The sequence below is a fragment of the Sulfurimonas marina genome (assembly GCF_014905095.1).
GTDB classification, from domain to species: Bacteria; Campylobacterota; Campylobacteria; order Campylobacterales; family Sulfurimonadaceae; genus Sulfurimonas; species Sulfurimonas marina.
In genome coordinates this window covers 1-115,343 of record NZ_CP041165.1, presented here as the reverse complement: position 1 = coordinate 115,343, position 115,343 = coordinate 1, and the positions used below count along the sequence as shown (strand labels likewise).

General features: G+C 37.4%; 123 protein-coding genes, 1 tRNA gene and 1 pseudogene (1 of these 125 running past the window's edge). 59 read left to right on the top strand and 66 right to left on the bottom strand.

What is annotated here, in order from left to right; all coding sequences use genetic code 11:
• The 5 genes in view from topA to FJR03_RS00600 are tightly spaced (at most 3 nt apart) and all read left to right on the top strand, a layout consistent with a single transcriptional unit that may run on beyond the window.
• Positions 1-275: the 3' end of a type I DNA topoisomerase gene (gene topA, locus FJR03_RS00620; protein ID WP_193113752.1), read on the top strand. 1,954 nt of this gene lie to the left of the window's left edge; the window shows 275 of its 2,229 coding nt (coding positions 1,955-2,229); its start codon lies beyond the left edge, outside the window; the stop codon is at positions 273-275.
• Entirely contained in the window at positions 262-816 is a 555-nt protein-coding gene (locus FJR03_RS00615) for a YfcE family phosphodiesterase (RefSeq protein WP_226962140.1), read from the top strand. The genes topA and FJR03_RS00615 overlap by 14 nt, the downstream gene beginning before the upstream one ends.
• A gap of 1 nt (position 817) precedes the next feature.
• The gene (locus tag FJR03_RS00610) at positions 818-1,666 is read left to right on the top strand and encodes a biotin synthase (protein WP_255524250.1); all 849 of its coding nucleotides are present in this window, start codon (positions 818-820) and stop codon (positions 1,664-1,666) included.
• Between the two features lies 1 nt (position 1,667).
• Positions 1,668-2,846, top strand: coding sequence for a cation:proton antiporter (locus tag FJR03_RS00605; RefSeq protein ID WP_193113750.1), 1,179 nt, complete (start codon positions 1,668-1,670; stop codon positions 2,844-2,846).
• Positions 2,847-2,849: 3 nt separating this feature from the next.
• Positions 2,850-3,197, top strand: a complete 348-nt coding sequence (locus FJR03_RS00600; RefSeq protein WP_193113749.1) for an AMMECR1 domain-containing protein — start codon at positions 2,850-2,852, stop codon at positions 3,195-3,197.
• On the opposite strand, the gene msrA is transcribed toward FJR03_RS00600, so the two are convergent.
• A complete protein-coding gene (msrA, locus tag FJR03_RS00595; protein WP_193113748.1) occupies positions 3,189-3,716 on the bottom strand; it encodes a peptide-methionine (S)-S-oxide reductase MsrA in 528 nt (175 codons plus the stop codon). The genes FJR03_RS00600 and msrA overlap by 9 nt on opposite strands.
• A gap of 109 nt (positions 3,717-3,825) precedes the next feature.
• Between msrA and FJR03_RS00590 the strand changes: the two genes are divergently transcribed.
• The 4 genes from FJR03_RS00590 to FJR03_RS00575 all read left to right on the top strand — a co-directional run bounded on the left by FJR03_RS00590 (position 3,826) and on the right by FJR03_RS00575 (position 8,295).
• Positions 3,826-4,395, top strand: coding sequence for a class I SAM-dependent methyltransferase (locus tag FJR03_RS00590; protein ID WP_193113747.1), 570 nt, complete (start codon positions 3,826-3,828; stop codon positions 4,393-4,395).
• The gene (gene asnB / locus FJR03_RS00585) at positions 4,395-6,200 is read left to right on the top strand and encodes an asparagine synthase (glutamine-hydrolyzing) (protein WP_193113746.1); all 1,806 of its coding nucleotides are present in this window, start codon (positions 4,395-4,397) and stop codon (positions 6,198-6,200) included. Before FJR03_RS00590 ends, asnB begins: the two co-directional genes overlap by 1 nt.
• Positions 6,197-7,042 (top strand): DMT family transporter, encoded by an 846-nt coding sequence (locus tag FJR03_RS00580; protein WP_193113745.1) that lies wholly within the window; start codon positions 6,197-6,199, stop codon positions 7,040-7,042. Before asnB ends, FJR03_RS00580 begins: the two co-directional genes overlap by 4 nt.
• Positions 7,043-7,113: 71 nt before the next feature.
• Positions 7,114-8,295, top strand: coding sequence for an NAD(P)/FAD-dependent oxidoreductase (locus tag FJR03_RS00575; RefSeq protein ID WP_193113744.1), 1,182 nt, complete (start codon positions 7,114-7,116; stop codon positions 8,293-8,295).
• Between the two features lie 18 nt (positions 8,296-8,313).
• Here the strand turns inward: FJR03_RS00575 and FJR03_RS00570 are convergent, their stop codons facing one another.
• The 7 genes from FJR03_RS00570 to recA all read right to left on the bottom strand — a co-directional run bounded on the left by FJR03_RS00570 (position 8,314) and on the right by recA (position 14,739).
• Entirely contained in the window at positions 8,314-9,357 is a 1,044-nt protein-coding gene (locus FJR03_RS00570) for a CNNM domain-containing protein (RefSeq protein ID WP_193113743.1), read from the bottom strand.
• 15 nt (positions 9,358-9,372) lie between these two features.
• Positions 9,373-10,701: a magnesium transporter gene (mgtE, locus tag FJR03_RS00565; protein WP_193113742.1), complete on the bottom strand. Its 1,329-nt coding sequence runs from the start codon at positions 10,699-10,701 to the stop codon at positions 9,373-9,375.
• A 24-nt stretch (positions 10,702-10,725) separates the two neighbouring features.
• Complete coding sequence (locus FJR03_RS00560) at positions 10,726-11,376, bottom strand: glucosaminidase domain-containing protein (protein ID WP_193113741.1); 651 nt, start codon at positions 11,374-11,376, stop codon at positions 10,726-10,728.
• A 10-nt stretch (positions 11,377-11,386) separates the two neighbouring features.
• Positions 11,387-12,025 carry an AMIN domain-containing protein gene (locus tag FJR03_RS00555; protein WP_193113740.1) on the bottom strand — a complete coding sequence of 213 codons (639 nt, stop codon included), beginning with the start codon at positions 12,023-12,025 and terminating at the stop codon, positions 11,387-11,389.
• A 47-nt stretch (positions 12,026-12,072) separates the two neighbouring features.
• A complete protein-coding gene (locus tag FJR03_RS00550; RefSeq protein WP_193113739.1) occupies positions 12,073-12,351 on the bottom strand; it encodes a hypothetical protein in 279 nt (92 codons plus the stop codon).
• Positions 12,352-12,360: 9 nt separating this feature from the next.
• Positions 12,361-13,626, bottom strand: a complete 1,266-nt coding sequence (gene eno / locus FJR03_RS00545) for a phosphopyruvate hydratase (protein ID WP_193113738.1) — start codon at positions 13,624-13,626, stop codon at positions 12,361-12,363.
• A 66-nt stretch (positions 13,627-13,692) separates the two neighbouring features.
• Positions 13,693-14,739, bottom strand: a complete 1,047-nt coding sequence (gene recA / locus FJR03_RS00540) for a recombinase RecA (RefSeq protein ID WP_193113737.1) — start codon at positions 14,737-14,739, stop codon at positions 13,693-13,695.
• 147 nt (positions 14,740-14,886) lie between these two features.
• Between recA and FJR03_RS00535 the strand changes: the two genes are divergently transcribed.
• From FJR03_RS00535 to FJR03_RS00520, 4 genes are read left to right on the top strand one after another with little or no spacing between them, the layout of a single operon-like run.
• Positions 14,887-15,123 carry a hypothetical protein gene (locus FJR03_RS00535; RefSeq protein WP_193113736.1) on the top strand — a complete coding sequence of 79 codons (237 nt, stop codon included), beginning with the start codon at positions 14,887-14,889 and terminating at the stop codon, positions 15,121-15,123.
• A gap of 46 nt (positions 15,124-15,169) precedes the next feature.
• Entirely contained in the window at positions 15,170-16,033 is an 864-nt protein-coding gene (locus FJR03_RS00530) for a menaquinone biosynthesis family protein (protein WP_193113735.1), read from the top strand.
• Between the two features lies 1 nt (position 16,034).
• Positions 16,035-16,301, top strand: coding sequence for a flagellar biosynthesis protein FliQ (fliQ, locus tag FJR03_RS00525; protein WP_193113734.1), 267 nt, complete (start codon positions 16,035-16,037; stop codon positions 16,299-16,301).
• Complete coding sequence (locus FJR03_RS00520; RefSeq protein ID WP_193113733.1) at positions 16,301-17,107, top strand: UDP-N-acetylmuramate dehydrogenase; 807 nt, start codon at positions 16,301-16,303, stop codon at positions 17,105-17,107. The genes fliQ and FJR03_RS00520 overlap by 1 nt, the downstream gene beginning before the upstream one ends.
• A gap of 3 nt (positions 17,108-17,110) precedes the next feature.
• Here the strand turns inward: FJR03_RS00520 and FJR03_RS00515 are convergent, their stop codons facing one another.
• From FJR03_RS00515 to FJR03_RS00480, 8 genes are all read right to left on the bottom strand, one after another.
• A complete protein-coding gene (locus tag FJR03_RS00515; RefSeq protein ID WP_193113732.1) occupies positions 17,111-17,875 on the bottom strand; it encodes a TIGR04219 family outer membrane beta-barrel protein in 765 nt (254 codons plus the stop codon).
• Positions 17,876-18,006: 131 nt separating this feature from the next.
• The gene (gene tpx / locus FJR03_RS00510; RefSeq protein WP_193113731.1) at positions 18,007-18,513 is read right to left on the bottom strand and encodes a thiol peroxidase; all 507 of its coding nucleotides are present in this window, start codon (positions 18,511-18,513) and stop codon (positions 18,007-18,009) included.
• A gap of 103 nt (positions 18,514-18,616) precedes the next feature.
• Positions 18,617-20,212 (bottom strand): sensor domain-containing diguanylate cyclase, encoded by a 1,596-nt coding sequence (locus tag FJR03_RS00505; RefSeq protein ID WP_193113730.1) that lies wholly within the window; start codon positions 20,210-20,212, stop codon positions 18,617-18,619.
• The gene (gene tsaD / locus FJR03_RS00500; RefSeq protein WP_193113729.1) at positions 20,212-21,195 is read right to left on the bottom strand and encodes a tRNA (adenosine(37)-N6)-threonylcarbamoyltransferase complex transferase subunit TsaD; all 984 of its coding nucleotides are present in this window, start codon (positions 21,193-21,195) and stop codon (positions 20,212-20,214) included. The genes FJR03_RS00505 and tsaD overlap by 1 nt, the downstream gene beginning before the upstream one ends.
• Before the next feature lie 10 nt (positions 21,196-21,205).
• Positions 21,206-22,276, bottom strand: a complete 1,071-nt coding sequence (gene dxr, locus FJR03_RS00495) for a 1-deoxy-D-xylulose-5-phosphate reductoisomerase (RefSeq protein WP_193113728.1) — start codon at positions 22,274-22,276, stop codon at positions 21,206-21,208.
• 3 nt (positions 22,277-22,279) lie between these two features.
• Positions 22,280-23,038 (bottom strand): phosphatidate cytidylyltransferase, encoded by a 759-nt coding sequence (locus FJR03_RS00490; RefSeq protein ID WP_193113727.1) that lies wholly within the window; start codon positions 23,036-23,038, stop codon positions 22,280-22,282.
• A gap of 39 nt (positions 23,039-23,077) precedes the next feature.
• Entirely contained in the window at positions 23,078-23,389 is a 312-nt protein-coding gene (locus FJR03_RS00485) for a hypothetical protein (protein ID WP_193113726.1), read from the bottom strand.
• A 93-nt stretch (positions 23,390-23,482) separates the two neighbouring features.
• Positions 23,483-24,811 carry an NFACT RNA binding domain-containing protein gene (locus FJR03_RS00480; RefSeq protein ID WP_193113725.1) on the bottom strand — a complete coding sequence of 443 codons (1,329 nt, stop codon included), beginning with the start codon at positions 24,809-24,811 and terminating at the stop codon, positions 23,483-23,485.
• A gap of 56 nt (positions 24,812-24,867) precedes the next feature.
• Here FJR03_RS00480 and FJR03_RS00475 point away from each other — a divergent pair, with 56 nt between their 5' ends.
• The 9 genes from FJR03_RS00475 to FJR03_RS00435 all read left to right on the top strand — a co-directional run bounded on the left by FJR03_RS00475 (position 24,868) and on the right by FJR03_RS00435 (position 33,381).
• Positions 24,868-25,023, top strand: a complete 156-nt coding sequence (locus FJR03_RS00475) for a hypothetical protein (RefSeq protein WP_193113724.1) — start codon at positions 24,868-24,870, stop codon at positions 25,021-25,023.
• A gap of 111 nt (positions 25,024-25,134) precedes the next feature.
• Positions 25,135-26,961 carry a TonB-dependent receptor plug domain-containing protein gene (locus tag FJR03_RS00470; RefSeq protein WP_193113723.1) on the top strand — a complete coding sequence of 609 codons (1,827 nt, stop codon included), beginning with the start codon at positions 25,135-25,137 and terminating at the stop codon, positions 26,959-26,961.
• 14 nt (positions 26,962-26,975) lie between these two features.
• Positions 26,976-28,547: an ABC transporter substrate-binding protein gene (locus FJR03_RS00465; RefSeq protein ID WP_226962139.1), complete on the top strand. Its 1,572-nt coding sequence runs from the start codon at positions 26,976-26,978 to the stop codon at positions 28,545-28,547.
• Positions 28,537-29,241 carry an ABC transporter ATP-binding protein gene (locus FJR03_RS00460; RefSeq protein ID WP_226962138.1) on the top strand — a complete coding sequence of 235 codons (705 nt, stop codon included), beginning with the start codon at positions 28,537-28,539 and terminating at the stop codon, positions 29,239-29,241. Before FJR03_RS00465 ends, FJR03_RS00460 begins: the two co-directional genes overlap by 11 nt.
• Positions 29,238-30,182 (top strand): FecCD family ABC transporter permease, encoded by a 945-nt coding sequence (locus tag FJR03_RS00455; RefSeq protein ID WP_193113721.1) that lies wholly within the window; start codon positions 29,238-29,240, stop codon positions 30,180-30,182. Before FJR03_RS00460 ends, FJR03_RS00455 begins: the two co-directional genes overlap by 4 nt.
• A 101-nt stretch (positions 30,183-30,283) precedes the next feature.
• On the top strand, positions 30,284-31,531 hold the full coding sequence (locus tag FJR03_RS00450) for a cobyrinic acid a,c-diamide synthase CobB (RefSeq protein WP_226962210.1): 1,248 nt from the start codon (positions 30,284-30,286) through the stop codon (positions 31,529-31,531).
• Positions 31,528-32,154: a 5,6-dimethylbenzimidazole synthase gene (bluB, locus tag FJR03_RS00445; RefSeq protein WP_193113719.1), complete on the top strand. Its 627-nt coding sequence runs from the start codon at positions 31,528-31,530 to the stop codon at positions 32,152-32,154. Before FJR03_RS00450 ends, bluB begins: the two co-directional genes overlap by 4 nt.
• Before the next feature lies 1 nt (position 32,155).
• Positions 32,156-32,581, top strand: coding sequence for a cytochrome c-type biogenesis protein (locus FJR03_RS00440; RefSeq protein ID WP_193113718.1), 426 nt, complete (start codon positions 32,156-32,158; stop codon positions 32,579-32,581).
• Positions 32,581-33,381 carry a phosphotransferase gene (locus FJR03_RS00435; RefSeq protein WP_193113717.1) on the top strand — a complete coding sequence of 267 codons (801 nt, stop codon included), beginning with the start codon at positions 32,581-32,583 and terminating at the stop codon, positions 33,379-33,381. The genes FJR03_RS00440 and FJR03_RS00435 overlap by 1 nt, the downstream gene beginning before the upstream one ends.
• 3 nt (positions 33,382-33,384) lie before the next feature.
• Here FJR03_RS00435 and FJR03_RS00430 read toward each other — a convergent pair whose 3' ends face one another.
• Positions 33,385-35,070 carry a protein adenylyltransferase SelO gene (locus tag FJR03_RS00430; protein WP_193113716.1) on the bottom strand — a complete coding sequence of 562 codons (1,686 nt, stop codon included), beginning with the start codon at positions 35,068-35,070 and terminating at the stop codon, positions 33,385-33,387.
• A gap of 89 nt (positions 35,071-35,159) precedes the next feature.
• The gene (locus tag FJR03_RS00425) at positions 35,160-35,786 is read right to left on the bottom strand and encodes an alpha/beta hydrolase (RefSeq protein ID WP_193113715.1); all 627 of its coding nucleotides are present in this window, start codon (positions 35,784-35,786) and stop codon (positions 35,160-35,162) included.
• A gap of 46 nt (positions 35,787-35,832) precedes the next feature.
• Here FJR03_RS00425 and FJR03_RS00420 point away from each other — a divergent pair, with 46 nt between their 5' ends.
• From FJR03_RS00420 to FJR03_RS00385, 8 genes are read left to right on the top strand one after another with little or no spacing between them, the layout of a single operon-like run.
• Positions 35,833-36,039 carry a hypothetical protein gene (locus tag FJR03_RS00420; protein ID WP_193113714.1) on the top strand — a complete coding sequence of 69 codons (207 nt, stop codon included), beginning with the start codon at positions 35,833-35,835 and terminating at the stop codon, positions 36,037-36,039.
• Positions 36,036-37,079 carry an aminotransferase class I/II-fold pyridoxal phosphate-dependent enzyme gene (locus FJR03_RS00415; protein ID WP_193113713.1) on the top strand — a complete coding sequence of 348 codons (1,044 nt, stop codon included), beginning with the start codon at positions 36,036-36,038 and terminating at the stop codon, positions 37,077-37,079. The genes FJR03_RS00420 and FJR03_RS00415 overlap by 4 nt, the downstream gene beginning before the upstream one ends.
• Entirely contained in the window at positions 37,066-38,454 is a 1,389-nt protein-coding gene (locus FJR03_RS00410; RefSeq protein ID WP_193113712.1) for a cobyric acid synthase, read from the top strand. The genes FJR03_RS00415 and FJR03_RS00410 overlap by 14 nt, the downstream gene beginning before the upstream one ends.
• Entirely contained in the window at positions 38,438-39,301 is an 864-nt protein-coding gene (cbiB, locus tag FJR03_RS00405; RefSeq protein ID WP_226962137.1) for an adenosylcobinamide-phosphate synthase CbiB, read from the top strand. The genes FJR03_RS00410 and cbiB overlap by 17 nt, the downstream gene beginning before the upstream one ends.
• 37 nt (positions 39,302-39,338) lie before the next feature.
• Positions 39,339-40,316, top strand: a complete 978-nt coding sequence (locus tag FJR03_RS00400; protein ID WP_193113711.1) for a CsgG/HfaB family protein — start codon at positions 39,339-39,341, stop codon at positions 40,314-40,316.
• Positions 40,316-40,612: a hypothetical protein gene (locus FJR03_RS00395; protein ID WP_193113710.1), complete on the top strand. Its 297-nt coding sequence runs from the start codon at positions 40,316-40,318 to the stop codon at positions 40,610-40,612. The genes FJR03_RS00400 and FJR03_RS00395 overlap by 1 nt, the downstream gene beginning before the upstream one ends.
• Positions 40,612-40,995 (top strand): DUF4810 domain-containing protein, encoded by a 384-nt coding sequence (locus tag FJR03_RS00390; protein WP_193113709.1) that lies wholly within the window; start codon positions 40,612-40,614, stop codon positions 40,993-40,995. Before FJR03_RS00395 ends, FJR03_RS00390 begins: the two co-directional genes overlap by 1 nt.
• A complete protein-coding gene (locus FJR03_RS00385; RefSeq protein ID WP_193113708.1) occupies positions 40,985-41,686 on the top strand; it encodes a DUF799 domain-containing protein in 702 nt (233 codons plus the stop codon). The genes FJR03_RS00390 and FJR03_RS00385 overlap by 11 nt, the downstream gene beginning before the upstream one ends.
• A gap of 3 nt (positions 41,687-41,689) precedes the next feature.
• Here FJR03_RS00385 and FJR03_RS00380 read toward each other — a convergent pair whose 3' ends face one another.
• The 4 genes from FJR03_RS00380 to FJR03_RS00365 form a co-directional block, all read right to left on the bottom strand.
• Positions 41,690-42,334: a hypothetical protein gene (locus tag FJR03_RS00380; RefSeq protein ID WP_193113707.1), complete on the bottom strand. Its 645-nt coding sequence runs from the start codon at positions 42,332-42,334 to the stop codon at positions 41,690-41,692.
• Positions 42,331-43,245, bottom strand: coding sequence for an MlaD family protein (locus tag FJR03_RS00375; protein ID WP_193113706.1), 915 nt, complete (start codon positions 43,243-43,245; stop codon positions 42,331-42,333). The genes FJR03_RS00380 and FJR03_RS00375 overlap by 4 nt, the downstream gene beginning before the upstream one ends.
• Positions 43,235-43,600, bottom strand: coding sequence for a hypothetical protein (locus FJR03_RS00370; RefSeq protein ID WP_193113705.1), 366 nt, complete (start codon positions 43,598-43,600; stop codon positions 43,235-43,237). The genes FJR03_RS00375 and FJR03_RS00370 overlap by 11 nt, the downstream gene beginning before the upstream one ends.
• Positions 43,601-43,698: 98 nt before the next feature.
• Complete coding sequence (locus tag FJR03_RS00365) at positions 43,699-44,484, bottom strand: MlaE family ABC transporter permease (protein WP_193113704.1); 786 nt, start codon at positions 44,482-44,484, stop codon at positions 43,699-43,701.
• 124 nt (positions 44,485-44,608) lie between these two features.
• Here FJR03_RS00365 and FJR03_RS00360 point away from each other — a divergent pair, with 124 nt between their 5' ends.
• Genes FJR03_RS00360 through FJR03_RS00330 form a run of 7 tightly spaced genes read left to right on the top strand, consistent with a single transcriptional unit; the run spans position 44,609 to position 51,396 of the window.
• Entirely contained in the window at positions 44,609-45,055 is a 447-nt protein-coding gene (locus tag FJR03_RS00360; RefSeq protein ID WP_193113703.1) for a DUF3015 family protein, read from the top strand.
• A gap of 55 nt (positions 45,056-45,110) precedes the next feature.
• Positions 45,111-46,937: an Lnb N-terminal periplasmic domain-containing protein gene (locus tag FJR03_RS00355; protein WP_193114710.1), complete on the top strand. Its 1,827-nt coding sequence runs from the start codon at positions 45,111-45,113 to the stop codon at positions 46,935-46,937.
• Between the two features lie 14 nt (positions 46,938-46,951).
• A complete protein-coding gene (gene cobT, locus FJR03_RS00350; protein ID WP_193113702.1) occupies positions 46,952-48,010 on the top strand; it encodes a nicotinate mononucleotide-dependent phosphoribosyltransferase CobT in 1,059 nt (352 codons plus the stop codon).
• 10 nt (positions 48,011-48,020) lie between these two features.
• The gene (locus FJR03_RS00345; RefSeq protein WP_193113701.1) at positions 48,021-48,521 is read left to right on the top strand and encodes a bifunctional adenosylcobinamide kinase/adenosylcobinamide-phosphate guanylyltransferase; all 501 of its coding nucleotides are present in this window, start codon (positions 48,021-48,023) and stop codon (positions 48,519-48,521) included.
• Entirely contained in the window at positions 48,518-49,231 is a 714-nt protein-coding gene (locus FJR03_RS00340) for an adenosylcobinamide-GDP ribazoletransferase (RefSeq protein ID WP_193113700.1), read from the top strand. The genes FJR03_RS00345 and FJR03_RS00340 overlap by 4 nt, the downstream gene beginning before the upstream one ends.
• Positions 49,228-49,764 (top strand): histidine phosphatase family protein, encoded by a 537-nt coding sequence (locus FJR03_RS00335; RefSeq protein ID WP_193113699.1) that lies wholly within the window; start codon positions 49,228-49,230, stop codon positions 49,762-49,764. The genes FJR03_RS00340 and FJR03_RS00335 overlap by 4 nt, the downstream gene beginning before the upstream one ends.
• 42 nt (positions 49,765-49,806) lie before the next feature.
• Positions 49,807-51,396 carry a methyl-accepting chemotaxis protein gene (locus tag FJR03_RS00330; protein ID WP_193113698.1) on the top strand — a complete coding sequence of 530 codons (1,590 nt, stop codon included), beginning with the start codon at positions 49,807-49,809 and terminating at the stop codon, positions 51,394-51,396.
• Here FJR03_RS00330 and FJR03_RS00325 read toward each other — a convergent pair whose 3' ends face one another.
• Positions 51,397-54,195 carry a helicase-related protein gene (locus FJR03_RS00325; RefSeq protein ID WP_193113697.1) on the bottom strand — a complete coding sequence of 933 codons (2,799 nt, stop codon included), beginning with the start codon at positions 54,193-54,195 and terminating at the stop codon, positions 51,397-51,399. It abuts the gene before it with no gap.
• A 92-nt stretch (positions 54,196-54,287) separates the two neighbouring features.
• Here FJR03_RS00325 and FJR03_RS00320 point away from each other — a divergent pair, with 92 nt between their 5' ends.
• From FJR03_RS00320 to FJR03_RS00305, 4 genes are read left to right on the top strand one after another with little or no spacing between them, the layout of a single operon-like run.
• Complete coding sequence (locus FJR03_RS00320) at positions 54,288-54,617, top strand: hypothetical protein (protein ID WP_193113696.1); 330 nt, start codon at positions 54,288-54,290, stop codon at positions 54,615-54,617.
• Entirely contained in the window at positions 54,607-54,939 is a 333-nt protein-coding gene (locus tag FJR03_RS00315) for a DUF309 domain-containing protein (RefSeq protein WP_193113695.1), read from the top strand. Before FJR03_RS00320 ends, FJR03_RS00315 begins: the two co-directional genes overlap by 11 nt.
• 28 nt (positions 54,940-54,967) lie before the next feature.
• Positions 54,968-55,786, top strand: a complete 819-nt coding sequence (locus tag FJR03_RS00310) for a mechanosensitive ion channel family protein (RefSeq protein ID WP_193113694.1) — start codon at positions 54,968-54,970, stop codon at positions 55,784-55,786.
• Positions 55,787-55,798: 12 nt separating this feature from the next.
• Entirely contained in the window at positions 55,799-56,593 is a 795-nt protein-coding gene (locus FJR03_RS00305) for a DUF481 domain-containing protein (RefSeq protein ID WP_193113693.1), read from the top strand.
• 5 nt (positions 56,594-56,598) lie between these two features.
• Here the strand turns inward: FJR03_RS00305 and FJR03_RS00300 are convergent, their stop codons facing one another.
• The gene (locus FJR03_RS00300; RefSeq protein ID WP_193113692.1) at positions 56,599-57,705 is read right to left on the bottom strand and encodes an MFS transporter; all 1,107 of its coding nucleotides are present in this window, start codon (positions 57,703-57,705) and stop codon (positions 56,599-56,601) included.
• A gap of 106 nt (positions 57,706-57,811) precedes the next feature.
• Here FJR03_RS00300 and FJR03_RS00295 point away from each other — a divergent pair, with 106 nt between their 5' ends.
• From FJR03_RS00295 to FJR03_RS00285, 4 genes and pseudogenes are all read left to right on the top strand, one after another.
• A complete protein-coding gene (locus FJR03_RS00295; RefSeq protein ID WP_193113691.1) occupies positions 57,812-58,297 on the top strand; it encodes a PAS domain-containing protein in 486 nt (161 codons plus the stop codon).
• A pseudogene (locus FJR03_RS11780) lies at positions 58,266-59,279 on the top strand (methyl-accepting chemotaxis protein); the annotation flags it as partial. The gene FJR03_RS00295 and the pseudogene FJR03_RS11780, both read left to right, overlap by 32 nt.
• A gap of 21 nt (positions 59,280-59,300) precedes the next feature.
• Entirely contained in the window at positions 59,301-59,714 is a 414-nt protein-coding gene (locus tag FJR03_RS11850) for a CZB domain-containing protein (protein ID WP_255524267.1), read from the top strand.
• Between the two features lie 444 nt (positions 59,715-60,158).
• Positions 60,159-61,655: a B12-binding domain-containing radical SAM protein gene (locus FJR03_RS00285; RefSeq protein WP_193113689.1), complete on the top strand. Its 1,497-nt coding sequence runs from the start codon at positions 60,159-60,161 to the stop codon at positions 61,653-61,655.
• A gap of 1 nt (position 61,656) precedes the next feature.
• Here the strand turns inward: FJR03_RS00285 and FJR03_RS00280 are convergent, their stop codons facing one another.
• Positions 61,657-62,097, bottom strand: a complete 441-nt coding sequence (locus FJR03_RS00280) for a hypothetical protein (RefSeq protein ID WP_193113688.1) — start codon at positions 62,095-62,097, stop codon at positions 61,657-61,659.
• A gap of 65 nt (positions 62,098-62,162) precedes the next feature.
• On the opposite strand from FJR03_RS00280, the gene FJR03_RS00275 reads away from it, so the two are divergent.
• Positions 62,163-62,879, top strand: a complete 717-nt coding sequence (locus tag FJR03_RS00275; protein ID WP_193113687.1) for an SIR2 family NAD-dependent protein deacylase — start codon at positions 62,163-62,165, stop codon at positions 62,877-62,879.
• Positions 62,880-62,903: 24 nt separating this feature from the next.
• On the opposite strand, the gene FJR03_RS00270 is transcribed toward FJR03_RS00275, so the two are convergent.
• The gene (locus tag FJR03_RS00270) at positions 62,904-63,344 is read right to left on the bottom strand and encodes a bacteriohemerythrin (RefSeq protein WP_193113686.1); all 441 of its coding nucleotides are present in this window, start codon (positions 63,342-63,344) and stop codon (positions 62,904-62,906) included.
• Positions 63,345-63,437: 93 nt separating this feature from the next.
• On the opposite strand from FJR03_RS00270, the gene FJR03_RS00265 reads away from it, so the two are divergent.
• A complete protein-coding gene (locus FJR03_RS00265) occupies positions 63,438-64,079 on the top strand; it encodes a Crp/Fnr family transcriptional regulator (RefSeq protein ID WP_193113685.1) in 642 nt (213 codons plus the stop codon).
• On the opposite strand, the gene FJR03_RS00260 is transcribed toward FJR03_RS00265, so the two are convergent.
• The 3 genes from FJR03_RS00260 to FJR03_RS00250 form a co-directional block, all read right to left on the bottom strand.
• The gene (locus FJR03_RS00260) at positions 64,076-66,442 is read right to left on the bottom strand and encodes a fatty acid cis/trans isomerase (protein ID WP_226962135.1); all 2,367 of its coding nucleotides are present in this window, start codon (positions 66,440-66,442) and stop codon (positions 64,076-64,078) included. The genes FJR03_RS00265 and FJR03_RS00260 overlap by 4 nt on opposite strands.
• A 70-nt stretch (positions 66,443-66,512) precedes the next feature.
• Entirely contained in the window at positions 66,513-68,282 is a 1,770-nt protein-coding gene (locus FJR03_RS00255) for a hypothetical protein (protein WP_226962207.1), read from the bottom strand.
• A 66-nt stretch (positions 68,283-68,348) separates the two neighbouring features.
• Positions 68,349-70,262, bottom strand: a complete 1,914-nt coding sequence (locus tag FJR03_RS00250) for an alkaline phosphatase PhoX (protein ID WP_193113684.1) — start codon at positions 70,260-70,262, stop codon at positions 68,349-68,351.
• Positions 70,263-70,446: 184 nt separating this feature from the next.
• Here FJR03_RS00250 and FJR03_RS00245 point away from each other — a divergent pair, with 184 nt between their 5' ends.
• Positions 70,447-70,707: a peptide methionine sulfoxide reductase gene (locus FJR03_RS00245; protein WP_193113683.1), complete on the top strand. Its 261-nt coding sequence runs from the start codon at positions 70,447-70,449 to the stop codon at positions 70,705-70,707.
• Positions 70,708-70,715: 8 nt separating this feature from the next.
• On the opposite strand, the gene FJR03_RS00240 is transcribed toward FJR03_RS00245, so the two are convergent.
• Together FJR03_RS00240 and FJR03_RS00235 are read right to left on the bottom strand one after the other, a co-directional pair.
• Positions 70,716-70,803, bottom strand: a tRNA-Ser gene (locus tag FJR03_RS00240).
• Between the two features lie 71 nt (positions 70,804-70,874).
• A complete protein-coding gene (locus FJR03_RS00235) occupies positions 70,875-71,222 on the bottom strand; it encodes a hypothetical protein (protein ID WP_193113682.1) in 348 nt (115 codons plus the stop codon).
• A gap of 117 nt (positions 71,223-71,339) precedes the next feature.
• Between FJR03_RS00235 and FJR03_RS00230 the strand changes: the two genes are divergently transcribed.
• Positions 71,340-73,274: a DUF1538 domain-containing protein gene (locus tag FJR03_RS00230; RefSeq protein ID WP_193113681.1), complete on the top strand. Its 1,935-nt coding sequence runs from the start codon at positions 71,340-71,342 to the stop codon at positions 73,272-73,274.
• 32 nt (positions 73,275-73,306) lie between these two features.
• On the top strand, positions 73,307-73,726 hold the full coding sequence (locus FJR03_RS00225; RefSeq protein WP_193113680.1) for a hypothetical protein: 420 nt from the start codon (positions 73,307-73,309) through the stop codon (positions 73,724-73,726).
• A gap of 3 nt (positions 73,727-73,729) precedes the next feature.
• On the opposite strand, the gene FJR03_RS00220 is transcribed toward FJR03_RS00225, so the two are convergent.
• Both FJR03_RS00220 and FJR03_RS00215 read right to left on the bottom strand, forming a co-directional pair.
• Positions 73,730-74,365, bottom strand: coding sequence for a DNA-binding protein (locus tag FJR03_RS00220; protein ID WP_193113679.1), 636 nt, complete (start codon positions 74,363-74,365; stop codon positions 73,730-73,732).
• Between the two features lie 9 nt (positions 74,366-74,374).
• Positions 74,375-74,872: a YajQ family cyclic di-GMP-binding protein gene (locus FJR03_RS00215; protein WP_193113678.1), complete on the bottom strand. Its 498-nt coding sequence runs from the start codon at positions 74,870-74,872 to the stop codon at positions 74,375-74,377.
• Between the two features lie 182 nt (positions 74,873-75,054).
• On the opposite strand from FJR03_RS00215, the gene FJR03_RS00210 reads away from it, so the two are divergent.
• Positions 75,055-75,483 (top strand): DUF805 domain-containing protein, encoded by a 429-nt coding sequence (locus tag FJR03_RS00210; RefSeq protein WP_193113677.1) that lies wholly within the window; start codon positions 75,055-75,057, stop codon positions 75,481-75,483.
• A gap of 11 nt (positions 75,484-75,494) precedes the next feature.
• On the opposite strand, the gene FJR03_RS00205 is transcribed toward FJR03_RS00210, so the two are convergent.
• The 9 genes from FJR03_RS00205 to fliK all read right to left on the bottom strand — a co-directional run bounded on the left by FJR03_RS00205 (position 75,495) and on the right by fliK (position 86,085).
• Positions 75,495-76,211: a succinate dehydrogenase/fumarate reductase iron-sulfur subunit gene (locus FJR03_RS00205; RefSeq protein ID WP_193113676.1), complete on the bottom strand. Its 717-nt coding sequence runs from the start codon at positions 76,209-76,211 to the stop codon at positions 75,495-75,497.
• Entirely contained in the window at positions 76,208-77,719 is a 1,512-nt protein-coding gene (locus FJR03_RS00200; RefSeq protein ID WP_193113675.1) for an FAD-binding protein, read from the bottom strand. The genes FJR03_RS00205 and FJR03_RS00200 overlap by 4 nt, the downstream gene beginning before the upstream one ends.
• Positions 77,720-77,857: 138 nt before the next feature.
• Positions 77,858-78,259 (bottom strand): YqaA family protein, encoded by a 402-nt coding sequence (locus FJR03_RS00195; protein WP_226962134.1) that lies wholly within the window; start codon positions 78,257-78,259, stop codon positions 77,858-77,860.
• Between the two features lie 8 nt (positions 78,260-78,267).
• Positions 78,268-79,191 (bottom strand): D-2-hydroxyacid dehydrogenase, encoded by a 924-nt coding sequence (locus tag FJR03_RS00190; RefSeq protein ID WP_193113674.1) that lies wholly within the window; start codon positions 79,189-79,191, stop codon positions 78,268-78,270.
• The gene (purT, locus tag FJR03_RS00185) at positions 79,191-80,354 is read right to left on the bottom strand and encodes a formate-dependent phosphoribosylglycinamide formyltransferase (RefSeq protein WP_193113673.1); all 1,164 of its coding nucleotides are present in this window, start codon (positions 80,352-80,354) and stop codon (positions 79,191-79,193) included. The genes FJR03_RS00190 and purT overlap by 1 nt, the downstream gene beginning before the upstream one ends.
• A gap of 55 nt (positions 80,355-80,409) precedes the next feature.
• On the bottom strand, positions 80,410-82,527 hold the full coding sequence (gene flgE, locus FJR03_RS00180; RefSeq protein WP_193113672.1) for a flagellar hook protein FlgE: 2,118 nt from the start codon (positions 82,525-82,527) through the stop codon (positions 80,410-80,412).
• A gap of 88 nt (positions 82,528-82,615) precedes the next feature.
• A complete protein-coding gene (locus tag FJR03_RS00175; protein ID WP_193113671.1) occupies positions 82,616-83,878 on the bottom strand; it encodes a flagellar hook protein FlgE in 1,263 nt (420 codons plus the stop codon).
• 13 nt (positions 83,879-83,891) lie between these two features.
• The gene (locus FJR03_RS00170) at positions 83,892-84,593 is read right to left on the bottom strand and encodes a flagellar hook capping FlgD N-terminal domain-containing protein (RefSeq protein WP_193113670.1); all 702 of its coding nucleotides are present in this window, start codon (positions 84,591-84,593) and stop codon (positions 83,892-83,894) included.
• Between the two features lie 10 nt (positions 84,594-84,603).
• Entirely contained in the window at positions 84,604-86,085 is a 1,482-nt protein-coding gene (fliK, locus tag FJR03_RS00165; RefSeq protein WP_193113669.1) for a flagellar hook-length control protein FliK, read from the bottom strand.
• Positions 86,086-86,201: 116 nt separating this feature from the next.
• Here fliK and FJR03_RS00160 point away from each other — a divergent pair, with 116 nt between their 5' ends.
• The gene (locus FJR03_RS00160) at positions 86,202-86,405 is read left to right on the top strand and encodes a hypothetical protein (RefSeq protein ID WP_226962133.1); all 204 of its coding nucleotides are present in this window, start codon (positions 86,202-86,204) and stop codon (positions 86,403-86,405) included.
• Between the two features lies 1 nt (position 86,406).
• On the opposite strand, the gene FJR03_RS00155 is transcribed toward FJR03_RS00160, so the two are convergent.
• From FJR03_RS00155 to dnaG, 3 genes are all read right to left on the bottom strand, one after another.
• On the bottom strand, positions 86,407-86,805 hold the full coding sequence (locus FJR03_RS00155; RefSeq protein WP_193113667.1) for a hypothetical protein: 399 nt from the start codon (positions 86,803-86,805) through the stop codon (positions 86,407-86,409).
• Positions 86,806-86,852: 47 nt separating this feature from the next.
• A complete protein-coding gene (locus tag FJR03_RS00150; protein ID WP_193113666.1) occupies positions 86,853-87,830 on the bottom strand; it encodes an argininosuccinate synthase domain-containing protein in 978 nt (325 codons plus the stop codon).
• 108 nt (positions 87,831-87,938) lie between these two features.
• Complete coding sequence (dnaG, locus tag FJR03_RS00145) at positions 87,939-89,603, bottom strand: DNA primase (protein ID WP_193113665.1); 1,665 nt, start codon at positions 89,601-89,603, stop codon at positions 87,939-87,941.
• A 156-nt stretch (positions 89,604-89,759) separates the two neighbouring features.
• On the opposite strand from dnaG, the gene FJR03_RS00140 reads away from it, so the two are divergent.
• Positions 89,760-90,641: a hypothetical protein gene (locus FJR03_RS00140; RefSeq protein ID WP_193113664.1), complete on the top strand. Its 882-nt coding sequence runs from the start codon at positions 89,760-89,762 to the stop codon at positions 90,639-90,641.
• Here the strand turns inward: FJR03_RS00140 and FJR03_RS00135 are convergent.
• Positions 90,634-91,683 carry an SO_0444 family Cu/Zn efflux transporter gene (locus FJR03_RS00135; RefSeq protein ID WP_193113663.1) on the bottom strand — a complete coding sequence of 350 codons (1,050 nt, stop codon included), beginning with the start codon at positions 91,681-91,683 and terminating at the stop codon, positions 90,634-90,636. The genes FJR03_RS00140 and FJR03_RS00135 overlap by 8 nt on opposite strands.
• A gap of 103 nt (positions 91,684-91,786) precedes the next feature.
• Between FJR03_RS00135 and FJR03_RS00130 the strand changes: the two genes are divergently transcribed.
• Together FJR03_RS00130 and rpsU are read left to right on the top strand one after the other, a co-directional pair.
• Positions 91,787-92,188 (top strand): Crp/Fnr family transcriptional regulator, encoded by a 402-nt coding sequence (locus FJR03_RS00130; RefSeq protein WP_193113662.1) that lies wholly within the window; start codon positions 91,787-91,789, stop codon positions 92,186-92,188.
• A 68-nt stretch (positions 92,189-92,256) separates the two neighbouring features.
• Positions 92,257-92,469 carry a 30S ribosomal protein S21 gene (gene rpsU / locus FJR03_RS00125; protein ID WP_152183121.1) on the top strand — a complete coding sequence of 71 codons (213 nt, stop codon included), beginning with the start codon at positions 92,257-92,259 and terminating at the stop codon, positions 92,467-92,469.
• 54 nt (positions 92,470-92,523) lie between these two features.
• On the opposite strand, the gene FJR03_RS00120 is transcribed toward rpsU, so the two are convergent.
• Entirely contained in the window at positions 92,524-93,132 is a 609-nt protein-coding gene (locus FJR03_RS00120; protein ID WP_193113661.1) for a DJ-1/PfpI family protein, read from the bottom strand.
• 117 nt (positions 93,133-93,249) lie between these two features.
• On the opposite strand from FJR03_RS00120, the gene FJR03_RS00115 reads away from it, so the two are divergent.
• A complete protein-coding gene (locus FJR03_RS00115) occupies positions 93,250-94,338 on the top strand; it encodes a linear amide C-N hydrolase (RefSeq protein WP_193113660.1) in 1,089 nt (362 codons plus the stop codon).
• Positions 94,339-94,343: 5 nt separating this feature from the next.
• On the top strand, positions 94,344-95,132 hold the full coding sequence (locus FJR03_RS00110) for a transporter (protein ID WP_226962132.1): 789 nt from the start codon (positions 94,344-94,346) through the stop codon (positions 95,130-95,132).
• Here the strand turns inward: FJR03_RS00110 and FJR03_RS00105 are convergent.
• The 12 genes from FJR03_RS00105 to typA all read right to left on the bottom strand — a co-directional run bounded on the left by FJR03_RS00105 (position 95,122) and on the right by typA (position 104,859).
• Entirely contained in the window at positions 95,122-95,334 is a 213-nt protein-coding gene (locus FJR03_RS00105) for a hypothetical protein (protein WP_193113659.1), read from the bottom strand. The two genes, FJR03_RS00110 and FJR03_RS00105, sit on opposite strands and share 11 nt — an antisense overlap.
• 1 nt (position 95,335) lies before the next feature.
• Entirely contained in the window at positions 95,336-95,701 is a 366-nt protein-coding gene (locus tag FJR03_RS00100; RefSeq protein WP_193113658.1) for a hypothetical protein, read from the bottom strand.
• Between the two features lie 15 nt (positions 95,702-95,716).
• On the bottom strand, positions 95,717-96,784 hold the full coding sequence (locus tag FJR03_RS00095; protein WP_193113657.1) for a deoxyguanosinetriphosphate triphosphohydrolase family protein: 1,068 nt from the start codon (positions 96,782-96,784) through the stop codon (positions 95,717-95,719).
• An 82-nt stretch (positions 96,785-96,866) separates the two neighbouring features.
• Positions 96,867-97,397 carry a PhnA domain-containing protein gene (locus FJR03_RS00090; protein WP_193113656.1) on the bottom strand — a complete coding sequence of 177 codons (531 nt, stop codon included), beginning with the start codon at positions 97,395-97,397 and terminating at the stop codon, positions 96,867-96,869.
• A 2-nt stretch (positions 97,398-97,399) separates the two neighbouring features.
• The gene (locus tag FJR03_RS00085; RefSeq protein ID WP_193113655.1) at positions 97,400-97,618 is read right to left on the bottom strand and encodes a hypothetical protein; all 219 of its coding nucleotides are present in this window, start codon (positions 97,616-97,618) and stop codon (positions 97,400-97,402) included.
• Between the two features lie 8 nt (positions 97,619-97,626).
• A complete protein-coding gene (locus FJR03_RS00080; RefSeq protein ID WP_193113654.1) occupies positions 97,627-98,460 on the bottom strand; it encodes an FAD-dependent thymidylate synthase in 834 nt (277 codons plus the stop codon).
• A 50-nt stretch (positions 98,461-98,510) separates the two neighbouring features.
• The gene (locus FJR03_RS00075; protein ID WP_193113653.1) at positions 98,511-100,118 is read right to left on the bottom strand and encodes an HDOD domain-containing protein; all 1,608 of its coding nucleotides are present in this window, start codon (positions 100,116-100,118) and stop codon (positions 98,511-98,513) included.
• A 35-nt stretch (positions 100,119-100,153) separates the two neighbouring features.
• The gene (locus tag FJR03_RS00070) at positions 100,154-100,798 is read right to left on the bottom strand and encodes a protein-L-isoaspartate(D-aspartate) O-methyltransferase (protein WP_193113652.1); all 645 of its coding nucleotides are present in this window, start codon (positions 100,796-100,798) and stop codon (positions 100,154-100,156) included.
• Positions 100,799-101,524, bottom strand: a complete 726-nt coding sequence (locus FJR03_RS00065; RefSeq protein WP_226962131.1) for a nitrilase-related carbon-nitrogen hydrolase — start codon at positions 101,522-101,524, stop codon at positions 100,799-100,801.
• A 3-nt stretch (positions 101,525-101,527) separates the two neighbouring features.
• The gene (locus FJR03_RS00060; RefSeq protein ID WP_193113651.1) at positions 101,528-102,550 is read right to left on the bottom strand and encodes a ribonucleotide-diphosphate reductase subunit beta; all 1,023 of its coding nucleotides are present in this window, start codon (positions 102,548-102,550) and stop codon (positions 101,528-101,530) included.
• A 161-nt stretch (positions 102,551-102,711) separates the two neighbouring features.
• Positions 102,712-102,963 (bottom strand): hypothetical protein, encoded by a 252-nt coding sequence (locus tag FJR03_RS00055; protein WP_193113650.1) that lies wholly within the window; start codon positions 102,961-102,963, stop codon positions 102,712-102,714.
• An 87-nt stretch (positions 102,964-103,050) separates the two neighbouring features.
• Complete coding sequence (gene typA / locus FJR03_RS00050) at positions 103,051-104,859, bottom strand: translational GTPase TypA (RefSeq protein ID WP_193113649.1); 1,809 nt, start codon at positions 104,857-104,859, stop codon at positions 103,051-103,053.
• A 183-nt stretch (positions 104,860-105,042) separates the two neighbouring features.
• Between typA and FJR03_RS00045 the strand changes: the two genes are divergently transcribed.
• Positions 105,043-106,188: a CCA tRNA nucleotidyltransferase gene (locus FJR03_RS00045; RefSeq protein WP_193113648.1), complete on the top strand. Its 1,146-nt coding sequence runs from the start codon at positions 105,043-105,045 to the stop codon at positions 106,186-106,188.
• On the opposite strand, the gene FJR03_RS00040 is transcribed toward FJR03_RS00045, so the two are convergent.
• From FJR03_RS00040 to gyrB, 4 genes are read right to left on the bottom strand one after another with little or no spacing between them, the layout of a single operon-like run.
• Positions 106,180-106,650 (bottom strand): hypothetical protein, encoded by a 471-nt coding sequence (locus tag FJR03_RS00040; protein WP_193113647.1) that lies wholly within the window; start codon positions 106,648-106,650, stop codon positions 106,180-106,182. The genes FJR03_RS00045 and FJR03_RS00040 overlap by 9 nt on opposite strands.
• 3 nt (positions 106,651-106,653) lie before the next feature.
• On the bottom strand, positions 106,654-107,040 hold the full coding sequence (gene queF / locus FJR03_RS00035) for a preQ(1) synthase (RefSeq protein WP_193113646.1): 387 nt from the start codon (positions 107,038-107,040) through the stop codon (positions 106,654-106,656).
• A gap of 9 nt (positions 107,041-107,049) precedes the next feature.
• Positions 107,050-108,444: an EAL domain-containing protein gene (locus FJR03_RS00030; protein WP_193113645.1), complete on the bottom strand. Its 1,395-nt coding sequence runs from the start codon at positions 108,442-108,444 to the stop codon at positions 107,050-107,052.
• A complete protein-coding gene (gyrB, locus tag FJR03_RS00025; protein WP_193113644.1) occupies positions 108,444-110,762 on the bottom strand; it encodes a DNA topoisomerase (ATP-hydrolyzing) subunit B in 2,319 nt (772 codons plus the stop codon). The genes FJR03_RS00030 and gyrB overlap by 1 nt, the downstream gene beginning before the upstream one ends.
• 110 nt (positions 110,763-110,872) lie before the next feature.
• On the opposite strand from gyrB, the gene FJR03_RS00020 reads away from it, so the two are divergent.
• Positions 110,873-111,829, top strand: a complete 957-nt coding sequence (locus FJR03_RS00020; RefSeq protein WP_193113643.1) for a lipid A deacylase LpxR family protein — start codon at positions 110,873-110,875, stop codon at positions 111,827-111,829.
• On the opposite strand, the gene FJR03_RS00015 is transcribed toward FJR03_RS00020, so the two are convergent.
• From FJR03_RS00015 to dnaA, 3 genes are all read right to left on the bottom strand, one after another.
• Positions 111,826-112,686, bottom strand: coding sequence for a DUF3943 domain-containing protein (locus FJR03_RS00015; protein ID WP_193113642.1), 861 nt, complete (start codon positions 112,684-112,686; stop codon positions 111,826-111,828). The two genes, FJR03_RS00020 and FJR03_RS00015, sit on opposite strands and share 4 nt — an antisense overlap.
• A 9-nt stretch (positions 112,687-112,695) precedes the next feature.
• A complete protein-coding gene (gene dnaN, locus FJR03_RS00010) occupies positions 112,696-113,763 on the bottom strand; it encodes a DNA polymerase III subunit beta (protein WP_193113641.1) in 1,068 nt (355 codons plus the stop codon).
• 169 nt (positions 113,764-113,932) lie between these two features.
• Positions 113,933-115,243: a chromosomal replication initiator protein DnaA gene (gene dnaA, locus FJR03_RS00005; RefSeq protein WP_193113640.1), complete on the bottom strand. Its 1,311-nt coding sequence runs from the start codon at positions 115,241-115,243 to the stop codon at positions 113,933-113,935.
• Positions 115,244-115,343: the final 100 nt, after the last annotated feature.

Below are 115,343 nucleotides of genomic sequence, written 5' to 3'. Positions count from 1 at the left end.
CGAAAAGTATCCAGGTTGAGGAAAAAGTGAGTGAGACTCCTTGTCCGGACTGTGGAGGAAAACTGAGCCTGAAAAACTCAAGACGTGGGCCATTCTGGGGATGTGAAAACTATCCGGATTGTAAGTTTATTTCAAAATTTGAACCGACAACTATTAAGTGTACACAAGATGGCTGTGACGGCGTACTAGCTCCACGTACATTTAGAAACAAAGAGGTATATGAGTGTGTTAAATGTAAGACAAAAACACCTCGTGAAGAGATTGATCAGAAATAAAACCTCAAAACTTTCAAAAACATCCGTAAAGATAGGTATTATTTCTGATTCCCATACCAAAACAAACCGTGCTATTAAAGCTATCGATATGCTTTTGGAAAAAGGGGCTGAATTTTTTATCCATGCCGGTGATATAGTCGAGAAGGAGATGCTGGACTATTTAGAGCATACAGGTAAACGGTATGTTGCCGTATACGGGAACAACGATGCTCATTTGGTGCACCTGCATAACAGGTATAACTTAGTTCAGGAACCAAACTATTTTAAACTTGCTAACACAACGTTTAAACTAATGCACCTCCCTTTTTATATGTCTAACGATACCGAAGTGGTAATTTTTGGGCATACACACAAATTTAGTGTAGAATATAAGGGAGAAACACTCTATCTCAATCCGGGCGAAGTGTGTGCAAGAAACAAACCGCTTTCAGAGTGTGTCCTATTAGAGGTAACACCTGAGCAGTTTGATGTAAAATATTTCACAAGAAAGAAAAAAGAGGAGTTTCAACTCAAAAAAGAGTTCTCCTATACGAGGAAATAAAGTGAATCAAAAGATCTTTTTATGCTCTATTTGTAATATTAACAGCGGTACATGTAAAGAGGATTGTAAATTTTGTTCTCAAAGTGTCAGATATAAAGCTGATATTGAACGTTATAAACAAAAACCTATTGAAGAGATCAAAAAAGAAGCGATCGCAGCTCGTGATAACGGAGCACTTGGTTTTTGTCTGGTAACGGCTGATAAAGGGCTTAATGACAAAACATTAGAGTTTGTATGCTCAACTGCCAAAGAGGTGCAAAAAGTTGCACCTGAGCTTCGTCTCATCGCATGTAACGGTACAGCTTCTGTTGAACAGTTAAAAGAGTTAAAAAAAGCGGGTATTAAAGCGTATAACCATAACCTAGAAACTAGTGAAGCGTTTTACCCGCAAATCTGTACAACTCACCCTTGGAGTGAGCGCTTTGAAACATGTCAAAATGTTAATGAAGTTGGAATGGTACTTATCAGCGGGGGGATCTTCGGCCTTGGTGAAACGCAAGCCGATCGTGAAAGTATGCTCGCTTCACTTAAAGCATTAAACCCTACAAGTGTACCAATAAACTTTTACCATCACAATCCGGCACTTGAACTCCAGCCAAATCCTCTAAAAATAGAAGAAGCGTTAGAATTAATAAAACTAACACGAGAGACACTCCCTGATGCCGAGCGTATCATGGTTGCAGGTGGACGTGAATTGATGTTTGGTGAGAGACAAACGGAGATCTTTAAATACGGTGCAAACTCGATAGTTATCGGTAACTATCTTACAACTGCAGGTCGTGAGATGAATAAAGATCTGGAGATGCTCAAATCTCTACATCTTGAAGTAGCAACAAAAGTAGGAAAATAAGATGACTCATGGTGTAGGTGATAATGTTGTTTTAATCATAACAATATCACTTATCATCATCTTTTCTCCATTTATTGCACGTGTTGTAAAACTCCCTACAACCCCAATTGAGATTATTCTTGGTTCTATTTTCGGATATATTGGACTTATACACGACGAACACCTCTTTGAACTTGTAGCGGAGTTTGGGTTTTTATACCTTATGTTTATTGCAGGGACTGAGATCAACCTCAAAAATGTTCTCAAAACCCCTACAAGTATTATTAAAAAGACTGTTCTATACCTCGTCTTTTTATATGCATTTTCTATCGCTTTTTCATTTCAGTTTGATCTAGGCAACGTCTTTATGGTGCTCCTCCCACTTATCTCGGTGGGACTTGTAGCCTCCCTCTCAAAAGAGTACGGGAAAACCTCTTGGCTTGAGCTCTCCATGACGGTTGGTGGAATTGGAGAAGTTGCCTCTATCTTTATCCTTACCCTCACCTCTGCGGCTCTACAGTCAGGGATAGGACTGGGACTTTTTCAAACTATCTTTGCACTTATTGTATTTATCTTTATCATGTTTCTTGTTTTTCGTGCAATGCAGCTTGTATTTTGGTGGTTCCCTGCAATCTCGACAGCCCTTATGCCGCATGAAGACAATAAGGAGCAGGATATCCGTTTATCTATGGGGATCTTTTTCCTTTTGATAGGTGCTATGCTTTATCTTGATCTTGAACTCGCATTTGGAGCGTTTCTAGCGGGTATCTTTATTCCTAGTTTCTTTGAGCACAAACATGAACTTCCTGAAAAACTTTCCTCTTACGGTTTTGGATTTTTAATCCCTATATTTTTTATTCACATCGGGACAATCTTTAATCTTGATGCACTCTTTATAGATGGATTGGTTGTAAAAGCACTAGTGATCACAGGCGTTATGATCCTAATGCGTGTTATTGCTTCGCTGGTATTTATTAAAAATCTTGGATTTGTAGATTCTGTACTTATGGGGCTTTCACACTCTATGCCTCTGACTCTTTTAATTGCAATGGCTACACTTGCTTTCAATGCTCACTCTATAGATAAACTGCACTACTTTGCGTTTATCTTGGCGGCGTTGTTTCAGGTTATATCTGTTATGATAATTATCAAGCTTATAAATATTTATAAAGAGAAAAAAGAGGTAGAAGTAAAGGAGTAAGATATGAGTCGTTCTGTGTTATTGCAACTTGCCCGTGATTCTATCCAAGAGGTTATAGAAGCAAACAATACAATCGATCATGCTTTACTCTTAGAGGAGCATCCTCTACTTAGCCAAAAAATCTCTACAGAGATAAAAATATTTATTGAAAATGAACTTCGCGGTGCTCACAAAATAGATGAAGCACGTTCTCTTTTAGAAAACGTAATCATCGCTGCAAAAAAAGCCGCTTTTGAAGATAAGAATTTCACACCTCTCACTACTTCTGAGTATCTTCGCTGTTATCTAGAGATTACGCTAGATACTCCAGAGGGTGTAATATCGCAAAAAGATGAGCCTATATTAGGCTAGTTTCTCAGGAAAATAGGTCATAAACTTTTGTAGTTTCGGTGCAATCACCACTTGACAATACCCTTGCATCGGATTTAAATTATAGTAGTTTTGATGGTAAGCTTCTGCCGGATATACATCACCTAACGGGCTCACTTCAGTTACAATAGGATCGCTAAAATCTGCTTGATGTTTTGTGATTGAATCTTCAATAATTTTCTTTTCATCATCATTGGCATAGTATATTACAGAACGGTATTGCGTCCCTTTATCGGCACCTTGTTGGTTAAGTGTAGTTGGATTGTGTACTGCAAAAAAGATATCCAAAATCTCCTCTAACGTAATGATCTCATTATCGTAAGCAATGTCCACGATCTCGGCATGACCAGTCGCACCTGAACAAACGTTCTCATATGTAGGATTTGGACGTGCACCACCTGTATAGCCGCTGACTGCAAATAAAACACCCTTAACGTTTCTATATACCGCTTCAACACACCAAAAGCATCCACCACCTAATACTATTCTCTCTTTTGCCATGCTTTTTCCTCTTGTTTTTTATGTTATTATTGCACATTATTCTTTTAAAGTTTTCGTGAACAATATTTATCTTAAAAAATTAAGTATTTTACAATCAAAGCAGGGATCAATGCCTACAATCGACAATCAAAAATTTTATGCCAATGCCATTAAAAAACATGGACAGAGTGCAAAAGGTTTAAACTGGAACTCTGAACTTTATCAGGTTTTACGCTTCGATCAACTCATAAAACTTCTGCCAAACGATATCGATAACTATACCCTTACAGATGTAGGATGCGGTTTTGGGGATTTTTATAACTATCTATCTTATAAACCGAAGAAATATACCGGTATTGATATTTTAGAAGAGATGGTCTTAATTGCTAGAGAAAATACAGCTCAGGAGATCATCCGACAAGATTTAATCAAAAGTGCTCCGCAAGTCTCTGATTACATTGTTTGCAGCGGGGCGTTAAATATACTGACAAAGTTTGAGACTACGATGTTTTTACAAAACTGTTACAACTCTGCTCGAAAAGGGTTTCTCTTTAACTGCTTGGTTGGACGGGATAGTGAAACTTTTAATTATCTCGATCAAAAATTTATAGAGGAAATTGCCTGCTCTTTAGGGGTAAATAGGGTAAAATACATCGAAGATTATATACCAAACGACTTAACAATAGGATTTTTTAGATAATGTGTGCAATTTTTGGAATTTTAGGCCAATACAATCAAAAACAGGCTCGCTCAGCCCTTGCACTTCTTGCTCACCGCGGACCTGATTTTTGCGGTATTACCGAAGAGAAAAACCTTTTTTTTGCACACCAGCGTTTAAGCATTAACGATACCCACCACAGAAGTAACCAACCTTTACAATATAAAAATATTCTACTATCTTTCAACGGTGAGATCTATAACTTTCAGGAGTTAAAAAAAGAGCTTGATTTTAAGTTTCAAACAGAGGGCGATACAGAGGTAATTCTCGCTGCATATTTAAAATGGGGTGTAAACTTTGTGCAACACCTGCGAGGAATGTTTGCAATAGCTTTAAAAGATGGGGACAATCTCTACCTATTTCGCGATCGTCTCGGGAAAAAGCCTGTTTTTTATCTGCACAATAAAGAGGCTTTTTATTTTTCATCTGAACTCAAAGCACTCAAGCCATTTCTAAAAAACAAAGAGCTCAATCAAGATGCGATGCTCAGTTATCTCACATATCTTGCACCCACATCTCCACACACCTTTTTTCAAGGGATAAAAAAGCTTGCACCTAGTGAGTACCTTGTTTTTAAAAATGACACAGTGGAGGTAAAACGCTACTTTGATCTACTGGATACAACCCCAAATATTATTACAAGTGAAACAGAAGCGATTGCAAAGATCGAAGAGTTACTCCAAGAATCAATAGAGCTGCGTTTAAGCGGCAGTGAAGTGCCTATGGCTACACTTCTAAGCGGAGGAATAGACTCTGCTACGATTAACTACTATGCTAAAAACAGCGGCAAAGACTTGCTCAGCTACTCCCTAGGATTTGAAGAGTATAGAAAATATGACGAGCTTGACGAGGCAAAAGAGAGTGCAAGACTTTTAGGGGTTCGCAATAAAGCGGTCATTGCTACTAAAGAGAAGTTTATCGAGAGTTTTGACCCTGTGCTCTATGCACTTGATGAACCCCTAAACGATCCTGCCGCGATCCCCCTTTACATCCTACTTGAAGAGGTCAAAAAAGATGGCTATAAAGTTGTGCTCAGCGGTGAAGGGAGTGATGAACTTTTCTTAGGCTATAGACAATATTTTGAGTATATTGAGCTTGAAAAGGCAAAAGGACTTTACCATGCCAACTGGCTCAAAAAATATTTCCGCTCAAACTTTTCGATGAACCGTGAGTGGGAGTGGTACAAACGTGCTTTTGAGAATGAGGTGGTATTTCGATGCAGTAGTGAAAAGTTTACCGATATGCAAAAAAACCAACTTCTTCGCCGAAATATACGTGATGGTGAGAGTATGGGATATATTCAGGCGTATCGAAATCGTTATGAAGCCTCAGCCCATAAGGATGAGTCGATCTGGTTTAGTTATATCGATCTTAATCATTTTCAAAGTGAGCATTTCCTAACAAAACTCGATCGGATCTCAATGGCACACTCAATAGAGTCACGTACACCGTTTTTAGATCATAAATTTACGGAACTTATATTTTCCATCGATCCAATAATTCGTTACAGGGACGCTGTTACAAAATCCCTATTGAAAAAAACGATGGCAAATAAACTTCCAGAAACTATCATCAACAGAAAGAAAAAAGGGTTCTCTAACCCTTATATGGAGTATCTCATCTCAAGTGGGAAAATCTCTTTGATCGAAGAGGTAAATGAACAAACAGGCATGTTTAAAAAAGATGTTTTAGAGCGCTACATAGCCACTGCAAAACGCGGTACTTTTAAACAACATATCTGGGGATTGTATGTCCTAAGCCACTTTATGAAAAGAGAGTTTTTATGAATAAGCTGATGATTCTGGCTATGTTTTTATGGGGAAGCGGCTGGAGTGCACTCAAAGTTCTCACATATGAACTTCCTATGGACGTAGTTGTTTTTTGGCGTTTTTTCTTTATGTCACTTACCTTTATACCGATACTGATATTCTTTAAAAGACCTCTTGTATTAAACAAAGACTCACTCAAATATATCATGTCTAGTTCTGTACTCAATGTAAGTTTTATGTTCTCATCTTTTTACGGAATCAAGTATGGTTTAGCAGGTGCAGGAAGTGTAATTATTACCACGTTCAGTCCGATAATGACATTTTTACTTGTAGCGATTTTATTTCGTAACAAACTCCAAACGAGACAATATTTTGGCCTGCTACTTGGTCTTGTAGGAGGATACATACTCCTACAACTTAACGATTTTAGTCTCTTTTTAAACTCGGCAAATCTCTACTTTTTGTTTTGTGCAACTATATGGGCGGGAGTAACCGTACTTTCGCAGCACTCCCAAAAACATATCCATCCGATCCATTACAGCTTTTTCATCTCTGTAGTAGCGACACTGTTTATGTTTTTTTACTCCTATGATTCCGATCTGATGGTCGTATTTGATCAGGACCTAAAATTTTGGCTTTCTATGATTTACCTTGCAGTATTTGGACAAACTATAGCAACAACCATCTTTTTTATCGCCAGTGGCAAGCTTGGAAGTGAAAAGACCAGTTCTTATATGTTCTTAGTCCCTGTTTTTGCCCTCTTTAGTGCTGCTATATTACTAGGTGAGCCTATGCAAATTCATGTTATAATTGGTGGTATTATCAGTATGGTAGCTGTATATTTTATCAACAAAAAGTAATCTATAAGCAAAAGCTATCTTTTATATAAGTTTAGATAAACTTTATTTAATTAGTTTCTGAAAGGTATAAGATGAAAAAGATTTTAGTTCTTGGTGGAGGATTTGCAGGAGTTGATGCAGCAGCTCACCTAAGAAAAAAAGGGTACGAAGTTACACTTGTAAGTGACAGAGATTATTTTTACATCTATCCAACTTCTATATGGGTCCCAACAAGAGAAAAAGAGTTTAAAGATATGTGTGTAGATCTAAAAGAGCTGCAACAGGCACACAGTTTTGAACTCATCATCGATAGTGTTTCATCTATCTCGTACAAAGAAAACAAAGTCACTCTTCAAAGCGGGAAAGTACTTGATGATTATGATTATCTCATCCTTGCTATAGGAGCTTCAAAAATGAAACCTAAAGGTGTTGAAAACACTCTTTCAATATGTGGAGCACCTGAACAGTCTCTTCTAATCAGAGATAAGCTTGACGAACTGATCGCAAAAGGGAGCGGAAAGATTGCCATGGGATTTGGAGGCAATCCGAAAGACACTTCTGCAGTTCGCGGAGGCCCTGGATTTGAATTGATGTTTAATGTCCATAACCTTCTCAAACAAAAAGGGATTCGCCAAAACTTTGAACTCACTTTTTTTGCACCGATGGCTGAACCGGGAAAACGTATGGGACCAAAAGCTCTCGATACAATGGATATGTTTTTCAAAAGATTAAGTATAAAAAAACAGTTCGGCAAAAAGATCACAAACTTTGAAGCGGATGGTGTAGTGTTTGAAGATGAGAGTAAACTTGAAGCTGATTTTACAATGTTTATCCCTGCAGGTGATGGTCATGAAGTGATTAAAAACTCTGATCTTCCACAAAATGAAGCAGGATTTGTAAAAACTGACGATTACTCTTGTGTACTTGATGAAAACGGCGAAATGACAAATGTATATGCAGTAGGTGACGTTGCAGCCTTAGAGGGTTATGAATGGCGTGCAAAACAGGGTCATATAGCTGAAGTAATGGCAAAAAATGCTGTACATAATATTGACCAAAGAGATAACGGCGGTTTTGACTTTAAAGGCTACAATGAGCATCTAAATATCTTATGTGTAATGGATAGCGGTGACGGTGCTGCATTTGTCTATAGAGATGAGAAACGTGCCTTTATGTTCCCAATGCCGTTTATCGGTCACTGGCTTAAAAAAGGGTGGGGATTTTATTGTCGTAATTCGAAACTCGGAAAAATTCCGAGAATTCCGGGTATGTAAAAAAAGAGGAATAAGAAGTCACTTCTCCTCTTCTAACCTTCGCTTGAGCTTCATTTTACGTTTTGCAAGCTCTCGCATATCCTCAGTCGTATCACTTTCATCCATGATTTCAACCCCTAAAATTGTTTCAACACAATCCTCCAGAGTTACAATCCCTTCAGTTTGATCGTAATTATCACGAACCAAGAACATATGATCTTTTTTAGATATAAACAGATCGAGTGCTTTTGATACAGGGATGTTTTCATTGATCGCAAAGATATCTTTTTTAATTGTTCTAAGATACACAGTGTCATCTTTAAGTGCCTGCTTAAAGATCTTTTTAGTCAGAACTAACCCGGTTACATCTTCTATAGAGTCTTTATAGATTGGGATACGTGAAAATTTAAAGATAGCAGGCTGAGTTTCCATAACCTCTTTAATAGTCATCGTCTCATCTAGCGCAAAGATAACGCTTCTAGGTGTTAAAACTTCTGAAACCTTGATCTCGCGAAGCTTTAAAATATTTTCAATTACATCAGATTCTTTCTCATCAATGACACCTTCATCCTCACTCATAAGCATACTCTCTAAAAGCTCCTCTTTTGTCATAGAGTGAGCATCAGTTTTCCCTTTAGAGATTTTGTTTGTTACAGCTAATGTAAAGATAATAATCGGGTATGTTAACCAGATAAATGCACGAATAAAATAAGCCGCAATTGGAGCTAACTGTTTCCAGTAAATCGCCCCGATAGTTTTAGGAATAATTTCCGAGAAAAATAAAATTGCAAATGTAAGAACAACAGATACATATACAACAGCATCATTACCAAACAGTTTTGCTGCTTGTGCACCGACTGCCGCCGCACCTAAAGTGTTTGCTATAGTATTTAAAATCAAAATAGATGCAATAGATTTGTTAATATTCTCTTTTTGCACGCGAAGTATTTTTCCTACAGCAGGTCTTTCCTTCTCCAATACTGCCACGAATGACATATTAATAGATAATAGTACTGATTCTAATACTGAACATAAAAACGATATACCAACCGATAACAAGAAAAACAGTATCAATAGATCCAAGTGTTTATTTCCTCTTTATAATAAAATATATGTTGCTAAGCCTAAAAAGCTAAAAAAGCCCACCACATCTGTAACGGTAGTTAAAATTACCGTACTTCCGATCGCAGGATCTATTTTTAACATCTTTAGTCCAAGTGGTACCACGGCACCAAAAAAACCTGCCATAAACAGGTTTATAATCATACTGAGCCCTATTACAAGCCCTAACATACTTATATCAAACCAAACCCATGCTATCATTCCCATAACAATAGCAAAAATAAGTCCATTCATAAGTGCAATAAAAATCTCTTTTTTAAGTATCCTCAAAGCATCCCCGTTGGAGATATCCCCTAAGGCTAACTGACGTACAACAACCGTAAGCGTCTGTGTTCCGGCATTTCCACCCATAGATGCTACTATCGGCATCAAAATAGCAAGTGCCACCAAACTTTGCAGTGTTTGTTCAAACATTCCAATCACAAAAGAAGCTGCAATTGCTGTTAAAAGGTTTACACCTAACCACGAAGCACGTTTTCTTCCCGCTTTTAAGACATCTTCATCCTCTTCTGCATCATCATCGACCCCGGCCAAGTGATACATTTGCTCAGTTGCATGTTCATTAATGATATCATAAATGTCGTCTGACGTTATACGTCCAAGAAGTGTTCCATCACCGTCTACAACAGGCATAACAGAGAGATCATACTCTTCAAAGTAATGAACAACTTCTTTGATATCCTCATTATCACGCGCAATTTTCGGCTCAAACGAATCTTCACTCGATACTATATTTTCTTTGATTGTTTTTGTAAAGTCAAATATTAAAAGCTCATCGAGTCCTACCGTATAAAGTAGTTTATCTCTTCTATCAACAATAAAGAGATTTTGTACGTTTTCGAGTTCATTCTCTTTTCTAAGACGTGCAAATCTTTTGATCACATCCTGAACAACTTCATCTTCGTAAGATGTAAATACCTCCAGCTGCATATATGCACCGGCTTCATCCTCATCATACTTTTGAAGTGTTTCAATCTCTTCTTTATCTTCTTCATCAAGCTTTTTAAAAACTTCAGCTGCTACTTTTTCATCAACATCTTCAAGTTCCTGCATAAACTCTAGCTGATCGTCCGATTCCAGTTCCGTTACGGCATAACTAAGGTCATCAACGCTTAGGTTTTCAACAACATCTTCAAAATATCTATCGGGTAATGCTAGTGCTACATCCCCTACAAGATCTTTAGGGACAAATTTAATAGCTTCACTAAATTCGTCATCACTTAGCTCTTTTAAAAGCTTAGCGATCTCCGATGGATGCATCTCTGTGTCTTCATGTGTACTTAAATAATGTTTTATCTCTTCCATTGATGTCATTATAACAGACTACTCTTACTTTCTATCATATTTTGTCAGCTTGTTGTATCTTATAATACTGCCTATTTCATCTACATAAGCCTCTTTACGTTCTGAGTATCTATCCAGACCTTGAATCACCTCGTAAACATCATCAGTGTTATAGTTAAGTTCACGCAGTTTTTTATACTGCTTCCCTTTGGATAAGGTGATATAATATCCGCGAACTGATTCCTCTAACGAATCATATTTCTTTACCCAAACCGTTGTATTGTTGTCTCTTTTCACATTTGCTGCTATTCTATTCTCTTTAGAACTTATGCTCCACATTCCAAAAAGGTTATTTCCCAAGTTAAAAAAGCGGGAAGTCCCCCATGCACTCTCCATTGCAGCCTGAGCTATTGCCATGCTTTTCGGTTGCGGCTTTAAAGACATCAGTAACTCTTGATCCGTCTCTACTTTGTAGTATTGTTTTAGTTCTTCAATTTGAACACTTTTTTTACTACTGTTTAACTCTTCGCTAACATCTTCGTAAAGCTTGTATCTTTGTTCATAAACTTTATCAACTACAGGTATTACAAGAGAATAAAACCTTTTTTTCTTCTCTTTAACACTCATTTTTTTCAGATTATCATCTGCAAATAAACTAACTGTTAAAAAAAGAGCAATAAAAATAATATATTTCATTTAATCCATCTCAATTAAGGGTAAAACGGTATCCATTTTTCTCAGAAGTAACTTTATATCTATAATTCCCGTCTAACTCAATTACAACTCTATAGTACCCTTTATGGGTACCTACTTTAATTTGTGTAACATCTTCATTATGAATTTTTTTTACATAACTTCTAATGCTTGTCTCTCTTTTGAAATCACACACTATTCTTTGAGGTTTTACTAGTAAAAACTTTCTAAGCATTTTATCTTTAGTAACTAGTATTATCTCATTTTTATATATTTTAAATTTTATAAAAGGGAGTGAAACGATCTCTTTAAAGATTTTTTTACTTTTTATCTCTTCTGTTTTTTGAACACTGTTTACTTTTTCATCTTGATAGTGTTGCGTAATAAACACCGGCAAATGCCAATCTATACTGTTTTGCAGATCGATTGTTTTTTCCTGAATACTTCCATCAAGATTTTTATAACTAACAGTTACACTCTCAATAGTTCTTGCAGTTGAAGGAAGTTTCATACTTGCACGTTTAAGAGGAGTATCTTTTTCCAGTTGATTTGTTGTAAGAGGGATATCATCAGATTCAATTGGGAAAAAAGGGTTTTCTCGTGAATAAAGGGTAGAAAATAAAAGTGAAAAAAGAAGAATATACCTATACATTTATCAAAAGCCTGTTTTTTGTAAATATTATATCACAAATCTAACTTTTACTGCGCAGAAATCTCTTTGAGTTCAAAATATTCACGTTGCAGTTCAGCGTTTTCAGATTTGAGTCGGACAACTTCATTTTGTAAATAAGTTTCATAATCTTGGAGATTAAGCAAAACCTCTACGGAGTTAGTCCCATAGAGGATAATACCTAAATATATACCAAAAGCTATTACTAGAAATACAAGTATAAAGAACTTTTTTAAAGACAATCCCAGATATCTTTGAACAACATTCTGCTCATTATCTATCTCTTCAAAAAGTTCCTCATTTTGCATAACAAACTCTTAGTTAAAAAGTGTAGAACCTAAATACTCACCGTAAAAAACTTCGTTTTCGATCTCTAAAAGACGGTTATATTTTGCAGTTCTTTCACCACGTGCAGTTGAACCTGTTTTGATCTCACCACAGTTAAGTGCTACAGCAAAGTCTGCAATAAATGCATCTTCACTCTCTCCAGAACGGTGAGACATTACACATTTGTAACCATTTCTTTGTGCAAGACGAACAGTTAACATTGTTTCACTTACAGAACCGATTTGGTTTGGTTTGATTAAGATAGAGTTACCGATACCTTTTTGGATACCTTCAGCTAAAATATTTGCATTTGTAACAAACAGGTCATCACCAACTAACTGTACTTTATCACCAAGTCTGTCAGTTAAGATTTTCCAACCATCCCAATCATCTTCACTTAGACCGTCTTCGATAGATACGATTGGGTATTTAGCGCATAGATCTTCATAGTAAGCTACTAACTCTTCAGAACTAACTGTTCTGTTTTCAGACTCTAGTCTGTATCCGCCATCTACTACAAGTTCACTTGAAGCAACATCTAAAGCGATAGCAATTTGCTCACCTGCTTTATATCCAGCTTTCTCAATTGCTTCCATAATAACTTGGATAGGCTCTTCATTTGAACTTAGATCCGGAGCAAAACCACCCTCGTCACCAAGTGCAGTATTATGATTTTTATCTTTTAGAATCTTTTTGAGGTTGTGATACACTTCTGCAGATGCTCTTAAAGACTCAGCGAAATCTTCAAAACCAACAGGCATAATCATATACTCTTGAAAGTCAACTGAGTTATCAGCATGGCTACCACCGTTGATGATATTTAACATCGGTACAGGCATAACCATAGCGTTAGCACCACCTAAGTAGCGGTATAATGGGATATTTAAACTCGCAGCTGCTGCACGAGCTACAGCCATAGATACACCTAGAACTGCATTTGCGCCTAAGTTTCCATAGTTATCAGTTCCGTCAAGCTCTTTCATTGTAGCATCAACGATAGCTTGGTTGTATGGACTCATTCCGATTAATGCGTCAGAAATTTGTGTATTTACATTTTCAACTGCTTGTAATACACCTTTTCCCATATAACGATCGCCACCATCGCGAAGCTCTAACGCTTCACGTTTACCAGTACTAGCTCCACTCGGTACAACTGCACTCTCTACTGTACCGTCGCTTAGTCTCACTGTAGCTTTTACAGTTGGATTACCACGAGAATCCATAACTTCTATTGCACTTACATCATCTATAAACATATATTTGCCTTTTAGTATATTTAATTGTGCAATTTTAGCGAAATTTGGTTAAATCTTAGTTTATACCTATGAATCATCCTCTGTTACTTCAGCTATCTCTGAGGTATCCATAGTCATTAGAGAGCTCATTCCCATTGCAACTCTGATCTTATCTTCGATCTCTTTTGCTAGTTCAGGCTCCTCTTTAAACTTCAGTTTTACGTTCTCACGACCTTGTCCGAGTTTTGTTTCACCGTAAGAGAACCATGCCCCACTTTTGTCGATTATGTCTAGTTTCACACCGTAGTCTACAAGTTCACCCTCTTTAGAGATCCCCTCACCGAACATAATATCAAATTCAGCTTGACGGAATGGAGGAGCAACTTTATTTTTAATAACTTTCGCTTTTACACGGTTACCTATTTGAGCTTCTCCTTGTTTTAGTGAAGCTATACGACGAACATCAATTCTTACAGATGCATAGAATTTTAAAGCATTACCACCTGTAGTTGTTTCAGGTGAACCGTATCCCATCATACCGATTTTCATACGGATTTGGTTGATAAAGATAACTGTACAGTTCATTTTATTAAGAACACCAGTAAGCTTTCTTAATGCTTTTGACATAAGACGTGCTTGAACACCCACTTGCTGATCATTCATCTCACCTTCAAGCTCTACTTTCGGTGTAAGTGCTGCAACAGAGTCAACAACAATTAGATCAACTGCACCACTACGTGCCACTGTTTCAACAATATCTAAAGCCTGCTCACCGTAATCGGGTTGAGATACAAGTAAGTTGTCTATATCCACACCAAGATTTTTTGCATATACAACATCCAAAGCATGCTCCGCATCAATAAAGGCACATACTCCGCCGTTCTTTTGACATTCAGCAGTGATTTGTAGTGCTAAAGTAGTTTTACCTGAACTCTCCGGTCCGTAAACTTCTATAACTCTTCCTTGAGGTACACCGTTAATACCTAAAGCAAGGTCAAGGCCTAAAGAACCTGTAGAGATCGCTTGAACAGGTTCAATCTCTTTATCTCCCAGACGCATTAAAGCACCCTTACCAAATGCTTTATCTATTTGTTTGATTGCTAAGTCTAGTGATTTTTGTTTGTTTGCATCCATCTTATGCTCACTTATTTTTGAAATTTGAGAAATTATAGTAAAAGTTTTTTTGTTTTACGATTAATATGGCAAATTGTCATATTTTTAAAATAATATTTTTTATGATAATTATTATTAATTTGACTTATCTTTTTATTTGATGTACTATTGAGGTATATTTTCATCAAAGGACTCATTATAAAAAAATACTTAGTTGCTCTTCTAGTTCTTGCCCCGCTTGTTCTCTTAGCTTCAGAGACAAAAAACCCAAAATACGATGCAGCATTATGTAAAGTGTTCCAAGAGAAGATAAAGGTTTATAAAGAGAAAATGCGTGATGATGCATATGCAAAAACTACATTGGAATCGTATAAAAAAAGAGCCAAAATATATTGTACGAAATAGTTTAACGTAAGTGCTTTTTTAGTCTGATTGGGCTAAAATCTTTTTTATGAAAAAAACACTTATAGCACATTCACCTGACGCCGACGATATCTTTATGTACTACGCCATAAAATTTGGCTGGATAGATATGAAAGATACTCATTTTGACAATATTGCAAAAGATATTCAAACTCTTAATGAGGATGCTTTAAGCGGCGTATATGACATAGTAGCTATAAGCTTCGCACTCTATCCACATATCTCAGAGGAGTACGCACCGCTTCGTACTGCTGTAAGCTTTGGAGAGGGGTACGGTCCTAAAATTATTAAGAAAAAAGGGACAAAACTCAAACGAAATTTCAAAGTAGCACTGAGCGGAAAACATACTACAAATGCAATGCTGTTTCGTATCGCCTATCCTGATGCCCGCATCACATATATGAACTTTTTAGAGATAGAACAAGCAGTCCTTGATGGAAAAGTTGATGCAGGTGTACTTATTCACGAGTCTATTCTTACATATGATGCAGAGTTAGAAGTTGAACGTGAGATGTGGGATATTTGGCAGGAACTCTCAGGGGGTGATTTACCACTACCTCTTGGAGGGATGGCTATTCGCCGTTCAATCCCTCTAAATAAAGCAATCGAATACGAAGCAACACTTACAAAAGCGGTTGATGTAGCGCGTAAACACAAAGACAAGCTCTCAAAAATGTTGTTAGAGCGTGATCTTGTAAGAATAGATGCTCCGACACTTGATCAGTATCTTGAACTTTATGCAAATGATGAAAGTGTAAGTTTGAGCGAGGTTCAGTACAAAGCGATCAATAAACTTTTTGAAATCGGTTATAAACACGGTTTTTATGATAAACTAGTGAAAGTAGAAGATTATCTTATCCCTACGGAATATAAAGAGTTAAGGTACTCATAAAATGGAAGCAAAACTCATAGCCCTCGGTGTTGAAACTTTTAAAATTGCACTTATTTTGGCACTCCCTGCTCTACTTGTAGGTATGCTTCTCGGGCTTATAGTTTCCATTTTTCAAGCAACAACGCAGATCAATGAGATGACACTCTCTTTTATTCCTAAAATTCTCGGTGTTGTTATTATCATCGTTTTAACTATGCCTTGGATGATCAATGAGATGCGTGACTTCTCTTTACACGTTTTTAATCTCATCCCTAACTTTGTAGAGTAATGCAACACAAAACTATAAACTTTAAAAACTATTCCTCTTTTAAAATAGGCAGCTCGTTTGATGTTGCTGTTTTTGAAAAAGGGGATAGCTCTTATAAAGATTTTTACCTTATCGGCTCGTGCAACAACACACTTGTCGGCAATAATCCTCCCCCACTTATGATTCTTGGCAAAGATTTTGATTATATAAAGATTGAGGACAATACTCTAAAAATAGGTGGTGCTACTCCATCGGGGAAAATTGCTTCATATTGCAAAAAAAACAATATTGCCAACTTTGAATTTGTTTCACATCTTCCCGGGAAACTCGGAGGTCTTGTTTATATGAATGCAGGTCTTAAGGAGTATGAGATCTTTAACTATCTAATTGATATCACTACACCTAACGGAGTGAAAACAAAAGATGAGATCAAATATGGCTACAGAAATACAAATATTAATGAACCTATTTTAGAGGCAACTTTTGAACTTAAATACGGTTTTGATGAAAAGAAAGTAGAGATGTTTAAAAAGATGCGTTCAAACCAACCCTCTACCCCTTCAGCAGGAAGCTGTTTCAAAAATCCCCAAGGTGATTATGCAGGGCGACTGATCGAAGCGGTAGGACTAAAAGGTGTACGTGTAGGAGATATGGCATTTAGTGATGAACATGCTAACTTCTTAGTAAACTATGGTGATGGAAAATTTGAAGATGCAATACACCTAATAAAAGAGGCACAAAAAAGGGTAAAAGAGGAGTTTGATATCTCACTTGAATGTGAAATAATAATCCTCGATCAAGAGTATCTTGGGAAAAAGATACTCTAAAAATTAGAAGCGTAGCATTAAACCACCGTAAACGCCAGAAAACTTCATATCTACTTTTGTTTTGTCATCATCTGTTTCTATTACATAACTTTGTGTTCTATAACCAACTTCTATAGCAGGTTGTACAACAGGAGTGATATCAAAAGTATAATCAACTTTTACTCTAAAATCAGATAAAGTTGAACCGCTGTACGTGATATATTTTATATCTGATTCTATACCGATATCTGTAGCAGGAATCTCTACGCGTGCTCTTGCATATCCCATCGGTACTGCTAATAATGTACTATCTTCATAATCACTAAGTCCCACAACACCATTTACATTTACACCTTCAGCTTTAAATGAAGAGTCTAATACTTTAATATCTAACCCTAAATCTAATGTGATCCAAGCAGTATTGTCAAGGATATTATAGTACGGGATTACATCATATTGATCTACTTTAAATGAACCTGTTGTAACACTACTAGCAGTAAAGTCCTTGAAAGTTCCATCTACACTACCTTTATCTTCAACACTTGCATACTCAAGTCTTAAATTTGGAACTACCGGAATAGGATGTTTTATAAGCATCCATGCATAAGCTGATGTTTTTTTTGTTTCATCACTTGCATATGAACCTGTTGTAGCACCATCTTTATATGTAATGTTTCCAGTAGGCTCTTGACTCCAAACACCTACACCCATTTCAACTCTAGTAAAATCTGCACTTGCAACAGTAGCCAAAGTAGATACCATCGCTAAAGTAGATATGATTTTTTTCATAACAAACCTTTTAAAAATTTGTCACTATTATATCAGAGTTTAAAACTGGATTGCTTAATTTTAAAATTTAGATGGGAAAAGGGGTCTTTAAAAAAGACCCCAAATAGGAGGGAATTTCTAATAAAAGAAAATTATTTTTGTGCTGCTTCTAAAGCTGCATCGTATGCTGGTTCTTCAGTAATTTCTGGAACGATTTCTTTGTAAGTTACAACACCGTTTTCATCAACAACGAAGATAGCACGACAAGTTACACCAGCTAATACAGAACCACCTAAAAGTACTCCGTAAGCGTTAGCGAAATCTTTGTTTCTGAAGTCAGAAGCAACAGTTAATTTGTCGATACCTTCAGCTGAACAGAATCTACCAGCAGCAAATGGAAGGTCCATAGAAACAACAGTAGTTTTAACACCTTCTAAATCAGCAGCTTTTGCATTGAAGTTACGAGTTTCAGTAGCACATACACCAGTATCTAATGAAGGAACAACGATGATAAGTTGTTTTACACCTTGTGCACCACCAACTACAACATCACCTAAACCATCTGAATTAACAACTGTTACCTCTGGAGCTTTATCTCCAACATTTACTTGATTACCTAATAACTCTACGTCTGTACCTTTAAATTTTGTAGTTGCCATTACGACCCCTTATTCTTTTAATTTTTCACGCTCTTTGCGTTTTGTATGAGAAGTATATTTTATATAGGATAATTTTACTCTTATTAAAAAATAGAATAGTTCTTCATAAGCTATATTTAAGGTTAGTGCTTCTTTCCGTATCACTAATAACTCTGTCTCTTCCCGTGGTTTTGGCAAGATATAAAAGTTCATCTACACGTTTTAGCAATTCATCTGACGATTCATCATCTTGTAATTGTGTAACACCGAAACTACATGTAAGTGTTTCAACTTTTGTAAAATTATATTTTTTAATCTCTTTTTGTAATTTCTCAGCCAACACTACAGCGTCTTTCATAGATGTTTGCGGCAGTACAATAATAAACTCTTCACCACCCCATCTTGCAAATATATCACTCTCTCGTATACATGCTTTGATTACATTACTTAACTCTTGTAAGATAGTATCTCCAACATCATGCCCGTAATTATCGTTTACATCTTTGAAATGATCAATATCAAAAAACATTACACTCATATCTGAGTCATATCTTCTTGAGATCGATATCTTATAGTCTAAAATATTATTAAAACCTCTTCTGTTGAGTACCCCTGTAAGCGGATCGCGAATCGCTTCTTCTGAAGCACGTTGCGCTTTTAGTTTCTCTTTTCTAAAAAGTATAATCAGCAAAAGAGTTAAAACAAAATTGACAAAAGTTAAAATCAATGCCATTTGTGTAGCTCTTTTGTTAAATATATCCATTGTCATACTGTAACTGTAGCCAATCATATATGCTACTTTTTTCTCTTCAAAGTTTTTAATCCCTATAAAACTTACTATAATACTTTTATTTTGCGATTGACCTATAAATGTATCAACCGTAAAGTCTTCTTGATTTTCAAGATTTTTCAAAATATGTTTTTTTATCTTTTTATTAATGGTAAAGATCTCATCTAAAGAGATACCCATACTGTTACTCAATGTATTTTTATCTATGCTGTAACTATCAAAATCACTTTTCATATAGTTGCTTTTTTCATCATCAAATACTTTAGTGTCAATAACTTCATTATTCATCAGAAAAATATAAGAGGCATTTGGGTTTATCTCCAACATATGATCTAAAAATGCTTTAAAAGAGTAAGAGATCTCTACACTGCCGACAAATTCTTTGTTATAAAAGAGCGGATAGACATGACGGAAACCGTTAAAGATCCTCCCCTCTTCAAAACACTCTATAGGTTCTTTATATTTGTTCACATACATAAGAGATTCTCTTACAGCTGCCAAAGAATCTCCAAATTTTTCAACTCTGTGAAATCGTAAAAAGCTAACAGCTCCCGGTACATGAAAATGGAGTTGTCTAACACCAAGCTTTTTCATATATTTGTATTTTTCTTGAAGTGTTTTATAAAGTTCTGCCCTTAATAAGGCCTCTTTTTGAAGGTCTGTCGTTTGGGTAGCCTGGTACATAATCTCTGAAATTTTCGGATCATTTAGCATCGTATCGTAAAGTACTTCTGCCATCTCGTTGAGATAGTGTTTCCCCATCTGCATTTGAACATTAAGTTCTTTTGCCTTATTTTCCAAAAAGTGTGACTTGTCGATATTTTCTAAATATTTCACGGTTGAAATAATTACTATCTCTAATAGAAAGAAGAAACTTAGTGCTACTAAGAACATATATCTGTTTTTTGAAAAGAATTGTAACAGATTCACTATAATTGACTCTTTGGAGAAATATTTAACTCTTTTAGTTCTGAAAAATCCCCTTGCTTATACATATCAAGTGCAACTCTTCCGATCATTGCCGCATTATCTGAACAATATTGAAGTTCACTTAAAAGCAACTCTGCATTATACGGTTTTAAAAGCTCTTCAATTTGGGAACGAAGGTATAAATTTGCACTAGCCCCTCCAACTATTGCCAACCTTTGAGGAGGGTTTGTTTTAAAATATTTTTTGAGCTTCATAGTCAGATGTTTTGTTGCAATATGCTCAAAAGATGCTGCAATATCCTTATAAAGTTCTTTATTTTCCCCGGCTTCTTCCACTGCAAGTCTTACTGCATTTTTGAGTCCCGAGTAACTAAAAGCGATAAGAGGAGATTGATGAAGCGGTACCGTAAAGTTGTACTTTAGTCTATCACCATCTTTTGCCAACTCTTGAATAAGCGGCCCTCCAGGATAGCCCAGTCCCATCATTTTTGCGACTTTGTCAAAACTCTCACCGAAACTGTCATCCATAGATTTTGCGACAGTCTTGATATCAGTCAGACTTTTTACTTCCATCACTTGCGTATGTCCGCCTGAAACAAGTAAAACAGTTAAAGGAAAAGTTGTCTCTTTCTCTATAAATAACGAGTAGATATGCCCCACAAGATGATTTACTCCAATGATTGGAATACCAAGTGCGATCGAGATAGCTTTTGCCATCGTCACACCCTCGATCAAAGTAACTGCAAGTCCGGGTGAAGATGTTACGGCTACAGCTTTAAGTTGTGAAAAGTACGGCTTTGTTTGCTCCAAAATTTTCGGCAGTGTCTCGGCATGTAGACGCGCTGCTAGTTCAGGAACTACTCCGCCGTAGACACTGTGTTCTATCTCTTGGCTGATCTTTTTATGAAAAACCAGTTTCCCTGTTTCGATCTCAGTGATCGCTATAGCACTGTCGTCACAACTGCTTTCTATACTTAAAATCATCTCTTTTTCCCTAACAATTAGCGTGGATAAACGCTCGAACTTCTTTATCTAAAGCAAATACATCTTCAATACTTTTCGGTTTTACTTTAAAGTGATTATATGCTTTGATAATATTTTTACTAATATCGGTAAAACATATCTCTTTAGCAATAAAACGCTCGATTGATGCTTCGTTTGCAGCATTTACTACTACACCGTATTCCGGATTTTTCAGCAGATCCTCTTTTATCTCCCAAACAGGATAACGCTCAGGTGTAATCTTTCTAAACTCTAAACTTCCCACTTCAAGAAGATTAACATGGTCCAAGATCTTCTCATTGCAGTTCTTGTTTAACGCATACGCTATCGGCAATTGCATAGAAGCATTTGCAAAGTGTGCAGTGGTTGAGCCGTCTTTATAGTCTATTAATGCATGGATAAGCGACTTTGTTTCAATGATTGCATCATATTGCCCTTCACCAAAGAGCCATCTTGCTTCAAGAAGTTCAAACATCTTGTTCACCATTGTAGCACTGTCGATCGTGATTTTCTGTCCCATAGACCAGTTTGGATGTCTTTGTGTATCTTCTAAAGTAGCATTGTGAATATCTTCGATCACCCAGTCACGAAAAGCTCCGCCGCTTGCCGTAATAGTCATCTTCTCTACAGCTCTATCCTGCAACAGATACCAAAGCCCGAAATGTTCACTGTCAATCGGTTGAATTTTCGCAGTATCTATAAAAGCTCCACCCGCAACAAGAGATTCCTTGTTTGCTAATGCAACTTTTTTCCCGCATTCTAATGCTTTTAACGTTGGACGCAGCCCTAAAAAACCTACAAGGGCATTGACTACCAATTCACTTTTTGAAGCTTCGATCACCTCTAAGATGGCATCTTCACCCCAAAGAACATTCGAATGCCTAACATCTTTAACTGCATCTTGATTCCCAACAACTACCACTTTAGGGTTATGCTCTTGTATCTGCTCGTTAAGAAGTTGTATGTTATTGCCGCAAACTAGTACCTCAACTTCGATACCAAACTTTTTAGCAACAATGAGGGCATTAACCCCTATCGAGCCTGTTGAGCCTAAAAGTACCATCTACTATACTAAGCCGCGCAGTAATACCAACATCACGATTGCACCGAAAAGGTAACCGTCTATTCTGTCAAGTACTCCGCCGTGACCCGGTAATATATCTCCGCTGTCTTTTACGCCTGCTGCACGTTTTAAAGAAGATTCAAAAAGATCTCCGAAGATAGAAGATACTGCTACAAAAAATGAGATAAAAAACGCTACCGTAAAATCAACAATAGTTAAACCGAAGAAAAGCCCGCCGAAAGTAGCAACCGTTATGCCGCCTACTACACCTTCCATCGTTTTGTTTGGAGATGTTTCACAAAACTGTGTATGACCGATACTTTTACCCACTGCATATGCACCTACATCAGTAAGAGCTACAACTGCTAAAAGCCAAAGGAGTGCAAGAACACCGTACTCTTGATACATAGTAAGTATAAAAAGCATCCCTGCAGTTGGATAGATAAACGGTAAGAAGTCTTTCCATGGAAGCTCTTTATTGTATGCTACAGCTCCTGCATATGCTACACCGGCTAAAACAAAAAGGTCATCCCCGTACGGATATACACCTGCAACTAACCAGATACCTATTGCATAAATTAGCAAACCATCTTTTTCAACACCAAAAAGCTTGATCGCTTCGTTAAATGCTAGAATATAGACACCACCAAGAACTAGCCACATTAAGAAAAAGTTATCTATAAACCCTATGAGCAATACTGCTGCTAAAAGGGCTAAACCGGTTACTATACGTTCTCTATGCTCTTCAAATATACTTACCATAAAAGATATCCTATAAAAAATATGACTGATTATATCCTATCACACTTTAATATCTAATTTATGGATTGGAGGTGGTGATGTTTCTTCCTCTTCCTCATCCTCTATTAGACGTTTTTCACTTCTTTTATTTTGTTGATCCGCTTCCTCTTTTGTATGTTCGCGATCGGGATCAACTGCTTGATTCTCTTCTGTAGGACGTACTTCAAGTACCTCTTTTTCTTTATCTTGTACTTGAGACTGGGCAATCATATTTTGAAAGTCCACACGATTATTGTGTGCATTTTGCACAGTAGTCGCTGCCGGTGTCATCTGATTGACAAAGATTGCGTTTCCTATCGGTCCAACTGCCATGTGAAAGGTCTCCTTTCCTGCTGAGAATCTCTTTGACGAACACATATTTTAAGAATGTGTAGCCGGAAAAGAATAAAATTCTCAGTATAATCATTATTCTCGAGTATCTATCTCTACCGTTTTATACTTATTGTAGAGAACATTTGCCCCCTTTTGGATGTTTACTTCCCTACGAGGAGTATAATCGACCAAAAACTTATCTTTTGAAGCGGTTGAGAAATCTACGCATAATCTTGCCGCCGATTTAATGATCCGCTCAGGAAGACTTTGTTTATCTGTAGTTATTATAACATGAGTTGAAGGTCTCTCTTTTAAATGGAGCCAGATATCTTTTGCTTTAGCACTCTCTAACAGCTTGATATTACCCTTTTCATTTTTCCCCAACTGCACTTTATAACCCTCGATCCAAAAAGTCTCGATAGATTCATCTTTTTTTATCTTTTTGTTTTGTATCTGTTTTGGAAAGAGCAACTCTATTTTTGCCGTATCTTTTGCTTCGGCAACGGTATTGATAAAGAGTTTTGTATGCTCTATCTTGCTTCTTAAAGACTCCTCTTCAATGTGAAGATGTCTTGCTCTTTGCTTCGCTTTTTTACTCTTTGTAAAGAACGATTCGCTGATTAAAAATGCATTTGGATACTGCTTCTCTAAAACTACCTCTTTGACACTTCCGTCATAATCGTTAAGCTCTAGTTTTTTCACATAAGGCTTGATGTTTTGCGCATTGGCAAGAACCAAGTTCCCCAGATGTTCAAACTCACTTGCCTGAGCCTGCAAAAGTTCTTCAGAGTCAAGTTTTTTATAAAGCTTTTCAAGTTTTTTGAGTTTTTTCTCTAAAGAGCTGATCTTTTGTTTTTTCAAAGATGCTAATTTTTGCTCTTGTTCTTTATTGTACACTCCATATAAAAAGCTCTCTACATCCTCAATCGGATACTCTTTTGCAATAAACGGTGCCTGTGGAATATCTAGAAGTTTTTGCCCCACTCTTACTTCACGGAATGATGAGAAAAGGTCAATATGTCGCAGTGCCTCTAAAACAATATTATTCTCATCTAAAACGATGATATTGGTGTATTTTCCTGTAAATTCTAGCTGCAGATAAGTGAGTTCTTCTTTATATGCTGAAGCAATCGATGTTTTAAAACGGATAATTTTGTCATCATTAAGTAGTTCTACACCTAAAATGTTTGAGCGGTTAAACCGTTTTGCAAGGATAACGTCAAAAGGAGCGTTATAAACCTTACTTCTAGGGTACTCTTTACATTTAAAAATGCTGGAGTTTGAACGGGTCATATTAAAATAGATCTCATCATCTCTGTCAAAAGCGATCTTGATAATTGTGTCGTTCACACGATGGATAGCTGCTATTTTTTTAAATTGTTTGAGATACTCTACGATCTGCTTGAGGTGCGATAATTTCATAATGACATTTTAGCGAAGATTTTCGTTATAATTCGAAAAACAATGAGGAGGGAGCTATGTATAGACCTAAAGGCTTTGGTAAAAACTATTTTACATTAGCAGCGATTCAAGCATACATATCACAGCTGAAGATCATTGCTCTTGTTTCTTCTGTTTGTACGCTAAACGGGAAACCCTTACGTGTACAAATCGCCTCTCCTCCTGCATTCTAGGCGCAGAAAATCTTATTGACGAGCACACATTTGCAAAATGTGTAGCCGGAAATAAATCAGATTTTACTGTGTAATCCTTATAAAATAAATTAAATTAAATATGGAACTATTATGCAAAAAAAACTACAACTATCACTACTATGTATCGCTTTAACAAGCCAACTAAACGCTCAAGATATAAACCTAGAATCTATCACAGTTACATCTGTGGCCAATACTGATCAAAAACTTCATGACGTCACGGCAAATACTGAGGTGATCACAGCTGAAGAGATCGAAGAACGCCGTTTTACAACCGTCACACAAGCGCTAAACTCTCTCTCAGGGATCAATTTTTCAAGCAACGGCGGACTCGGAAAAGCAACCTCTGTTTATCTTAGAGGTTTTGATTCTAAAAGAGTTTTAGTTTTAATAGACGGAATCCGTTACAACGACTTAACAGGACTTGACGGTGCACCTTTTGGACATTTAATGATCTCCGATATTGAGAGAATCGAAGTGATCAAAGGGGCACAATCCGGTATCTGGGGAGCTGATGCAAGTGCGGGTGTTATCAACATCATCACAAAGTCGGCAGAAAAAGGGTTCCATGCAGGTGCTGATGTAGAATACGGCAACTACAACACGCAAAAACACGCCCTGAACCTCTCTTACAAAACTGACACTTACTATGTAAAAGCAGCTTCGCAGCTCCTTACAAGTGACGGTTTTTCAACAAAAGTACCAAAGGGCGAAAATGTAGATGACTATGAAGCTGACGGCTATAAGAACATCACATCTGATCTAAAGCTCGGTTTTCAAATTAATGAGACAAATAAAGTTGACTTCTCTTATACTCGCATTGATGCCTATTCAGAGTACGATCCTTACGATTCTAACGATACAATCGAAGCAAATAAATACGGTGAAGATGAAACACACGATTCATTCGGACAGATCAATTTCAATCATATTGACAGTTTTAACGAGTTTAAACTCTATGCAAAACGTTCAATATTTAACAGACAATATCTGACAGACAATCCAACTTCTCACTATAACGGGAGTGTCTATGAATATGGAGCAAATTCAAAAATCGGCTATGATGAGAAAGATTTTGTACTAATTGCATTTGATTATAAAACGTTTGAGCATGAAAATGCTCTAAATGAAAAGTATAAAAACCAGGCAGGTACGATCACAAACTCAAATATTTTTAAAATCGACAGTGGCGAAATTATCTTGACTGAAGCGCTGCGTTACGATCACTACGATATGTTTGATGATAAAACAACGGGAAAAGCGGGGGTAAAATACAACTCTAAAAAATATAAAACTCTCTCATTCTCTACAAATATCGGTTCAGCGTATAATGTTCCTACTCTCTACAACCTCTACTCATACTACGGAAATGAAAACCTCAAACCCGAAGATACGACATCTTTCGATGCGACAATTGAGTACAAAGGGTTTAAAGCGACTTACTTTTATAACAGAGTAAAAAACATGATCGACTATGATTTTACGATCAGTAAATACAATAACATTCAAGGTACTTCTATTCTCAAAGGTTTTGAGCTTGGATACAAAGAGTACCTTACAGATGAGATCTTAGCAGATATCAGTTATACCTACCTCGATGCAAAGAACGAAGATAAAGAGGCTTTAAGAAGAAGACCGCAGGATACGATTAAATTTGCATTTGCATACTATCCGACGCAAAAACTGCAACTTGGAGTTGACGGGGAGTATATCGGTTCACGTTTTGACAGAGACAATAACCAGGGGGTACAAACAGGCTACTATACTCTGGTAAATTTCGTAGCAAATTACAAAATAGACAAAAACTTTACAACTTACTTCAAAGTCGATAATATAGCAGATACTGATTATCAAGTGGTTGACGGGTATGCAACAGCCCAGAGAAGCACATATCTCGGTGTAAGTTATAGATACTAAAGAGGATGAAACGATTGAAAATATTTGCAGTGCTATTGGTTGTTTTTACCCTTAACCTCTTTGGAGCTGAGCGTATTATCGCACTATCTCCTTCGATCAACGAGATCATCTTCGCTCTTGGAAGCGGAGGTGAGGTGGTAGGCAATACCGAGTACTGTACATATCCAGAGCAGTCAAAAAAAGTGGCAAAGGTGGGGGGATATTTTTCCCCCTCTTTAGAGAAGATTGTTTCACTGCATCCGACTGTTGTGATTATGCAGAAAAACAACTACAAGCTTGGTCAAAAACTGAAACAACTTGGAATCAAAACAAAAACTGTAAAGATAGATACTTTGCAAAATATCAAACACTCCATTGTTGAACTTGGAGCGTTACTTCAAAAGCAGGAGCAAGCAGATAAGATCATTCAGGATATAAACGAAGCCCTTCAAAGCCTTAAAAACATAACTGCTAACAAAAAAGTGTTAGTTGTTATCGGGCATAATACATCGTTAGCTTCAAGAGTTTTCGTAGCGGGACAAAACCTTTACTTTGATGATATCATTGTGGCAAGCGGCAATACAAATGCCCTGCAAAGCTCACGCAAAGGGCAGCCGATTTTAAATGCCGAAAACATAGTGGCGACAAATCCGGACATCGTGATCTTACTTGCTCACTCTATGAAAGAGCGCTCTATTTCAAGAGAAGATCTTATAAATCCGTGGAAAGCACTTCCTATCAATGTTGCAAAGACAGATGCTATCTACATTATAGATAAAAAATATGCGGGGATTCCAAGCGATCGCCTTGTCTATTTCATCAAAGATTTTAAAACCATTTTAGAAGATTTTCGCACAAAAGAGCTGTGTTCTGATCGCAGTATCATTTCACAATCACCTTACATCACTTACCTTATTGACTTTTTTGGAATGAAAGAGTGCATAGTGGGTGCTAGTATCTACGATACACAGGTGGAAACAGAGCTTCCTAGAACTGGAAAAGTGATAGACCCCGACAAACAAGCACTCAAAAAACTGCACGCAGATTTTCTTTTCACATCGGACTGGACTCCACAGGAAACATTGCAAACAATTACGCCAAAAAAGACTCAAGCGTTACGTTTAAAAAGTTTCGATTCTATGGCACAACTTGACAACAATCTTAAAACAATCGCAAAAGCGTTACAAGTTCCGGATGCAAAAACAAAGATAAAAACTTTTAATGAAAAATGGCAGCAGATCGCAAAAGAGATAGACCCGAAAAATAAACGTGTTCTGCTGCTTTCGGCATGTTCAAAAGAGACTTACTCTTACGGGCAAAACACCTATCTTGGGGATCTCTTTTCTAAAGTGGGATTCATTGTTCCCGATAATGCGAAGAAAGTACGACACTTCACACAAACAGAGCTTGACCAGTTTATAAAAGAGGAAAGAATAGACTTTATTTTCGGGTTTGTCCCTTACACAAAAGCAACAACGTGTCAGGTGTTAGAAACCCAAAAAAGATTACCGATTGTCTATCTTAACGGCGATAATTTTATGCACCCAGCCCCTGCTACACTGTTAAAAGGGTTACAAGAGTTACAATCAAAAGAGAGTGAGTGGTAAGATGCTCAAAGTAAACCGCTTTTCAAACCATATTCTGCGTAATATCAACTTCTCCCTTGAAGATGGCGAGAACCTTATTATCCTTGGTTCCAACGGTGCAGGAAAATCTACACTTGCAAAAGTTTTATGCGGACTCACCCCCTCTGAAGATGTGGAGATTTTCTCTAAAAAGCTCTCTCGTCTTAGTGCCAAACAAAGAGCACAACTTATTAACTACGTCCCTGCGAAACTCGATATTTTCGATGAATATATCTCTATGAGGGAGTATCTTGAACTGAGTCGTCTCTATTCGGAATTTAATGTAGATCAAGCGCTCAAACTTTTAGCGCTTGAAGATCTGCAGGAAAAAAGTTGCAAAAATCTCAGTAGCGGAGAAGCGCAACTTACAATGTTGTGCAGCGCGCTTTTACACAATGCTAAGATCACGATCTTTGATGAACCTACGGCAAATCTCGATCCGAAAAAAACCAAACAGGTTTTTCACTTTTTACAAAACGATCATATACAACAAAAGATCATCATCACGCACGACTTGAATATTGCGCATAAACTTGGATTTAAAATCCTCTATATGGAAGATGGAGCTGTTACGTTTTTCGGAAAGAATGAAGATTTTTTTGAGGAAGGAAACCTCCAAAACATTTTCGGCTCAAGCCTTAAAACAGTTGCAGGCTATTTTATGGTGAATCTATGAAAACGCTATTTATACTCCTATCTTTAATTGTTTTGGCCCTCGCACCATTTTTCGGACAGATCGAGCTTCACTTTGATAAACTCAACGAACTCAGCACTGTTGATCATATGCTCTTTTTCGATCTGCGCCTGCCGCGTGTTATCATCGCATTTTTCAGCGGTGCACTGCTGGGGCTGAGCGGTTTGATCTTCCAATCTCTGTTTAGAAATCCTATGAGTACCCCATTTACGTTAGGAGTGGCCAGCGGTGCTACGCTCGGAACCGCTTTTGCGATCGTCTTTGGTTTTGTAAGCTTTGCGGCACTCTTTGGATTTGTTGGTGCCATTATGACAATCGTGATCCTATTTGCGATCACCTCACGACTGAAAAACTATGAGATCTCGACACTTTTACTCGTAGGAATTGCACTGTCGTTTTTTTACTCTGCGGCACTTATGATACTTTTTTATCTCAGTGATGAAACTCAAAGTTATGAAATTGTCCGTTTTACCATGGGAAGTTTGGATATCGTCGGGCTAAAAAGCACCCTGCCTGTTGTGATCGCATCACTTATACTTCTTGGAATTGCCGTAAAATTCAAAAAAGAGATACAGATCCTCCTCACCTCTTACGATAACGCTTTTTTAAAGGGGATCGAGGTCAAAAAAGTAAGCTCGATCTTACTTCTTGTGGTCTCTATCGCCATCGGTGTTACCGTGAGTGTAGTCGGGCCTATCGGGTTTGTCGGTCTGATCGTCCCCCACATCTTAAAAATTATCTACAAAAAAAGTGCCGATAAACTCCTTGGAGTGACATTTTTTTACAGCGGTATCTTTTTGGTTTTATGTGATCTTATTGCGAGAAACCTCGGGGCCTCTTCAGATATCCCCATAGGTGTTATAACATCGTTTTTAGGGGGCCCGTTTTTTATCTATCTGTTAGTCTCAAGGAGAAGAAGTTGAAAGACCATTGTTTATATACGTCCAAGGAGCAAAGCCCCTCAGACTACGCTAACGCTGAGTTTTCTTCGGCAGAAAGCCCTCGCGCCCTTGGCGCTCTTTGTATAAGCGCTATCGCATCAAATCAGGGAAAGACAGTGCTAACAACAGCACTTTTACACCATTTTAGAGACTCGGTCCGTCCGTTTAAAATAGGGCCTGACTTTATCGATCCGCAGTTTCATGAATCGATCTGTAAAACCCCTTCGATCAACCTTGATAGGTTTATGATGAATGATGAGCAGTTAAAGTGGCTTTTTAACCACTATTCCGATAAAGCAATCTCAATCTGCGAAGGGGTAATGGGCTTTTACGATGGGATGGATAAGGGGAGCAGTGCTTACGATCTCTCAAAACTTTTGCAAATTCCTACTATTTTACTCTTAGACGGAAGTTCAAGCTACATCACCGTCTCGGCGGTTTTAAAAGGGCTTGCAACTTATAAGGAGGATAACACGATCAAAGGTGTAGTTCTTAACAAGCTCTCCTCTGAGTCCCATTATGAGCTGATTAAAAAACAAATAGAGAGTGACTTTAATGAGATCGAAGTTCTAGGGTGGATCAAAAAAGGGCTAAACACCTTAGCTGACACCCATCTGGGACTTGATCTAAAAGATACTAACAAAATAGAGACGATCGCAAACGAGGTGTTAGAGCATATCGATCTAACTAAACTTGAGCAGATCGCATCTAGTTTCACACCCCAAACTACCCCAAACTACCCGTTTGAAACATTAGAAAAAGTGGAGAAAAAAATAGCGATCGTAAACGATGAGAACTTCTCGTTTCTCTACCACGACAACGCACAGTTTTTACAGGAGCTCTTTAGCGATGTGGTGTTTGTTAATGCTACAAAAGATGAGCAGATTCCTAGTGATGCAGATGTTGTATATATTCCGGGCGGTTATGTGGAGAGTGAACATAACTATGCCAATCTAAAAGATTCCAACAACTTCAAAAACTCCCTAATAGAGCACGCCAAAACAAAAAAGGTCTATGCGGAGTGTGCAGGGCTTTTGTATCTTGGAAACCGAGTTGACGAAAAAGCAATGAGCGGGATTTTGGATCTTGATTTTACACTGCATAAGCGGTTTCAGCGTATGGGGTATTATTACGCCAATAAGGAGCATACAAAAGGGCATTCGTTTCACTATACCAATGTCATAGATCCTAAAGAGGGCACGGAAATACTCTCTAAAACCAAAGCGGGTGAAGGGCAAATCGGCTCTTGGGAAAAAGGTGATGTTTTTGGAACCTATCTGCATATAATGCTGCGTCCAAACGGCGAACTTGTTAAAAGAAGATTTCTATGAGATTTTGCGAAAACGACACTCAAAAACTTTTGGAGATTATGAAAGCAAGACGCGATGTTCGAGGCAACCGCTTTATAGACAAAAAAGTGGAGGATGAAAAACTCTCCCTTATTTTGGAAGCTGCCCTTTTGGCACCATCGGTCGGTTATTCACAACCATGGAAGTTTATAGTTATCGAAGATGAGCAGACAAAAGATACGATCTTGGAGAATTTTGACGGGGAAAATGAAAAAGCAAAAACACTGTTTGCCTCACGAGAGCTCTATCAAAAACTAAAACTGGAAGGAATAAAAGAAGCTCCAATCAACATCGCCGTACTTTACGAGCCAAACGGTGAAGATGTGCTTGGGATGACAAGCATGGAGCAGATGGGTGAATACAGTGTAGTGTGTGCAGTACAAAATATGTGGCTGCTTGCAAGAAGCCTAAATATCGGGATCGGATGGGTGAGCATCTTGGATGAAAATAAGGTACTCCAAACACTTGAAGCCCCGAAACATGCAAAACTGATAGCCTACCTTTGTGTCGGCTATGTCGATAAGTTTTACGAAGAGAGTGAATTAAAAACGCTCGGCTGGGAACAAGAAAAACAACTTACACAGTGTGTAACATATAGGAGATAAGATGGGATATAGCTCATGGTTTGATGAACATGCAAAGATGCATAAAGAGATCGTTGATCGTTTGGTTGCCGAGGGGAAAACTAAAGAGGAGATTATCGATTATTTTGAGTTTGAAAATATGGTTGAAAAAGAGCAGGATTTTTGTCCCCTTTATAAAGAGAACCGTAAATGTCACGACATGGAAAAATTAAACTGTTACCTGTGTGCCTGCCCAAATTTCCGCTTCAAAGATGACGGCATTAAAAAAGTAGATGACAAAACACAGTACAGCTTCTGCTCGATCGAGTCAAAAGACGGGCGTCAAGGTGTATATGGGGAAAAGATCCACCAAGACTGCTCAAAATGTACAGTCCCGCATCACAAAAGCTATGTTGAAAAACATTTTGACCTCGACTGGAAAAAGATTATGCAGGAGTGTATCCTTTAATGGGAGTAAACACTCATATAGATTTAACAACCTTAAACACTCTGTTTCCTAAGTACAATTTTACAGAGCTGCACCCAACCTCTGATGGGGTTATAGACACCACTTACATCATAACAAACAAACAAGAGAGTTATATTTTAAAATATTTTGACAGAGATATCTCTCAACAGATCAAGCAAGATAAACAACTGCTTTCAACTCTTCATCAAGCAGGTCTTAATGTTCCTTTATATCTCGATGAGAAAAAAGGCTGGTACCTTTTTAAACGCCTGAAAGGCTCGAGCCCAAAAAACATACACCTTTTTCACATCCAAGCACTTGCCCGTTTTATGGCAAAGTACCATTCATACACAAAAAGCCACCACTGTGCAAACTCTTTTTTTGCCCCATACAACATTGATGAAAAACTTTACTTTCTGAAAAAAAATTTCTATCTCCACTACAAAAAGTTAGAACCGCTTAAACGCTATAAACCAAAAAATGAGGGGTTTATCCACGGAGATATTTTTACAGACAATACAGTTTTTAAAAAAAATAAAATAGGCGTTTTTGACTTTATAGACGGGGGATGCGGAGAGTTTTTATTTGACATTGCCGTGGCATTGCTATCCTTTTCACCAAAACAAAAACCTTCAGATCTCAATCTCTTCATCAACACCTACAACCGTTTTAGCTCGAACAAGATAAAAGAAAAAGAGCTCAAAGCAATGATCAAAACAGCTGCACAGTTTTATGCACTGCTTCGCCTCACACGAAACAAAAACACTCAAAGAGCAAATGAGCTTCTCAAGCTATGCTAAGTATCATGATGAACAGCTCACGTGCGAAATACCCGCTACTCTAAATAACTCGTCAGGTTTGAGTCTATAGTATTTCTCCTCCATCTCTTTTGAGAGTTCTGCATAAGGATTGTTCATCACCTCTAGGAGTTCGTGCATAAGGGTATAGTCCTCTCTCTGGGCTGCCTGATATGCAGGGACTAAAAACCACTCTCTAAGTGTGTATTTTGGATTAACTTTTTTCATCTTTTGGGAAAGTTTTTCACGCTCTGGCACCGTTTTTACATCAATAAGCGTTTTCCATCTCTCTAACCACTCAATCCATCGCACTAAAAGTTTTTCATTGTAGTTTGCATCGCCATAAAAGCTTTTTTTGAGAGTCGAGATATCTTCAGGAATATTTGAGAGTTCACGAAAAAAGATCGTATAGTCAACTGAACTCTCCACCATCAATGTCACAAGATCATTAAACAGCTCAGCATCAAAATGCTCTAAACCTAGTTTTGCTCCCCACATCTTGATCATTTTTCCCTGCATCACTCTTGGAAACTGTTTTTCAATCATCTCCAATTGCTGCCCAGCTTCCTTATCTGCATCCAATAAAGGCTTAAGTGCTGCTATAAACATCCCAAAGTTACGCTCGGCAGCCTGGGGCTGATTTAAAAACGAAAAATGTGCACCCCCGCCCGTCCATGGCTGATAGCGGGGGTCAAACATATCCATAAATCCAAAAGGACCATAATCCAGAGTAAAACCGCCTACCGCAGTATTATCGCTGTTAAAATTCCCTTGACAATACCCGATACGGATCCAATCTGCAACCAAAGAAGTCAGACGGTTTTGAAATGCTTTTGCAAGTAACACCACTTTTTGCTCAAGCGGCAAACTTTCTTCAATCTCATCTTTATACTCACGCTCAATTACATGTAAAACGATCTGCTCTAACTCCTCCATCGCCCTGGTATGCTCTTTTTTACGTGCACGGCGACCAAAAAGTTCTACCTGCCCCACTCTTAAAAATGAGGGTGCGACACGTGTCGTAATTGCAACATCTTCTTCAATCATCACCTCAGGATCTCTTGAGTATGAACCATTTCTAAACCAAGGGCGTCTTACTTTTTCTGTTTTGGATGTATAAAGAGTTAAAGATCTCGATGTAGGTACACCTAAAGCGTGCATATGCTCCTGTGCCAAAAATTCACGAATACTTGAGCGAAGTACCGCACGACCGTCAGCTCCTCGACAATAAGGTGTGCGTCCGCCCCCTTTGAGCTGCATCTCCCAGCGTTTGCCATTTATAACAGCTTCTAAAATAGAGACTGCACGCCCGTCTCCATAGCCGTTACCTGTTCTAAAAGGGCACTGCTCATAATACTCAGTTCCATAGATAGAGAGTGCATAACCCGTTGCCCATCCTTGCTTTTTGAGTGGTTCAGGGAACCCGGAACTATCCCCTGAAAACATCTTCATAAAATCTTCTGAAGTAGCCAAATCATCATCAAAACCAAGCTCTTCAAAAAACTGCTTGCTATGTGCAATGTATGTAGGATTTTCTATAGGTGTAGGCTTGACAGGGACGTAATGCCCGCTAAATACCTCTCTTGGATAGTGATCAACGCCGTCATGTGTAGCATCCGGATCGGGTGTAAGTGTATCTACAAGTGAATAATCAGCAAGTTTGGAAAGCTCGTCAAGTGTTTTTACCTTCATATATCTTCCTTAAGGATCTTGTTCTATATTTGGCACTATATCAAGTAAAACACAAACTCTGCTTGCTCTATAAGAGTAGGTAAAATATTTTATAAATTTTTATCGCACAGTTGTTTTACGATCGTTATTTCATCCTGATGAATGCTGTGATCTTTCTCAATAGCTCTAAACTCTATCTCAAATCCGCCTTCTATAAGTTGTTCTATTTGATTTTTACTCTCTTCAAAAGGTAGGACTCCATCATATGTTCCATGTGTACAGAGCCATTTAGCTTGTCTCACATCGGTGTTCATCTCAGCTAAAAGCTTTTCTACATCATAAATATACCCGCTTATAGCGATATAACCGGCAAGTGTTTTATTATATCTTGCTCCAAATTCAAAAGTAAGGAGTGAGCCTTGCGAGAAACCAAAGAGATAGCTCTGCGTAGGATCAAACTCCTCTTCAAATAAAATATCGAGACATTTTGTCAGAAGTTCCGATGAGTACTGGATCCCGGGATATTGATCCGGAGGGAGGTTATACCATGAAAAACCGCCATAGTATTCAAACGGTGCGTCAAAGAGGATATAGTTCATATCTTCAAGCTCTAAAAACTGAGGCAAACCCTCAAAACCCTCAGAGGAATCCCCTCTGCCGTGTAATACTATCATCAGCTTTTTGGAAGGAATTTTGGAGGGTATAAAAATGTTATCTAGTTCTAAATCTTTTCTCATAATTTATTTTACATTTTTATTTCCCACATTTGGATAAAATTACACTATGGAAATAAAACTTACAGAAGATAATTACGAAAACCTGGAAAACTTTGCCCAACTGCTCAAAAAAGAGCCTTCAGAGATGATCAATGAAGCGCTGCAGAGCTACTTTGAATATCAACATAAAAAGCTGGTTGAAAAAAATCTTGAAGATGACAACAGTATGACCAACTTGGACTATGATGAATTTTGGGACGGGGTTGATCTATGAGCCACGGCGGAGATATCTACAAATACGCAAAAATTTTAGAGTGTTCAAGCGATGAGATAATCGACTTCTCATCAAATATCAACTGTTATGAAACAGAAAACAAGCTAACACTAACAAACAAAACTATTACACAATATGCAGATTTTAGATATAAAGAATTAAAAACAGTAATCTCGCAAAACTACAACGTAAAACCTTCCCAGATAGCTCTCTATAACGGTGCTACGACTGCCATTTATGAGCTGTTTCGCAGCATTAAACAAAAAAGAGTTTTTCTCTATGCACCCCTGTACAGCGAGTATGAGAAAGCTGCCCAAAAAACAAAAAAAGCTGTCTTCAAAGTAAGCCGTTTAGGCGGTGATATGGAAGATGAAGTTTTGGAGAAATCGATTGTCGTCTTTGTAAATCCTGCTACGCCTGATGGAACTTATTATGACGAAGAAGAGCTTGAAGAGCTTTTTTCAATGTGGATAGAAAAAGAGTGTACGATCATCATCGATGAAAGTTTTTTAGAGTTTGAGGCTCTTCCATCTATTCGTCACAAAATCAACGAATATAAAAAACTCTATATCATCCAGTCTTTCTCAAAGTTTTATGCATGTGCAGGAGTGAGAATCGGAGCCGTTTTCTCAAGCAAAAAGAACATTAAAAAACTTGAGCCCAGTATCTGGAACATCTCTTCGCTCGATGTGGAGTTTTTAAAACAGCGTCTGAATGATGAGGAGTTTAAAACTACTTCAAAAGAGTTCCACAAAAAACAAAAAAGCGAACTGTTTGAGATCTTGGAAAACTCTGGAGTGTTTGAGCAGGTGTTTGAGAGCGATGCAAACTTCTTTCTAACAAAATCAGAACGTGCAGCAGAGATCTTCAACCATCTTTTAGAGGAGAAGATCCTAACAAGACGCTGTTTTAGTTTTGATTATCTTGATAACACCTTTTTACGTTTTGCCGTAAAAGATTCAGCTGCACACCAAAAGCTGAGAGATGCACTTGCAACACTTCCTCAAACTGTAGAAGTACAAACAGATGAACTCCCTTAGTATCTTCGGAACAAGCAGTGATGCTGGCAAATCAACACTAAGCTTTGCCCTTACATATCTGCTGCACAAACGGGGAATCAAAGTAGCTCCCTTTAAAGCCCAAAACGTCTCAAACAATTCAGTTGTGACTGATATTGATGCGGGGGAGATAGCAATCCCTCAGGCCTTTGCCGCAAAAGCGATTGGGCTTGACACAAAACCTGCAATGAATCCAATCCTGCTAAAATCAGGAGGGAAAAACAAAGCCCATATGATCATAAACGGTAAAAGCGTATCAAATACCGATGTACGTGAATACTATAAAAATCTCGACAAATTAAAACCTGTCGTAAAAGAGGCTTACGAGAGCTTAAAAAATGAGTATGAGTGTATCGTTGCCGAGGGTGCGGGAAGTCCCGTTGAGCTTAACCTTATGGAGAAAGATCTCAGCAATATCTACGTAGCCCAGGAGTTTAACACGAAAATTATCCTTGTCGCGGACATTGAGCGCGGGGGTGTATTTGCTTCGATCTACGGAGTTTATAATCTTCTTCCAAAAAAGCTTCGTAAAAATGTGATCGGAGTGATTGTAAATAAATTTCGCGGGGATATTACCCTTTTTGACGAAGGGGTCAGAATCATAGAAGAGGAGTTTAAGATCCCTGTTCTTGGACTTGTTCCCTACAAACCGTTTAACCTCGGTTTTGAAGACTCCGCTTCACTAATGAACTACAGACAAAACACGCAAGATGCGATCATAAAAGTTGCAGTGATAAACCTGCCGCATATCAGTAATTTCACAGATTTTGAACCGCTTGTAATTGACCCAGAAATTGAATTAAACTTCATATCAAATCCTGCTCAGGCAGATAGTTATGATCTCCTTATAGTACCCGGTTCAAAAAGGGTCGTTGATGATCTGATGTGGTTGCGCCAGAGAGGTTTTGAAGCAATTCTTCAAGATAAAAAACGCAAAATCTTCGCTATTTGCGGCGGCTATGAGATGATGTTTGAAAACATACGCGATCCGCAGCAGGTAGAATCGAAGATAGAGAATATCTTAGGTTTTGGACGTTTTAAAGGGGAAGTTGTATTTCAAAAAGAGAAGATCGTAAAACAAGGGTGCTACAACCTTTTTGGGGTAATGGGCAGCGGGTATGAGATCCACAACGGCATTGCCAAGAAAAATGCAAAACGTAAAAAAAATCTCTACGGAACTTTTATACACGGCATTTTTGAAAATGACAATTTTAGAAAAGCACTTTTTACTAACATAGATGTAACATATAGAGGGTACAATTTTAACAAATACAAAGCCAAGTCTATCGATCTCTTTGCAATGCATGTTCAGGAACATATAGACTTAGACAGGATTGTCGATGCTCTTTATCACTAATATATTTGTCGCTCTTTTTGCCTACATGATCGACAAAAGGTTCGGTGAATTCACTTTTATCAAACACCCCGTAATACTTATGGGGGATCTCATCACATTCTTTGAAAAAAAACTCTACAGTGATTCAATCCTTAGAGGCTTTTTCCTTGTACTCTGTGTGTTAGGTGTTATAGGTTTCGTGAGTTATGTGTTAGAGATTTATCTTGCCCATTTCAACTTTTACATACACTTTATTATCGATGCAGTTATCGCTTCAATATTTATAGCCCATAGAATGTTAAAAGACTCCGTAAAAGAGATCATCTTTTTAGAGACTATCGAAGAAAAAAGAGAAGCTGTCTCTATGTTAGTCTCCCGTGATACTAAAGATCTCAGCGAGAGCGATATCTACAAAGCTGCTATTGAGACATACGCGGAGAATCTTAGTGACGGGGTTATCGCACCGCTGTTTTATCTTATAGTTTTCGGACTTCCGGGAATTATCATCTACAAAGCGATCAACACTATGGATTCTATGATAGGATATAAAAATGAGCGTTACGAGAAGTTTGGAAAAGTGGCGGCACGTCTTGATGATATCGCGAACTTTATACCTGCAAGAATCACCGCTCTTTTAATTGTACTGCTATACCAAAAGAAGTTTGATCTCAGCTATCTTAAAACTGCTAAGCTTCATGAGAGCCCAAATGCAGGTTACCCTATATCTGCGATGGCGCAGGTGCTAGACCTGCAACTCGGCGGCGATACATCCTACTTCGGAAAAATCAAAAAAAAGCCGTTTTTCGGAGACGGTAAAAGCACCATCTCAAAAACAGATCTAAAACAAATGTTATCTCTTAGTTTTTAGTTATAATAATCTATTCTCAATTATTTAGGAGGAATAGATGTTGTTAAAAACTACCTATCTTACACTTGGGTTATCATTGCTGCTCGGCGGTTGTGCAACTATGCAAAAAACGAAAACGCATGAAACACCTCAAAGTACTCAACCAGTTGTTAGTAAGTCGTTACAGGTTGACAATATGCAACCAAAAGGCTTAAAACGTAAAGTTGCGATCGGAAGATTTACAAACGAGACGAAATACGGTCAAAGTTTTTTTATAGATAAAAACAACGATAAGATCGGTAAGCAGGCAATGGATATTCTTTCCGCAAAACTTTTCCAATCCGGCAAGTTTATCATGCTTGAGCGTGCCGATCTTGCAAAAATAGAAAAAGAGTTACAAATCGGTAATTCAAAAACACTTGCCAATGCAGCCGATTATCTCATACTAGGTTCGATCACCGAATTTGGCCGTAAAGAGGTAAGTGACGTGGGTATTTTCAGCCGTGTTAAAAAGCAGGAAGCTTTTGCAAGAGTTCACATTAGAATCGTCGATGTAAGTACGGGACAGATCATATACTCTGAAGAGGGGAAAGGAACCTCATCTGCTGAAGCCGGAACGGTAATGGGTATCGGGGGAAAAGCGGGCTACAACGCACAGCTTAATGACCTTGCCATCGATGCGGCTATCTCTGATCTGACATCAAATATTATTGAAAACATGACCGACAAACCTTGGAGAGGCTATATACTCGGATATGAAAACGGAACCCTTATAACTTCCGGAGGAAAAAGCCAGAACATAATGGTTGGTGATATTTTTGATGTATATAAAAAAGGGAAACAGGTTAAAAATCCTCAAACAAATATGATGATCACTCTTCCAGGGAAAAAGCTGGCAACTGTATCTATCGTTGCTACACTTGGAGATACACCTGAGAGTGAAGTCTCTTTAGCAGAGATTACACAGGGTGATCTCTCTTCATATATTTCAAGTAAAGATTTTTCAAACTTATATATTCAAGTAGGAGATAAATAATGAAAACTTTAGCCACATTATTAATAACAATCACCCTTTTATTATCTGGATGCGGATTAAAACAAGGTGTTGAGACTTCAGCACAAAAAGCGTATCTTTACTTTAGCGGAGATACTGATGATATTACGGTCTCAATTGACAACGGTGAACCTTTTGAAGTAAAAGAGGGAAGAGAGAACCAGTACTCTATAAAACCGGGAAAACACCTTATTGAGATCTCAAAAGAGGGCAATCTCATTATCAAAAGGGAGATATATGTAGGTGACGGTATTGCCAAAGAGATAGAGGTACGATAATGAAGAGATTGAAATTACTGACACTTTCTACATTTGCCCTTATCACGCTTGCCATGAGTGGCTGTTCAACACATACGCCACTCTATAACTACGGTGAATATAGTGAAAACTACTATTCCCTTAAAAAAGAGGCTACGCAAGAAACAGCTCTTGAGTACCAAAAATCTTTAGAGTACTGTATAGAAAATGCCAAAGAGAGCCGTTCAGGAAGAGTTCCGCCGGGGATATATGCAAACTTAGGATATCTCTATCTCAAAGCGGGACAAAACAAAAAGGCGATAGAAAACTTTACTAAAGAGAAAACTATCTATCCCGAAGCGACATTTTTTATGGACAAAATGATCAATAAAGTAGAGGCACTGGAGCAAGAAGATGATAAGTAAAAAATCAGCACTATATATAGCACTACTAACACTCACATTTGTTTTAGGCGGTTGTACAGCGGGACCAACCTATGTTACAAAAGGCTCGGAATTTCCTAAAATGTATGAAGAACAACCCCGTTCACTTCTGATACTTCCACCGATGAATGCAAGTACCGATGCCGAAGCAAAAGACTATTATATGACTACTGTTGAGATCCCTTTTGCGATGATGGGTTATTACACTTTCCCTGTTGAAATGGTGGGTGATGTTATGAAGCAAGAGGGTGTATACGACACGGAGATTCTCTATAACCTTCCTGCAAATAAATTTTACGACTATTTCGGTGCAGATGCAGTACTTTTTACCAAGATCACAAAATGGGATCTCTCATACATGGTCTTAGCATCAACACTCACCGTAGCTATAGAAGCAAAAATAGTCTCTACAAAAACTTCGCAGGAGTTATGGAGATATACGGGAATGGTTAGAGTAGATCTTAGCGGCGGCGGTGATACAGGCGGTAGTATGGCGGGATTACTAGTAAAAGTTGTTGCGACTGCCGTAAACAGTGCTGCTGCAGATTATGTTACATATGCACGTCAGGCAAATTCTAGACTAATCTACTCGCTTCCTATGGGTCCATATCATGAAGCATATATGCGAGATCAAACTGTTAAACTGGTTGACCAAACACCAAAAGATCAATAACTTTTAATCTAATAACTCAAGCTTCTTGATTAATAATCTTTTAGCTTGAGGATCTTCTATCTTATCTCTGAGTTTTTTAAGTAGAGATACAATCCCTTTTTTATACCCGTAAAACGACATTATTTCTATAGAACCATTCAGTGTCTCTTTTGAAACCTCATCTCCGAGCAAAGCAAGTGCTAAAAGCTTTGAAACGGGGTCATCTATCTTTTGTACAGTTGTATCTGCTCCACTTAAATCCCCTTTTTTCATAGCCTCGACAAAATCTTTGTATTTAGAGGGTACCATAGAAAGGTCTATATCATCCCACTCTTTTTGAAGCATTTTGTTGTAGTTTTTTATCCTTGGACAAGTTACCAACTCCTCCATCTCTTGATACTCTGCACATTTATCTTCAATCCCAACTGCAATATTCAGTGCACACTTTCCAAGCTCTATAGAAGCAAGTTGTGTAACATCACCGCCCCTTTTTGCAAAAGAGCGTGCAGATTGCAGATCAGACTCTGCCAAAATCTCTTTGTCGTAAAGGAAGTTTTTTTTGTAACTCTCAAAATAGGCGCTGCTTTTATACTCCCAACTATTTGGTGCAGGCTCCATACTACAAGATGTGAATAATAATAGTGAAACAATCAGGAACGCTTTTATCATGGTAACTCCACCTCATTTTTGGATTGGTCTTGTAAAAGGGTATCTATCTTCTCCATAAGTGCATCGGTCTTTTCTATAGTATGTTTTATACTTTGACGCATCACTTTGATATCGCTTCCCGATTCACCCATATTTTGTATAAGCGGCTCAAGTGTCTTTAGTTTTTTATTCACATCATTCAAAATATTGTAAAACTCTTTAATACTTAAAGATGTGGGCTCGATAATATCACGTTTGAGATCTTTTGTTGCCCCGTTAATGTTTTGTAATATCTGATTTAACTCATTAACAGAGTCGATCATAGCTTGTGTCGCTTTTTTATCCCCTGTCACAGTAGTTAAAAGAGCATCATTTTTCGCAAGTTTTTCACTGAAAAGTTCAAGGTTTTTGATCGTTTTGTTAAATGAAGAGTCCCCTTTAGAGAGTTCATTTGTCATGGTCTCAATATTCTCAATAATATGCAGAAGTCTCTCAACAACCGGCTCAAACTTTGTTACAAGGTCATTGATATCATCCGTTATCACGATAGGTAAACGCGAATCAACTTCCAAATACTCTTTTTCACTTGTAGCGTATACTTCAATATGTGCAGAACCGATAAGGGGCTTTTTTAACATCAGATGGGTGTAGCGGTTGATCCACTTTCTGTTTTCATTTGTCACGGCAAAGTGAATAAGTACGTCACCGTCATCTTTTAGTTCTATGTCGTCTATGTTACCTATGGCAAATCCGGAAAATTTTAAAGGCATACCGATAGTAAAAAATGCGGCTGATTCGGTGACGAAATAGTATCGATACTGCTTTTCAAAAACCCCTTTTGCATCAAGTAAAAAGTAGGTAAACCCGCTTAAACTAAACACAAGAACAAGAACAAAAATACCGACAGAGAGTTTCATATTTTCATAACGCATCGATTACAACCTTTTGATCACTTATCTTATCATAATGTGACTTGTTTGCGATAGTATCTAAGAATATAAACTCTTTTTGAACTTCCAGCTTTTTAATATTATCAAGCAGTTCGTTTGGATCTACGATCGAGTCTATTATTGAAAAAGGAAGTCGAATAAGAATCTTTTGAGCGTCACACATCACTGCACGAATGAGCATTACGTAAAACTTCTCCAAATTGGAACAATCCCGCTGGCGTTTATCGGCTAGCTGCTCTAGTTCTATCTTTTTTAACATCGCTACAGCCTCTTCTTCTGCCAAACGAAGATCAAGGTTATGATGAACCTCTCTTATTAAGGCGATGTTCTCCTTCATATCGAGATTTGAAAGTAAAGGAGTATCTTTTGAAATCAGTGTAGATAACCTGTAAGTTTTTATATGGTTATCAATCTCATAATAATGATGAAAAAGTTTTATAGAAATTGTACTAGTAATGATAACACCTCAATAACAAAAATAGAGATAAATAACCTCACCATCCCTTTTAAAACCGATATAGGGATAGCTGTGTAACTGTTAAATGCCTGCAGACCGCTATAGATAGGAATAAGCATAGTCATAAATCCAAAAGCGATCCCTTTGGCAAAAAGTATCAAGAGATCTTTTAACTCGATCGCATTAAGCAAAAGCATCTTATAGGAATGAAGATCGAAACTCATATAAAAAAAGACAAATACATACCCTGCTAGAAGCATAATAATAGCAAAGAGCGTAGTCAAAGCTGTTACACTGAGTATTCCACTGATAATTCTGGGAATAAAGAGATAACTTACCAGATCTACCTTGTACTCTTTTAAAGTGTTAAGCTCTTTATTTACTTTCATCACAGCTATCTCAGCATTCACAGCCGCCGAGGAGCGCAGAGATATCAACAAGGCGGTAAAAAAGGGAGCGAACTCGTCAACCACAAACTTAATAATGATAGACCCCATCTGCTCTTGAAGACCATACTCCACAGATACCGAAATAACCACACCGATAACAACCGTACCGAATAAGATGGAGAGAATTGCAAAAAGGGGTAAAATTTCAATAGCTGTAAAATAGATCTGCTTTATAAGGACTGAACGCATCGCAGGATTGTAACTGGAGGGGAGAAACATACTTACACTGCAAAGAAATGTAAAATAAAAGATATCGTTAAGTGCGCTAAGGGCATGAAGTGTTTTATCGCCGATATACTCTACTATTTTGATCATATTGTCTCTTTAATTCCCTTGTTATTATATTGTATCACAAAACTATACTAACTTTAACATTTTATATTTTCTTTAAGTTTCTTTTGCATACAATGTGTGATACCAAAACTCAAGGAGTCAAGTTATGAAAAAGATTTTAGTAAGTGCAGCAGCAGCTGTAATGATTGCAACGACAGCGTTTGCAGGTGTAAACAATCAAACTGGTTGTGGTCTTGGTTCAGTAATTATCAAAGATGATTCATCTGCAGTTCTTTTAGCTCTACAAGCTACTACAAACGGTACTTTAGGTAACCAAACTTTCGGTATCACTTCAGGGACTCTTGGTTGTAAAAAAACTAAGTTTGTTATGAATGAAAGAGCAGAAGAGTTCGTTGCATCTAACATGGATACTTTAGCAAAAGAGATTGCTGCTGGTCACGGTGAATCTGTTGATACTTTAGCTGAGCTTTTAGATGTTCAAGATAAAGAAACTTTCGCATCTGCACTTCAAGCAAACTACAACAAAATCTACACTTCTAAAAATGTAGAGATGAACGAAGTATTAGACAACATTTCTGAAACTTCAATGTAATAACTTACAGAACAAGCTTTTATGCTTGTTCTATCTTCTATCTTAGGAACTTCCCATTTTAAAAATATCATTTTTATTTTTTATTTTATTTGCATCTATTGCCTATGCTAATGTAGATGAATATAAAACAAAAGCAAAAGAGCTCCATTTATCTGACGAACGTTACTGGCATCTTTTACTCCATATCAATGGCGGTGTAAGTGAGATCGATGATCCAAGATTTTTCTTTGCAAAAAACGGTAAAGAGAATGCCGAAGCGGAACTAGATGCTACACTCGATGCACTCTTCAATGAAACACGTTTTGATGATAACTCATCGGCATGTAAATTTCCTGCAAGAAAAGCCTGGCTGCAAGAGAAGCTTGATATTAATGATTTTCCTGAGGTAAAGTGCCAAGAGTATGACGACACAATCGAAAAACTCTCTCCCACTTCGGCAACTTTGGTTTTTCCCGCAGCACATATAAACTCTCCCGCTTCAATGTTCGGGCACACTTTTTTGCGTATTAACTCCAAGTACAATTCAAAACTATTAGCATATGCGATCAACTATGCAGCTGATGCTGATCCTGATAAAGAAAATGCCGTCGGTTTTGCTCTTAAAGGGCTATTTGGAGGCTATTTCGGAAAATACTCGCTCTTACCTTATTATGATAAATTAAAAGAGTATAGAGATACCGAGAGACGTGATATCTGGGAGTATGATTTAAACCTTTCTCAAGAGGAAGTGATGCGCATGGTACGCCATATCTGGGAGTTAAACGGTACAAAATCTTACTACTACTTTTTCACCGAAAACTGCTCATACAATATGCTCTGGCTTATGGAGATAGCACGTCCTAGTACTCATATCAGGGAGCATTTTGCCTATCAAGTAATTCCATTGGAGAGTGTTCATGCAACCAATGAGGAAGATCTTATCGCTAAAGAGTTTTACAGACCTTCAAAACGTACTATCCTTTTAAAATATGAGGAGCTTATAAAAGATCAGAATATTCACTTTGTAAAAGAGCTCCAAGAGGATGACAAGCTAAATCTAACGCTCTTAGAAGATCAAAATATCTCTACTCAGCAGAAACAATATATCTATGAAGCTGCAATTGAATACTTAGAGTACTCATTTTCCCGTAACGAGATGAAAAAAGAGAAATATCTTGATCTTTTTTACAAACTCTCCTCTTCAAGAGCAAAACTGGGCAAAGGGGAAAAACTCAATTTTCCCAACCCAGAAAACCCTCTAAAATCTCACCGCGCAGTTAAATTTACTGTAGGGGGTGCCATGAGAGATTCCTCTTACTATACCGTTTTAGGTATCCGCCCGGCATACCATACCCTAGAAGATCCGCAGTACGGATTTTTAAGAGGTACACAGATAGAGTTTTTAAATATAGAGCTTGGAGCTACTGAAGATTCTCTAAAAATTGAAGACCTGACGGTACTATCGATTAAATCAATAGCCCAAAGAACAAAACTTTTCTCCCCGTTTTCATGGAGAACAAAATTTGGCTGGGATAAAAACTATGTCGATACAAAAGCAAACTTTAGTGCAAGTGTAGGTGCGGGATTTAGCTGGGGTAATGAGCTCGGATATCTTTATATGATGGTAGACCCTATCTATTATGTTGCAGATAAAAGTGCCGGAGGAATTGGTGCAAGTTTTGGTTTTGATATAGACAAATATAAGTCCTTTAAAACAAACGTAGAGTTTACGCAAAGATACTATGACACAGGAGATGAACAACTGTTAATATCTGCTGTACAGTCTGTGAATATGGCACAAAATTTCCAATTAAAAGCGAAATACGAATATAAAGAAAAATATATCCTTAGGGAGAAAAAACAGGAAGACAACTTTCGAATTCTTCTAAATTACTATTTTTAGCTAAAATTTCAGCTATGAATACATACAACATCTTAACCAATGAACAAACTTCTCTTCCAAGAGGTAAGGCAGATTTTCTACTCGCTGCCTCTGTAACAAAGACATGTGAAATAGAGGGGATCACTCAGGCTGGAATCCCTGGAAAAATTGCTTATACGCCGACACTCGATGCGGAATTTATAGTAAATGAAAAACTCTATTCAATGCCTGAGATTGCAGAGACTCCAAGCGGTGTACCTACACCGGCACTGCTCACTCGTGCCATTCACAACCTTGATCCGTTTGAAACAATAGAGATCTTAGATCTGGGCTTAGAGGTAAAACCGCAGAATGTTCCTGTACATCACTTCGATATAAAACCTTCCGAGTCTATCGATCACGGGGCGAATATTGATGCAAAAGAGATCTTTGCAAAAGGGATGAAGTTTGGAAGGGAGTATGAACTCAAAGGAAACTACCTGATTTTAGGTGAATCAACTCCTGCAGGGACAACAACTGCAGCGGCAAGCGTACTTGCCCTCGGGTATGAGCTGGAAGATGCTTTTTCATCAAGCTTTCTAAACGCTCCAAAAAACATAAAAAAAGAGACTCTCGATAAAGCACTTTCTCTTATTAATCCTGAGATGTCCAACTTTGAGAAGCTTGGAGTTGTAAGTGACAATATGCTTCTGTTTTGTGCCGGTTTTTTAGTAGAAGCAAGTAGAAGATTTGAGATCGTTTTAGCAGGCGGGACACAGATGGCTGCATGTCTGCTTATCGCCGATGCAGTACGTGAAGATATACTAAAAAGACTCAATCATAACAATGTTACCCTGGCAACGACACAGTGGGTAGCAAAAGATCCCGCTTCAGATATCGCAAAAATTCTCTCCCATCTAAGCTACACGCCAAATGCCCTTTACACAACTTTCACATTTGAAAATGCGGAGATCCCTGTTTTGAAAAAATATGATGAGGGTGAAGCTAAAGAGGGTGTTGGTGCAGGAGCTGCACTTGCATACGGTGTGAGCAATTCACTGGAAAATGATCAGGTAGTTGAAGCTATTGAACTTGTAATGTACAACATGATGTAAGGGGTAAAGTATGGGTTTTCAAGCATTATTTATCGGCGGTATCAAATCGGGAAAAAGTAAAAATGCCGAAACCTATACCCTCAAATTTGCAAAACAAAAACCTCTCTACCTCGCAACTACAGAATTTTTTGACGATGAGATGCACGAACGTGTGCAAAAACATAAAGATCAACGTGCAGACAAATTTGAAACGCTTGAGGAATCTCTCAATCTCGATAACGCACTGCAAAAACAAAACAAAACTGTTTTAGTAGAGTGTGTAAGTATGTGGATCAACAATATGCTCTACCACAACAAAACCCTTGAAGAGATGATGACGCAACTTGAAAATATCTCCAAACAGGAAAATGATGTTATCTTTGTTATCAATGATGTTAGTAATTCCGTTATCAGCGAAAACAAACTGGTAAGAAAATTTGTAGATATCAATGGGATTATCTCACAGTATATTGCCCAACACTCAAAAGAGGTGTTTCATGTTACTGCGGGAATAAGTGTGAAAATAAAATGAGTTACTTCAAAGCCTTTGCCCTCGCCTTTAATATGTTTACCATCTTTCCCTTTTTTAAGATCCATACCTATGAAGATGGAATAAACGGTAGATCTGCACTTTTTTATCCGTTTATAGGGTTAATTATCGGCTTTACTGTTTACGGGCTTTACCTTTTACTTCACGACTATCTCCCTGCCCCACACCTTGCAGTCCTGCTTTTTGGTTTGAGTATACTTTTTACGGGTGCGCTTCATCTTGACGGTCTGAGTGATACGATCGATGGTTTCTTTGTTAATAAAGAAAAAGCATTAGAGGTGATGAAAGACAGCCATGTCGGCGGGATGGGGATGATCTTTACCTTTGTATTTTTAAGTTTGAAACTCTCCTCATTTATCTACTTTGAAGCCTGGGCCCTTTTACCATTGGTGATGCTGCTCTCTCGCCTTAATGCAACTCTTGCTATATACATTTTTCCCTACATAAGCAGCGGTGTCGGAGCGCTGATAAAGCAGGAGCTAAAAACAACCTATGTAGTTATAGCACTTCTTTATAGTGTAGTGCTTAGCTATCTTTTTAGCTCTACTCTGATGCTCTTAATCTCACTTGTAAGTATGTTTATAATAGCTGGCTTGCTCATACGTAGATACAAAGGGCTAAACGGTGATATGTACGGGTTTATCATTGAGATCAGCGAACTTATCTTACTTAACTATTTGATCATACTATGAATCTTGTTCTAGTACGCCACTCAGAAGTACTTGAAGAGTATCAGGGAAAATATAACGGCCATATCGATATCCCTCTTTCAAAAAAGGGGCTTGAAGATGCCAAGGAGCTTGGAGAACAGCTTCAAAGTTATGATTTTGATGCCATATACTGTTCCGATCTTACACGTACAAAAGAGACTCTTGCACAGTTTAATCTTCCTATAAAACCTCTCTATTCAAAAGAGCTTCGTGAGAAATCGTGGGGGAAGCATGAGGGGATGAGTTTTGAAGAGATCGAAGCAAGCGGAATAAAATATACTACATTTTCTGAATGGATTGAACAACTTGATGGAGAGAGCGTAACGGAGTTTACCGATAGAATAGAGAACTTCTTTCTCTCTTATCTTAAAAAGCAAAAAGATCTCAAAACGGTTTTAATCGTTACCCACTCTGGAGTTATAAAAACTCTTTTACAAATTTTAAACAATCAAACACTCGAAGAGAGTTTTTCAAAACCGATTAGATATTCATCAGTCACTGAAACACTATTATGATATAATGCTTTCTAATTCAAACCACATAATTAGGTAGGTATAATGTTTAAATCGGTCAAGTCAAAAGTTATTGCCTCGATACTCTCTTTATCAATCGTTGGATTGATATCAATCACGTATTATTTGTCGTATACACTCAACGATCTTTCAAACAGCACAACAAAGCGTTCACTGAAAATGTTAAGTGAATCTATTTTTCAAACAATGACAACAAGTATGATGATGGGTGATCCTTCTATTGTAGAACAAACGTTTCACTCTGCAAAGAAGATAGACGGTATTGAAGATTTAAACATTGCAAAATCAAAAGCTGTTCTTGAAGTATATTCACCAGGGGAAAAGTTCACAACAGATCCTCTTTTAATCGATGTACTTAATAATAAAGCAACTAAACTGATCGAAAAAACAGATAATGGTCATCATACGATCAGACAGATCAAACCTATGATTGCCGAAGAGAGATGTTTACAGTGTCACTATAATGCAAAAGTAGGTGATGTTTTAGGTGCTATGGACCTTGTACTCTCTCTAGATAAAAACGATAAAGAGATCACTGCAACAAATACAGCGTTAATCATTACACTTATTGTAGTTGTAGTTATTTTTATGATTGTTTCTTCTGTTTTCTTTATGCATGAGATTATGCATCCGCTAACGGCACTAAAAGATAAAATTTCTGACCTTATCAGCGGAGATAAAGACCTTACAAAAAGACTTGCCGTAAAAGAAGGGAACGAGTTCGGGGAAGCTGCTCATGAGGTAAATAACTTTATTGAGATGATCCAAGGCACTATCAATGAGGTGAAAGCACAAGGGAAGCAAAACATTAAAATCGCTTCTGAGATTGAACACGCTTCACACGTGATCAGAGAAGCGACACAACAAGAGAAAAGCTTAGTTGATGCTACAGGACAAAAAGGGATCGATATCCAACATGTTCTAGAAGAGACTCTAGAGGCTGCTGCAAGTACACAGGCAACTATTCAAGAAGCTGATACTGAACTAAACAATGCCAGAGCTTCTTTATCAACACTTAGCAATGAAGTTGAAGGGTTTGTACAAAGTGAAGAGGAGTTACTCCAAGAGCTTTCAGCACTCAAAAACGATACGGAACAGGTAAAAGATGTACTCAGCGTGATCAACGATATTGCAGATCAAACAAATCTCTTAGCGCTTAATGCCGCTATTGAGGCTGCTCGTGCAGGTGAGCATGGACGCGGGTTTGCGGTAGTTGCAGATGAAGTTAGAAAACTGGCAGAGCGCACACAAAAAAGTTTAACGGAGATCGACATCACTGTAAGTACTATTGTTCAATCGATCAATGATGCTACAGATAAAATGTCAAAAAATGCTAAACAGATTGAAGCACTTTCAGAGATCTCTAACGATGTTGAAGAGAAGATCAATATTACTTCACATGCGATGGCGACATCAACAACAGTTGCAAACAAATCAAAAGAGGATAGCCTCAAAATCTCTAACAACGTAAAAGAGATTCTTGAAAATATTAACCAGATTGAGAGTCTCTCTTCTCAAAACAACTCAAGTGTACAACACATAGAAACTGATCTCAAAAGATTAGTGGAAGTTGCAACAAAACTTCAAACTACGATCGACGAATTTAGAAGCTAATCAGCTTCTAGGTCGTCTCCCACCCGTACCCCTTCTCGTATAGTTCTTTCTAAAACACTTTTCACAAATATTATATTTTGAATTGGTCGGCAATACCGCACTGCATAACTTACACGTTTGTGAAAGCTCTGTTTTTTGAAGAGTCTTTTCTATATAGCGGTTTAAAATATATCTTGATTCCGTCGCTTTGTCGACATCTACGAAATAATCACTAAAACGGTAGCTCAGCCACAGATACAATGAGATCTCTTTAACCATATCTTCTGCCATCAACAGCTCTTGAGATGTTTGAGCAAAATCACCGTTTAGTTTCGGACGCTGGTAATGTACCAGTTCCTGCTTCTCTAAAGCATGAATATAGGTCTCGTAAGCCGTAATGATATAAGGCGATTTCAGAGTAAGCGGTGCACACGCCAAATGATACTTTGTCGCAATATCAAGATTGTAACTGTCAACTATCTTTGAGGCCTCAAGCATATCATCCAAACTTGCCGCATAAAATGGTCCGCTAAACTCCATGTTTTTGATAAAGAAGTTTAAAATCTCTTCGAGTGAATTCTCTTCCAGGATTGAGCTTACCAGTTTAATATGCTCCAGATTTGCCATCACTTTAAACGGCGTGGCTATTTTTCTGGCCTCTTTATGAAAGTTTTTCTTAATCACTTTGAGGGTCTCTTTATTTAAAGCCCCCACGTATCCTTTCTCTTCAAGACCGTATCTTCCTGCACGTCCCGAGATCTGATGGATCTCTGAAGGGAAAAGATCGCGTTGAATGATCCCGTCAAACTTATCTGCTTTAGAGAATAAAATAGTCTTGATCGGCAGATTCATCCCCATTGCAATCGCATCAGTTGCAACCAATACCTGCGTCTCACCCTCGCGGAATCTTCTTGCCTCTTCGCGCCTAACCTCAGGAGAGAGGTTTCCGTAAACAACACTTACGCTAAAAGTTTTTGAAAGTCTTTGTTTGAGCTTGAGTACATCTTTTCTACTAAAAGCGACTACCGCCGTAGAAGGTTTTATATCTTCTATATGGACAGGATGATCTAACACTTCAAGCGGATTTTTTCTCTCAAACTCAATAATCTCTAACTCTTCACCCAGATACTCGGCAAGTGCAATAACTGCTTCTTTTGCGTTGACTGAACCGGTCATAATGATCTCTTTTGCCGGAGCACCGATAATCGCATTTGCCCATGCCCAGCCACGATCTCTATCATCGATCATCTGTACCTCATCAATCACACATACATCAACATCAACATCAAAGTTCATCATCTCTATGGTTGAGCTGATATGGGTTGCTTCATCGTTAATAAGCTGCTCCTCACCCGTAATAAGCGAGCAATCAACTCCCATAGAATTTAAATTCTCATACCCCTCCAGCGCTAAAAGTCTAAGAGGTGCTAGATAATATCCCGTATCTGCATCTTTTAATCTTTGCATAGCAGTATATGTTTTCCCGCTGTTTGTAGGTCCTATGTGTAAAGTAAGCTTTCTTTTCATGTCACGTGCAATCGGGAAAAGATTTTTAAAATCACGAATCGTACGTGCCAGAAGTTCTTGACGTTGCTTTTTAATCAACTCCTCTTGAATAGAGTAGAGGAACCTGCGAACGGTTTTTCTGTAGATCTTCGGTGTAATAGTTAGATGAATCCCGAGCTGATCGAGTAAAAAGTCATAAACCTTATTGTAGATCTCCTCTTTTTCGTAATTTAACAGATTTGCATATGAAGCACATTCAGCTACAAGTGCTTCAAGCTCTTCAAGAAAAGCTTTCTCAAACTCACTTTTATACTCATTTAAAATTTGATCGAAATTAAAACCGCGTGCGTTCCAGATCTCTTCTAGTACACCGTTTAACTCTACGTGAAGGTCTAAATTGTACTCCACAACTCTTTGAGAGTTTGGTAGCTCCAAGCTCTGGACAACTTCGATCAACAGCTCTTCATCGTGGATATCGATCGCTTTTGCATCTATCTTTTGATTGATAATTTTTCGCAGCACTTTAGGTGTTATAAGCGGATAACTCAACATTGTTTTTGGCGGAGATGAACGCAGCGAGTTTACGATCTCTTCGTGTGTTAAATATTGGTGCGGGTCTTTGATCGAAGCTATAAACTTCTCAATACTTTGTTGTTTTGCTTTTACGATCTCTACTTTATCGGCCCCTATCTTTTCAACAATAGCTTCAAACGGCTCTGTCTCTATATACTCATAAGAGTAAGGCTTTGTATTGAGTGTGAGAATTTTATGAAACTGTTGATCGTAGATCTTGTACTTGAGAGAGGCATTAAACTCCAGACTGTCGTCAATATCGAAAAAACCTTCAAGCTCTTTCTCCAACACCTCTTTTTTGATCTCAAAACGGATATGGCGCAGTTTTGATTCCATCTTCTCTATAGTAATTTTTTTACTTCTGATTGTAGAGAATGCTTCACGCAATCGCGTCGCTTCTTCAGGGGTTACATCAAGCTCACTCAGCAGTGCTTCTATCTTCGCATCACGATCAAAGTGGTGTTGTTCACTGACTTTATCCCCTTTGTAGATAATCCCCTCATTCTCAAAGAAGTGCAAAATATCGCGACGTATCTCACTGTCAGCTTCTGACCAGATCATACGAAGTGTTTTGATCATCAAATCGCGATTGTGTTCAATATCATAGATTCCAAGTGCTCCAAAGAGCTCGCTTAATGTTTTAGATTCAACTCTCTCAATCCCTATATCGAAAGGATCATCATCAAAATATTTTCTTATGCGTTGGTTGATTTTGGTATTTTTTTTATTTTTTTTTGCCATTAAAAAGGTCTTTTCTTTAATTTCGTTTTAATATGTAGTATCTTTTTATCATTATACTCTAAAATTAAGTAATATCCTTTTATAATGCACCCATGGAAATAAAAGAAGAATGGACTCAAGAGGAGTTCTTAAGAAATAAAAGAGACCTTGCAAAAGAGGGTATCGACGTAGTTTTAGTAGATACTATACTTTCTCCGATCGATAAAGCAGATACAATTACCTACAACCCTTATGAGATGAAAAAGTACCCAAAAGGGAGTGTATTTGTTTTTTACTGCGATACGGGTAAGGCAACAAAAGAGAGACTCAGCGAATATAAAGAGAAGTTTCCAGACTACAACTGTGTATCACTCAAAGGCGGACGTGGATACTGGCGTGTAAATATGCAATTACTAGATCAAACGGAACAAGATGATAAATAAAAAAATAGAAGAATTTGTAAAGCTTATAGAACAAAACCGTTTCTATGATGCACATGAAGCACTTGAAGAGGTATGGTTTCCAAGACGTTTTGAAAAATGCAGTGAAATTGAACTTCTCAAAGGTTTTATCAATGCAGCGGTGAGTTTTGAGCTTATTAAACGTGGAAGAATCCCTCAAAGTAAAAGAGTATGGGCAAATTATTTAAAATACCGACAAAACCTTTACAGAATAAACTCAGAGTATAAAAACTCTTACCACAAACTTGCAAGATACCTGGAAAATAAGCAAAAAACACTGCTTGGACATAATATTGTTATATAATTTAGGAAACTAAACGGAGGTTTCCATAATGGACTTTAACAAATATGCTGATCTTGCACTCGTATATCTTAGTGAATACGGACTAAAAATTCTTGCTGCTCTTGCCATATTTATCATCGGTAAATGGGTATCTAAAAAACTCTCTATAGTCATAAAAACTATGATGACTAAAGCGAAAGTTGATGTCACTTTATCTGAATTTACAGAGAGCTTAGTCTATTTTTCACTGCTTGCGATGGTTATACTTGCATCACTTAACGCACTTGGAGTCAATACTACATCGTTTATCGCAGTATTTGGTGCTGCCTCGCTGGCTGTAGGTTTAGCTCTGCAAGGCTCTTTGGCAAATGTCGGAGCAGCCGTACTTATCATTATCTTCAGACCTTTTAAAATCGGCGACTTTATCGAAGCGGGCGGAGCTACAGGTACGGTTGATGATATCACAATGTTTTCAACTATTATCTCCCCAATTGACAACAGAACTATCATCGTGCCAAACGCTAAAATCATCGCTGGAAATATTATCAACTATTCACAAAAAGATAAAAGAAGAGTTGACCTTACTTTCGGTATAGGATACGATGATGATCTGCGTCTGGCAAAACAGACCCTTCTTGATATTTTAAATGCAGATGAGCGTATATTAAAAGACCCGGAACCTTTTGTAGCAGTTAGTGAACTGGGAGATAGCAGTGTAAACTTCACCACTCGTGCATGGGTGGAAACTTCACACTACTGGGATGTTCGATTTGACACAATAGAGAAAGTAAAACTGACATTTGATGAAAAAGGGATCTCAATTCCTTATCCGCAAATGGATGTCCATATGAAACAAGAACAAAATTAAAAAAGGAAATAAATGAAAAAAATAGTAGTAGGTTTAGCTGCACTTGCATCTTTGACATTTGGAGCTGATGTTCAAACAACAGAAAAACCGTTAAAAGCGCATAGTGAACTGGGATATGTGCAAACAAGCGGAAATACAGAAACGGAAGCCTTTAACTTTGAACTAGACATCAAAAAAGAGTGGACAAAAAATGTAGTTACATTTGAGTTTGACGGTCAGTATGCAACAGATAAAAATGTTGAAACAAAAAACAAATATACGGCGGAGCTAGATTACGGGTATAAATTCTCGGAAAGATTCTCGCTTAATTATCTTGTTGGTTTTAAATCGGACAAGTTCTCAGGTTTCAGATACCAATTCTATACAGGTCCGGGTGCAAAATATAAAGCGATCGATCAAGAGGCTCATAAACTAAGTTTAGAGGGGAATATTTTATACTCTGTAGATCAATATGAAGATGTATGGGTAGATGCTCTAGGGACGCAACTAGCATACCCTTACGACGGTGTAGTAAAAGATCACATTAGTGTCCCTGCTTACAAAGATGACTATGCATCGTACAGAATTAAAGGTGTATATGACTGGAAAATCCTGGAGACGTTAAAGTTCAAACAAGAACTGAGCTTTAGAGGTTCATTTGAACAGGGTGACAAATACTTCATCTATTCAAAGAGTGCAATCAATAACAAGATCAACAGTATCTTCTCTGCCGGTATCAGCTATAAAGTTGATTATGTAAACTTACCTGCTGATGGAAAGCAAAAAACAGACAGAACTTTTGCAGTTAATCTTATTCTAGACTACTAAAGAGCTTAGGCTTCATGCCTATGCTTATAACGCATCAACATTACAAAACCAATCAGCGCAAAAACACTTGAACTTAAAAATAGCCAGCTTGGATAATACTCATATATATATCCTGCTATAACTGCACCGCTCACACCCCCTAGCCCATATGTAAGTCCCATAAAGAACTGTTGTGAGAGTTGTTTATTATGATAGATCTGATACAGATAACTGATCGTAGCAGAATGAAACAGTGCAAAAGAGAGTGCATGAAGTGATTGGGAGAAAAATAGAATTACAAGATTTTCAGGATAGACAAACACTAAAAACCATCGAAATGCCGAAGCAAAAACACTTAATCGGATCAGGTTTAAAAGTGAACTGTTTGCTAAGAGTTTTCCCTGACTAAAAAGCATCACGATCTCGACAAGCACACCAAAGCTCCAAAGATATACGGTCATATCCAGACTCACGCCGTGATCTGTTTCATAGATCGTAAAGAAGTTGTAAAAAGAACCGAAACTTATCTGCATTAAAATAAGTCCGCCCCAGAGATAGATATCGCCAAGAATTGACATTGTTTTTGGCTCTTTTGTTTTCTCCTGCTCACTCTTTTGTTTGTAACGCCCTCCGATAATAAAAGCACAAACAGCTGTTATCCATGTAAGTGTCAGTAAAAAATTAAGGGCAACAACGGGTGCACTTAAAAACTTTGCAAGAACAAGGGCTACAACTATAAAACCGATAGAGCCGAACAATCGTACTTTTCCGTAACGCTGTTTCCCTATATTTTCAAGTGAAATCACCTCCACATAGGGGAGTACCAGACTAAGTCCTATCCCTAAAAAAATGTTTGAAAGCAGAAGCTGGTAAAAATTCTCAACTGAGAGATAAAAACACAAAGATGCAATTACCAAAATAACGAGGGAGAGATTAAACATTTTTGCATCTAATTTCAATCCCTTGATAAACAGGAAAGGGAGTATAAAACGTACAAGCGGAGCAGCTCCGAGTAAAATCCCTATTTCGCTGGCACTATAGCCGATACTTGAGAGCACCTTGGGGATAAATATCACATAAACACCGATAATGGAAAAATAAAAATAATAAAATATTGCTAAAAATATTGACATGACGGAAGTATAACAAATTTCCCAAAAAACACTAATTTATCACAAAATAATCTTTTTATAATAATTTTTTATATATACTTCACTCCTTTTTTTAAGGGAAATATTTATGGAAAAGCATCTAAATGAAAACGATTTTATCGTTTCAAAAACAGATACAAAAGGTATCATCACCTACGTTAACAGAATTTTTATGGAGATGGGTGAGTATAGTGAAGAGGAGTTACTTGGGAAATCTCACAATATTATCAGACACCCCTCTATGCCAAAAGCAGTCTTTAAACTTCTTTGGAACAAAATTCAAAACAAAGAAGAGATCTTTGCATTTGTGATTAACCAAACAAAAAACAAAAACGATTACTGGGTTTTTACTAATGTTACCCCTTCATTTGACAGCAACGGCAATACCATCGGTTATCTCTCAGTTAGACGTAAGCCAAAAGCTTCTGCTCTAGAGATCATTAAACCTCTTTATAAAGAGATGTTATCGATCGAAAAATCTCAGGGTATGGATGCTAGTATCCGTTTTTTAGAACAAACACTTAACGACAAAGGTATTTCGTATGACGAATTTATTACAACTATTCAGCAGTAAACAGAGCACTCTTTTATTTGTCACACTTATCGCCATTACACTCTATACACTGATCATAGGTGAATATATAGCAGGAGGGATTGCACTGTTTATAACACTTTTGGCCCTTTTTGTTCCTGCAGCGAGTAAAGGGTGTACAAAAAACAATAGACTTATTACAGATGCACATAAAGTACTTTTAGAAGCAGCAGAAGGAAAACTTAACGGACGTATTACCCATATCCCTGAGGACAACTCGTTTGAATCAAGTTTCGCATGGGCACTTAACGATGTACTTGATCAAGTAGAAGCTTTTATGAGGGATGCCAGAGCTTCTATAGAACACGCTTCTGTCGGTAAAAACTACAGAGTAACTTTCCCTTATGGTCTTCATGGAATTTTTAAATCAACAGAGGAAAAACTAAACACTGCCCTAAACTCTGTTGCACAAGGGCATGAAAAAAGGATCTTAGGAGATCTAACCGACAGCTTTTCAAAATCAGGTGGAGGAATCGAAGGGGGTCTGACAGTGATCCAAACCGATCTTTCACAAACTTCAGGGAGTGCAAACGATATCGCAACGGTTGCACATGAGACTGCCCAACAATCTCAAAACAGTCTCAATAGTGTTAAAGAGATAGGTGAGCGTTTAGAACAACTCATAACACTTATATCATCTTCTCACGAGGGTATCATCTCTCTTGAAGGGCGTACACGTGAAATATCAGAAGTTTTAGGACTTATCAAAGATATTGCTGATCAAACAAATCTACTTGCACTTAATGCTGCAATCGAAGCGGCACGTGCGGGTGAACATGGACGTGGCTTTGCAGTTGTTGCCGACGAGGTAAGAAAACTTGCAGAGCGCACACAAAAAGCGACAACTGAAATCGAGATAAATATCTCGACACTCCAGCAAGAAGCAAACGATATGCGTAGCAATTCTGATCAAATCAGCTCAATTGCACAAGAATCAAATGATGTTATTCACGCTTTTGAAGGTACATTCTCAGATCTAAACTCTATGGCAGAACGCTCTTCAGATACAGCATATGAAATCCAAAACCGCCTCTTTACAACATTAGTAAAAGTTGATCACATCCTTTTTAAATCTAAAGCATACTCAACTGTTTTACAAAACGATAAAAATGCTGAATTTGCAGATCATAAATCGTGCCGTATGGGGAAATGGTATACAGGATTTGGAGAAGAGAGATTTGGGCATCTTAGAACATTTAAAGAGATGGACCCTATTCATGCTCAGGTACATAATATGGTATTTAAAAATATGGATATTATCAAAGAAGACGGTCTTTTCAAAATGGGTAATCCAGAGAAGATCATAGAGAACTTCGAGACTATGGAAGATGCATCAGTTAAACTCTTTGAGATGTTAACTGAAATCGCATCATCATCGGTAAAAGGCAAAGCTACGTAAGACTATCCCTATTTACTTAGCATTTACTTATAATTAATATAATTTTTCATCTCAAATATGTTTCCCCCTTTCATATGCGAGAGAAAATATATACTCCTATAAAATATTTAAATCAGCCGAGTTTTTCCCTTTTTACCTCTTGGCTGATTTTTCCCTTTTTATTATAGACTTTCAAGTTCCTATCCCAAAGATAACCAAATTTTCAGAGTTGTAAAACTATGCTTAATATTAGGCAAAAATCCGTAGGAGCTACTAGTAGCTTCAAGGGTTTTTAACGCACTAGTAGGTATAGTTCTACAACTCCCTTCGGGCGATAAGAGAAGTATCCTATTTCATCGTTAAATTTTTTTGCATTAGACAAAACTAGTCCTGCAAAAATTTGCCTTGAACTAGAACACTTCTCTTGTCGCTGAAAGTTGGGTTATCTTTGGGATAGGAACTTTTATGAAAATAGTACTCTCAACCCTTAACTCCAGATATACACATACATCTTTGGCACTTCGCTATCTTTATGCAAATATGCAAGAGCTTCAAAACGATACAACGATTATGGAGTTTTCTATAAACGATGCTATGCAAAGCGTAGCTGAGAAAATTCTGGATGAAAAACCCAATATCTTGGGACTTGGTGTCTACATCTGGAATGCCTCACAGATTCACGAACTTATTCACATCATCAAAAGAGTCTCCCCTGAGACAAAAATAGTCCTCGGCGGTCCAGAGGTGAGTTACGAGCCTTTTCGTGTAGACTTTAGTGATGCCGATTTTATCATCAAAGGGGAAGGCGATGTTGCATTTTACGAGCTTTGTAAAAATATTGTTGAAAATAATGCTCACGAGAGAATTACACCCCTCTCGGCTCCGAAACTAAAAGAGTTGGAACTTCCCTACAAATACTACACCGACGAAGATATCCAAAACCGTTATATCTATGTAGAGATCTCACGCGGATGCCCTTTTGAGTGTGAATTTTGTCTCTCTTCAATGGATGAAAAAGTACGTGCTTTTAATCTTGAAAAAGTGTTGGAGGAGTTTGAGACTCTTTGGAAAAGAGGTGCGAGAAACTTTAAATTTGTCGATCGTACATTCAACCTCAATATGAAAGCGGCAAATATGGTGCTTGATTTCTTTTTAGAAAAAGAGCCGCCTTACTTTGCACACTTTGAAGTGATTCCCGATCATTTTCCAGCTTCACTTAGAGAGAAGATAAAATCGTTCCCCCACGGTGCACTGCAGCTCGAAATTGGTATTCAAACACTCAATACGGAGATAGCCAACAATATATCAAGACAGCTTAAAATTGATAAGATCAAAGAGAACATCGCCTTTTTGGAAAATGAGACCTCTGCACATATCCATCTTGATTTAATTGTCGGCTTACCGGGTGAATCTTTGAAGAGTTTCGGAAAAAACCTTGATCAACTCAAAGCTATGAGCTCATGTGAAATTCAAATAGGAATACTCAAGAAGCTCTCAGGGACCTATATCGACAGACATGATGAAACTTTTGGAATGGTTTATAGCGATATCCCGCCATATGATATTCTCAAAAATAACCAGCTCTCATTTAAAGAGATCCAAAAAATGAAACGCTTTGCACGTTTTTGGGATATTTTACACAACAGTGGAAACTTTAAAAACTCTGTTGAACTGTTATGGAAAGATGAAAGTGTTTTTACAAACTTTTATGCATTTAGTTTATGGGTATATGAACAAACCGATTCAACTTATAAAATCTCGCTTCAAAGACAGGGGGAACTACTGTTTACATATCTGACGGATGTCAAAAAACTTACTCCTGAAGTTGTTGCAAAAAGTATGTTAAGTGATATGATGAAACTCAAAGGAAGAGCAGTTCCAAACTACCTCAAACCATATAGTGAAGGTTTTACGATTGACTCAAAACTCGGTACATCGGGATTTAATAAAAGACAGCAATAAATTAAGAGGATGCTATATCTCTAGCGTTGAGTCCTCTTGTCAAAAAGTCGTTAATCTCTTTTTTGTACTGTGGATTTAACTCTCTTAACGCTTTGTCAAACTCTAAAATCAACTCTTTTTTAGTATTTGGATGCTGGCATATTCGAAGCAGGATTTCAGAATATTTATAAAAATCTTCATCCAATTGAACCCCGTTTTTAGGCGGGATCTCTCCATGGTATCTAATAACTATATCGAGTGCCCATTTCAATTTTTTAGTTGTAGAGTGTTTATCTTTAATAATTGAGTATAACTCTTCAAGTGTATAATCACTATCTTTTTTAGTTCCCTCTCCAGCCTCATTTCCCTTTTTCTTATTTGGTCTATAGAGCAAAAGTGCGACTAAAATTCCCAACAAAAGTACCAATCCGATCAATGACTTTATAATAAAAACTAGATCCATCTCAAACCTTAACATCGTTTAAACTTACTACCATTATAATAGCTCATAAATTAAAAGGAGATATTATGGCTAAAGTTGTTGTTTTAAGCGGAGCAGGAATTAGTGCTGAAAGCGGTCTATCTACCTTTAGAGAGAGTGACGGGCTCTGGGCCCAATACTCTGTAGATGATATCTGTACGGCAGGATGTCTTATAAGTAACAGAGAACAAACTATTGAATTTTACGACAAAAGAAGAACAGAACTTTCAGATAAAGAGCCTAATCATGCCCATAAAGTTTTAGCCCATCTCAAAAACAGATATAAAGATGATCTAGCCATAATCACACAAAATGTGGACAACCTTTTTGAAAAAGCGGGTATTGAACCCGATAATCTCGTCCATCTCCATGGGGAACTCACAAAAGTGGAGTGTGAATCGTGCAATCATATCTACGATATAGGGTATAACAAACTCTCAGAAGTAAACGGGGGAAAATGTGTAGCATGTGGAAGCGATCAGGTACGTCCTTACATTGTTATGTTTGGAGAGATGGCACCACAGTATGAGACACTGGATAAAGAGATACAAGATTGTTCTTTGTTAGTTGTTATAGGCACAAGCGGGATGGTAGTGGGTGTCAATACAATGGCTCATTTTATCGAACACTCAATTCTAAACAACCTCGCACCGAGTGAAGCAATCAACGATAGCTACTTTGACAAAGTGTTTTACGATAAGGTAACAAACGTCATTGATGAGATCGCTTATGAGATCGAAGATCGGCTAATAGAGGGGAGATAATATTTAGATTTATCTATCACAACTCTAGTGCATTGCACATGGAGTTGTTTCTGATTGAAAAAACCTTGCAGTGACAGTATCCATCGTATTTATATGGTTTGTCAGCCATGGTACAAGATGCTCGGTCATATACTTTTTTAAAATATTTATATCTTGATCTCTCTGCCACTCACGAAACACCTCATCCATTAGTCTAAGAGCTTTTTCATGTTCCCCTTTATGCATAGGATAGGGAGGAAATCTTTTCTCTTGCATCATCACCTCTTCGGCGCGGAAATGTTCAATGGTATGTGCAAACCAATCACCGTAAAGTTCATCTACTCTTTTTTTATTCTCTAAAGTGGGTGAGGCCTCATACGCTAACACAAGTGCAAACAGTTCATTAATAATCTCCACATCTTTTGTATGGGTTTCATTCATAAACTCCATAGCAACCAAAGGCATACTTTTTATATCAATCAACATCGTAGATACCCTTTTAAAAATTTTTCTTTATTGTAGTAAAAAAGGGGAAGATAGCGATTGATATAGATCAAGTAATCTTGCTATAATTAAACTATGTATGCAAAAAAATTAAAAGATTTATATCTATTTAACTCCCTCAATGATGACGAGATAAAAGCTATAGAGTCTATGACTCTTGTCAAAAAGCTGCAAAAAGGTGAGATACTTTTTTATGAAGGTGAAGGAGCCGATTCATTTTATATTTTACTAGAGGGGGAGTTAAAACTCTACAAAACCAATGCCAAAGCAAATGAAGTTGTACTGCACCATTTTATAGAACCCACAATGGTAGCTGAGATGGCTACTATTGAAAATACCCCTTTTCCAGCCACTGCATCTGCACAAAAAGATAACACATTCGTTGCTGTTATAGATAAAGAGAATTTTTTAAAACTAATTGAAGAGATACCACAGCTCTCCTGGCACATCATTAAATCTCTTACACATAAGATCAAGGGTCTGGAAAAATCGATCAACAGAAACCTGGTTTTTGATGCGACTGCAAAAGTGTGTTCATTGATCGACGAACACAAAGATATCTTCCAAACTCACAAAAAGATTGACATAGCAAACATACTCAACATTACACCCGAAACACTCTCAAGAACGCTTCGTAAACTTAAAGATCTTGAGATCCTGGATGAAAACAACAACCTTTTGAATCAAAAAAAGTTGGAGATGCTTCTCTACCCTTAATGGCTCTTTTGCCAAGGTGTTCTTGCGTATCTGTTAAGATCGTATAACCCTGCTTCTACACCGTTTTGGCGATCGAACTCCTTTTGGAACCAGTCGTAATACTCCCAAAACCTCGGATCGGATCTGCTAATAAAATACTTTTGAAACTTCTGTAAGTCTTTTAAAGTCCCCGTCGTATTTTTCATAAGATTTAAAAACTCCGGCAGTTGTGAAAACTTCACATCTATAAAAACGTTAGGATATGAGCCTATGAAACTATCTAAAAAATCCATAGTGTCTTTACTCGGATCAAGCATACTCTCCTCCATAAACAGAGAGTTTACGTTATCGTGCCAACGGTTAATGACCAGGTTTTTCGTTATAAATGTTCCATCTTCCATCTCTATGCGCAGCAACATATTATTTGCACCCCTGTCAGTCATAAAACGGACAAAACCGCTTCCAGGTAAAGTCAATGCCCGAGTAGCCTGAATATAGTCAAAAGCGGTTTTATAATCTTTTGGCATTGTAAGTGTTTTCATCTCTGCTTTTGTTTTATAGTTCATGCGATCAAATGTTATATTTAAATCTTTTGGAAGATATTGGTTTACTATCTTTTCTATAAATTCATGTTTGTAATCATCAGTTTTATAAACGATCTTATTGTTCAATTTTTCTATTGCAACATATTTCGCATCATCAACAACACTCTCATCATTGATATACCATGACTCCATTATAGATAAACGTTTCTTTTGAGGCATGTACTCTAAAAAGTTTGCTTCACCCTCCATACGTAAAAAGTCCATATAGCGTCTTATGTTTGTCTGATGCGATACATTGCCAAATACATCGTACCCCGCAACTAAAGCATAATACAATCTTTCAAACTGTGCATAGTCGATCACCCACATCGTACGAGGCTCTTCCCCTAATACGCCGCGGCTTACAGAAGCAGAATCAAAATGTCTATATACAGTTAATATCGGAGAGTCTGAACTTTTTACACCTTTGTAGATAGACTCGATCGGATACCCGCCATTAAAGAGTTGTGTTGTTCTCTCTTTTTTCGCCTGATAATAGTGCTCGTAACGCTCCCTGTACTCATCACTGAAAGTTTTTAACAAGTCATGATCAACATTCTCGATCGGCAAGCTAAGATTTTGAACCTGCGTATCTATAAACTCAGGATCAATTACCGCTATATCAAACTTCGGATCGCGAAACATTACCCAGAAGTGATCGTGTATAACATTCAGTGCCATCTGCCCGCGACAAACAGGACCGCGGATAAACGTCATAACAATAAATTTCGAGTTATCGAGTAAAAACTGATATCTTGAAGATGCGGGAATCTGCTTGTAGGCTATAAAAGGATTCGCACTAATCTTTGTATCGTAAGAGATTGTATGGGGTTTTTCTCTCCACTCTGGTTCCATAAAAAGCTCGTTATATCTTGCTAATACAGTATCGTCAAACTTCATAATCATATGTGTTTTATGAACAATAGTCGACTCTATCTTACGAAATCTATAGTAAAACTTCTCCACCTGCGGGTCATCAAAAGGGCGAAGTGTCGGAATGATGTCGGTCGGCTGCGGAGCAGGCGTATAGGAACGCACCAACTCAAAAAACTCCCCTTTTGCACTCGAAAAATAGATATGTGCAAGGTAGAGATGCTCATAGAGGTATCTTGCACTCATCTGATGTTTTGGGTCTTGTGCATTCAAAAACTTTTCCCACTTTTCTATCTCTTTTTGGGCATTTTTTGAAACTTGCACGGCACTGTTGTGATCATCTTTTGCCCCTTGAAAAAGCCACGATGCCAAAGTTATATATTCTCTTTGTTTTAAAGCTGGAAACCCGTAAGGCATGCCGTGATTAGGCTTTTCATAAAGATACTTGCTTAATTCCTCTTTATCTTTTGGACACATCAATGTATCGTGCTCCGGATCGTAGTCCCCTATAACATCCGGATTTGTTTGTTTGTTATGCAGAAGATGCAACATAATCGAATCGTTAGAAGTTCCGTTGGTATCTTCAAGATTTTGCGTTAAAGAGAAAAACCCTTTTGTATGCCACTCTTGCGTGTTTTTTGCATCAATGAAAAGTCTTGTCGGTGTTTGGGGAGAGAGTCTTGTTGCATTGTACACCTCGATCTTAGAACCCCCTCGATCGATCCCTGCAAATGAACTCAACTTCGCTTGGCACGGAGAGTTATAACAAGAGTGACAAACGACACAACGCTTATCTAAAATAGGTTTGACATCTTCGCTAAAAGATACATCTTTTTGCTGCTGCCCAACTTTTACGGGGGCAACTTGCGGCAGTGAACATCCACTTAAAAAAAGTGCAAATAAAAAAACTATACGATAAATGTGCAAATACGCTCCTACCAGCTGCAATTATTGAAAACGATATAGTAGCATATTTGAATCTACCGCTTATATTTTTCTATTTTCGAATCACCGTCACTTTTGTCGGAGTAAGTGCCTCTACCTCTTTGTGAACATTTTCTACAGGTTTTATATGAGCATCACGCCCGTAGATGAAGCTTTGCTCCTCTACAATCACCTTATACGCTTTATTTAACTCTAAAGCACGATCTATAGAGGGGATAAGAAGATAACTGATGTCGTTACGGACTTTTTGCATCTCTTCAGATTTAAGTGAGCCGTTTATATCAAAAAACTTCTCTTGAAGTTCATCGTTGTCCCTAAACTCATCCCCTGCACCGTTAGCTTGCAGATAAAGTTCATACTCATATCTACCGTCACTTAATTTCGGCTCTTTTATCCCCTCTAGAGCTTTTTGGCTCCAATGGTACCAGCTTTTTACACCCTGTGCCTCATCCAGTTTTCTTGAAAAGACAAAAGAGCTGTCCACCGTTGCACCAATCCCTGAGTGACACCCTATACAAAAAAGTGTCTCCTCATAAGTCTGCGGGCGTAGATAACCTTTTTTATCTTCTATAAATCCTTGATAAATCCATCCCAAACCGTTTCTCAGACCATGTTCGGCATCACCGCTGATTGTTCGTAGTCTATCTGGAAAGGCCTCTTTCTCTTTTATCTCAGCTTTTGTTGCATTGTTAAGTTCAGGATAGGTATTCCATGCTGTTTTTTTGCTGTATCGCAACTCTTTCATCCTCGGAGCCATAGTAAGGGAGTTGTTATCTTGCACATCCATGTATCTCACACTGTGTAAAAACTCCGTCCCTTCAGGATAAAGTCCCGGAGCGATATGAAGCGTGTTCTCAATTAAAGCCTCTTTCGCCGCTCCCACATAATGCATAGAGAAATTGGTATATTTTTTTGTTGCAAAATCGTACTTGGGCGCTACCCAGTTGTATGCCACCTCATCTGCCACATCTAAAACTCCATTATTGTTAAGGTCAACCCCGTAAATCGTTTCATCCACACTCTCTATCTTTACGGGATTTTTCTTGATCAAAGACTCTACAACAGCTAAATTGATCTTATACACATTAAGATCAAACGCTCCGTTTTTATCTTCACGCATCACCTTCGGCAGACGGATCAGCACATCATCCATCGAACCGTTTGTCGGCCAAAATGTCCCAAGAAACGGATAGTATGCAAAAGCTCTCCAGCCTGTATAGCTGTTCTGTGGTGTTTGATCAAAACCTTCACCATCAAAGTTGAAATAACAGTCAGGTTTGTAACCGCTCCAGATACCGTCACTGTTATAGTCCCACTCATTTGGAACACTCGCTAAGATCTCATTTAAAACAATACTATTATTCTCATCAAAATAGTTGCTTTGTCTAACATAACTAAGTATCGCATCATCTGTAATATTAGCCACTTGTTGTGTACGATCTTTAAAAAGGTTTGTCCAGCGGTTTGTCACCGTATATTCACTAAAAGCATAACTCTCTTGTAAGTCTGGATCATCTATGTAGTTAGGCTCTTCAGAGTTTATGTGGCAAGAGAAACAGGGATTGTGTGCTACATTATTCTCATCTACGGTTTTTGTATAGCACTGAGAAGATACATAGGCTGCTTTATTGAGTACGCTTGAAGCTGTTGTTATTGTAAGCTCCTGAGCTGCTACACGATACGAAACACTGCTGTTTTGCTCTATCTGCTCCACTTGAGAGATATTTTGATCACTTTGAAGATCTTCTTGCGTACCGCAACCCTCTGCAAACATTGCCAAACAACAAAACAAACCTATATTTATATACTTTTTTACCATCATTCTCTCCACAAAAACATTCTAAAATATTTTAATGGAGAGAAGGTCTTACAACCCTCTCTCGAAAATTTAACGTGAACCTTTAGAATCACCAAGTGTAAAGTCAAACGGCCCTACAACTCCGATAGAAGATTCAGTATCTGTCGGTGTTAAAGAGTTTTCAACATCACTAGTACTTGTCTCACCGAATGGGTGTTGTGTTACTAAACTTAAGTATCCCCAACCGTTGATATCTTTATACCAAAATGGTGAAGTTGTTTCAGAACCGTACGGTGTAGAAACAATACGAGTTAATTCATTTGAAGTTGTATCGAAACTCCATACAAAGTCATTTGGATGCATACTTGTATCTTCACCGATCGCTAAGATGTTTTCACCCTCTAGGTATGTTACGTTATCAGGATTTGCGATCCCGTTTACAGAACATGTATAGCTCTCATATGCAGAACCTGCAGGATAAACGGCAGGAGAACCTTCAACAACCGAATGCATGTTTTTCACTACATAGTCACTGTTGATTACGTTTTGAAGTGAATCGTAAGCTGTTTCAGCTGAACCGTAAACATCTAAACCATATACAGCACCACATTTATTTTCAGAAAGCTGTACATCACCTACAGTATCTGCCATCCCTTTAGCAACTTGACTCATCGCTACATAAACAGTAGAGTTATCTGGGTTAAAAGTGATCCCTTCCTCTTTACGGAACTCAGTAGTTGCACCTTTCATAGCTGCATAACGGCGAGTTTCTAAGTATGCTGCTGCTGTTTCTTGTCCAGCTTTTACTTGAAGACACTCTTTACCCATTGCCGTATTTACAAATGAGAAGCCCGCAGTTGGACAAGTATCGTCAACATTTGGTGTTTCAACGTTGAAGATATCGCTAAAGTTAGGTTCAGTTGCAACGATAGTTTTGATCTCTGCATCTGTTGTATGTCCAAGTTTGATCCACATAAGGTCTGCCGCACCTGCACCAACGTTTGAAGTTTGGATCCATTTAGCAGCGTAAAGTGTACCTGCGCTTAGATCTTTTGCAGTATCTGCTACATACATATAAAAACCAACGTTTGTACCGTCATCTGAAAGGTAAGCAGTTTTTTCATCAGGCATTACATATGCCAACTCCCAAGCTGCACGTCCCATACTAAAGTGTTTTGTATAAGCAAATGCCGGTGTAGCTGCAGCACCGCTTACTGTAACTTCAGGGATCCAACCATAGAAATAAGGGTTGTTATTGTTAGTTGCATTAGCATTGTTTTCATCTTGCCAGTAGTATTTTGTAACCTCATCATAGTACTTGTTACCAGTTAACATTGTTGTAGTATTAAGATCAGCCTCTACAGCACGAGCATTTGGTTCATACTCTTCACTCCCTAAGTGTGAGTTCCAAGGTGTAGTTACACCAGCACAGTGTACCCAACCACCGTAACCCTCTTTTTGACTGATATATTGAAGAGAATCTTTTTTAACTGCAAGTGCACCTGTCGTAGCATTTTGCTCTAACTCCATACCATACATAGCACCCACTTCACATTCAAACTGAGATACCATAAAGATACGACCATCTTTTTCTAAAATAGATGAGTGATCAAGCCCTGAACCAAGTCCTGCATTTGTACCGTTACAGATATATGGACTTCCATCAGTAAATGTCATAGCTACATCATTATGATCTTTTAATAAACCGAACGTTTCACCGTTGTCTGTATCTGTCGTAGCCATAAGTTTTGTAAAACCTATAGTGTCTGTGATCCCGTCTGCATTGTTTGTGATCTTCGTAGCTGTACGAATAGAAGTTTTCTCTGCATCCGTTACTGGTGCACTAAGCTCTTCAAATTCCCACTTTATAAAACCTGCACTCTGACCGTCAACACCATCAGTACCATTAATTCCATCAACACCATCTTCGCTACTATTGCACGCAGCAAAAGAAACTGCTAAAAAAGCCGCCGTTAAAGCACTTAAGATTGTACGCTTTTTCATATTGTCATTCTCCTAAAATTATCGATCTTTTCAGATTCTTGTCGGAATGGTAACTGCCAAATATTTCATGGATATTTCTGTTTGATTGCGAAAAAGAAGCAAATTGAGTACATTTTGGTAACTCGTAACTTAATAATTTATATATAATTTCTCTACATATAAATTAAACTAATAAAGAGTAGTAATGGATAAAAGAGAAGTGTTTCATGCGAAACTTTTGGAACTATCAGACGGGAGTTATGACGTGTTTTACAATAACAAACGTTATCTGCTTTCAAAACAAACACAACTAGATGGCAAGCTTATAAAACTCTATGCCAAAGAGCTTGGAGACAACGATTTTATAAGTCTCAACTATTACAACATTGACAAACCGCTTTTAAAACCGTGTGAAATGGCTGAAGAGAAAGTAATAAATTTTGTTTTGGATATGGAAGTGATTTGATTAATAAATGGTGGACAATGTGGGATTCGAACCCACGATAGGTTGCCCTATACTCGCGTTCCAGGCGAGCGCCTTCGACCACTCGGCCAACTGTCCACTGTAGTAGAAAGCGCATTGTACAGTTATGTAGCCCAAAAGTGACTTAAAAAAAGAGAGGGGTAGAAGTTTTACATTCTACCTTTGCCCATCCCTTGACCTTGACCCATACCTTTTTTCATTCCTTGACATTTACCCATACCTTTTTTCATCCCTTTGCCCATTCCTTGACCTTGACCTTGGTTTTGGCTTTTACCCATACCTTTTCCAGGTACAGTATTGAAACGTTGTTTTTGCTCTTGAGACATTGTCTGGTAACGATTTTGAAGTTCATTATGAAGTTGGTTACGCTCTTGTTGTGTTTTAGGTGTACCTCTAAGATCTAACAATTCATCTGTACTCATATTACCGTAGTTAGCGGCAAATAAACTCATTGAACCAAATAACATTGCAACTGCAATTAGTTTGAAACTTTTCATGATAAATCCTTTAGAATAATTTTCTACATCCATTATAACACTTTTTCTCAAAATGGGTTTTAAATCTTTTCTTTGTCTCTTTTAGATATCATACGAAAAAATTAAATAGGACATAGTTTGTTAAGTTTTTCAACCTTTTTACAACTCTTAAAAGAGTCTTTTAGAGACCTTTTACCTATCATTCTCGTGATTATGTTTTTTCAACTTGCAATCATTCAGAGTGTACCTGAAAACTGGTTAGGTACTACGATCGGACTTGCAATTGTTGGTGTAGGTCTTGCTGTATTTTTACTTGGACTTGAAGTTGGGATATTCCCTGTAGGTGAGGGTTTAGCAAGTGAGTTTGCAAACAAAGGCTCCACATTTTGGATCATGCTTTTTGCTTTTATGATCGGCTTTGGTACTACTGTTGCAGAACCTGCTCTTATCGTTATCGCCCAAAAAGCGGCCTCAATCAGTGACGGACGTATTGATGCTACGACCCTTAGAATGGTAGTGGCATTTTCTGTCGGTTTTGCGATCGTACTTGGTGTTTGGAGAATTATCAAAGGGCATCCGATCCACTACTACATCATCTCAGGTTACATTCTGGTAGTTGCGGCAACTGCTTTTTCACCTGCTGAGATCGTAGGACTTGCATACGACCTTGGAGGTGTTACAACTTCTACGGTAACAGTGCCTCTTGTTGCAGCTCTTGGGATTGGTCTTGCTTCAAACATAAAGGGAAGAAACCCAGTACTAGACGGATTTGGGCTGATCGCATTTGCATCACTTACACCTATGATCTTTGTACAGTTTTACGGAATCGTAGTGTATCAGTTTGTAGATTCCGTTACTCAGATCCCTACAATCGCACCGATTACTGATGCTGCTGCAACCGTTGCTACACAATACAACTTTAAAATCCTGGATGTCCTTAAAGGTCTCATAGGGGTGATGATAGATGTTCTGCCAATCTTAGCAGTTATTCTGTTTTTCCAGTATGCGATCCTCAAAAAACCTATTGATAATCTCAAAGAGGTTATCATCGGTTTTGGGCTTGTAATTATAGGTCTTGATGCTTTCATCGTCGGTCTTGAGATGGGTCTTTTCTCAGTTGGTGAAACTATGGCACTGGAACTTACAAGATATGACAACAACGTTATTATCTACTCGTTTGGAGCATTGATCGGTTTTTCTACAACTATGGCAGAGCCATCACTTACGGCAATTGCAAGAAAAGCAAAAGAGATTAGTGACGGGAAAATAAATGACTACGCTTTACGTGTGTTTGTTGCAATCGGAGTTGCGATCGGTATCTCTTTAGGGGCATACAGAATCGTTGTCGGCGGTGAAATTGTCTACTACATTATGGCCGGATACCTGTTTGTTATAGTTCTTACTTTCCTCTCACCAAAATATATTATCCCTGTAGCATACGATAGCGGCGGGGTTACAACTTCAACGGTAACGGTACCGCTTGTTGCAGCCCTTGGTCTTGGACTGGCAACAAACATTGAAGGGCGTGATCCGCTGATCGATGGTTTCGGACTGATCGCATTTGCATCACTCTTTCCTATGATCACGGTTATGCTGTACGGTTTTGTAACGGAACAGATGGGTATTCGCGGGGAGCGTGAAAAGGAGCGTATCCATATTAATGAACTTCGTCACGCTTTAGAAGATGCAAACAATATGGGTCTTTCTACTGTAAGTATTCAAGGGACGGATAAACGTCAATCTTACGATATCCCTTTCTCAGCGGTACACGTTATAGTTCCGACAAATAAAACGGAACAAGCACTGCAAGCTGCTCGTAATGCGGGTGCAAGAGGTGTAACTATTATGAGTGCTCACGGTATGGGTCTAGAGAAAATGGAGAACTTTTACAACCGTCTTCACAGTGAAAATACAGACTCTAACTTGATGTTTATCACACCGACAAAAAAAGTGGATGATATTATAAAATCGATTATGGAGGAGCTTGATCTTGTAGGTTCGGGAGCGGGAATCGCTTTCTCCTACCCTATCTCCCATATGAAAGGGATCTCTTTAAAACAAGATGATCTCTAGTTTTTTGATACAATAAAAAAAAGGAAGCAAGAATGAAAATTTTTATACCAACGGTTTTACTAGCCCTGTTTATGAGTGGATGTTTTAGCGATAATGCACCAAAATGTTCAAACGAAGATGTTCAAGATACAGTGAAGCAAGTTTATACAAATATCTTAGACAATGCACAAAACTCAAATAACCTTTTCTTAGCGGGTTTTACAAAATCTTTACCAAAAGCTATGGTTGAACTCTCTTCATTCAGAGCTGTTGCATATGATGAAACGGTAAAACTTAGAAGTTGTAAAGCTGAAGCACTGTTTGATACTGATCAAACTATGGAGATAAGTTATACGGTACAGTTAGATGAACAGGATTCAGATCAATTTTATGTAGAGCTAGATACAGCATTTATGGAGACTTTAATGCAACAAAGCATTATGCAAGAGGTTTTCAATAAGAACAAGAAGTAATACTTACTTCTTGATCAGATCGCTATAATCATATTTTAGTGGATCTATATAGATCTTTTTCCCTACTCTTACAATTCTATCATCTTCCAACTCTTTAAACTTTTTAAGAGTTTTTATCATCTTTTTCTCAGATAGCTTAAGAGATTTGAGATATTTTTTCAATGAGATAAGTTCACTTGGAGTTTCCTCTTCAATCTCTGCTTCAAAAGCGTCATGTTGTTCAATCGCTTCAAGCTCTTCAGAAGGTGCTGCACTTAACATGAACTTTGAAGAGAGTGTATGCAAAATGTTTTTGAGTTGTTCATCTTTCTCTTTATAGATACGCTCCAGCTTTTCTTTCTCTTCTATAAGCATCTGCTCTTTTTGATCACGCAGACTTCTTGTTTCACCTTCTAAAGTGTCTACACGTTGTTGCAGTTTTGCATTTTGTTCTTCAAGGTATTTATAGTATCTGTCATTATTAATAGACTTTGTAGCTGTTGCTCTCTTCTGTGGTGCTTTTGCCTGCTCATCAACTACAACCAATTTTATGCCGTTCTCTACTACACTTTGAATTGAACCGCGTCTGATTCTATTGTGAATAGCTTCTTTTGAAACACCAAAAAACGTCGCTGCATCCTCTACACTCATCTTTTTCATTATGATCCCCTATCTCATATTTTCAAATTTTAACGGAGCTTCCCACTCACCTTCACGAACCATCTTCATAACTTTCTGGAGATCGTCAATATTTTTGGCTTTTACACGGATGCTGTCACCCTCGATCTGAGCATTTACTTTTAACTTCATTTTTTTGATGTCGGCTGTAATCTTCTTCGCCTCTTTAGACTCGATGTAATCAACAACTCTGTAAGTCGCTTTTCTTGTACCTCCGCTTGCATCTTCAACACGAAGTTCATCTAATACTTTTGAAGAGAGTCCCTGTTTTAAAAGTTTTTCAATTACTATATCTTTGAGCGCATCAAGTTTATTGTCCGATGATGCTACTAACACTAACGCTTTATCTTTCTCTTTATAATTAACTTCGTATGTCGTACCTTTAAAATCATATCTGTTTGCAACTTCACGATCTACGAGATTTATAGCATTTTTAAAAAGTTGAACATCTACTTTTGCCGTTATATCAAATGAATGCTCTTTTGCCATCACTAACCTTTTTTTATGTTAATTATAACATATAATGTTTGTTAGCTTAAGCTCTGGAGTTGATTAATTTTTGTTACATTCCGTAACTGTATAAGTTTTTTTTATAAATAGTTACAAAATTGTAAGATCATAGATAGTCATTATGCTATAAATAAGTATATTTTGTTAGAAAAGGATAGAAAATGGATCAAGTTAAAGAGTACTTCATCAAGTATTTTATAGATATCTATAGAAAGAACTATGCTAACTTTGACGGCAGAGCAAGAAGGCAAGAGTATTGGTTTTTTGTACTGTTTTACTTTATTATATCTTTCTTAGTCGGTTTATTAGATGGTCTGATAGGTTCTGAAATAGACTATGTAGTATACTCTGCAGGACTGTTTGGAACTATTTTCACATTAGCTTCGTTTATCCCTTTTCTGGCTTTAGCAGCAAGAAGAATGCATGATATAGATAAAAGCGGCTGGTGGCAGCTCATACAGATCATACCTGTTATCGGTTGGATCTGGTTCCTTATACTCACTGTTTTACAAGGAAGTGTCGGTCAAAACCGTTTTGGTTCAGATCCGATCATGGAGACACCGGCTCCAGTAACTGTTACTGTAGAGTAACAAAAAAAGCCCTAGAAACTAGGGCTTCCGTCAAACCCGAATCCTCCATCAAATCCACCGCCAAACGATCCGAAATTAGGATCGCTGTAACCAAACATGCTTGATCGCACTCTCAGTTTTTCTATGTCGGCCTTAGATGAGATATTTTGCGGACATACAACTGTACAGTTATTACAAAGTGTACAATCCCAGATCCCGTTTGTCTGAATAGTATCGATCTTCTCCGCAGCGTCATTTTCACGTTTGTCACTTACATACTTCCAAACTCTTGTGAGTGAAAACGGTCCTAAGAACTCACCGTTTACGGCATATACCGGGCAAGATGAATAACATGAACCGCATAAGATACAATCACTTTGCACCTCATTGATCTTCTCTGCTTCATGATCTAAAACAGCTTCACTGTTTATAGTTTTGATCCACGCTTTTGCTTTTACGTTCATCTCATACGACTTGTCCATATCTACAACAAGATCGCGGATTACAGGCATATTGTTAAGCGGTTCAATCAAGTCACCCTCTTGCACTTTGTATGAACACGCCAATACCTCTTTTTCATTCACACGCATCGCACAGCTTCCACACACGCTGCTTCGGCATCCGCTTGAAAAGCTGAGTGTATTATCGAGCTCACGTTTAATCTTGTTCAATGCTTCTAGAAGTGTGTATGCTCCATCTTCAAGCTCGTAAATCTCAAATGCAGAGTCTCTTTTAACCGTTATTTTCATGACTGCGCCTCCATATAGTGTGCACCGCAACTTTCATCTCTGCCAAGAGCACTTTGAATTACAACTTCACTTACTTCAACAATGTTTCTAAACTCTAAGAACTCTTGTTTGTTAGTATTATAAACAGCAGAAGTATCACTCCAACCCATTTGCGGCAGAAGTGATTTGATCATCTCCAGCTCCTCCAACGCATCTTTGAGCTCAGATTTTTTTCTCACAATACCCACTTTGTTATAAAGCAGATTTCCGATCTTCTCTTTGTACTTATAAAAATCAACAGTATTGCTAAACTCTTTTTCTAAAAAGCATTCAGTGTGTGCAGGTACCGATAAACTTGCCACCTCTTTTGCCTTTGTTGCTGCATTGCGTCCTGCTTCACGCCCAAACACTACGATCTCTAAAAGTGAGTTACCGCCTAAACGGTTTGCACCGTGTACATTATGGTTTGCACACTCTCCACATGCATAGAGTCTCTCAACATTGGTTTGTGATCTGTTATCAACAGCAATACCGCCCATTGTATAGTGAGCTACAGGTTTTATAGGGATAAGGTCATGCACCGGATCAACATTTTCATACAGTTTTGCCAGCTTTCTCTCTTGTGGTAGACCCTCGTCTATAAAGCTCTCTCCAAGGTGGCGAATATCTAAGAAAATATCCTCCCCTTTTTTGATCTGCTCATCAATAGCACGACTCACTTGATCACGAGGTGCCAATTCATCGGTAAAACGCTCCCCTTTAGAGTTTAACAGGTAACCGCCCTCGCCGCGAGCCGATTCACTAATGAGGATAGAAGAGTTTTTCAGACCCGTCGGATGAAACTGTACAAACTCCATATCTTTTAACTTTGCACCCGCACGAAGTGCCGCTGCAATCCCATCACCGCTTGAAGCTGTCGAGTTTGTCGAGTATTTGTCATAGATGCGTGAATAACCGCCCGTTGCTAAAATAACCGTTTTTGCGATATATGTTTTTAATTCACCGCTACGGATATCTAACACTTTTGCACCGCAGGCATTTCCATCTTCATCTTTTAACACCTCTAATAAAAAGGTGTCATTCACAAACTCAATCCCTAAAGCATTCGCTCGATCATATAAAGTATGAAGAATTTTTAAACCCGTATAATCCTGTGCATAACATGCACGGGGTGCAGATGCTCCACCAAGTCTTCTTTGAGCTATCTTGCCATCACCTGTACGTGAAAAACATACACCGATACTATCAAGATATTCAACAGCATTGATAGCTTCTGAACACATAAAACGGATAGACTCTTCATCCGCTTCACCGTGGGCAGATTTGAGTGTGTTCTGTATGTGATCTTCTACACTGTCTTCAGCTACATTACCAAGGGCAGCATTCATCCCGCCTTGAGCCATACAGGTTTGAGAACGTGTTGGATACTCTTTTGTAAGCACCAAGACATCAACACCCTCTTCTTTTGCGGCGATTGCAGCCATCAGACCTGCTCCACCCGCTCCAATAATCAATACATCGGTTTTCATCCCGTACACCTTTTCAATAGTTATGATTTTTACAAATATTTTCTGTACTTTTAGAAATTTGTTCTAGAGGCTCAGAGCGTAGCGAGGATTCGTCCTCGTAAACAAAATTCTAAAAGTACCCAAGAAAAATTAGAAAGCCTACAAAAACGTCAAAAAATAATAACGCAAAACCCTCAAACTCCCTGCAATTATAACAAACCAAACAAACTTTAACCTGACAAGTCCTGCAACTAAAGTAAGCGGATCACCAACTATCGGTAACCAGGAAAGCAATAATGCAAAATAGCCATACTTATGCCCAAAACTATATGATCTTTTTCCTATCTTCGATCTAAAAAGTTTCGCTTTTGTTTTTTCATAAAGAAAAACTCCAAGATAATAGTTTACGATAATAGCAAGAATGTTGCCTATTGAGGCAGATAATAAAGCATTTGCAATCGGCATTCCATTTGAAAGCGCTACTAAAAAAGCAGCTTCGGAAGAAAAAGGAAGAATTGTCGCTGCAAAAAATGCAGCTAAGGCTAAAGAGAGTTCAGCCATAAAAAACTTTAGATACTCTCTTTAATGTTTGTGATCACACCCGCAATCAGCTCATCTCTTGCTTCAACAGATGTCCAAGCTATGTGAGGAGTCATGTAAAGGCGCTCTTTGTTATTCACACTTAAAAGCGGTGATTCACTCGGTAAAGGTTCTTTTACAAACACATCAAGACCGAAATAAAGATTCTTTTCGTCAACAAGTTTTGCAACCGCATCTTCATTGATGATCCCGCCGCGACCGAGATTTAAAACGATCGCACCCTCTTTACAAGAACTCAACTCTTTATAATCTAAAAGGTTGTTTGTCTGCTCATTTAAAGGTGCATGGATCGTAACAATGTCACAACTGCTTAAAAGTGTGTTTAGATCAACACTTTTGTACTCAGAATTGTTGTTTTTCCCACTTGTTGAGTAGTAACAAACATCAGCACCGAAACAACTTGCTACTTTTGCAACTCCGCGACCAATTTCACCAAGCCCTATGATACCCCACTTTTTCCCTTTTACTTCAAAAAAAGGACGGCTAACATCTGTAAAAACACCGCTGTTTGAGTAAGTACCATCTTTAATACTCTCATCATAATAACGTGAATGCCCCATCAGATAAAATAGCATTGAAAAAGTGTGCTGGATTACAGAATCTGTCGAATATCCTGCAACATTCTTAACGGCAATTCCAAGCTCTGCAGCAGCTTCAAGATTGACATTGTTCATCCCCGTTGCTGCTACACAAATGAGTTTTAAACTCTTGCATTCTTGCATGATCTCTTTTGTGATTACAACTTTGTTAGTTACGATTACATCGGCATCAACTACTCTCTCTTGCGTATGCTCGGGTGCAGTTTTTGCATAAGTAATTACGTCACCAAACTGCTCAAATCCACTTAAATCCGTATCTCCAAATGTGATCGTATCAAGAAGAACTATTTTCATTAGTTGTCTTTTACTTTCTCAATCAATTCACGTGCTTTTTCTAGTGCAGCATCTACTTTGTCATACACTAAAGCAACAGCTAAACGACGCCCTTTATGGGCTTCAGGTTTACCAAATACTCTTACATAAGAGTTGTCAGAGAATAGAGAATCATCTACACTAATTACAGGTGCGTAGTTATGTAAGTTTGTTTTATAAGCCGCACTTGCACCGTCGCCGTAGAAAGTAAAACCTAAAGGAAGACCAAGTACTGCACGTAAATGAAGTGCAAATTCACTCTGAGACTGAGTGATAAGTGTAACCATACCGGTATCGTGTGGACGCGGGCTTACTTCTGAGAAATACACCTCATCACCTTTTACAAACAGCTCTACTCCAAAAAGCCCTTGACCGCCAAGACCATCTGTGATCTCTTTTGCGATCTGCTGTGCTTTTTGTTTTGCAACTTCACTCATCTCCATCGGCTGCCAAGAGAAAACATAGTCACCGTCTCTTTGCTCATGCCCGATAGGCTCACAAAATACTGTCTCTTTACCGTTACGAGCAGTAAGCATCGTGATCTCATAGTCAAAATCAACAAACGCTTCAACAATTAACTCACTCGCATCTCCACGTGCCTCTTTTGCCATATCCCAAGAGTTTGGAATATCAGCTTCTGATCTTGCAATTGACTGACCATGACCGCTTGAACTCATTACAGGCTTGATAACACATGGGAAACCTAATTCACGTGCTGCACCCATTAAACCCTCTTCAGTTGTCACAAACTTGTATGGACCTGTTTTAAGACCTAATGTTTCAGCAGCAAAAGTTCTAATGTTTTTTCTGTTCATTGTTTTTGAAACAGCATTAGCATTTGGAATAACGTTGTAACCTTTATCTTCTGCTTCAAAAAGAGCATCAATTGAAAGAGCTTCGATCTCAGGTAGGATGTAGTGTGGTTTTTCACGATAGATAATCTCTAAAAGAGCATCTTTGTTTTGCATATCTACAACATAACTTCTATGTGCTACTTGATGAGCAGGAGCATTTTCATACTTATCTACTGCGATAGTTTCAAGTCCTAAACGTTGTGCTTCGATAATAACTTCTTTACCAAGTTCACCTGAACCTAGCAACATGATTTTTTTTGAGTTTGATTTAAGTGGAGCGGAGAATTGCATCGATATAACCTCTTCATTTTTTAATAAAGAGATTATAGCAAAATAGGATTAAAAATTAGTTTTTCAACCCTATAAGTGTCTGAAGAAGTTGATCCGATGTTGTAATCGTTTTACCATTTGCCTGGAAACCACGTTGTACAATGATTAACTGTGTCAATGCCCTAGAGAGGTCAACGTTTGATGCCTCTAACGCAGCAGACTGGATAAATCCACGCCCTGCAGTTGCCGCAGTACCGATGATCGGATCCCCTGAGTTGGCTGTTTGGATAAATACATTTCCACCCTCAGTTGAAAGACCTTCGTTATTTGTAAACTTCGCCATTGCAATTTGTGCAAGACCGAATGAACGACCATTTGAGAATGAACCGATTAACGTACCCGATTGATCGATTCTAATACCAACTAAGTCACCACCCGTATAACCGTCTTGAGAGATCCCAGACGTTGATGAAACACTGTCAAAAGATGTCATACCGTCAAACATATTTCCAGTACCGAAAGAGAGGTTAATCTGCTGATCCGGAGCTGAACCGTTGTTCGCCGTAAATGAGATATTTGGCGGTGAATATGTTGCCAGTGATCCGTCATTGTTAAATCTGATAGAACCTTTTTTCTCAAATGTAGGTGCTACCGTATCGATCGTAGCCGGTTCAGGAACCGTAATAGTTACTGCCCATTCACTACCTGTTGCAGCATCAAGACTTATTTTTCTAAACTCCATTCTGAGTGTGTGTTTTGAACCAAGAGAATCAAATACATCGATAGAACTTGAGTGTGTTGCCGCGTTAAACGCTTGAGAAAATGATTTCCCTGCCGTACCTGCTTGAAGTACAGTATTCATCGCTTCCATATTTCTTGTAAAGCGTACATTTTCTGTTACACCGCCTCCAGATACTCCTGTCATTTTCAAGTTAACATTGTAACTTGCGGCATTAGTATTTGTAAGTTCTAATTTACCTTGATCGTTTACACTAACTTCAATACCAGCAGCACCCGGTTCTGCATTTGCCTGATTCTCTAACGCTTCACGAAGTGATGCAATAGTATTGAACTCTTTATCTGCACCAGCAGCAGTAGTTGGACCTGCTGCATTGTATGTATATCTCCAAGCACTCTGATCCGCATCACCCGCAGCAAGACCAGTATTTCCACTACTTACAGCATTTACACTAATATTGTGTGAAGCTGAACCCGAAGCATTATCATTTACCAATACAACTTGATCCAACGCATTTACAGATGCTGTGATCCCAGTTACTGTTGAGATAGAGTTGATCGCAGATGCTTCAATAGCAGCATTTTGTGCAGCAGTGTTACCTGCTAAAAACGTGAAGTTTACAGTTTTTGTACTTCCATCATCAAGATCAAATGTAATACTCTCCGCACTATCAGCTGCTAAACCACCTGTTACTGCTCCACTTGTTACAGTTGATTCTCTAAAAGAGGCCCAAACACCTTGTCCGTTTTGAAGTGAGAATGCCTCTCCAACTTCATTGAACATTACACCCACATCACCTGATTCAATCGGAAAACCATTGTCATCAACTGCAGGTAGTGCTGTTGTAAACGGAGCAACAGGGGCACCACTTGGAACTTCATACGCAGGAGAGAAACTCTCTACTAAAGGACCAGAGTTAAGGTTTGCTTTTAATACAACCTCTTGTGTTGCATTTGCCGGAGTTGTAAGTCCAGGCGGGATGTTGATATTTTCGATCGGTGCAGTTGAATCTACTGTTCCTGTTACCGGATCACGCAGCCAACCTTGAGCGATAAAACCGTTGTTATCAACAAAGTTTCCACCCGCATCAAATTTGAAGTCCCCTGCACGCGTATACTTGTAAGTATTCCCGCCATCCGGAGAGATAATAAAAAATCCGTCACCTTGAATAGCAACATCGGTATTTTTATCGGAGTTTTGTACAGAACCCTGAGCAAAAATTCTTGTCATAGAATTTACTGTTGATCCAAGTCCTACCTGCACAGGGTTTTTACCACCGAGCTGCCCTTGCGGAGCTGTTGCGATAGCTTTCGTTTGTGCTAAAAGGTCAGAAAAGTTTGCACGAGAGTACTTAAAACCGACTGTATTAACATTGGCGATATTATTAGACTCAACGTCCATCGCAACTTGATGGGATTGTAGTCCTGATACACCAGAGAAAAGTGATTTCAACATATCAAATCCTTTATAGTCTACCTTCTAATAAAGATAGAGTTAGTAAAGGAGTTAAAGCATAAAGTGTGCCAACTTTTATTTATGAAGACTAAGCATCCATCTGCAGGGCTTTTTGCATCATTTGATCAGCCGTTGTTACAGATTTTGAGTTTGCATCATACGCACGTTGCAGAATTATTAGCTCCGTTAAACCGGCAGCCATATCGTAGTTAGAACTCTCTAAACGATAGTTTTGAATATTTGTACCTATAAAGTTATCCCCGTTTGCATCTTTATAAAAAAATGCTTGACCACTGTTTGCACTCTCTTCAAATCTCGTTCCACTGATTCTATTAAGTCCTTGTTCATTTGCAAAATGAAAAACAGCCAGTTTACCTACACTACTTTGTTTACCATTAGTAAAAGTAGCAAAAACATCACCCTCTTGAGAGATTGAATACCCTTGCAGATCTCCACCTATAGTTCCGTCTGCCAAGCTTGATCCAGGTGCTACTTCAGGAACATCTACAGAGAAAAGTCCGTCATATCCGCTCCCTAAATTGATCGCAACCGGTGTACCGTTATTGTCTATAGTTGTAATCGTACTTGATGCAAAGGCACCCGTATCATCAAAGAACAGGTCTCCTGCTTCTGAAGCATACTCTATCGTACCGTCAGCACTTCTAATTGTTGCTGTTATGTCATACTGAGTCCCTGGAGGAGTTTGTATCTCTTTTTTTGTCATCTCTAAACGTAATAGATTTCTATTGTTTTGTGCATCAACAACATTGGCACTTACAGTGATCGTTTCATATCCCGCACCCACATTTGCAAAAAACTTTGCCTCAGTTGTCGGTTCCGGCGGATACGTAAGTGTTCTTGGAAAACGAAGTTTTTCTACTGTATTTTCATCACCGAGTTTTACTTCTGTAAGTACCTCTGTCAAAACATTGTTTTCATCAAAATTACCGCCCATTGTTCCAAGAACATGAAGACCGTCATTTGTAACGAGATCGGCATTTGCATCTATATTGAAACTTCCGTCTCTTGTATATACAACATCGCCATCCCCTCGAACACCGAACCAACCTTCACCCAGTATTGCCAAATCGGTACTACGTTCTGAAAGCGCTAAAGTCCCCTGTTCTGTTGACATTGCAGTCGCCTGCATTCTTACACCGTTTCCAACAGATGATGCTGAAATACCTGCCGATGCACTTTGCAGTGATTCTTCAAAAAGTGAAGCATACTCTGAATTGTATGCACGGTAACCCACAGTAGAGATATTTGCGATATTGTTAGAAACTACATCTATTCCTGAAGAGTAGTTTTTAAGACCGGAGATACCTGTATAAAATGCTTGCGTCATCATAGGAACGACCCTCCTAGTAAACTTCCACTACATTATCAAGAGGCACATAGCTTGAACCAAGTTTTACATATGTAGTTCCACTGTCAAAACGAACAGATTCAATAGGATATGCTCCAACTCTTGTCGTATTTGTCTGGCTTGCTTCATTTTGATACGAAGCATTTACATGATAAATACCACTTGCCACGGCATTGTCTTGATCATCTTTTCCGTCCCAAGTAAACTGCCATACACCCTCTGTATGTGTGTCAACAGGATCACCGTTGGCATCTGTTTGATCTTGAAGGTTCATTGTTGCAACAACATTTCCTTCTGAATCAGAGATCTCTATAGTCCCCGTATATGCATCTTCCGGAAAGTAAAGCTCAAAAGTTGATGTTGAGCCCTCATCATGTGCAATTGCATCACTTCCAAGATCTGCTCTTTTTCCGATTGCTGCAATTGTAGAAAACTGCTGTGAACTTCCTAAAGAGTTTGTTAGGTTTTCTAGAGCTGTTTTTGTATTGTCTGAAGCTTCTAGTGCTGCTAATTGCGAAGTTTGCGTTAAGATCTTTTCTGTATCCATAGGTTCAGTCGGATCTTGATACTGCAACTGAATTAAAAGCAGTTTCATAAAATCGTCTTTACCAAGTGCCGTTTTATCCTCTACAGTCGAAGTTGTATCTGTAACCGTTCCGTATGTTGCTACATTTTCTCCATAAGCATTAATTGCCATAACTTATCCTTTATGCATAGTGAGGAACAACTATCTCGAGAGAGCTTACAATCTCTTCATTTGTTTCCTCAACTTGAAAATAACCGTACTCTTCTTGTGCATTTTGACGGTTTTGTTGTTGCTGGTGAGCATTAGAGCCTGCACCACTTTGATCACCCTGCGACGTATTACTAAAGTTCAATGAAGCATTTTGTATTCCAGTATTGTTTAACTGTATTTTGAGATCATTTGCATTCATAGCTAGGGTATTTATTGCGGCATTATTTGAACTTAGATTGATATGGAGATTTTTTCCACGCTGAACAACCGTAAGATCAACTTCACCCAGTTTTTGAGGGTTTAGCTGTACCTTTACCCTTGTAAAAGGAGCTTTATAATCTTCAATAGCCTGTTTCACGTCTTGTGAAAGATATTTGATCATCTGTTTCGCTTCATTTAGTTTTACTTCAAAACTATCCGCTTTATTCACATTAAGCGAATCTGTTTTTGTATGATGTGATTCTGATGCGCTTTCACCGTTAAGCAGACTCTCTAAATTTTGTTGAGCATCTGTTTTAGCAGTAGGTGCTATCACTTTTGCTGTTGCAACCGAAAAATCTGCAGTGAGTGACGTATCTTTTTGTATAGCCTTTTGACCACGGAGTAAAAGCTCTAAAGTATTTTCACTCTTCTGTTTTTGCGGCTTCTCAACCTCTGTAGTTACTTTAGCGGCAACAATCTGTTGTGTACTTAATTCCATAACTTTTGTTTGTGCTTTAAAGAGCGGTGTTTGTTTTGCGGCTGTCTGTTCAGTTTTTACCTGTTCTTTCGCTTGTTCTTTAACTTGTATAGTATCAACAGCGTCATCACTCTCATTTTTTACACTTTTTTGTGTAGTTTTTATATCTCTAGCTACAGCAGGTTTTGTCGAAACTTTCGGATCTTCTTTTAGTTTTGGTTCTGCTTTTGTTTTTATACTCTCGGAAACTTCAGTAGTTTCAATAGTTTTAACACTCTGTTTCACCTCTTCAAGTGTTATTTTTGAAACATCAATTCCAAACTTCTGAGCTACTTGAGTAAGCCCTTTAAGTGTTTTTGGCAGAGATGCGATCTCACTCTTTTTAAACCCTTCTAAACTAGTAATCTTATTTTTCAGATATTGCTTCGCTTCTTGAATAAGCACTTTAAGCTCAGAAACTGTTTTATCTTTAGTTATCTGCGGATTTAACTCTAAAGTTTTGAGATCCTCTTTGATGGTTTCAAGTTCCTCACCTTGCAGTAAAGAGAGTATTGAGGATGAAGCTGTTTTTGTATCTTTTGGCTTCTCATCAGTTGCATTTTCTTGAAGTGATAAAACTAACGCACCGTTTTGCGCTAACTTCAGATCACCTTTTTGCTCCCCTAACCCATCTAAAAATGAGGCAAAAGAGAGAGTAGACGCTGTTGCCTCTTTTGAAGCTAAAGGAAGTGATGATTCTGTTTTTGGATCACTTTTGAGTGTTAAAGCTATCATTATCTCTCTCCATTTATGGGAATTTAGATAAAATATAGCATTTAGTGTTCCAAAATACTTAAGTTGTAACTTTATAGGTCGATGTGGTTGTAATGATAAAATTTTTACTATTTTTTATGCCGGTACTATTGTTGGGAGAGAGGATCTATGACTCTACTTTATCGCCGGAAAATAAAGAAGCGATGAATAATCCGAAAATAAAATGCAGAATGGTATGCGATAAAAAACTTTACAGACAGCAGGAGATAGCCGAAGCTATCTCTTTTTATAAAAGATCAAAAGAGTATAAGTTTGAAACCAATCAAACAAAAGAGAACTAATCTAGATAAGTTGCAGATCTTTTTTTAATCGAGTCTTTCCATTCTCTTTCAAACTCTCAAAAAGCTCTTTAACATTTTCTCCATCAGCTGGATAACTTACCGTAGTTGATGCTACCGACTTATCGAAAAACTCTTCAAAAATTTCTCTTACGCTTACGGCACCGTATTGATCCGTATAAGGAAGTACACAATAATAATCGTTCCCTTTATTAACTACTGCGTCAGATGTACGTAGTACAGTTTGCAAAGAGCTGTTTACCACCTCTGGCGCAATCGATGAAAAATCGCAATAGAGTATAGTAAAACGCTCAGCACGATTTTCATCTAATCTATCTGCAATCCCTATATTTAACTCAACTAACTGTTTAAAATTATCAAATGAGAAGTGTACACCTGCCATCTATCTAACCCTTATTTTTTAAGATAAGACTAGTATATCACAATATCTTACATTATAGAAAAAGGTTTCATTATTTCTCGTGACTCTAAAGGCGTCGCTGTTACCTCTTCGCCATCAAAAGAGAGTGTATAGTTTTCCCCCGCTTTTGCTTTACAATACGTTAAAATTCCGCGAGTTGCAAGCTCTTTATCTTCTGGTGTTGCATTTTTACTAAGAAGTGCATGAGGTCCGGGAATCCCAACAGTTCTGATGTGGTAAAATTTATCATTTTCGATCTCTTGCAAGAATGCATTTTCATCTTTATCACGACCAATTACAAGTTTTGCACCGTTTTCAAGTCTGAAATGGCGTCCGTGTTTCATAACAGGGATATCTTGCTTCTCGAATTTATCGTATTTGATGAAGTCCCACATCTTTTTCCCGAAGTTTTCATCCGTTAAAAGACATCCGCCGCCCGGAGATTCAAAATCAGTAAGTCCGATCTCTTTAGCTAACTCCATTTGACGATCACGGCTTCTTCCCATGATATCTTCAAGTTTTTCACGATCAACCCACCCTTCAGTCTCTGGGATCGTAGGTGCTAAACGTTTTGCTGACATTGGACGAAGCAATAAACCGTCACAGTTAGACTCGTTTAAAACAGTTTGCAGAGCATCTTTGTTTTGAGACATCGGGCGTTGTCCTAAAACCTCACCGCTGATTAAAAACGATGCACCCTCATCTTTCATAATTCTTTTTGCCACTTCAAACATTTTTGCGTGACAATCTATACAAGGATTGAAATGTTTTCCATAACCGTATTTCGGATCAAACAGTACATCTTGAAGATACTCGTCTTGAATATCTACGATCTTAAATTCTGCACCAACTTGACGACACATATTTTCCATATGTTCACGTCTGTCTTTTGTACTACCAAAACCTGTTGCGATATTGATCGCAAGTACATCTATACCTTGATCGATAATAAGTTTCATCGCCAAAGTAGAGTCTAATCCACCACTAAATAAAGCTATAGCTTTCATATTTCTTCCTTGTGAAGGCACATGGGTATCTTTTTTAAAGACACTGTTTACCTAAAAAATTTTTGAAATTTTATCACAAGAAAGTTACACTATTATAAAAAAAAGTAATTAAGCTTCAAACCTGACCAGTTGTCCACGTTTAAGTTGTGCTATTTTCCCGCGGTATTTTCGGATATAAAATGCTTTTTGCTCAAAAGAGATATTTGAAGCGGTATTGATCTTTTTAAGTTCCCTGTCATAATATCTTGTTAAAAAGGTGATTAACTCAGAGTTAAGCTCCTCGGCAGTGTGTAAAGAGATGATCTTCTCATCAACCAAGATAGCCATCAATTCGGGTGCATCTGTTTTATTCTCTAACGCCAAAGAGAATTCACGTGAATGAAACTGCAACATCGAAGGCTCGATCACATCTAAAACACTCTCTATAAATTCAGGTCTCTCTATAATGGTTTTAATAAGTGAAAGCTCCCACATATCTCTATGGGTATTTTTTTGTACTAACTCTTTTTGGGAACTATTTGTTTGGTTTGTTATCTTTACAAGCGAAGGGGATACCCCAAGTCCTCCTAGACGGGAAGCCAGGTATGTTTTATACTCCTCTTGTAAAATAGGTGAAAGTGTTTTTAAGTAAGAAACACCCTCGGCCATACAACTCTCTTTCGCTTTTGGATCTTTAAGATCGTAAAGTGAGAGCAGTTCATCCAAAACAAACTCAATAAACGGTTTTGGAGCGTGGAAAATATTTGAGAGTTCATTCACACGACCCTCTTTTACCATGTCTGCCGGATCAAGCCCCCCTTCAAAAACTACAACGCCGCCGTTAAATCCTGCAGCACTTAAAAGTTTACTCGCTTTGAGTGCCGCTGCACGTCCAGCTTTATCACCGTCATAAGCCATAATAACACGAGGTGTACCTTTACGTAAAAGAGGAAGGTGTTCATTTGTCAAAGCCGTTCCAAGAGTAGCTACGGCATTGTCAAATCCTGCTTGATGCAGCATTATTACATCTAGGTATCCCTCTGTAATAATGATCTCAGCTTTTTTATAGATCGCCTGCTTTGCAACATTATAAGCGTATAAAAGACGGGATTTGTTGAAGTACTTGGTCTCAGGAGAGTTCACATACTTTGCGCTGTGTCCCGTGATCGTACGTCCGCCAAAACCTACAATACTTCCGTTAGCCGAGTGGATCGGGAAAGTGATACGCTCGATAAAACGTGCAAAGGTTTGACGACGCTCTTGATCGTGACCCACTACTCCAAACTCTATCGCTTCACGCATATTAAACTGTTGTGACTGTAGATAATTGATAGTCTCGTGAGATTTTGGAGCATATCCAAGACCAAATTTCTCGATACTGCTCTCATAAATTCCACGCTCATGCAGATAGCTCATAGCAGTCTGATTGTGTGAAAGAAGATTTTGGTACCACTCGTTGAGTTTTTCCATCAACTGTGAGCGGGGTTTGTTGTTTTTGCTATCTGTATATGTAAGTGTAAAGTTATAGTTTGAAGCTAATTTCTCTATCGCTTCGGGATAGGTAAGCTTTTCATACTCCATAACAAACTTAATACTGTCCCCACCGGCTCCACACCCGAAACAGTGGTAGATCTGTTTTGCAGGGCTTACTACAAACGAAGCTGTTTTTTCATCGTGGAAAGGGCACGGCGCTTTAAAGTTAGCCCCGGCTTTTTTCAATTCGACATAGTTACCGACAACATCAACAACATCAAGTCGTGCCTTTAAGGCTTCTATGGAATCTTGGGAAATCATAAAAGAATTATAGTCAAAACAGTTTTAAAATCTTATATGGTTACCCCTTTTTTTATTTTTCTAAATAACTAAAATTGTGATATTTCAACTATATATAAACAATTATTAATTTTTCTACTGCTAAAATTTGTGCGAACTTAATAAAAAAGGGATAAAATGAGTCAAATACCTATTCAAGTGATTAGACTGGGAATTGTAGCAGTAGCTGTCGGGGGAGTTATTGCCTTTAAAACAATAGCGGCAAATGCAGCAGAAGAGAAAATCGATAAAACGATCAGTAGCCTGGGGATACCAAAAGATAAAATCTCTTACGACGTATCTGTTGATCTAATTGGTTTTTCAACACATATAGAAGGTATTGAGATGAAAATATCTGATAAAGAGAGTTTTAAAATTGATGAGATTGTAATCAACGATATAGATACGGAAAATGAAGTACCTGAATACCTTGATGTTGAGATCAACGGTATGCACAATGACGCTAATGCACTTAAAATGGTTGACAGAAGTTTATACAGAGCACTAGATTCACTAAAAAAGGATGAGTTTATTACAAACTTTGCACTCAATTACAACTTCGATAAAGAGGCAAAAGTATTAAGTCTTGAAAACTTATCTTTTGATGTTGAAGATATGGGTGCACTATCGTTAACTACACAGTTTCATAATGTAAACTCCGTAGCAAATGCGGCAATGGGATTTAACTATGCAAAACTTGGAAAATCATCTCTGAGATATAAAGATGATTCTCTTGTAGATACACTAGTTACTTATAATGCAAAAAGATCCGGAAAAGATGCAGAGCAGTTTAAAGAGAAGATCTTAAATAATTTAAACAGAGATATCCAAAGAGCTGAAAAAAGGGAACAGGAACTTGAAGTAAAAATGTTAACTGCTATCGCAGAATTTGTTAAAGACCCTGAGTCTATCGAATTCTCTATGGAACCGGAAGAACCAATCAGTTTTAACAAACTCTCAAGAAGATTTACAAAAGAAAATACGCTAAAAACACTTAACTTCGATATAACAGTTAACTAACTGTTTTTCGAGTGATTATGGGCTTAAAAGTAAAATACAATACAAAAGCCCATAACACGATACTCGAACCTATCTCTATAGTTCCCGCTTCTTCATCGAGATGGATCATCTCTTTAATATCTACACCCTCTAAAATATAATCTAAACCGATTCCAAATACTACAGATCCAACTACTATAGTTCCAAGATAGATAGCCAGTGTTGTTTTCCCCAACATCTCTTTTACTACACCTATTGTCACCGTATTTGTCGCTGGACCTGCACTTAAAAACACAAATGCTGCACCCGGTGATACACCTGCTAACATTAATCCTGCTGCGATCGGTAACGATGCGGTTGCACAAACATACATAGGGACTGCGATTAAGATCACTATGATGTATGAAAGCCAAGAATATGTCAGTAGTATCTCACTCAGGTTTTCAGGAATAGCTACTGTGATCAAAGCACCTAGTAAAAGTCCTATCAATAATGGTGATGCAATATCTCCTAAAAGTGTGACAAAGGCGTATCGAAACACACCTTTAAAAGAAAACTTTTTACCCTCGCTGCTACAAGAAGAAGAGGAACAGCAACTTCCACCGCTGCAACAACTCTCACTCTCCAGAGTTTCTTGTTTTGCGATCTCTTTTTTTGTATAGAAATTTGCTATAACTCCGGCAATTATAGAGATAATCACGGAAGTTATCACTCTATAAATTGTAAATGCCCAACCAAACATTCCGTAAGTTGCAAGAATCGAATCAACGCCCGTGATCGGTGTCGAGATCAAAAATGAAAGCACCGAACCGTTACTTGCTCCGCTTTTTTTCAGTCCTGCAGCCAAAGGGATAACACCGCATGAGCATACTGGCAACGGGATCCCAAACAGTGCCGCTTTTATCACTGAGAAAAATGAGTTATGCCCCAGATGATTTTTTACTATGGTATCTGGTACCATTTCGTGTAAAATCCCTGCAAATATAAGCCCAAACAGAATGTATGGAGCCATCTCATTACTCAGATCAAATAGTGTGCTAAAAAACAGTGTGAAAAACTCCATCGCGAAAAACCTTTAAAATTTTATGCTAAAATCCCATATTATAGCAATCTAGTTTGAAAATATATTAATTTAATCATTCAAAAAACTAATAAAGGATCTATTTATGGATATGTCGGTATTTGAGTTTTACGACAAACTGGAACAACCTGCCAAAGACTTTTTAAAAATGAGACTCCATCCAGTAGAAGCACCTGCAGATACACTTCTATTTAATCAGGGTGATGTTTGTGACAGTGTTTTGTTTTTAACCTCGGGAGAGATAAAACTAACAAAACAAACAGAAGATAATCAAGAGGAGCTGCTCTATACGCTTCAAGCGGGAAAACAGTGTATAGTTAACACCGCTTCAACACTCTCACAAACCCCTGCAATCGCAACGGCAACAAGTACAACCGATATAACAGGATATATTTTAGATATGTATTCCTTGCAAGATTTGACAAAGAGAAGTGAACCCTATATGAACTATATTTTTTCGATCTATACGCTTGATTGTAAGAACTAGTTTGTCTTTTAGCCTTTTTTTCGCTATAATTCCAGTTCAAATTTTATACAGAAAGTGGGTGATGTGATATGCCAGGTATCGTACTACGCCAAGATGATAATTTTGATGCAGCTTACAGACGTTTCAAGAAGCAGACTGACCGTAACTTAATAGTTACAGAAGCTCGTGCTCGCCGTTTCCACGAAACAGAAACTGAAAAGCGTAAAAAATTCAAAATTGCATCTCGTAAGAAAATGCTTAAACGTCTTTATATGATGAGACGTTACGAATCACGCCTGTAGAGTTTAGCCCTTTGGGGCTTGCTCTCACTCTTTACTTCAAAAACCTCTAAAAATTCAACCATATAGTTTAGCAAACGGATCCCAACTCGGATCACTGTGCCATTCATACTCAACTTCATTTGCAATCGCTAAAGCTTCTTGTGTACCCAATATTTTACTTATAAGTCCAAGTGTCATATCCATACCTGCTGAAATACCTGAAGATGTAAAGTATCTGCCATCTTCAACCCAACGAGCTTCTTTTTTCCAGAGTACTTTCGAACCTTGAGAAACCACCCAATTAAAAGCTCTTTTGTTTGTTGTTGCATGTACTCCGTTAAGTAAGCCTGATTTTGCCATTAAAGCACTTCCTGTACAAATGGATGTGATATACTTTGCATCTTTTGACTGTATCTGGATCCATTCAAGTATCTTTTGGTTCTCTACCTCTTTACGTGTCCCCATACCGCCTGGGATCATTATAATATCATAACCACTGCTATTAAAATCATACTCTGCAACTACTTTTGGACCTTGTTTACTTACAACACTCCCTATATTTTGGGAAACCATACAGATCTCAAACACTTCGGGACGTGTCCCATACATCTCAAGAGGTCCAAAAACATCAAGTAGTTCAAATTGTGGAAATAGTAAAACACCGATTTTAAATTTGTTATTCATCATACAGCCTTCAATTTTATCAAATGAATAATATCACAGAAAAAATTTATTTATATTTATTTAGATGTAAAGAAAAGTTGTTACAATAGTCTAAATTTTTCAAATACAGGACAACAGATGAAAATAAAACAGTTTCTACTTTCACTTGCTACCGTAGCAGCACTTAGTTTTAGCCCGAATGTGGATGCATGTACAGGGATATGCCTCAAAGCCGAAGATAAAAGTGTTGTCTATGGACGTACTGGTGAGTTTGGAGTGCCGCTTGATATTCGTCTTATCGTGATCCCAAAAGGGATAGCTATGAATGGTGGAAAAATAGATGGAGCAAAACCGAAAAGCTGGACTACCAAATATGCCGTAGCAGGGGTTAACACACATGGAAGTGCAGAAGCTCTTGATGGAATCAATGAAGCTGGTTTACATGCAGGGGGATTTTATTTTCCGGACTATGCAAAATATCCAAAAGTAACTAAAGCTGATGATGGAAAGGTTGTCGCTCCGATAAATTTTGTAAACTTTATCCTCACGCAATTTGCAACACTTGATGAAGTGAAAGCTGCACTAAAAGATCTTAAACTATCAGGTGCAAAAATGAAAGAGTGGGGAGGGATTGTCCCGCCGTTTCATTGGATCGTAACAGATAAAACGGGAGCGTCTATCGTGATTGAGCCAGTCGATGATACCTTGAAGGTCTATGATAACCCTTTAGGTGTGATGGCAAACTCTCCAACCTTTGACTGGCACATGACTAACCTTAGAAACTATATCTACCTTAGTCCTGTAAATGTTCCACCTGTAAAGATTGAAGATATAACTTTTAGCCAACTTGGTGAAGGTTCAGGTTTAGGAGGTATCCCTGGAGACTTTACACCACCATCACGATTTGTGCGTGCGGCTTTCTACTCACAATCGGCTCCGCCAATGAAAAATGCAAATGAAGCTATGTTTGAAGCGTTTCACATTCTCAATCAGTTCGATATCCCAAAAGGCTCTGTAGCTGCGATGAATAAAGGCAAAAAGGTAGATGAGATCACGCAAGCAACCGTTGTTGCAGATCTGAAAAATCTAAAATATTATATCCACAACTACTACAGCAGAAGAATCAAGATGATCGATCTTCATGAGATCGATCCAAAAGAGAAAAAAATCCTCCAAATAGATCTGCCAAAACACGAAACAATCGAAGATCTGACACCGAAAAGATAGTTACTGTGGGGTTAAAAAAATATATCAGCTCTTTGATTTTAAGCGTGAGCTTGCCTATGGCTGCTTTTGCCGAACATAGCTCTGATGATCTTGCCAAAAAGCTTGCCAACCCTGTCGCTTCACTCATCAGTATACCCTTTCAATTTAATTACGATCGAAATATCGGTCCAAACGAAAAAGGGGTGCGAACCACACTGAACATTCAGCCAGTACTCCCTTTTGAATTGAGTGATGACTGGAATCTGATCTCAAGGACTATATTTTCCGTAATGGATCAAAAAGATGTGGTTTCAGGTTCTCAAAGCGGTCTTGGAGATACTGTACAAACATTCTTCCTCTCACCAAACAAAAGTAATGGTGGGCTTATCTGGGGTGTAGGGCCTGTATTTCTTTTACCAACAGCTACAGATGAACTTTTAGGTGGAGAAAAATGGGGTGTTGGACCATCTGCTGTTTTGATACAACAAGAGGGATCATACAACTTGGTCCTCCTTGCAAACTACATCAAATCTTTTGCAGGGGATAAAAACCGTACAGATATCTCTTCGGCTTTTGTTAATCCTGTAGTTTCAAAAAACATCCCTGGAGGATGGACTCTCGGAGTACAGCTCGAGCACACTTTTGATCTTAAAAATGAAGAGGATACAGGTGTTAGTTCAGCTTTTATCTCTAAAGTGACACAAATAAATGGACAAACACTAAGCTTCTCTTTAGTGCCAAAATACTGGTATAAAACAACGGATAACTCTGCTAAAGGATTTGGTTTACGAGGAAGTGTAGTATTTATTTTTTAGTAAACTTTGTAAAAAACTCAGTTTTCTCTCTCATAAAATAGATATTACTTGAATTTGTATACAAAACAGCATCTACCCATTCATCATTTATTTGAAGTTTTGCATTTGTAGATAAAATAAGATAATCAACACCCTTATATTCGTAGTAATTATCTAAGTCTTGAGCTCCATTTTTCTTAGCTATTTCATACTCTATAAACATTCTAAATCGTCGTTTCCATCTTTTGTAAATATGTCACCATATCCTCAAATTCAGAACCAAGTTCAGAACGTATGTCATCTATATGAGCATCAACAAATGTCGGTGAAAACTCAACCTGAGATAATGGTACTGGAGTCTCAAACTTTACACCCAACTGATCGAAACAGTAATTAAAATCTCTGATCTCTTCTTCGTTGGCAATGTCGATGGCATGTGCAATCGCCTGAATATTAATTCTCATCACTAAAAGCTGCATCTCCTGCTCTGATAAACTCTCAAGTGCATCTGCCAAGCCATTGATGATATAATCATATATTACTCTAGATAGTACAATCTGTTTTTTAGTTTTTAATGACAACTCTTCCATACAATCACTTTCTTGTTAAATTTTCCCGTACATCTCATTATAAAAGTTAAGTGCGTAACGGTCACTCATACTTGCAATATAGTCGGCTATAACTCTATGTTTATCTCTTTGTTCAAGCTGTTTGTAGTGAAATTCCGGAAGCATCTTTTCCTCTTCCATTAAACCTTTATAGAGCCCTTTAATCGCCTGAGCACCTGCATACATCTTTCGAACTATATTTTTATGCTGGTACATTTTAGTAAAAAGGAGTTTTTTCAGCTTCTTGATTTTAGTCTCAAGCTCCTTATCGTAACCGATAGGAAACTCCTCTTTGTCCTCTACTCTTTTTTCTGAGTACTCCAACAACGAATAAACTAAGTGATTGATCATATGGGAGCTGAAACGGTAACGGAACATCTCGTCATTTTCACTGCCAACACCCTCTGAAGCAACTTTATCCAAAATCTCACATACCAGCTCACTCTCTTTGAGATCTTCAAACGTAATCAATCCGGAATGAACTCCATCATCAATATCGTGACTAATGTAAGCGATCTCATCGGCACGATCAACGATCATCGCCTCATATGTCGGATGACGTTCAAGATCAAAATACTCATCTACTACTGGAGGGATAAATGATTTTCTATAAGGGTAAGAGTGTTTTAAAATCCCCTCTAAAGTTGCAAAGGTAAGGTTAAGCCCGTCAAAAGATCTATAACGTTTCTCCAGCTTGGTAACAACGCGAAAACTTTGGAAATTGTGCTCAAACCCATTTTTAAAACCGTCAGCTTTTAAACACTCATCTAAAGTATCGCCGCCGATGTGACCAAAAGGGGTATGACCGAGATCGTGAGCCAGTGCTATAGCTTCTGCCAAAGATTCATTGAGACCGAGTTCTGAGGTGATTGATCGAGCTATTTGTGAGACCTCGATTGAGTGTGTAAGGCGCGTTCTAAAAAAATCACCCTCGTGATTTAAAAAGACCTGCGTTTTGTATTCAAGTTTTCTAAAAGAGCCAGAGTGGATAATCCTATCTCTGTCTCTTGCATAGGGATTTCTAAAATCTTTGTCGATCTTATAAAATCTGTCTGTAAGCTTCATTGCTATATGTCTCCTTTTTACAAAAGCAAGCTTCTGCAAAAATTCCTTTCACTAAAGCTTTGCCTAACGGCAAGAGTAAAAACTACGCTTTTTTAATAAACTCTGTTTTTAAGAAGATTTTTGTTCCGTTTACACGACCTTCGATATGTGTCGGATCGTTTGGAGCAAGTGAAATTCTAGTAACCGTAGTACCGCGTTTTGCAGTAAATCCAGCACCTTTAACCTCTAAATCTTTCATAATCACAATGCTGTCACCCGCATGAAGTTCAACACCGTTACAATCTTTGTAAACAAGTTTGTTAGCTTCTGCATTAATCGCTTGTTCAGCTAATTTTAGTTCATCCTCTTCAAGATACATCATATCTACCATATCTTGACGACCAAGTTTGTTTAGTAGGATGTAGCTCATCACTTTTACTGCCGGTGTTTCACTCCACATAGAGTCGTTTAGACAGTTAAAATGTGTCTCATCAAGCTCACCGCTCTCAATTTGAGATTTACATGTAGAACATACATAGATGCTTTGCTCTTCACTCCCGTCACTTACCGGTAGTTCGATTAACTCTACACCTTCAGCACTTCCACATAATTCACATACTTCACTTCTTGCCATTTTTACTCCTCTTCTTTATCAAACTCTAGATCTTTGTTTGATACTTTTTTATCTTCTGTAACTTTATTGAAAGCCTTGTCAGCTTTCTTTTCATCGTACGCTCTACACTCTTCAGGCATTTCGCCCCCTTGAGTATTGATATTATCACACATAGTGCCTGTTATTCTAAAATGGGAACATCCACTAAAAACCAGCAACGAGAGAATGAGTAATTTATACATATATATTCCTATTTGTTTTTTACGATAAGATCAAGATATTTCTTTGGAGTAGCAGCCTTCATCGCCTCAGCCAGCCATCTGATCTGAAAATATGCAGCACCGCTGTCTCTTAGAGCAAAATAGTTTTTTAAACTTCTAAGATTGAACGTAACTACCATATCTACTTTTACGTTGTCTGAGATGATATGCTTAAATGCATCACCCACATTACGCTTTTTCTTTCCAGCTTCGAGTGCTTCATAAAGCTTCTGTGAATCACCTGCAAACTCCTCTAAATAGCCTAAAGAGCTTTTAGCAACCGAAATAGCATAAAAATCTTCCACTTTTTTTGATTGATATAGAAGCTTCTCATACATTCCCGAGATCTCTAAAGCGTTATAATCTTCATCTGCTGTTACAAACATATCGAAAGAGAGTATTTTTTGTATAAAAAACTCTTTGCCGCCACCTTGCAGAGAGGCTACAAATGCATTGATAATACTACTCATAGTGTAGCGTGTACTTCTCACACTGATTGCTTGAAGTCTGTGACGTGCATGCTCCTGCAGAACACCACGACTCGTCCCTCTTACCAAGTATGAAAGGTTTGCATGTTCTAAGATAGAGTGGTGAAAATAAGTCCACGCAAGATCGTCTAAGAGTTGCGATTCATCTATGCTGTTTAATTCACTCGTCATAGATTCATCGGGCAAAATGTTACGGATAGATTTAATAACATCATTTTCACTGTTTTCAAAGCTATCATAACATGTACGTGCAGCTGTTTCTGCAACACCTATACCTGTATCTTGCAGCAGTACTACCTCAGGTTTTGTGTATCTTATGCCGTAAATCTCTTCCATCTCTCGTATCCTATAACATGAATAATTTATTTTACTATAAAAAAGCTTATTTATCCTTGTGAAAGTTCGATCACGGAGTTAAGGGCATTTTGGAGTGTTTCTACATTAAGCCCTTGCTTAACAAGAAGTTGTTCCATTTTTTTAGGAATTGTAGGATTTATTTTTCCATCAAGTCCTATAAGATAAAAAACTACATGGTTCGCGAGTGCCAGATCGTATACTTCAACAGGGGCATGTTGTGGATTATCACTGAATCGTACTGAATCTACAATATCCCTGTCAAGATTCCAAAAACTCAGAATATTACTGCTTACCCTTGCCGTTGTGGTATGTATCACTTTTTGTTCTGCATATTCAATAGGAGAGTGCTCTAAAAATATTTTAAATACACCATCCTTTTTATTTTTTTTCAGCTCTTTTGCTATCAATAACTGTCCTAAATTCCCAAGAATAGCAGCTGTTGATAGAGTTGCTAAGGCCGATATGGAAACTTTCGAATACCATTTCAACATCAAAAGATAACGCTTTGTAGCTACATCCGAAAACTGTTTGTATGAGATCTTATACACCTCTAAATCACTAAAGTCAAAGTTTTTATGTAGCTGCTTTAAAACAATAGCATTAAGATATTTCTTTCCAAGTAATGAAACCGCTTTATCTATCGTTTTAATTTCGGGTAAATTATAAAGAGGATTCTTTACTTCCTGCATAACAATACCGGCAATGACAGGATCTTGTTTAACCGCTTGTATCAGATCTTTGATTGAAGCTTCATCACTATTACAAATACTCTGTATATTACGAATGGAATTTGGAAATGCTTGTAAACCCAAAACAAAGTTTTCAATCTCTTTGTTAGCAATCACAAACTTTCTCTCACCAAAATGAGACTCTGTTACAGTAATCAATTCACGTTTTAATTCATCGGGACGGATAGGGTAAGTAATCAGATGATGTACCCCTTGAATCATCAATTTTTTACGGGTAGTGGTATCTGTTTTATTCAATAAAACAATTAAAGCTGTTCTAGGTGCATACTTATATAAAATTCTAAGTGCCTGAATAGATTTATTTTTGGTATCTATAATACAAAGTTCCCCAGGCTTTTCTTGGATAAGTTCGCGAAACTGTTCTAAATCATCACAGAGAACCACTTCTCTCGTATAACGTTCTAAAAAAGATATCAGCTTATCAGAAACTTGTTTTTTATCATGAAAATAGTAAAGTTTATACTTCTTTAAAAGTGATAAAGGATCATTCTCAACCGCTTCACAAATATGCACTTCATTCAGAAGATTCTGCTTGATTTTACTCAGTTCTTTTGCACCACTTTGTAACTCTTCAATCCATTTAAAGTACTGAGTAAAAACATTTTTTAGCCAATCGTGCACATTTTTTGAAAGTGGAGGTACACTCTCTCTTAACGCATTTAAAACGCTTTCAACTTTTGCAGCTAATTTTTCAAGTTCATAAAAATGAAAATAGCCGCTGTTGGCTTTAAGACTATGAAAAATTCTAAAAAGCTTATTGATACAATCTTTATATTCTTGATTCTTTTCAAGTGAATCAAGACAATTTTGGATCTCTACAGATTCATCTTCAAGCTGATCCAAAAATATTTCATAAATCTCTTGATCAAAAGTATGCTCTTTAGGCAAAATGCTTCCTTCTTATAATCCAAATTTCTTTAGATCTATTTTACAACACCATCCAAAATAGGTACAAAATCACAATCTTCAAGCTCCTCTTCGATGATGCGATCTCCCCTTTTCATAAAACGGGTAATGACCTGTTTACCGTCTGCTTGCTCTATAGGAGCTACTAAGATCCCCTCATCTGCAAGCTGATCAAAAAGTTTTGCGGGAATCTCTTTTGCAGTGGCTGAGAAAAGAATACGATCGTACGGAGCATACTGGATCCATCCGTTTTGTCCGTCATCGGTACGTGTATGGATATTGTTAAGTCCAAGATCGCGAAATCTTTTTTTTGCTTCAAGTATTAAACTTTCAATTCTCTCAATCGTAAAAACTCCACGGAAAAGATGAGAGAGTACAGCCGCTTGATACCCGCTGCCACAACCAACTTCTAAAACTCTGTCTGCTCCTCTTGGGATCAAATATTCAGTCATCTTGGCAACTGTAAGAGGTGAACTTATATACTGGTTTGAACCTATCGGTAATGCATCCAATTTATATGCATTATGTCTAAAGCCCATTGGAACAAAAGCCTCTCTGTCCGTTAATGCTATCGCTTTTTTCACATACTCATCTAAACCACCCATTTTTGCTTCACAATCCTGAGCCAACTTTGCCGTTTTTGTCGCTTTTATCCTATCCAACTATTTTATCCCTACATCCAAATATCTTCTCATAACCGAGATCTCTTTTTTCTTATACTCCTGCGTTAAGCAAGGTGTATTCCCGTTTCGACTCTCTATTCCCTGCGGCGTGATAATCCCGCTTAAAACACTGCACTCATCATTAGCTGAATCACTCGCACAAACATAACACTGATTGATAATCGCTAACGTTTGTGTCAGTGCTCTAAAATGCTCGCTTCGAGATTTTCCCCACCAAGCAGGGATTACTATAATGTCGGCACCCTCTGTTTTTTGCCAGAGTTCTTTAAAACGAAGCTCAAAACAAATAAGCAGTGCGATCTTCACCCCTGCGATCTCAAAGATCTCTATATCGTTATCATCACCCTCTTGCATATACTTATGCTCATCACCAAGCTTAAAAAGTCGTGCTTTTGCCCTTTGATGAACTAAACTCCCATCCGCAAAAACTTTAGCCATATTATAAACTTTTCCATCTATACGCTCTAACATTGTTAGTATAACAATCTTGTTTTGTGAGTGTTTTTGGATCAGTGTGCTAAAGTGTGATGAGAGTTCTGTCAATTTGTCTAGATTTTCGTAATCAAAACCGCTTAGACAAACCTCTGGAGCTATTATGAGGGAGTTTTCTTCAACTCCGTCAATAGTAGTTAAAAACTCCTCTAGATTCTTTTCATAATCAGAGGTAGTTTTTAGTGAGAGTGTAACGAGATTTTCTATTTTCACTTTTTAAAAGTCGTCGTCAAATGTCAAACTACCTTTAGAGTAGTTTGTCACATTACCTTCAAAAAAGTTTGTTTTTTGATCGTTAAATTTTGCAAAGTCGTTTACCCATTTGATCGGATTTTCAACATTGTAAAGTTTTTCAAATCCAACCGATGTTAGTCTATCATCAGCCAGATATTTAATATACTGCTCAACGATAGCATCCGTAAGACCTAAGATCTGTCCTTGAGTAATATACTGTCCCCATTGTACTTCAAGCTCTACCGCTTGTTTAAACATCTCAATAACTTCTGCTTTTAAAGCATCAGTGAAAAGGTCAGGACGCTCTTTTCTGAGTGTATTGATAAGATTTTGGAATAGTACCAGGTGTGTAACTTCATCACGCTGGATGAAACGGATCATTTGCGCTGAACCTAACATTTTTCCTGAACGTGCAAGTGTATAGATATATGTAAAACCGCTGTAAAAATAGATACCCTCTAAGATCTGGTTTGCAAAACACGCTTTTACAAAGTTTGTCTCACTAGGATTTTTAGCAAGCTCTTGGTATACACCTGCGATAGCATCATTTTTATGCTTTAACATCATATCTCTACGCCATAATTCGTAGATCTCAACAGAGTTCGTAGAGATCGAATCAACCATAACCGCATAACTTTGTGAATGCAGTGCCTCTTCAAAAGATTGACGCACTAAAATAAGATTGATCTCCGGTGATGTTACATATGGGTTGATGTTATCAATAAGATTGTTTGTTTGTAATGAATCCATAAAAATCAGCTGTGAAAGTGCTCTGTCGTAAGCAGTTTTTTCCGAAGATGTAAGATTTTTGTAATCATTCACATCTTTAGTCATATCTACCTCTTTAGGGAACCATGTATTATTTAACATCATCTCCCAAAGATTGTACGCCCACTGATATTTGATGTTATTTAACTCAAAAATTCCTGTTGGATTACCGCCAAAGATTTTTCTATCGTTGACATTCTCTTTTGATTCTGGATTATATATCTTTTTTCTGTCCATAATGACCTACTCCAACTTTATAAAGTTTAAAATTATAGCTTTGTAAGTTTAAAATATAGCTTTTAAAAAAAGAAAAAATTTGTGGATTTATAAGAGAAGATTATCTCGAAATATCGCTTTTAATATTTCAAGATAAAATAGAAATTGCATTTAAATAAATTTTATTTCAAAGGCTTAGTAATTTTTTCCCCATCATACCTGTAGTCTTTCGCGATAGTATCGGCTTCTTCCTCAACAGACTTCATAACTTCATCTCTAAATTCGGTTGCAGTATGACCTGTTTCGTGAGAATATACGATGTATATACCTATTAAAATTGCTAAAATTGCTAATTTTGGATGATTATGTTGATAGAAATTAAATGCAAGAACTGCTAATAATACAAGTGGACCTAGATAGATTAAAGTATCCATACGTTCCCCCTCTACAATTTTATGGGATAAAGTATAACATAGATCGGTATCTCCTCCAATTTTATTAGAGAAGATACGTAAAAAAGTTTATTTAGTCTTTCTAGACTCTCTACGACGTTCCGCTTCTGTTAAGAATTTTTTACGGATACGGATGTTTTCAGGTGTAACTTCAAGAAGTTCATCATCTTCGATCCACTCTAAAGCACGCTCTAGTGACATATCACGTGGTGGAACAAGTTTGATAGCTTCATCAGCACCAGATGAACGAACGTTTGACTGTGCTTTACCTTTGATCGCATTAACAACAAGGTCATTGTTTCTTGCATGCTCACCAACGATCATACCCTCATATACTTTTGTTTGAGGAGTAATGAAAAGAACACCACGATCTTGAAGGTTAAATAATGAATATGCTAATGCTTCACCATTCTCCATAGAGATAAGTGCACCGTAAGAACGAGATTCAACACCACCACTATATGGACGGAACTCTAAGAAAGAGTGGTTCATTACACCCTCACCTTTTGTATCTGTTAAGAATTGTCCACGGAAACCAATTAGTGCACGAGCAGGGATCTCAAACTCGATTCTTTGGAAACCTGAACCCATTGGTACCATTGATTTCATCTCAGCTTTACGTTTACCAAGACGCTCAATTACAGTACCAGAAAGATCTTCAGGAACGTCAATAACTAAGTGCTCGAAAGGCTCACATTTAACACCTTCAATCTCTTTAACGATAACTTCCGGACGAGAGATACTAAACTCATACCCTTCACGTCTCATATTTTCAGCAAGTACTGTAATTTGAAGCTCACCACGTCCGCTTACTTTAAATTTACCCTCACCGATAACTTCAAGTTTCATCGCAACGTTTGTACGCATCTCAGCTTCAAGTCTGTCTTTTAGTTTATTTGAAGTAACATGTTTACCCTCTTGACCTGCAAGTGGAGAATCATTTACCGCATATACAACAGTAAGTGTCGGCTCTTCGATGTGCATAGGATCAAGTGCAACCGGATTGTTAGCATCACAAACAGTATCTCCAACGTCAACTGTTTCCATACCTGCAAATGCAACGATATCACCAGCTTCAGCTTGATCAATCTCCATACGGTTTAGTCCGTGGAAACCAATAAGTTTCGTAATACGTCCTTTTACGATCTCACCGTCAGCTTTTGCAAGAGCTACTTGATCACCTTTGTTAACTGTACCGTTGAAGATACGGCTGATACCGATCTTTCCAACATAGTTATCGTAGTCAAGTGTAAATACTTGCGCTTGGAAATCGTTTTCTGCACTACCTTCTGGCTCAGGAATTTCATTTACGATAGTTTCGAAAACACACTCGAAGTTACCGTCTGGCTCTTCCATATCAAGTTTAGCGATTCCATCACGAGCTGCAGCGTAGATAATTGGGAAGTCTAGTTGATCATCAGTTGCATCCATATCTGAGAAAAGGTCAAACATCTCATCTACAACACGCTCAGGCTCAGCTGAAGGTTTATCGATTTTATTGATAACAACGATTGGTTTTTTACCAAGTGCTAACATTTTCTTAACAACGAACTTAGTTTGAGGCATAACACCTTCGTATGCATCAACAAGTACTAAAACACCATCAACCATTTTAAGTACACGCTCAACCTCACCACCAAAGTCGGCGTGGCCCGGAGTATCGATAATGTTAATTTTATGGTCTTTATATCTGATAGCTGTATTTTTAGAAAGAATCGTAATACCACGCTCTTTTTCTAAAGCGTTGCTATCCATCGCTCTTTCATCATGTTGTTCATGAGTACCGAATGTACCAGATTGCTCTAGTAAACCATCAACCAAAGTAGTTTTACCGTGGTCAACGTGTGCAATAACTGCAATATTTCTAATCTTTTGCATTAGGGGTTTCCTCGTTTTGGAAAAATTTTCCGCGATTATACCTAAATTTAGGTTATATACTCGTAAAAATATGTTACAATTGTTCAGAAAATGAACTCAAAATTTCTTTTACAGACCACAGAAGTAAATAGTTTTTACTCTTTCTTTTAAAAATCAAAGCATAAAACAGATCGAAAGTGACCCATGAAAAAAGTTCAATATCCTGTTATTTTAGAGCAAATCTTCGAAAAATTAAATAGCTACGGCATAAAGCCTGTAATTATCGGCGGATATATACGGGATTCTTTGCTTCAAATAGATTCCAAAGATATAGATATTGAACTCTATGACGTAGATAATATTGATCATTTAGAGGTGCTCCTTTCCCCTTTTGGAAACATCAACGAGGTTGGAAAATCGTTTAGTGTTATAAAACTCAACATAGATGAACTCGATCTCGACTTCTCTCTTCCCCGAATTGACAGTAAAATTGCCAAAGGTCATAAAGGCTTTAAGATCACAGCAGACTCCCATCTAGATTTTAAAACAGCAACAAGCAGACGTGATTTTACGATCAATGCGATAGGTTACGATGTTATAACAAACAAACTGCTTGATCCATTTGGAGGGATAGAAGATCTGCAAAACAAAGAACTTAGAGCCGTCGATCTAGATAAATTTGGAGAGGATCCCCTACGTGTACTTCGGGCTGTACAGTTTGCATCACGATTTGAACTTTCAATGGATCAGAAATTACTGCAACTGTGTCAAGAGATGATACAAAACGATCAGCTTCTCTATCTCTCAAAAGAGCGGATTGTTGCAGAGATAGAAAAACTGCTTTTAAAATCTAAAAAGCCCTCCAGCGGTTTTCTTTTAATGAAAGAGATGGGACTGTTTCAAATTTTTCAGGAGTTTCATAATCTTTCAGAGGAGGATTTCAATTACACTCTCTCTTTGTTGGACAGATATAAAACTGTTACACACCAAGTGAAAAAGAAAGAGGCTTTTATAACAATGCTAACACTGCTGACATCAAAGTTTAGTGCTGAGGATCGTAACTCTTTTTTAGAACGTCTCACAAACGATAAAGAGATTTTACATAAAATCTTTAATCTGCACACCTTTTTACAATCACCGAGTTATACTTTGGCTATGAGGCTTGATCTGGAGTTACTACATGATTATCTGCAAACTATTGAGATGAAAAACTATCAAGATCTCATAAATAATATAGAGCCGAAAATAAAAGGGAAAGATTTAATAGCACAGGGTCTGCAACCCTCTGTAGAATTTTCAAAAATTTTAGAGGAGAAATACCAACAACAGATAAGTCGGTTTTTATTTTAATACATCTAGTTTTTTATTTACTTGTGAAATAGTTTGCATATTGATGATCGCCGTTTCTACTGCTTTTCTAAAGCGTGAATGATATATCTCTTTATATCTGTCATCATAATCATCTATAATCTCTTTATACACTTCTAAAAACTTATCAATAAGTTCTATACTTCCTAAAGAGATCTTTTTAGATTTTGAAATTAATAATATTAATTCAAAAGCTTTCTTTTTTTTGGAATCCATATCATCTTTTTTCAGATAATATTCACCCTTATCATTGATAGGATTTATCAGTCGTTTGAGTACTTCGTGTAATCCCTCCACGCTGATTTCAAATCCTGTAATTTTATTATTGACATATAGTCTCATATCGCTAAGATTCATTTTGGAAACTCTTTCGACAATATTTGGATCTATCTCTGTTCCTTCTTCTATGTCATTAGATTTATTTCCAAGAATCTTACCAAACATAACTCATTCCTTTGTTATTTTAGAGCTATCGATCTCGATAACTGTATGAACATTTCCTCTAGGCTTAAAGTCTGCAGTCAATTTTAAATACTTCGGTTTAATTTTATTATATATTGTATCATAAATTTCATTCGCTGAATTTTCGTGTGAAACATATCGTCCCATAAATGAATTTATATAAAGTTTTAATGCTTTTAATTCAACTACATATTCATCAGGTGTATACTCAACATAGATTGTTGCAAAGTCCGGGTAACCGCTTCTTGGACAAAGAGCCATAAACTCAGGCAAAGTCACTTTTATAAGATACTCTTTTTTATTTTCATTTGGCCAGATCTCCAGATCTTTTTCTACATCAAATTCACGTATCTCTTTTTCACCGTATTTCATAAATCTCTCCTAATCTTTTTCATAAAATTTTTTAACTTCAGATAGATACCTGCCTTGAATAAAATCTATATTTAATTCTTTAGCTAAATTATATCCATCTTTCTCTTCAATATTTTTTATCCAACTTTTAACACCATGTTCATGAGCCATTGCGTTAAAACCATCTATGATATTTCTGTTTTTTTCTAATTTATCAAGACGTGAATAGTAGGTATCAAATCGTATATAATCTATATCAAGCTCTCTCAAATATAAAAAGCTTGTATGAATTGAACCTATTCTGTCGATCCCTATAGAGATATTATACTCTTTTAAAGATTCGATAATTGCGTTATATCTGCTTGTATGTGAGTAATACTCCATCTCATATAAAACAAATATAACTTTTAAATTTTTCTTATCTCTCATAATCTCTTTGACTTTAGTTAAAAAGTTCTCGTTTCTAAGCGATGTAGGAAAGATATTGATAGCAATTTTTTCCTCTTGATTATAAACAGAAACCAGATGTTCAAAAACCCTCAGATCAAACTCAACACCAAGCCCTAACTTGTTAATAATCTTTATATATGTTTTTGGAAAAACAGGTTTTTGATTTAACCCTTTTAATTTTACAAAATACTCTTTAAAACTCTCATCTTTACCAATTACGTCTTGCGAACTTATAATTAAATCACAGTTTGTAATTGCTTGAATTACTGATAGTTCCAATTCATTTGGATCTATATTTTCATCTTTTGAATGCTCTTTAGAACCTCTAATACTCTCTTGTATTCCTAAAAGATTTTCAATTAAATAATCAAGTTTTTTAGAATAGTTTGTATCACTGATTGCACCTGAGATCTTTACCTCGATATCACCTACTTTGAGCTCACTTGCCTTTAAACACATAAGATCCAACAATGTTGAAAAATCTTCTTTTGAACCATCGAGGCCAATGATAAAATCACCACCTTTAAGATGCCCTATAGGATACCCTTCTATCCCTTCACTTCTCAAATATGCAGCAATCCATTCTGCTACTTCATGGAGCACTTTATCTCCATTTTTGATCCCGTAAAGATTGTTTATATCATTGAGATTATCGATACTTATCAATATTAAGGTGTAGTTTTTTTTGGACTTTATTTGTGCTTCTAAATACTTATAAAGATATTCACGTGCAAACGTTCCTGTTATATCATCAGTAATTTTTACATTAAAACCGTTATATATAAGGTAAAAAATAAAATAGATACTAAATACTAACAGTAATATAGCTTCAATATAAAATGAAGATTCTAAAGTATTATAATTTGTAACTAGTGTATGTGAAATAAACGCAACAATAAGCGCAAAGATAGGTAATCCCATTCTCAGCGCTAACTTAAAACGGTATTCCCTCTCTTTTGTTCGTGGTAATAGCATTAAACGTCTAGATGTTTAACATCTTTTGCATGTGTTTCTATGTAGTTTCTACGAGGCTCAACTTCATCACCCATAAAGAGTGTAAATGCATCTGAAGCTGCTTCAGCATCTTCAATATTTACTTGAAGAAGTACACGGTTTTCAGGTGTCATAGTTGTTTCCCATAACTGCTCAGGATTCATCTCACCAAGACCTTTATAACGCTGGATATACGCACCCTTCTTCGCATAATCTTTAATATCTTCAAGAACTTCTAAGATATCTTTGTCAAAAGAGATATCCCAGTCTTTGATCTTTCTGTAAACAAAATCTGCTTCACTGAAATGCGGAGCAGCAAAAAGTTCATCATTTACTAATAACTCTTCCATACCGCCATCAGTTTGTACAAACAGGTGGATCTCGTTTGTCTCTTCGTTGATTGTGTGAGTTAGGATGTTGTTATTGATAGAATCTAAGAAAGCCTTAATATCTTCAAACATCTCTTTTGCCGGTTTAGCAATAATATCCGGATTTTCAATAAAATGACGGATCAGTTTTACTAACGCATAACGACGCTCTAACGCTTCAAGTGATCCTGCATAATGATCAACCATTTTAAAGAATGCTACAAGATCGTTATGCCCGATACTTTCGATCTCTAAAGACTCAACACCGTTATCGATCAAGAAGTCATTCATAACTCTGTCATCTTTAAAGTAGATCTCTTTTTTCCCTTTTTTATAACGGTAAAGAGGTGGCTGAGCAAGGTAAAGGTACCCATTTTCTACAATATTTCTAAAATAACGGAAAAAGAACGTAAGTAGTAGTGTTTGAATGTGGCTACCATCAACGTCGGCATCGGTCATGATAATAATTTTGTGGTAACGTAATTTTTCTTCATTATACTCTTCACCGATTCCACAACCCATAGCCGTAATCATGTTAGTGATCTCATCAGATTTTAGAATCTTGTCTAAACGTGCTTTTTCAACATTTAAGATCTTACCTTTAAGCGGTAAAATTGCCTGGAACACACGATCACGACCCATTTTTGCCGAACCGCCTGCAGAATCCCCTTCCACCAGGTAAAGTTCACAGATAGATGCGTCTTTACTTTGACAATCAGCAAGTTTACCCGGAAGCGTTCCTACACTCATAACATCTTTACGACGAGTAAGCTCTCTTGCTTTTTTTGCAGCTTCACGACCGCGAGCAGCCATTAAAGCTTTTTGTACAATCGCTTTTGCTTCGATCGGGTTCTCTTCAAAATATTTGCTCAGTGCATCACCCGTTGCTTTTTGAACAAGTGGACGAACGTAAGTATTTCCAAGTTTTCCTTTAGTTTGACCTTCAAACTGTGGTTCAGGTACACGTACAGAAACGATTGCGATCAGACCCTCTTTAACATCATCTCCAGAGATCTTTACATCTTTCTCTTTCGCTGCACCGTTTTTAGAGTTATAGTTTGAGATTACACGAGTAAGACCTGCTCTAAAACCTGCCTCATGTGTACCACCGTTTGGCGTACGGATATTATTAACGAAAGAGGAAAACTTCTCATCATAAGCATCGTTATACATGAAAGCGATATCGTATTCGATATCTTCAGCTTTCCCTGTAAAAAAGTAAACAGGTGCTACCATCTCTTTTTTATTCATATCTTCAACATATTGAGAGATACCGCCTTCGAAGTGGTACACCTCTTTTTGTCCCGATCTCTCATCGTTGAATTTAATAGTGATAAATGGATTTAAGTATGCTAGCTCTTTAAATCTTTTTGCTAAATAGTCATATTCGAAAGTTACTGTTTCAGTAAAGATAGACGGATCAGCACTAAATTCAATTGAAGTTCCTGATTTTCTTGTAGTTCCAGTTACTGTTAAAGCTTCTTGAGGGATACCTTTTTTGAAATCTTGTTCATGGATCTCACCGTTACGATGAATAGTCATATGGAGATCTGATGATAAAGCATTTACAACAGATACACCAACCCCGTGAAGACCACCGGAAACTTTATAAGTATCTTTATCAAATTTACCACCGGCATGCAGTACTGTTAAAACAACAGTTGCAGCACTCATGCCCTCAGTTGGGTGCATATCTGTCGGGATACCACGACCGTTATCTTTTACACGACATTTTCCGTCTTTTGTTAAAGTAACTTCAATAGTATCACAATGTCCAGCCATTGCCTCATCTATCGAGTTGTCTATAACTTCGTAAACCAAGTGGTGAAGACCACGATGTCCCGTATCACCAATATACATACCGGGACGTTTACGAACAGCTTCTAAACCTTTAAGGACTTTAATATTACTAGCACCGTAATTTTGTTCCATTTATACACTCCAAAATAGCTAAATTAGCATAATTGTAGATATTTTATCCAAAAAAATATAAAAATTAGATTTATAGCTATTTATAAGTAAAATAAACATATACTCATAGCATGTTAAATAAGATAATATTATTGATTTTATTGATCTCTTCTCTTTTTTCTGAAACATTAGAAGTAAAAAATATTACTTTTACAACAGAAAATGATTCAGATTTTCGAGGTGATAATGATTATACTTACGGGTCTGAGATATCAATACTTTTTTACAGAAAAGATCTTAATAATTCATTGCTTCATATCCCTTTTACCGATTACAAACTTCAAGACAATTACATCTCATTTTCATATGCACATCAGATATATACCCCTGAAGATTTAAAAAATCAAAATTTAATACTTAACGATCGCCCTTATGCCGGTTATATGTATTTTAAATCGGGTCTTTATCAATCTTATAACAAAACTTTAAAATCTTTAGTTTTTCAATTAGGAATGTTAGGTCCATCTACAAATATGGACAGGGTACAAGAGGTGATCCACGCTAATATAGGTTCTGACGTACCTGAAGGTTGGGATAACCAGCTTAAGAATGAACTTGTTATTCAAATAAATTACGGATATAAAGAGTATATGGAACTTTCAAATAAAAGTGTCTTTATACCGGAGTACGGATTTGAACTTGGTAACGCTTCTACAAAAGTTTTTGTAGCGGGATTGTACAGATGGGGTGATATACCGAAAGATTACGGTTCAACTCAGATTGATAATACAAATGCCAACAAAATACCCCTTGATCCAAATAGACAATATAAAAACGCTTGGAGTTATTGTTTAAACCTTTCATTCAAAGCAAATTTAATTGCAAGAGATATATTTTTAGACGGTAATACATTTTTAGATTCACATAATGTTGATAAAAATATATTTGTTGCAGAAGTTGGATACGGAGTATCTGTAAATTATGGGCATCTTAGCATAGACTATTTAAGAAAACATCTTTCACATCAATTTAAAACTCAAAATAGAATTCCTAACTACGGATCATTAGTTATCTCTTATAACTTTTAAAACTCTATAGTAAGTATCAGACCAAAATCTTGATCCCTTGTAACAATTGGTTTTTCTTGATAGATATAAATATATTGTTGCTCCATAGAGTACCTTGGTTGATAAGTTTCAATTCTCAAAGTTGTATGAAGATCAAAAAAATTACTCAATCCATTAGATATATTTCCTATAGGATTTAAAAGAAAATAGCTAATATCTCCTAATGTTTCAGAGTTTAAAACTTTTCCTTCGTTACGATCAATCTTTTTTTCTAAATAGTAAAAACCTTCTCCCATAAGTGATCCGATAATAGGTGTAGAAAAAAGGTCCTGCCAAGAAGGGATCTCTGCAAATGCTTCATAACCATACTCCCAGACAACAGTTGAAAGAAATGCCGAATATAAAAAAGAGCCTTCTGGTGAAATACCATAACCTCTCGCCATTGTATAGTACCAGGCACCTGAAACCGGATGACCTATATAGTTGATTGCAAAATCGTCTTTATCCCATACAGGACCTGCTTTGACATGATCTTTCCATCGATCTCCAAGAGATTTCTCTTCGAGTGCATTTTTATCCCATTTAGAAACAGATTCAGGCATAACGTAAAGTAATCCGACAGTACCAATCATTAAAATCTGAGTATAAAAAGTACCTTCCACCAGATCTCTTTGTGGTTGTGTTAAAAGATTATTCACATTAATATTATTTGGATCGTAATCTGTTTGTATATTTAGAAGTTGATAATTTGGATTAAGTAAAGAGTTGTTTTTATAGAGATTGATCTCTTTGTATATATTTGGATTATTAAGATCTATCTGCTTACTTCCATACAGGGATATATGGAGAAGTAGCGTAAGCAGAAGGTATTTAGTCATTGAAACTGTTTATATAACGATCGGCATTACTACTGTTATAAAATTTTCATCACTTAAAATAAACGGTAGATTACCTTCGTTTAATTTCATTGTAAATTCTGAAGAGTTGATTGAATTTAAAAAGTCAAGTAGATATCTTGAGTTGATCGCTACTGAGAATGGTTCACTAAAACCTGTAGAGATCGAGATCTCAGTTTTAGCTTCAATATTGTCATCACTTAAAGATTCGAAAGTGATAGTATCGCTAGCAAATGTTATTTTTACATCTGTAGAGATTGTTGTGATCTGTTTAATTGAGTCGATCATATTTGCTTTTGGTAAAAGAAGATTATATTTAGTCTCTTTAGGGATAATTCTTGAATATTCAGGGAATTTTCCGTTAATCAGTTTTGTAAAGAATGTATACTGGTTTGAATGGATAATTAAGTTTGTTTCATCATAGTAAAGTTCTATATTGTCAAAGAACAATTTTTGGATCTCTACGATCGCTTTTTTAGGGATAATGATCGAGAGTTGGTGATCGTTGTTGTTTGCTATATTTACAACAGCTAATCTTCTTGTATCTGTTGAAGCAAAATTAATAGCATCGTTTTGAATATCTATAAGAGCACCGTTTAGTTCAAACTTCGGATTGTTTGTATCAATTGCAGGTGTGATCTTTTTTAGTGATTCTATTAATGTGTGTGATTCAATAGAGATACGTGATTTATTTTCATATGATGGAAACTCAGGAAAATCTTCATGTGAAAATGTTGGTAATTTGAATTTAGAGCTCCCTTGTTCAATATGAAGCATACCGTTTCTAACTTCAAGATCGATGTTTCCGTCTTTTAAAATTCTAACGATATCTAAGAACTTCTTACCGTTGGAAGTTACACTTCCCTCTTGTTCGATATTTATATCATTTACAGTTACTAAAAAACCTATTTCATAGTCTGTTGCTTTTAGAGTTAGTTGATTATTACTAGCATTTAAAAATACATGAGAAGTGATCTGTGAAGTATCTTTTTTTTCTAAGAACGGTCCAGCATGAATAAGTATATTTTCAAGTATAGATTTTGATATAGTAATTTTCATATGAATTTCCCTATATATTTTATAATTTTTAGTAGCTAGTAGTAGGTGATAGTGAATATGTGAAAATAGACTCTAAACCGCTAAATACTAGTACTTTTTAGATGTGATGAGATTCTTTTATTCATTCACATCTATTCACTTTTACAATTATATCTTTTTTTTCTCAAAACTACGAAGAAGATGAAAGTTTATTTGTAAGTTCATCTATTTTTACTTTGAAATCTTCATCTTTTTCTATTAAGTCGTTGATCTTTTTGATCGTATGTGAAATAGCCGTGTGATCTTTCATACCGAAGTACTGAGCAAGCTGAGGCATCGTACTTTGTGTAAGTTCACGACAGATATAGATACTGATACGTCTAGCGTATACAATGTTTTTACTACGCCCTTTGCTGCGGATCTCACTCGGTTTTATGTTGAGATCTTTTGCAACAACGTTTGTAATCGTATCCATAGTAAGGTTTTGACGATTCTCTTTGATCTGATCTTTGAGAACGTTTTTAGTAAACTCGATATCTATATCAACATGCATCAGTTGTGAATAAGCATGAAGTTTTGAGAGGATTCCCTCGATCTCACGCACATTACTCTCAATAACAGTAGCTATATAGTTTACGATCTCATCTGAGAGTTTTACTTTATTGATCTCACATTTTTTCTTAATAATCGCAATTTTCGTCTCTAGTTCAGGCGGTTGAATATCGGCAACAAGTCCCCATTCAAAACGGCTTTGCAGACGTGCTTCAAGGCCACCTATCTTTTTAGGGTGCTTATCGGCAGTAAGGATGATCTGCTTTCCTGTCCCTTTAAGTGCTTCAAAGGTGTGGAAGAACTCCTCTTGGATCCCCTCTTTGTTTGAAAGAAACTGAATATCATCGATCAGTAGTACATCACATTTACGGTATTTTTCTTGAAATCTGTCCATAGTTTTGTTTTTCACATGGCGGATAAAATCATTTAAGAACTGTTCAACCGTAGCGTAGATAACAACTTTTCCCGTATTTTGTAAAACGTTACCCGCAGCTTGCATAAGGTGGGTTTTCCCAAGTCCAACACCCCCGTAGATAAATACCGGATTGTACACTTTCCCTGGGTTTTCACTTACACTTTTAATAGCTGCGTAGGCAAACTGGTTTGATCCTCCGACCATAAAATTGTCAAATGAATAAGATGGGTTAAGCAATGAACTTGTTTTTGCTACCTCTTTTGCCGTTGTTTTGGCCTTTTTTGTAGTTTTGGCAGACTTTAGTGTAATGCTTACAGTTACTTTGTTTCCTGTTTTAATTTCAAAGAGATGGGCCAACTTATCTGTATATTTATTTTTGATCCAATTCACTACAAGTGCATTTTGTGCATAATACACCGCAAGATCACTTGAAGATTTTTTCAGATCGTAATCCAGATGTCTGATATATCTGTTATATTCCAGTTCAGTTATCTCATTTTTGAGCTCTTCTAAGACCTCTTGACCAATATTCACATTTAACTCGCTTATCTCTAATTATATGTGAATAGTATCTTTTTGATCCATAAAATAGGGTTAAATGGATGTGAATAAGTAAAAAAGTTCTATGTGATTA

Coding starts and splice junctions, on each gene's coding strand:
- FJR03_RS00600 (WP_193113749.1), top strand. CDS start 2,850: ATGAGTCGTTCTGTGTTATTGCAACTTGCCCGTGATTCTATCCAAGAG.
- FJR03_RS00385 (WP_193113708.1), top strand. CDS start 40,985: ATGATAAGTAAAAAATCAGCACTATATATAGCACTACTAACACTCACA.
- FJR03_RS00415 (WP_193113713.1), top strand. CDS start 36,036: ATGAGCCACGGCGGAGATATCTACAAATACGCAAAAATTTTAGAGTGT.
- FJR03_RS00555 (WP_193113740.1), bottom strand. CDS start 12,025: ATGTATAGGTATATTCTTCTTTTTTCACTTTTATTTTCTACCCTTTAT.
- FJR03_RS00135 (WP_193113663.1), bottom strand. CDS start 91,683: ATGGAGTTTTTCACACTGTTTTTTAGCACACTATTTGATCTGAGTAAT.
- FJR03_RS00150 (WP_193113666.1), bottom strand. CDS start 87,830: ATGAAAGCTATAGCTTTATTTAGTGGTGGATTAGACTCTACTTTGGCG.
- msrA (WP_193113748.1), bottom strand. CDS start 3,716: ATGGCAAAAGAGAGAATAGTATTAGGTGGTGGATGCTTTTGGTGTGTT.
- FJR03_RS00440 (WP_193113718.1), top strand. CDS start 32,156: ATGGGATATAGCTCATGGTTTGATGAACATGCAAAGATGCATAAAGAG.
- FJR03_RS00105 (WP_193113659.1), bottom strand. CDS start 95,334: ATGTTTATAGAGTATGAAATAGCTAAGAAAAATGGAGCTCAAGACTTA.
- FJR03_RS00590 (WP_193113747.1), top strand. CDS start 3,826: ATGCCTACAATCGACAATCAAAAATTTTATGCCAATGCCATTAAAAAA.
- dxr (WP_193113728.1), bottom strand. CDS start 22,276: ATGGTACTTTTAGGCTCAACAGGCTCGATAGGGGTTAATGCCCTCATT.
- recA (WP_193113737.1), bottom strand. CDS start 14,739: ATGGATGCAAACAAACAAAAATCACTAGACTTAGCAATCAAACAAATA.
- FJR03_RS00550 (WP_193113739.1), bottom strand. CDS start 12,351: ATGCAAAATGAGGAACTTTTTGAAGAGATAGATAATGAGCAGAATGTT.
- FJR03_RS00030 (WP_193113645.1), bottom strand. CDS start 108,444: ATGCTATTACCACGAACAAAAGAGAGGGAATACCGTTTTAAGTTAGCG.
- FJR03_RS00020 (WP_193113643.1), top strand. CDS start 110,873: ATGTTAAATAAGATAATATTATTGATTTTATTGATCTCTTCTCTTTTT.
- fliK (WP_193113669.1), bottom strand. CDS start 86,085: ATGATAGCTTTAACACTCAAAAGTGATCCAAAAACAGAATCATCACTT.
- FJR03_RS00095 (WP_193113657.1), bottom strand. CDS start 96,784: ATGAAGCTTACAGACAGATTTTATAAGATCGACAAAGATTTTAGAAAT.
- FJR03_RS00255 (WP_226962207.1), bottom strand. CDS start 68,282: ATGATGGTAAAAAAGTATATAAATATAGGTTTGTTTTGTTGTTTGGCA.
- FJR03_RS00370 (WP_193113705.1), bottom strand. CDS start 43,600: ATGAAGGAGAACATCGCCTTAATAAGAGAGGTTCATCATAACCTTGAT.
- FJR03_RS00490 (WP_193113727.1), bottom strand. CDS start 23,038: ATGGTAAGTATATTTGAAGAGCATAGAGAACGTATAGTAACCGGTTTA.
- tpx (WP_193113731.1), bottom strand. CDS start 18,513: ATGGCAACTACAAAATTTAAAGGTACAGACGTAGAGTTATTAGGTAAT.
- dnaN (WP_193113641.1), bottom strand. CDS start 113,763: ATGAAAATTACTATATCAAAATCTATACTTGAAAATATACTTATTCAT.
- FJR03_RS00420 (WP_193113714.1), top strand. CDS start 35,833: ATGGAAATAAAACTTACAGAAGATAATTACGAAAACCTGGAAAACTTT.
- FJR03_RS00605 (WP_193113750.1), top strand. CDS start 1,668: ATGACTCATGGTGTAGGTGATAATGTTGTTTTAATCATAACAATATCA.
- dnaG (WP_193113665.1), bottom strand. CDS start 89,603: ATGATTTCCCAAGATTCCATAGAAGCCTTAAAGGCACGACTTGATGTT.
- FJR03_RS00295 (WP_193113691.1), top strand. CDS start 57,812: ATGGAAAAGCATCTAAATGAAAACGATTTTATCGTTTCAAAAACAGAT.
- FJR03_RS00040 (WP_193113647.1), bottom strand. CDS start 106,650: ATGTTTGGTAAGATTCTTGGAAATAAATCTAATGACATAGAAGAAGGA.
- cobT (WP_193113702.1), top strand. CDS start 46,952: ATGAATACATACAACATCTTAACCAATGAACAAACTTCTCTTCCAAGA.
- FJR03_RS00195 (WP_226962134.1), bottom strand. CDS start 78,259: ATGGCTGAACTCTCTTTAGCCTTAGCTGCATTTTTTGCAGCGACAATT.
- FJR03_RS00325 (WP_193113697.1), bottom strand. CDS start 54,195: ATGGCAAAAAAAAATAAAAAAAATACCAAAATCAACCAACGCATAAGA.
- FJR03_RS00400 (WP_193113711.1), top strand. CDS start 39,339: ATGTTGTTAAAAACTACCTATCTTACACTTGGGTTATCATTGCTGCTC.
- cbiB (WP_226962137.1), top strand. CDS start 38,438: ATGCTCTTTATCACTAATATATTTGTCGCTCTTTTTGCCTACATGATC.
- FJR03_RS00375 (WP_193113706.1), bottom strand. CDS start 43,245: ATGCGTTATGAAAATATGAAACTCTCTGTCGGTATTTTTGTTCTTGTT.
- FJR03_RS00090 (WP_193113656.1), bottom strand. CDS start 97,397: ATGGCAAGAAGTGAAGTATGTGAATTATGTGGAAGTGCTGAAGGTGTA.
- FJR03_RS00395 (WP_193113710.1), top strand. CDS start 40,316: ATGAAAACTTTAGCCACATTATTAATAACAATCACCCTTTTATTATCT.
- FJR03_RS00425 (WP_193113715.1), bottom strand. CDS start 35,786: ATGAGAAAAGATTTAGAACTAGATAACATTTTTATACCCTCCAAAATT.
- FJR03_RS00515 (WP_193113732.1), bottom strand. CDS start 17,875: ATGAAAAAAATCATATCTACTTTAGCGATGGTATCTACTTTGGCTACT.
- FJR03_RS00045 (WP_193113648.1), top strand. CDS start 105,043: ATGAAAAAAGTTCAATATCCTGTTATTTTAGAGCAAATCTTCGAAAAA.
- rpsU (WP_152183121.1), top strand. CDS start 92,257: ATGCCAGGTATCGTACTACGCCAAGATGATAATTTTGATGCAGCTTAC.
- FJR03_RS00275 (WP_193113687.1), top strand. CDS start 62,163: ATGGCTAAAGTTGTTGTTTTAAGCGGAGCAGGAATTAGTGCTGAAAGC.
- FJR03_RS00470 (WP_193113723.1), top strand. CDS start 25,135: ATGCAAAAAAAACTACAACTATCACTACTATGTATCGCTTTAACAAGC.
- FJR03_RS00530 (WP_193113735.1), top strand. CDS start 15,170: ATGAAAAAAACACTTATAGCACATTCACCTGACGCCGACGATATCTTT.
- fliQ (WP_193113734.1), top strand. CDS start 16,035: ATGGAAGCAAAACTCATAGCCCTCGGTGTTGAAACTTTTAAAATTGCA.
- FJR03_RS00575 (WP_193113744.1), top strand. CDS start 7,114: ATGAAAAAGATTTTAGTTCTTGGTGGAGGATTTGCAGGAGTTGATGCA.
- mgtE (WP_193113742.1), bottom strand. CDS start 10,701: ATGGAAGAGATAAAACATTATTTAAGTACACATGAAGACACAGAGATG.
- FJR03_RS00220 (WP_193113679.1), bottom strand. CDS start 74,365: ATGAAAAAGATGAGTGTAGAGGATGCAGCGACGTTTTTTGGTGTTTCA.
- FJR03_RS00335 (WP_193113699.1), top strand. CDS start 49,228: ATGAATCTTGTTCTAGTACGCCACTCAGAAGTACTTGAAGAGTATCAG.
- FJR03_RS00300 (WP_193113692.1), bottom strand. CDS start 57,705: ATGTCAATATTTTTAGCAATATTTTATTATTTTTATTTTTCCATTATC.
- FJR03_RS00330 (WP_193113698.1), top strand. CDS start 49,807: ATGTTTAAATCGGTCAAGTCAAAAGTTATTGCCTCGATACTCTCTTTA.
- FJR03_RS00055 (WP_193113650.1), bottom strand. CDS start 102,963: ATGGATACTTTAATCTATCTAGGTCCACTTGTATTATTAGCAGTTCTT.
- FJR03_RS00270 (WP_193113686.1), bottom strand. CDS start 63,344: ATGTTGATTGATATAAAAAGTATGCCTTTGGTTGCTATGGAGTTTATG.
- FJR03_RS00170 (WP_193113670.1), bottom strand. CDS start 84,593: ATGGCAATTAATGCTTATGGAGAAAATGTAGCAACATACGGAACGGTT.
- FJR03_RS00250 (WP_193113684.1), bottom strand. CDS start 70,262: ATGAAAAAGCGTACAATCTTAAGTGCTTTAACGGCGGCTTTTTTAGCA.
- FJR03_RS00315 (WP_193113695.1), top strand. CDS start 54,607: ATGATAAATAAAAAAATAGAAGAATTTGTAAAGCTTATAGAACAAAAC.
- FJR03_RS00140 (WP_193113664.1), top strand. CDS start 89,760: ATGAGTCAAATACCTATTCAAGTGATTAGACTGGGAATTGTAGCAGTA.
- asnB (WP_193113746.1), top strand. CDS start 4,395: ATGTGTGCAATTTTTGGAATTTTAGGCCAATACAATCAAAAACAGGCT.
- FJR03_RS00120 (WP_193113661.1), bottom strand. CDS start 93,132: ATGAATAACAAATTTAAAATCGGTGTTTTACTATTTCCACAATTTGAA.
- FJR03_RS00320 (WP_193113696.1), top strand. CDS start 54,288: ATGGAAATAAAAGAAGAATGGACTCAAGAGGAGTTCTTAAGAAATAAA.
- flgE (WP_193113672.1), bottom strand. CDS start 82,527: ATGTTGAAATCACTTTTCTCTGGTGTATCAGGACTACAATCCCATCAA.
- FJR03_RS00160 (WP_226962133.1), top strand. CDS start 86,202: ATGCCGGTACTATTGTTGGGAGAGAGGATCTATGACTCTACTTTATCG.
- FJR03_RS00175 (WP_193113671.1), bottom strand. CDS start 83,878: ATGATGACGCAAGCATTTTATACAGGTATCTCCGGTCTTAAAAACTAC.
- FJR03_RS00485 (WP_193113726.1), bottom strand. CDS start 23,389: ATGGCAGTTGGACCGATAGGAAACGCAATCTTTGTCAATCAGATGACA.
- FJR03_RS00200 (WP_193113675.1), bottom strand. CDS start 77,719: ATGAAAACCGATGTATTGATTATTGGAGCGGGTGGAGCAGGTCTGATG.
- tsaD (WP_193113729.1), bottom strand. CDS start 21,195: ATGATTTTAAGTATAGAAAGCAGTTGTGACGACAGTGCTATAGCGATC.
- FJR03_RS00380 (WP_193113707.1), bottom strand. CDS start 42,334: ATGATAAAAGCGTTCCTGATTGTTTCACTATTATTATTCACATCTTGT.
- FJR03_RS00285 (WP_193113689.1), top strand. CDS start 60,159: ATGAAAATAGTACTCTCAACCCTTAACTCCAGATATACACATACATCT.
- FJR03_RS00455 (WP_193113721.1), top strand. CDS start 29,238: ATGAAAACGCTATTTATACTCCTATCTTTAATTGTTTTGGCCCTCGCA.
- FJR03_RS00345 (WP_193113701.1), top strand. CDS start 48,021: ATGGGTTTTCAAGCATTATTTATCGGCGGTATCAAATCGGGAAAAAGT.
- FJR03_RS00015 (WP_193113642.1), bottom strand. CDS start 112,686: ATGACTAAATACCTTCTGCTTACGCTACTTCTCCATATATCCCTGTAT.
- FJR03_RS00190 (WP_193113674.1), bottom strand. CDS start 79,191: ATGAAAATAGTTCTTCTTGATACGATCACATTTGGAGATACGGATTTA.
- FJR03_RS00365 (WP_193113704.1), bottom strand. CDS start 44,484: ATGATCAAAATAGTAGAGTATATCGGCGATAAAACACTTCATGCCCTT.
- bluB (WP_193113719.1), top strand. CDS start 31,528: ATGAGATTTTGCGAAAACGACACTCAAAAACTTTTGGAGATTATGAAA.
- FJR03_RS00560 (WP_193113741.1), bottom strand. CDS start 11,376: ATGAAATATATTATTTTTATTGCTCTTTTTTTAACAGTTAGTTTATTT.
- FJR03_RS00215 (WP_193113678.1), bottom strand. CDS start 74,872: ATGGCAAAAGAGCATTCATTTGATATAACGGCAAAAGTAGATGTTCAA.
- FJR03_RS00340 (WP_193113700.1), top strand. CDS start 48,518: ATGAGTTACTTCAAAGCCTTTGCCCTCGCCTTTAATATGTTTACCATC.
- queF (WP_193113646.1), bottom strand. CDS start 107,040: ATGAAATACGGTGAAAAAGAGATACGTGAATTTGATGTAGAAAAAGAT.
- FJR03_RS00100 (WP_193113658.1), bottom strand. CDS start 95,701: ATGGAAGAGTTGTCATTAAAAACTAAAAAACAGATTGTACTATCTAGA.
- FJR03_RS00360 (WP_193113703.1), top strand. CDS start 44,609: ATGAAAAAGATTTTAGTAAGTGCAGCAGCAGCTGTAATGATTGCAACG.
- gyrB (WP_193113644.1), bottom strand. CDS start 110,762: ATGGAACAAAATTACGGTGCTAGTAATATTAAAGTCCTTAAAGGTTTA.
- FJR03_RS00060 (WP_193113651.1), bottom strand. CDS start 102,550: ATGGACAGAAAAAAGATATATAATCCAGAATCAAAAGAGAATGTCAAC.
- FJR03_RS00480 (WP_193113725.1), bottom strand. CDS start 24,811: ATGAAATTATCGCACCTCAAGCAGATCGTAGAGTATCTCAAACAATTT.
- FJR03_RS00580 (WP_193113745.1), top strand. CDS start 6,197: ATGAATAAGCTGATGATTCTGGCTATGTTTTTATGGGGAAGCGGCTGG.
- FJR03_RS00390 (WP_193113709.1), top strand. CDS start 40,612: ATGAAGAGATTGAAATTACTGACACTTTCTACATTTGCCCTTATCACG.
- FJR03_RS00210 (WP_193113677.1), top strand. CDS start 75,055: ATGGATCAAGTTAAAGAGTACTTCATCAAGTATTTTATAGATATCTAT.
- FJR03_RS00310 (WP_193113694.1), top strand. CDS start 54,968: ATGGACTTTAACAAATATGCTGATCTTGCACTCGTATATCTTAGTGAA.
- FJR03_RS00265 (WP_193113685.1), top strand. CDS start 63,438: ATGTATGCAAAAAAATTAAAAGATTTATATCTATTTAACTCCCTCAAT.
- FJR03_RS00235 (WP_193113682.1), bottom strand. CDS start 71,222: ATGAAAAGTTTCAAACTAATTGCAGTTGCAATGTTATTTGGTTCAATG.
- FJR03_RS00115 (WP_193113660.1), top strand. CDS start 93,250: ATGAAAATAAAACAGTTTCTACTTTCACTTGCTACCGTAGCAGCACTT.
- purT (WP_193113673.1), bottom strand. CDS start 80,354: ATGCAATTCTCCGCTCCACTTAAATCAAACTCAAAAAAAATCATGTTG.
- FJR03_RS11850 (WP_255524267.1), top strand. CDS start 59,301: ATGGCAGAACGCTCTTCAGATACAGCATATGAAATCCAAAACCGCCTC.
- FJR03_RS00305 (WP_193113693.1), top strand. CDS start 55,799: ATGAAAAAAATAGTAGTAGGTTTAGCTGCACTTGCATCTTTGACATTT.
- FJR03_RS00410 (WP_193113712.1), top strand. CDS start 37,066: ATGAACTCCCTTAGTATCTTCGGAACAAGCAGTGATGCTGGCAAATCA.
- FJR03_RS00225 (WP_193113680.1), top strand. CDS start 73,307: ATGAAAATTTTTATACCAACGGTTTTACTAGCCCTGTTTATGAGTGGA.
- FJR03_RS00085 (WP_193113655.1), bottom strand. CDS start 97,618: ATGTATAAATTACTCATTCTCTCGTTGCTGGTTTTTAGTGGATGTTCC.
- FJR03_RS00130 (WP_193113662.1), top strand. CDS start 91,787: ATGGATATGTCGGTATTTGAGTTTTACGACAAACTGGAACAACCTGCC.
- FJR03_RS00435 (WP_193113717.1), top strand. CDS start 32,581: ATGGGAGTAAACACTCATATAGATTTAACAACCTTAAACACTCTGTTT.
- FJR03_RS00080 (WP_193113654.1), bottom strand. CDS start 98,460: ATGGAAGAGATTTACGGCATAAGATACACAAAACCTGAGGTAGTACTG.
- FJR03_RS00520 (WP_193113733.1), top strand. CDS start 16,301: ATGCAACACAAAACTATAAACTTTAAAAACTATTCCTCTTTTAAAATA.
- FJR03_RS00205 (WP_193113676.1), bottom strand. CDS start 76,211: ATGAAAATAACGGTTAAAAGAGACTCTGCATTTGAGATTTACGAGCTT.
- FJR03_RS00280 (WP_193113688.1), bottom strand. CDS start 62,097: ATGGATCTAGTTTTTATTATAAAGTCATTGATCGGATTGGTACTTTTG.
- FJR03_RS00430 (WP_193113716.1), bottom strand. CDS start 35,070: ATGAAGGTAAAAACACTTGACGAGCTTTCCAAACTTGCTGATTATTCA.
- typA (WP_193113649.1), bottom strand. CDS start 104,859: ATGCAAAAGATTAGAAATATTGCAGTTATTGCACACGTTGACCACGGT.
- FJR03_RS00475 (WP_193113724.1), top strand. CDS start 24,868: ATGTATAGACCTAAAGGCTTTGGTAAAAACTATTTTACATTAGCAGCG.
- FJR03_RS00155 (WP_193113667.1), bottom strand. CDS start 86,805: ATGGCAGGTGTACACTTCTCATTTGATAATTTTAAACAGTTAGTTGAG.
- eno (WP_193113738.1), bottom strand. CDS start 13,626: ATGTTTATAGATGATGTAAGTGCAATAGAAGTTATGGATTCTCGTGGT.
- FJR03_RS00245 (WP_193113683.1), top strand. CDS start 70,447: ATGGATAAAAGAGAAGTGTTTCATGCGAAACTTTTGGAACTATCAGAC.